A 115,343-nucleotide genomic window follows, 5' to 3' on the forward strand; every position below is an offset into this window, starting at 1 on the left:
GACTGAGCCAGTAATCGAATCTGACTCAAACCGAGGCTGTCGATGAGGACATCGATGTCAGCAGCGTGAGTCTCCATGCTCACCAAATCCACGTTCACCGGGGCGTTTCGTCCCTGTCCACGAAAATCCGGGCTGACCACCCGAAACCTACCCTTGGCACGCTGCGCAAACGCTTGAAACATTCGCCCGTCTAGAAAGAGTGAATGCAATGCAAGTACCGTTGGAAGATGTTGCTCACCGGTGTCACGAACAAAAATATCGACACCGTTGATACTGCGTATTGAAGTGCTGTTTTCTAACTCGTTCATTGTGTGCTCCTGCTGTTTGCAGTGAAGTCGATATGCTCAATGTGCCACGACGAATCATTACGCCACTGGGCGCGCATCACCGGCGATCCGATGTAGCCCAGGATCTTGGAGTCAGCATCCCGGATGCGGGTCTATTAATTAAAGGTTATGCCCTAGGTGTAGTATTTGGGGGTCCCATACTCGCGATCGGAACCGCCAACGTTGGGCGTCAAAAAGTTCTTCTAGGACTGTCCTTGATTTTAATTTTGGGTAATATTTTTTGTGCAATTGCACCAAACTACACAACCTTAATGGCTGCCAGGGTAATCACCGCTCTGTGCCACGGTACTTTTTTTGGCATTGCGTCACTGGTCGCCGCCAAGTTGGTACATCCAGATAAGCGCGCTCAGGCAATTGGACTAATATTCGCCGGACTAACCCTCGCCAATGTGCTAGGCGTGCCACTAGGAACCGCCCTCGGACAATACGCAGGCTGGAGATCCACTTTCTGGGTAGTCTCAATTATCGGTGGGATTTCGACCATCGCTCTATGGGTCTGGCTGCCAAAAAATCTCGCTATAGAAAAGACCAATCTAACGCGTGAGCTAAGAGTGCTTCTTAACAAAAAAGTATTGTTGGCACTAGGCATGAGTGTTCTAGCCTCCTCCAGCCTATTCAGCGTATACACCTACATTGCACCGATCCTACAAAACGTAACAGGAGTATCACCCAGCGGAATCACACTGATATTGTTACTATTCGGTGTAGGCTTGACTGCTGGTAGCGTGGTTGGCGGTCGACTGGCCGACAAGCATCTTCTCCTGTCACTCCTAGGAATGGCAGTAGCGGTGGCAATAACACTCTCAATCTTAACCCAGACTGTCCACTCAGTAATTCTGGCAACTATAACGGTGTTGTTTTGGGGCGTTTTTTCGTTCACCCTATATCCAATGCTGCAACTAATGGTCATTGACCAATCCAGGGAAGCACCCAACCTCAGTTCGACTCTAACCATAGTGCATTCAACCTCGGTAATGCAGGTGGCGCCTGGATAGGCGGATTGGTGATAGCCAGTGGATCAGATCTTGCCAACCTACCCTGGGTTGGCGTGACAATAGGAGCCATGACGATCCTCACCGCAGTTTTCTTTATCTACCTCCAGCAGTATAGAGCGTCCGAGCCCAATCTTCCTGACCAGTGCAGTCGTTGAAGAGTCATTGGCTGAGGCTAAACAACCTCACATTGGCTTCAGCCCGTGAACGCTATTGTTAGGCGCCACCGACTTCATCAATATGCTACCGCCCCCCCCCCGCTAGAAACAGAAAGCGCTTGGGTCAATAGCACCACGCAAGTCCCCCTCAATCGGGCTCAACTGTAACAGATATTGGGAGGCGACTGACCAACATCAAGCCTTCTGATCAATCCTTGAGCCCAAGGTAAATGCATGCCATAACGAAAATGCACATCAGACAATCGTAAAACAATATGTGTTTGTGCATAAGCACGTCGATAAAATATCGTATGGAGAGAAGAACCAAGAATACCCACTAACCAAACAAAACCCGACTCTAGAAGCACTGTAATAGGCACACCACTCAAACAACAAAACACTGCTTACAACCCAAGCACTTACCCACAGCAAAGTGACTACGCCAATACACGATTTTCTCTATTATTGATTCTTCCTCACGCCTTTGCCCGCCCATGTTTGTAACCTCTCAAGAGCAGCACAACCTTAGGCGCCCTCCTTTGGGAGGCGACTATCTAACACCTACAGTCAAGGTCTCCCTGGTCCACGAACAGGTTCCGAGGTTCCATGACGGTCTGCTCCACACCACAACCATAAGCAAAGCGTTAAAAAAAGCATTTTCTCCAAATATCCACGCCCTTGTTGCTGTTTATTTCTACCTGTATTTTTTCCTACGAGCAGCCCCCCTCCACCTGTGAAATTTGTTCACAACTATTGTTAATAAAAAAACATACCCGACTCATATCACCACCTGTAAAATTCAAACCGCTGTTGTGAAAAATTCTGTTAGACGCGTGAATTCCGCGTTCGACTCCTATTAGAATGGAGGATGGATCCTCATGAGCATATTATTCGAGCCCTACAATACTCTCAACCTACGAAATAGCATTGAATACGGTACTGTTAATCCTCACAAACACGGAATAGTACTTACAGCGAGATCAATGGTTTTTTCTGTATTAAGCAGGCAAGTGCAGACTTTTCCACTATATCGGGAGTTCCGGCCTCGCATTTGGCCGAGAACATTCTATCCCGATCGGCCGCCTCTGAAACAGCTAATAGGACTGCGACCGGAGAGCGCCATATTGTCGGCTAGCACGACGGGGAATATTTATTTAGGTCTAAAACTGCGCAAATTTAAGTATTCTTATTTAAGACCTGAAGAGCCACGTAACCGTGGCTGCTATCCAGCGATGATCAATCCCACAAGTTCGGCTGCGCCAGGAAGCAATGTCTTTTACACATGACCTTTAACTCAGCCATTAATAGCCTCGTGTCAAGACGACCATCTAGGTTGTCGAACATCAGCGAATCTCGCGCACATGATTCTATTGCTGTCGCTCTCAGTATTCCAACTTGGCGGGCGATGTAGAAATATCGAGCGGGAGGCTTGTCCATATGGAATGGAGATTCGTCCGCCTATGTTTACCTACGCTTTCAATCCGCATGCAAAAACATTTTATCGCCCTATCGAAGCAGCGTTGCGTTGGTGTAACCTCACACGATACGAAACACATATATTACAAGCCGCCTGGCATTGCCCAGAGAAACTTGGAATTCTGTTTCCTCAGTGGCCAGGCCTTCATGCAAATACCGAAAGAATTTACGATGCAGTTCGAAATGGGGAATTACCCTATGGCTGCCTCGGCATTTCGGTCCCTCAGGGAAGCTACGTGGAGCCCACTCAATTAACTGTGCGTCATTCTGATTTACGCCACTGGATGCACACCCACTACTCTGACCAGAGACCCGACTTTCTTTTTGGCTCAGCAGATAATATTTGTGAAAAAATTAGCTTAGGTGCTTATTTTGCACTTCAAGCAGATCGTGACGTCCTTCTACGCGAACTTAACACGCTACAGCGTCACCATCAGGAGGTTGTGGCCGATCTCCAAGTTCTTGGGCTTGAGCAAGAGAATCTAAAGGAACTTGTCAAGTCACATGGACGAATTGATGAGCGTAGCGAAATTGTGTACCAGCAGATCATTGGCGCCTTACTCAATGTCCTTCTGGGACAATCACCTGCGGGCAAACCCCTTTCAGTGTTCAAAAGCCAAGCTGCAATTGTCGATGCTGTGACCGTCCGCTATAAAAACATTCCTGGCCTCAGTAAACGCACACTAGATGAAAAATTCGCCGCAGCTAACCGCAGCCTCAAAAAAGCCACCTGAGCCACAACATTGCACTGCAATGCTCTCGATTGCAGTGCAATGACTCTTTCCCATTTCTGCTATTCAATACTGGTCACTTCCCACCACGCGCCAGCCGGCGCCAGGAGTGACCAGCATGTCCAGCCAATCCTCACCCATCGTTGAAACACCTCAACCGCAGGTCGAACGTCACATCATGCGGCGTGACGAGGTGGAGCGAAAAACTGGCTTCAACCCATATTGGCGCTCGATCTCCATCACTTCGATGACGAGGCGCTCCACCAAGTCATCTCTATCCTCTTCCAGCCCTGGTTGCGTCATATCAACTGCTCCTTGCACTATTTTGAGCTGATTAAATAGATCAACGACAGCTACTCACCATAAGCCTAGTGCATGGCACGCCATGCGTGTGATGATCTTTGCTATCGGTACCGTTAAGAGGCTCAGAGGCTCCGAGGCGGTCCCTACGCCCAACTGGAGACTGCTCTACCACGGTGAGTGCCGGCTTGTGCCGTCATGAATCGGCATTGCGCTGACCACCTTAAAGACAGCCGATGCTGGGCCTAAATATCGCGCTGCAAAGGTAACTACTCACTCAGAGTTTCGAATGTGGACAACATCAGTAATGTTTCGCCTTGAACGTCCGGCATGTGGATTGTATTAGCCTTATTGGTCGTGATTGCTGCAGATACGACAGGTGACGGCTGAGAATGAGGAGGCCCGGTCGTTGACAGATATGCATCCCAGTCAACCTTGCGGCGATTGGCTTTAAGCCAATTACACCCACAACTGCATGTCCTTTTCCACTAGAAAGCAGTTTTTTCTCCCCTGAAATAATCACACATCAGACACGTTAAAAGCGAGGTAGATGGTTGTGTTTTCCGTTTCACTTTTTTCGAACATTATCGCCAGACAGGATTCTCCTGAAGCCGTAACTCTCTGCTATTCCAGACGATAGTTGCGGTTTAACGGACTCTTGCGACAACGTTGGTTTGATCGGAGTATTCGGGCTCGTCCCATAGAATGATGTGAATGCACTCTGACGGGTATCCGCCGCTAATACTTGCGCATAAAGCTCTGCCTGCTTCATAAGCCGGTGAGTCTGCTCTATTGCCTTAACAGACTCGAGAATACGCAGTGTGTCCAGGAACAGGCGCATCCCACGCCGGAACAATGGATATCCACGTTCAGAAGCCTGTATCAAGGCCTCCACGGCCATGGGTACATTGCTGCTGCCCTCAACAAGCAACAACGCGTTGGCATATTGTATGTAACCATCGGCCATCCACGGCGTCAGTAGAGCAAGCTTCTTCAGCCAGTCAATCGGGACATCACGCCGGTGTTGCAATATGAAGTAACCACCCACGATGGCTGCAAGCGGATCCTGAGCCTTCTGATTCAGCAATTCCTTACATTTTGCCAATAGATCCTGGTCTGATACCTGATCCGAGCTGGATTGCGATGCGGACAGAAATCGAACCAGATTGTCGGCGACCGAATTGCGCAGCGACACCGCCACCTCAATCCTGTCATCCGCTGGTTCTGACAGGTCGTTACCAGACTTGGTGATGATGAGAAGTCGGGAAAAACCTTGCTGCGGCATCACCACAAAACGCGTGGCAATGTCGGGGCCACCGATTTCCAGCATCAAGGGATCCCGGCATGATGAATCCAGCTCCAGCTGGTATAGCCCGGTATCGTGATTGACGACTGCATCGACCGCCTCTAGGGATGGACTCCATTGTTCATCGCTGTATTTCCATGCACGCGTCCATAAATCGTCCATAGCTGGTCCATCGAAACCCTGTTGCACCAGCTCCGAGGACTCTCCGATGCTTGCCCAACTCAACCACTCATGCTGGCTACCGACGTCCAGCTGGAATCGGACCTCAACGGTTTCATCTTTGCCCGTCACCATGAACACAAGGGACTGGGATTCACCGTTAGGCAGGTGGATGCGTGCCCAGTATCGTCCCGTATTCCCCCACTCCAGCGAGACCGTGCTTTCCGAAAAAAATGCACCTCGTATGCAAATTTCCATGTCTGAGTTAATGATGTCCCAGGTCGCGACGAATTTGTCCTGAAAGGACGGCGGCAGATCGATTACCAAGTTGATAATGGCCATGCGCAGAACCTCACGGATATTTGAACGGGTGATCGCAAGTCGGCGGATAAATCATTTGATCATGTTGCGTCCATTGACCGCCGACACCCATTTCGACGCGCCACTCTCCTGGCTCGATATCGGCTCGCAATGGCTGATTTATAGCTTCGTGGTGAACAAGTCCGGAACGTTTGAGTTGATAAGTCACTGGAATCACCGGAACGGGTGGCAGGCATTGCACACGAGTCTTGACCTTGGGCAATCCCCGGAGCACATGAAGAGTTGCATCACCGGGTGCCTCGGAAACCACCAGTTGCCTGTTCACCGAAGCGCCGGAGTCGAAACGCATGATGCGGTGTGTTGCACTCGCCAGGCTGCTGTTTGTCACAACCCACCCTCCTCCGCGGTTTTCTGATGCAAAGCCACTCAAACCCTCGAGCAGTGCCTTGGTGAAGTGGGAGGGTTCACCAGCGGTACCGAATGCCTGCGACCCTTCAAGAGTCGAGTTCATTGCCAGATAGTTTCGATTGTCTGCATGGTCCATCAAAGCATCGAACATCTGGTTTCCAGTCGCAAAAACATCGGTAAAAGCGACCGGGTAGCTACGACAACAATCGAAGAACATGAACTGCGACTGGGCACTGCATTTGCGCATTCCCAGTCGTATGGAATCCAGGCTCAGGGCCTGGTTCCAAATGCTCAGTTCCCCCGGTTTGCCAAAGTCGCTGGTCAGCAGTACCAGATCGCGCACTTTCAAGCCGTGTCCGCATAAATAAAGAAATGCGACGTTGTCGGAATGAGTATTGCAGCGCGCGACCCACTGGTTGATGGCCGTTTTCAGATTGGCCATGGTCGGTATTGACGCAGGATCCGCTGCTGGCGATGCCTCGGAAACCAGCAAATCAACGGTTGCCAAGGGAGCTGCAGGATTATTGAGCTTCGCTTCAGGGTGACCAGCATAAGTATTGGTGCCCAGCATCCAGTCGACCACCGCGTAGGCGGAAACAGGCGAGGAAGTGAGCTGCGCTAAAGGGAGCCGATTGGGCCTTACCTCCTCCGCGCCGCCCAGGAGATACGGATAATTGCCAATCCCGACGATCAAGGCATGGGTTCCCGGCGCATCTGGATGATCCAGGTAGGCCTGGCTTTCATACATCAGGGTCATTGTCGAACCTCGATGGCGATACGTTTGACTTCGGCAACAACTCGACCTCTATCTCACCTTGCTGGTTATCGTCGGGGAAAAGAGTGGTGTAATTTCGCTCTCTCTTTATCGCGTCAATGTCCCAAACAGCGGTTTCATCCGATCGATAGTTGAAGACGATTTCTTTGGCATTACCCATCTTGATCAGACGCGCAATCGTGGAGGGTGACGGGTGCTTGAAGTAGTTTCCGTTAGTCGACACTAACCACTTTGGGCAATCGATCAGGGCCAACAGCTCATTGGAGGTGTTGTGCGAGCTACCATGATGGGAAACCTTGACTGCATCCAGGCGTATTTTTTCAGCACCTGTTCCAGCCAGCAGCTTGCCCAATGAGTCGATCAACACATCAGGGTGCGCGTCCGCAGCAAGCAGTATCGACACCCCTTCGAACTCCGCGATGAAGGCGATGCTGCTGCCGTTGGCGACAGCGGTGTCCGTGGTAAATACCTCATTGGCGAGCAAGTTTATGTCCGGGGCGCCATACGCTTCATCTTCCGCGGGGTCAGCTATGAATGTTTCCGGATGAACGATGCCTGCTTTGAGGCATTCGTTCGCCCACTCCTCCGCCAGCTCATCTAGCTTGGCCCTGGTGGGCGATACCAACGTCAACTTCAGACCTCCCGCCAGTTGGATAACGGGCAGTGCCCCCTCTTTATCGCAGACTACAGCGCCCAAGTTAAACTGCCGGTTCCAGGCTGGGCCCAAGTCTTTCAGGTAGCCTGACAGGGCTTCACCCTGGATAACACTGAAGGACTCCATATCGGGGGCGACCAAGTGTCGATATCCGTTGAACCAGATTTCCTTGAATGTGACCAGTGGTTCAGGGTCGGCGAAAAATGCCAAGGCCCCCTCGATATGGTCACGGTCGATATGTGAGATCACCAGCAACTCGAACTTACGCTGGTCCGGGCTCAGTTTTTCAAACCTCTGTTTGACATGTGCGTAGGTACTTTGGCGTCCCATATCGAACAGCACTCTATTGGGTGCGGCAGCATCGCCATACTCAATCCAGAGACAATCACCTTCGCTGGCCGGCATTAGCGTTATGGAGAAAATTGAATTGCTCATACACCGCTCTCCGGATAGGGAAAACTCTCGGGAGGTTGCAAGCTCCTGTTGAAGTGAGACCGTATGGCGGCATCGGCAACCGCATAGCCCCAGTTGATCAGGCGTTTCTGGGTTTCAATGTCTTTAGTTGCGAGGTCTGTAGGGACTTGAGCCAGCTTACGTGTACTGTCGTACGGGCAAGGCAGACAATCGGGAAGTTTGTGGACCCCGATATCTTGTTTGATATCCCAAAAGGCGCCATATCGCTCACGATCTTTAAAGGCCTGAATCAGCAGACGCTTTCTGAGACTCAATACTTGGTTATCCATCACGTCGAGACAGCGACTACCCAAGGAAACCCAATTGACGGAAATTTTGGGCTGTTCGGAAAAAGGCTTTCCAGCGTTACTGACAAACAGGGTTCGGAAAGATTTGTAACAGGTCTCCAATCCGAGATTGTCGTAGGCCCCGCCATCAGCAAGGGCTATAGAATTGGTATAGGGTGCATAGCGCAGAAAGGGCTTCCCTTCCTGATCAAAATCGCTGTTCTGAAGATTCAGGGTCGCGGGTGCCAGAATCGGAGGAAATGCAGCAGACGCACCAACCGCCTGGGCTACCGGAAATTTCGGGTTCATGACCCTTCCCACTTTCCAGTCGCCCATATAGGGTCTGGAAAAGCGCCAGACTGCACCCGACTGCAAGTTTGAGGCGTTAAAGATAAAGCGCATGCGATCAGGGAGATCCTGAAGTTTCCTGCCTTGATACAGTGCGTCGTCAAGCGCCTTGGCGACATGCGCGTTCACCTCTCCGGGCATTACTATGTACTTGATAATCTTAAAAACACCCTTGGCCGACATCCCTGCGAGGGTGGTATCTGCCAAATGGCGTATTGGGTCTACGACAAGCTCTCTATATGCCTTATCGAATTCAACCGGCCCGAGTTTTTCAAGTGAACCAAACTCCAACGCTAATTTCGCAGACACAATGGAGCCCCCTGAAACACTGGATATCCGTTCAAGCTTGCCCACACTCACGAAGTCGCCGCTGGCGTCCATTCGGTCAAGCGGACGATCCTGATAAAAGCCGAGCTGCCCTAGTCTCCATAGGGTTCCTGTGTGGAACAGCATTGCACGATAGCCACCTCCGGAAAGTGCAAGTGCCATACTCTCGCGCAATGGCCTGGGTTCGTCCGGCTCAGGATGATTCGTGATGGGTTCCACGACAGGCATGAGACAGATCTCCAGAACCAATTATTGGATCAGGGTTCACTCGCGAGCTATGCCAGGAATGTTGTAGTCATCAGAATGCAGGACAATTAAACCTCCGTTGTCCTCTTGAACCGCCTGGACCGACGGGACTGTCGCTGACTTTTAGCTCCATTGGACCTCAGACCTGAAACTGCGGCTCGCCGTCGATAACGACAAAAAGCGTCAGAAGTTTTTATACCGCTTATAGTTGGAAAAGCACCGCCAACATAGGCATTCAGATCGCTCTTTTGTTCAGACTTCCTTATGTTAATTGGCATGGTTGGCCGCCCTGAAGTAGGTCAAGTAAAAAAATGCCGAAAGACTATAAAAAAAACATCAGCGCCAATGCATCCACCCCTCCCCTGAAACCTGACTACAAGTCAAGCGGATCCTAAGAGTAACGTCAAAGAAATAGCATATGAATTTTCGCTATTAATTCTATTACCAGAGAAGCCAACTCGCCGCCTCGTTCTGGCTAACCTTAACCAGGCTTTCTGTAAATGAAGGCAACTTGCGCATCTGTCTGCTACATATATATTTGTACGAGCCTTTGGTAAAAATCACGCCTATCGATAGTGTTCGATATGCATGAACAACTTTCGCCAATGAGGAAGGAGCACGAATCGAATGTGGCTCAATCTTTGCACCAAGACTTTTGCGCGGATAACGAACCTCCGCTACCGAAGGCTCCTGATGTTATTTTTTTCATTGCTGGCATTCGCGGCAGTCGTCAGCCCTGCGAGCGCAGAAGTCGGTCGACTGTTCGTGCAGCCCGGCAGTACGACCGTGCTGGAACAAGGCAAGGATAAGATCGAGATAACGGGAGCCGTACCTCCCGGCGCTCATGTGCTTACGACTGAGAGCGGGACAAATCAACCTTTCTGGATACTGACCTATACCGCTTCGAATCCACCGATCGCGGACGAAGTTGCGATTACTTTTAGCCAAGGGAACACTTCCAAATCCAGGCTCATTGAGATCAGCAACACGCCGACTTCGGAAGATCCGGCGCTAATCGGAAAAACAATCCGCCTTCTTTTTGCAATGCTCATTATCGCAGTGATACTCGAATCGGCATTTGCGGTGTTATTCAACTGGCGGGTCTTTCTCGAGTTCTTTGATGGTCGCGGCATCCGCACGTTAGTAATGTTCCTTGCCGCTTACCTAGTCGTTGTCCGCTTTGATATGGACTTCGTTGCGGACCTGCTGAAAATCTATCTCTTGCCGGTAACGTCAAGCATCGAGACGCGACTCTTGACTGCGCTCGTACTCGCGGGGGGAAGTGCAAGTGTCAATGCATTAATGGTCGCGCTCAACTTGCGGGAAAACCGCAAGATTGAAGATCTTGCTCAAAAACCGCCTAAGACCAAGGCCTGGATCGCTTTGAAGGTTCATCGAAAAAACGCGCAGAAGATCATAGAGATTACCCAGCATTCGAAACCGATCACAGCCGGGACCACTTCTCAAGAGTTACTAGGGCTCGTCCGACCACAAAACGTCTTTCAACGCCTCGCGAAATATTTTTGGCGCGATGTCGAGCGACTTCCAATGACCGCCGGCATCGAGGTTCAACCGGGTATTGAATATACGTTTGTCATTCGAGGGATAAACAGGGACGGTGTCGAAATTTTTTGCGACGCTTCGGGGCAGTCGCTTTCAAACAGTGATGGGACATATACCCCCAATCCACGCGCCTACGTATTTGCTCCGGGTGCAATTATCGATTTTGAAATCACTCTCTAATCAACGCACGCGCCTGCCGGTCCGATGCGAAACCTGCTCGCTCAAAACGCGACGGCTCTTCCGACGCGTGCACTAATCGTAAGGAGACGTACGTGTCGAGAGATCACATTGCCATCTGCATAGAAGGCGCCAATCTCAACAATTCTTACTTTTACCTAGTCGGTACAAAGCCGGAAAAAGTTGACGGCGACAAGGAGGGAGATCAGGACCTGAACAGTGCGTTCGTCGAAATCCTCCGCGTCGTCGGACCATGCGACAAGCCGCCGGACGTTTTGTCAGTCGGTGCCTGCAATTTTTTCCTGACCAGTCCTTTACGTGTCCCCGCCGCCCTCATCCATGCTGACGAAAACCGGTTCCTGAACAATGCCGAGTTGAAGGCCGAGATAGCGAAAGCTTCAGAAGCCGCGCGCCGACGACTTGTAGCGCTGGTACAGGACGCGGTGCGTCGCATGCAATCGATTGAGGTCGATGCGAAGGCGCAGGCTGCGTTTTTTCTTGAAACGCCACTTGCCAGCGCATTCGCCGGCGGACATATGAGGATGCAGTTATGGACGGTCGATCCGGCGAGTAACAGTGATACCTCCATCTCGCTCAAGGCAAACATGTCGATCGAACTGGCGGCGTATGTCAGTTTTGAAATCGGAACACTCGAACGCAGCGTGGCGCTGACGGTGATCGTTGAAGCCGGGGTGGGTGCGCTATTACGGATTGACGCGGACCACCTGGGGTTGCGCTTCCCCACATTCACCCTGCCGCAATTCGACCTCAAGAAGATGCCTCCCCTTGATCTGCGCAATGGACTGGAGGGAGCCGAGTCCACGTTGCGGAGCTTGATAGCTGACGCGAAAATCTCAGTCGAGTTGGACCAACCCGGCGCCGGTAGTCCAAAACTCGTGCTAAAGCCGCGTTCTCCGGCAGCGGGAATCGATTGGGTCGTCGTAACCGGCGACTACGCCCCCGCAGACGACCTAGTGGCCAAGGCCGCCGTCTTCACGGTTAAGGTGACGTTCACGGACGGCGTCGCGGGAATCATTATCGAGCACCTGACTCTGGGCGACGTGGCGGGCAAACAGGTATTTGGCGGTACGGTCAAGGCACTGATGCAACCGATACCTCTGGGAGCTGGTCCGCGCCGCTTCGGCCCATTTGAGTTCACGTGGGAAATGCTGACCGTCACCCCTTCGCACCTGGGTAATTCGTTCGGCAACCCATCACCGCCCGACAAGGGTGAGACGCTGCGCGCGGTAATCAGCTTCCAGCGACTGATGTTGCGAGTTATCGACGACCCGGATGCTTACCTCACTGTGTCAGGCCAAGTCGAGGTGGATCCCTCTGGAGCGCGCCTGATTGCACTAGAACTGGTCCAACCGTTCCCACTGGTATTGCTGCAAAACGCGGCTGAAGTGATGGTGCGCGGCGGCGGGGCGGTATTGAACATCCTCATCGATACCGGCGTAATGCTACTCGAGCAACTCGACTCCCTGCTCGACGTGCTTGGACGCATAGCGCTAGCAGCTGGCCGCGCCTCGATCTTCTTGGCCGATGACGTCGGCGGTTCCCTCGACGCGCTGGGCGACCTCGTCCGCAGCGGGTTGGGGGGCATGGCTGAGGCGGTCGCGGCGCTGCTGCGAGACTTTAAAGTCCTGGCCGTAAACGCATCCTCAACCACCGCTTTCACTATTGAGCTGCGCATCGCCACCAATCCGTTCGAACTGCGCCAGGTGCTAGTGACATCGCGTAATAACGGCACCAGTGCGGGACGTACAAAGCGTTTGCTGGGATTTACCTTGGACATCCCTGGCCACTGGCAACCTGGGCTGCTTCTGGATTTCGTCAACCAGCCCGGAGCCTATCTGGTGCTCACTTGCGATTCGGCCCCTCCCGACGACAGGGCTGCTACGGTGGCGTCACTGCGCACCGACCTTTGGCTCGACCACATAGACAGTTCCGGCAAAGCCGACAGCCGGCCCCTGCGAGACGTCGCCGGTGATCAACCCGTCCCTCAATCGCGCTCTACGACGGACGAACCGCTGCTCAAGCTCGACTTGAAGTTGAAGAATGCCTCCGGGACGCCGCAGCAGCTAATCCTGGTGGTGGCCGGGTTAACTCGCGGCCAGACGGTGTTTTTTCTGCGTATGGCGGGCGAAAGTACCCCCGGTAAACTGCCCGGTAATTCAGGCGTGGACGTCCGCACCATGAATGACCCATTTCAGCTGGTGCCCCTGGAGGAGGCGTTCGAGCTCAACGTGGACTTCAAGTCGAACCGCATTCTACCGCTGCTGGGAATGGGTGAAACCGGAGTCGTTTCTGCTCCCCCAAACTCGCCTAGTTTCCTCGACAAGCTCAAGGGTTCGTTGGCAAACGTGGTGTGGGTCAAGAACTCCAGGTCTTACGCCAGTCTGGGCAATCGCCATGCAGGAGTGGAGTTGGTGCTGGGGTTGAAGGCAGCGGGGCTGGAAACCAGCCTCGCGCTCAAGGCTCAGGTCTCGCTCGACTCGCTTGCCGTCATACTTGAAACGAGCGACGAATTTACGATCGAGTCACAGCGCATCGAAGAAAACGCGCTCGGACTGATGTGGGTGATCGAACAGGCCGATGCCGTTGAGCGCAAAGCGAACGTCAAAATTGACATGTTCAAGCTTGGCTTTGCCGGTGGCCAGAGTGGGTTTGAACTGAATGCGCCAATGCCCGGCGAAGATCAAAAAAACAAGGCCCGGATGCAGCTGCGTTTTAATGGTTTGTCTTCGGACGGTCAGGGCGTGGTGTTCAATGTCACCACGTTCAAAATTGGCCCAGGCGGCCTCGATCTTGTTGCGAAAGTTGCCGACAACCCGGTGCGTCTGAGCGGCATCGACGTACCCTTTCACTTTAACGACGGGATGCTGGAGATAAAGGGCGGCCGGCTCGTGCGCGCCATGATCGCGGGACGCGGTGCTCTGCCGCCGGATCTCGTCGGCGAGGCCGACTGCACGGTGGTGCTGACGTTTGCGGAAGTCGAAGGCGAAGGAATTGTCTTGCAGTCCGGGAAGGTCGACCTCGACAAGAAAAACGATCCCATCATCTGCCATACATCACGTTTTACCCTGACCATCAGCGACCTGGATATCGCGTTCGTGAAGGACGGTGGCTACCACTTTTACTACCTGGTGACTGGCTCGCTGCGTTTCACACCGAAACCTGGAGAATTTGACAGCGGACTACTGCAATACCTCGGTGGCGTCGAGATGAACCTTGAACGCACGCCGCTTTCAGCCGATCCGAGCGTGCTGCTCAAGCACATCTCATTCCAGAAAACGCTCAACCCGAAAAAGAGCTTTAACCTGTTCAACCTGTTTACCTTCGAGCTGCGCGGCTTCGGCTACCATCCGGCCTCGCCCAAATTCGACGGCGATCCGGCAGTGAACATTTCGGGCCAGATCAAGTTCGTTGAGATTGGCGACGTGATGGCGCCGTCGATCGACTTTCACGGCCTGTGGATTGCGCCGCCGAAGGAAGGCGAATCACTTCCCCGAATCAAGGCCGACGGGCTCGGTATTGACCTCAACCTGAAAGGCGCAATCCGTGTGCGCGGTTCGGTCATTGCTGTCGACGCCGACACGCGCACTGTCGAGGGCAAGGAGTTGGCGCCACCCGGCTACAACGCCTATGGCTTCCTTGGCCGCGGCGAATTCGACATTCCCGGCTGGGGCGCCATGGGCGCAAGCCTCGGATTCCTGGAACTGGAACACCAGGACAGGCCGGGCGAGCGCCGCAAGTCGTTCTTCTTTTATGGGGAGCAGAAAAAGCTGTCCATTGAGATACCCACCGTGGTGTGGAATTTCTATCTGCGTGAAGCTGGCTTTGGGCTGGGCTTTCGTTACACACTCGACGCAATCAATGCGGCCGACCGTGCCACCTCGATCCCGAAGCTGATCAGCGCGCTCGACGAGGTGTCGAAAACCCAAGGCGACCTGCATAAGTTCTCGGCCTGGAAGCCAGAAATCGAAGGTGACCGTGTGACGTTGGCCCTGAAGGGCGCGATCCAGGCCTACCCAGCCAGCAAGAACTGGGATGAAGAGGCCGAAAATGCGGCGCAAAACCCCTTCCTGTTCGATTTGGTGGCGGCCATCCGTTCCGACTTCACCCTATTTATGGGCCTACGCGGCTGGGTCGGAACCAACTACATCGACTACCTGAATGACAAGGACAATCTTCGCTCGAAACCTGGCCTTCGAGGCTACCTGTACATCTCGGCGCCGCAGCAGCGCCTGCTGGCCCGCATGATCGGCGACAGCAAAGGGTATATCGGCGAACGCATTCCCGCGCTGCAGAAAGGAGCGCCGATGCGCACTGCGCTGCAGTCGGTCGACTGGTCAGCCACACTATTCATCAAGCCCGGCCTCTTCCATTACGAACTGGGCTGGCCGAACCAGCTGGTCGTGCGCCTGATGGATGAGGAAAACATGCGCGTGACTGTGCGCGGCGGGATGATCTTCCGTGCAGCCGAAGACGGCCTATTGTGGGGCTACAACATCGAGGCCGACGCGTTCTTCCGCTTTGGTGGCGAATTCCAGGCTGGTCCAGTCGGTATCTGCGCCGAGGCAACGCTGAAGGCCAGCCTGGTAGCGCGCGTGTTGTGCTACCTGACGTGGCGTGTGGCCGGATCGCTGATCTACGGCCTGATCGCTCTCGACGCCGAATTGAAGGTGTCGTTCCGCGCCTGGCTCGAGGTCGACCTCGGCATTACCAGCTTCACCATCCGCATCGGCTTTTCGCAGACGCTGCAGTTTTCAGCGGCGGTCGAGATTGCCCTGTCGACCGAAGGCGTGGGTGCCCGAGTGGCTGCCAGAGTGGCGGTATCGGTATTCGGTTGCACGCTTTCGGTCAGCGTCGGCTTCACTCTCGGCAAGGGGCAACTCGATGATGCGCGCGCGCGGGTGCAACGCTTCCTGGCCATGTCCATAACCGCCGAAGAGCCCGACGCAGCGCCGGTGGCGCTCAGCCGCAGCGGTGACGAGCGCACCATAAAGGATGCCGTACATGCGCAGGCCCCTGCCAGCGCACCCGCGCCTGAGGAAATCAAAAAAAAGCCGGACCCTACGGAAAGTGGTGAGGCGAAATCGGTGCCGGACTCGCAAACGCGTAGCCAGTTCGGTTTGCCGCCCTGTGAAACCCACTTCTGGTGCGTGTTGCACCAGGCGAGCATCCGCCCCGCCCCGGACCCGGTGGATCCGGAGGACCCGGAAATGCTGAGGCCCCTGACAGGCGCAGATGGCTACGGGTATGCCATGTTGACACCGAAGGAAGCCACTAGAAAAAGCAAGATTGAGAACGAGCCGTTATTTACCAGCGCGTTCTATGGCCCCGCAACCGGTTTCGCCAACCGCGACGAGCGCGATGAGACCCGGCCAGCCCATTACCTCATCACCAAAGGACTCTCCAATGACGATATTACGGATCTGATGAAGCTGCGTCGCTACAACCCCGAGCGTGGCGTATTCGAGAAATTCAAGATTCCGTTTGCCCCGTACGAGAACGAGAACGAGGTTAAGGTCAATGCCAAATGGAACAATCTGGTCCAGACCGAGGACAATTCGAAGCGGTTGACCCTCGCGCTGCTGTTCGACGAATGCTATCTGTCTGATACCGAGTGGTTTGAAGTGGCGCCGAACGAGCCGCCTTATCGCCGCACTTCGAACTGGCATGAGCCGAAGAGGCCGCGTATCCACGCCAACCCGAAGTCAGCGCGTACTGGCACCGAGCAGGAGCGTAATTCCGAGCGCGACCTTTTCCAGCGCGGACACGCAGCGGAAGCCGCATCCAACCCGGTCGTCGACGGCGTCTATCAGGCGCGCTCCACGGTGTTGGCAATGTTCGCCGAGCAATTTGTGGCGCTGTCGGAATCCCCTTTACCCGAAAACCACAGCGCTCACGTGGTCGACCTCGGGCTGGTGTTCTTCGGCCCGGTAGACGCACTGGAAAAGCTGGCGAAGCTACAAATTCGCAAGTACGAAACGGAGGCTGCCGGAAAAACGACGATCGGCGATATCGAGGTGTTCAATCCTGCTTCGAGCTGGTTCGCCAAGCAGGATCCGGAACTAAATTGCGATCGCAATAGCTGCACCTGCGACGGGGTCAAGCTCGACTGGCAGCTGACGTTGCCTTTCGCCAGAAAGGCGGTGAGCGAAGCCAGCGCGCCGGAACTGGCCCCGCAAGCCAATCCCGACCAGTTTCTGAAACACTATAAAATCGTGCGTACCCTGGAGGGCTCCGAATTCACCCCGCGCACGTTCTTGGTCAAGCCTGCCGCCACGCTCGGTGGCGCCGATTCCCAGGGCATAGTGGCGCAGCTGGCGCCGGACTGGCAATTCACGGACGACCTGTCCGACTTGAGTCCCAAGCTGCGACGCGCGCTACTGCCCAACAACGACGAAGCCGCGGCACTCGAAGGCGCCACCGCGTGGTCAAGCATTTTTCCGGGCCACGAGTCTATTTCGCTCAGCTACACGGTGACCCCCGTTGACAGCGCTGGTTCCTGCGGCATGCCAAAGTCGTTTCTGGTCAACGTCCCGCGGCCGGTGCCTCCTCTGCGCCCAGCTGAAGCCGAGCTACGCATCATCATCAAGCGAATGGGGCCTGGCGTGGATAGGTCCCCACACCACACGCGGGCAATGCCGGACAAGGGCAGCATTGCCATCCTGATGGCGCTGCGCGACCCCGCGGGCGAAGACAACGCTACGGGGCGCAAATACCGCTTGGTGGCTGACCCAGAGAACATCAGCCCCTCGGGGCATTACGGTACCGATGGCCTGACCGAGCGCCGCCCGGGCCTCGCCGCGACCTTCAACAAGAGCGGCGACGAGCGCGTCTGGGAGCTGGAGCGCCACAACTTTGTCGACGTGCGCGAGAACGGCAAGATCCCCGCCGACAGCTTCATCGATCCGATCGAGCCAGACCACCAGACGCTCGAGACCTATCCACTGTGGAGCTTGCTCGCCGGTTCCACCGGTATCGGCCGGGTTGATCAAGCGCTCGGCGAGCATCCACCAGTTGAAGTGAAAACAAACAAGCCGGAGCCCCTGTCCGCCAAGCCGCCCGTCGAGCCATCCGCCCAATCCTTTCTCGAAAGCTTATGGCTGCACGACGACGGCTCGGATCTGCAGCGCATCGCCACCCGATTCTCGCTCGAGACGATCCAGGAAACGAAAGTAGAGGGGGTGGACGGGAGCTACACCTTCACAATGACCTCGAAGCGGGTACCGGTTAACATCGAGGTGCGGATCGAGCCGCTGGACCAATTTCGCAACGACATTGGCCTGCTGCGCCCTGACGCATTCGAATGGCCCGTCCACCTTGATCTGCCACCGCACCGACCGGGCCAGTTACGCGCAACCAGTGGCTTCGCACGTTTTCTCGCGCCGCCACTGAATGCCGACCTGGCCACGTTACTCGACCCATCGCCTGACGCTTGTGTCTTGGTGCGCGACCCGGAGCGGCGGATCCTCACCGAGGTTAGTTTCGATGCGGTACCGGAGTTTGGGCGCATCAAGGGCGGGGTCCCTGACCGAGTACACGCCAGTTGCATCGCCGGTTTCGACCTTCACGAACTCGACCTGGACGACCTTGCCCCGCTAGATACGTCATCAGCGACGGAGTTTGGGAAGAACGCCGACACCTGGCGTCGCGCGCGCCGTGTCGCTCGGATCGAGCGCGTGTCGCCTGAAATGGCGCGCCTGCTCCCGGACTCGAACAAGGATTGGCCCGGCTGGCAGGCGCACTACCCGAGCGAAACCTGGCGCCTTGCGTTGCGTGCGCAAGGTCGCGCCGGCCAATCCGTACCACGCCGCGCCCCCTGGTATTCGTCGGCAGAATCGACTGTGTCCTTCGCTGCGCGGATGCCGCGTATGCGCGTGTTTCCGACCGCATCCGAGGCTGCCGTGACGGACCTGATGACCTACGGCCAGCCGGATCGCCTTTACGTCAGCTTCAGTTGCGCTACCAGCTCGGATTCGGAAGAGCTCAAGACGCTTGCCGCACAGCTGAACAAGGAGGTTTACCTTGATTGGGAGTTGCTGAAATTTGGCGAGAAAGAAATCGCGCTACATTTGGATTTAGAACCTAAATGGATGGACTGCAGGCTCAGGGTGACCGCGCTCGACGGCACCTCGCCCCTCAGCCCCGCGCAAGTGCGCGCCGCGTTGCTGGGACTGTTGCTGAGGATTCCACCCTCGGTGTCGAGCCAGATGTCAGCGACGCTGGCGGGGAACCCACTACTGACCGGCAGCCTGAGACTCGAAGCGTCCAGAAGGTTGGTCACCGCCAGTGGGAAGAGACACGAGCACTTGTGCGGCGAAGCAGCGCTGCCCTTGACTCTGGCGGGAACCCTGCATCCGATTCTGGAAGAGGTGCTAGGGGAACTTGAATACAGCAGTGCTAACGAGGGACTGTACCGGCGCTACGTGGTGGCGGTGCAGCCGGTGCAGCCGGTAACCGCTACCACCATGGCTGCTTTCCTGGCCGACAACAATAGCGAGACTGACCCCTACGGATGGGCTGCGCTGCAGCAGCTCGGCCTGGCCTCGACCATCAAGCTGTATGACCGCGACATGGATTGCTTCCTTTCCGCCGAAGACCTGCTGAAACGGGTGCAGTGTGTATTTCAATCCACCTTCTGCCGGTATTCGGGAAGGCATGATTGCGGTCAGCCTTTCGTCGAAGTATTGCTGCGCCCTGGGCGAGATCGAAGTCCCGGTCCGTTCGACGCCATCCTATCGAGTGCCGGCCTCGAACTTGAACCGGCCAGTCTGAAACTCAATGACGACGGCCTTTCGATCGCTCAACTCTCGCTAAGGCCAGCACAGGTCTCGGCACGGCAATATTTCTTTTTAGACATGCGCTGGGCGACAGGATACTGGCCGGCGCGACTGAAGACCAAGGTCGATGGAATCGAAGGCACGACTCAAAAAACCATCGACATACGTAGCCTGGTCGGCTACGAGGTCAGGTTCATTGCACCGGACAAGGAGTGGCAGGGCAAGTCAGTTGACCTGACCAGCATGCAGGATGGACGTACCTATGCCCTGCACCCGGGCAAGGCGGAGCGTGTGGGGCTTAATGCGTTTCCTAAAGGGCTGATCAGTTCGACGCCGCCTGTGCTCGCGCTGCAGTTCTTTATGCGTAGCAACGTCATTGAAAACTTTCAACCGCCGGCAATTCAACTGTGGGCGCGCGTGCGTATAGTCAGGACGACAATAAAAGAAGTAGTCAATGCCGACACCATCCCAACGGTAACCACTGAGGTCACTACTGTCGAAGAATTCTGGTCATTTGCCGATCTCATAGATCAAGCACAGCGGCCGGATAACGTATATTTTCCAGAAAATGGCGGCCTGATATCCCCCGCTATCGGCGAGCCCGAGTTCGTTAAGATCCAATCGCCAGCTACGTCAAGCCCCTCTCCATACGAACGCTTCCGCGGGCTGTCGCCCGAAGAGTGGGCCGATGAACTCGCGCTAAACCCACTGCCGAAGGAAGCGTTCCGCTCGCTGCGTGACAACTTGCGTTTCGCAGCACCTGCGCTGACTTGGCCCGGTGCGACCTGGACCGACAATGTCGAAAGCAAGGACATCCGGGAAATTGCGGCGGCCTATCTGCCTTGGACCCAGCGCTTCCTCGATCACGCGGCCGTACCGGATTGCCCCGATGGGACTATTCAGTTCGCATTGGCCGCGCCAGTGAAAGCCAACCCGCTCAACCTGGCAGCCGATGCCGCGGGCAGGCTGACGCTGTCTTTCCTGCACGCCGACCGCTGGGCGCATGCGCGTGCGTATGCCGTGCGGTCAATGCCTCGCTACCAGAATCAGGCCTTAGGTGCGGGCTACTACAAGACGCAAGGTGAGAGTGAGCAACTCGTCACCGAGGGACTACTGGGAAACAACGGCGCTTTCCGCAGCGCGATCGGCTATGCGTTGGCTGTATCGGAACGCACCGAACGTATCGAACCTCCGGTGATTCTCGGCTCGCGTATTGTCCGGCCAAAACCCGATGCTGCGGGCCTGATCGCGCCAGGCCAGTGGGAATTGGTCCTGGCGCGGCATGGAGAGGAAGGCTTGGCCTTCTCGAACCGGCCACTGTTCGCGCGACTCGGCACGCAAGGCACTGCGCTCAGCTTCGTGCGCGAATACCGCGATCCGGACTGGCCGGCCTCGATTGCCAAAGCGCTGCGGCCCCCTGCGAAGATGAATTTCACAGTGTACCCGGAGCGCGCGGCAACGGTGTCGGCCGAAGCTATGGACCACCGAGAAATCGGCAACGCCGACCTGGGCGAACTTGCTGGCCGTTATCCATCGTTGTGGAAAGGTGCCGACATCTGGCGGATTAGTGATTTGCCAGCCCATTACCGCGTCACCGCGCTGGCAGTGGCGCGCGCAGGGGTAGTTGTGTCGCGCGTAATAGCCACGGTGCAGGATGCGACGCCGCGGCGCTCGCTGGAGCTAGCGCGACGCGTACCGGGGCCAGATGTGGACAAGGAAGCCGCCGAGCTGGGCGGCACCCCCGCGCTGACCATAATCCGCCTAGGCAAACACAAATCGGCAATCGAACTGCGTGGGCTGCGCATGGTGTCGCACGCAGACCTGAGCGAAGTCGGTGCGCACGCTTGGTTCACCGGAGGCGACCTTGACGTGGCATGGTGCCCCGACCCAAATGTGCGCTACACACTGCTGCGGCGCGGGCCATTGGGAGGCGGCCGCAGTTTCGAGGATCACGATGCCGAAGTCACCCTGATCGCCCATGACCCCGTCGCCGAAGGAGGCCAGGGGCCGCGTCCGATCGTGCTGCGATGCCGCGGTACGCGCTTCGCTGCGATCGATGGTGAGGACGGCGAACCCAATATGAGCCACTCGGTGGTCAGCGATCGGCCACAGTTCCACCTGAGCTTCCGCTTGCAGCTGGCACCAAACGGGCTGGCGCCTGAGCAGCGCCGAATCCGCCTTTCCCAGGGTGCCGACCAAGCTGTGACGCAGGCCTTCAATGACGCCGCCATTGACTTTGCACAAATCACAGAAGTAGTTCAGCTCGAGGTTGGACCGTTTGAAGACCCTCCCAAGCAGCGTGACGCGGCCAAGGAATGGCTACACGCACGCGTGGGAGAGGTATACGCGAAAGTTGCTGAGCTTGAACCAGTCACTGTCCTGGAGCCCGTTTGCAAAGCTCTGCGCAGGATTGCTGAGGGTATGGAGAACGAAGCGAGCGCCCTGCCACCAACGTCCGACTACGATCCGGACAAGGCTGCACTGCAACGCGCACGCGTTTGTGAGGTCGAGTTGGCACCGCCGGCGTTCGATCTGATCGGGGCCAGTTCACCGTTTCCGTTGCGGGCCAGTAGCACCGGCATCCAATTGCTGACGCTGTACGACCTGCCTGATAGTACTGAAGCGGACGGTGCGAAGCATTCAGGCCACCCGGCGGCGGCAAAAGGCACCGGCCCCCTCTGGAAGGCGTGCTGCGAACGGCTGCTGGGTGCAGGCGAGATAATGGTGGTACGGGTGGTTGACACGCGTAACGCCATCGAGCAGGACGAAGCGCAGGGCAAAGGCTGGGTAACGCCGGGCGAAATGGAAGTCCTGGTCGGGCTGCCGACCTGGACCAAATGGGCGAGCGAGGAGGAATAGCATGGAAAAGATTATCGACGACCTGGGGCGGGGGCCGGGAATGCTGCGCAGCGTCACGCTGGCCGGGCCTCAAGTGCCTGGTAAGAATGGCACCTGGCCTCTGTGGATCCTCCATGCCGGCGCGCCCTACTTCGGTTGGAAGCACGCGCGCGACACGCATGACAAGAAGATCGGCGCCACCGCCGACCACGTTCACCCTGTACGTGTGCTGGTGGCGGAAAATCCCGCGGACGAGTCGGCGAAGGCCGCCGAGAAATGGATGCGGCCGCGCCTGCTTGACCTGCATCTGGTGGTCGGAGCCAAAAACGATCATTACCGACAGCGCATGGATGATGAGGGTAATTACATCGACAAGGACCAACTGTTACTTGGTTGGAACGAGGATGGCAAGGAAATCGCTGTCGATCGCGGCAAGGCATTGCACTCGATCACCGAGGGTATCGACGAATCGGCCCGGGCCGCCCCCTTCGTGCACGTAGTGGCACAGGTGTTGGACGGTGTGGGACAGGACCGGTTCAAGCACGCGGGCGGCAACATGATAGCGGTGCCGCCGCTGCGCCTGCTTGCGGGCAGGGTCGGCCTGCACGTCAATCTTGGCATTGCGGGGCTCGCATGGCTGCGCGGGTTGGGCATCGATGAAGAGTCCGGCATCGAGAGCAATTGGGCCAAAATATGGCTGGTTCCGGACGGTATTGAGTTCGACGCCAAGTTACCGTTCCCGGGCCGCCTCGGTGCCAAGCACCTGCAAGGGCGGGTCTTGCTCTATGCGGAGCCGGCCACTACCGGCTTTGCCTTGCGCCTCAGACTGCTCGCCGCCGCCGAGCCTGCCGCTTGGTCCGAAGCATGGGGGGCGATCATCCCGGAGAGCGGCGATTCCAGCGAGCGCTTGCTGGGTCTGAGATTCGCGGGCCGTCGCGGCGACACTTTGCCGGAATTCTCCTGGCCCGTTCTATGCTTGAGTTCCGGCGAACCGGCGAAACTTGGTCCGCTCGAAGTTGCCGGCTCTGACGTCCAGATCTCGCTGGTCAGCCCGGAGATACTCGGGGCGATCGACAGTGTTGCCGCCTTGCGCGCACAACGCATACAGGTGACCGATGTGACGCTGGACGGTGGCGTGCCGGGGGTGCAGTTTGCCTTCGCGGAAGGCCTGGACACACTTCCCAAGGATTCCATTTCGCTGAAGTGTCACTGCAAGCGGAATACCCTGGCGATATCTTGCGATTCGACACTAGAGCTTGATTTTGACCTGGGGCGACTCGTACCGGAGCTACGGACCGCTTACGGCATCGCAACCCCGCCGGTGGTTCCGGTCGCCGGCATTGCTGGGATGCCGTTCGGAAGCGAGTACGGGAGGCCTCTGATTCCAGCTTTCGTCGCCCTCGACAATGGCTGGCTGCAGTTGCCAGTGCCCAACTTGGGGCCGATCGATACCAGCAGCGACAAGGTGCTGGCCGGAGCGCTGCCGACGGCGGCGCCTCGAAATGTGCTCGACGGCTTCTTGCGGTTGCGCCGCGTTGGTATTACCGGCGTCGTGCAGTCCGGTTTCAACCCCACGGCGACGCCTTTGCGCGAGGGCGATGCGCCATGGAGTTTCACGGTTGAACAGGCTGCCGCGGTGGAATGCACAGTGTGTATACGTCTTGAACAGTCGCATCCTGCCCAACTGGAGGACGCCACCGTCGTTCTCCACGGTCCAATCCTGTCGACCCGGGGTCTGCTCTGGCTGTCGGCCGATCGCCCAGACGCGCAAGAAGCACTGCCGCGCCTCGGCGCCGGGCCGGGATCCTTCATTGACGTCGTGATGGTGACTCCGGAACTAGATGATGCCGACCGCTCTGCACTCAGCGCGACGCTAAGCAATCTGGTGCTGGAGGCCAATCGCATTCCGAGCGACACCAACCAGACGCCGATCGCCGATAGGAAATCGAGCGATACCGACCTGACACAAAACTGGGACGATATGCAGTTGTCGTTTCGCACCGACAGTAAGCGCTGGGTCGATGAGTTGCTTAAGCCCGAGGAAGCACGCACCGCGTTAGTCGAGTCTGCTCGATGCATTGACAAAGATTACGCCTCCATACCCGGCCGAAACGACCGGCGCAGGATCCTAATGGGGGCTGTAGATGACCGGGTGGATGCGATGCGCGCGCAGCTTGTTTCATCCGACATCGAACGGCGCGCGACTTTAACGCCACTTGCGCAATTGAGCGACGACCCGGTGCTGGCACGGACAGCGACCAATGTCAGCAAGCAACTTGAGGCCGCGCGAGGTACGACCGAGACCACATTGAAAGCCGTGGGCAAAGCGCAAGTGGCACTGGAAGATGCACGCAGGGTGCTACCAAACTTGACGCTTACGCGACAAAAGCCTTGGCCAGCCGTAGCCTGGCTGCGCCATCCCACTATTCCGCTGGCCGCCTGCATGCCCATGACGCGCGCGGCCGGTGGCTCCCAGCGCCCGCTCGAAAGTCGCGACCTGCATCCTTACGCCGTGCGCCCCACGGAACTTAAAGAGGTGATGCAATTAGCGGTGCTCGCGCGCTCCGACACCGGGCCGCTGATGATACTGCACGAGGTCGGCGGCATGGTGCCGTTGCCGAGTTGGCCGCGCGCGAGTGGCCCCGACAACAGCGAAGGCGTGACGCCGGATCGCGGCATTGGCTTCGCCAGCGTCGGCGTGCCTGGCGTGGAGCTGCGCATGCTTGCCAAGCCCGGCAAACCGGAGTTTGAAGCTGCCTTGCGTTATGACTTGCCACTGCTCGACGAAGCGTTTGCCACTGCCGCCCTGCCACCGGCAGAGGGTGCGCCCGCACAATTGGCGACTGGCAGCGTACCCACCGCCCTCGACTGGCCGCTGCTCACCGCATTCTGGGGCGACCAAGAGCGCAAGCACCAGAACAGCCGCGTGGTGGATAGCTACCTGAGTGGATTCTTGGGGCACGAGGATAAGGCTCAACCTGTGGACATCACGACTCTGATGCGCGGACTGACGTGGTCGACAAAGCTGCGCATCGGACACCACTATGGCGCTAACGTGCCTCCGGAACTACCCTACGGATCCCTGACACTGGGAGCGACGCTCAAAGATTCGCATGGCAATAAGGCACTGGCGGGCTACGACGGCGGGCTGGTGCTAAAGGGCAAAATGTTGCGCGAGCCTAAAAAGGCCGAAATCAGCCATATCCACCTGCTTGGCTACAGTCCGGCCACCTTCCACCAGGACGGCGTCGATCTCGACAACGCGATGAGCGGGGCCGGAACTGCGACGTGGCTCCGCGATTCCATCTTGTTGAGGCGCCCGGTAACGGTGGCCGGCGTCGCTGGCCAGCAACTGGTCTCGCTGGTTGAACCGATCAATACGACCATCAACGGTGTCGTGTTCATGTTCTGGTTCAAGGATTTACTGTTCAAAGGCGGCGTTGCGCAGTTGAAAGGGGATCCGGCGGTCGCCTTTGATATATTTGACAATGACGAGTCGCTTGCGCGCGGCGGTGCCGAATGGCGCTTTGCCCCTGCTGAGAAAGGGGCCGCAGAAGCTGCTCTTCGACTCGGTCGCTGCGAAATCCCCTTCTTCGGCTTTCGCCTCGAGCCGCTGCGCTTGACTGAATTGAAGCTAACGGCCGATGCGGTGGCATCCGTCAAGCTGCTGTGCCGCCTGACGCTCGAGCCTCGCGCCGACAGCAGCAACCTTATTGAAATGACCTTGTCGAGCCTCGGCAAGACGGATATGACGGCATCCTTCAAGGTAGCCGACGAGGCGTCCCCATTGCAGTTCGAGCTGCGCGCATGGGACGACTTGCGCCCGAGGCGAGTGCTGGTCACAGCTCGCTGCGCCACTGGCGCGAAGTTCGCCCTAAAGGGTCTTGGTTTAGGGGTCGACGTTGCTGGGGTCATGGTCGGCGTCGGGCGGCCAGCCATCGTCTCAGCCGGCAAGTCCGGAGAGTGGAAGGTGGTGATCAGGTCCACCCCGAAACCAACAACCACCGGTACCTCGTGCCTGCGAATCAAGCATGCCTGCGTGAGCGCAGGCTACCTGCTCGGCGAGGATGGCCAGCTCGAGAACCTGCCTGTCAAGCTTGACTGGAACGCAGTGATCGAATTGTTTGCAAAAGACGAAGTTAACGAGGTGGACGATCGCGCGCCCCCCCTGGTGATCTGGCCGCTGATGCCCGAAATGCCTTTAGTGCTGCTCGGAATGACCGCAGGGGGCACATCGCGAGTCGGCCCACCGGATGAAGCAAATGGCGCTTTGTCGGGGGTGCTGAAGGCCGAGTTTAAAGCGGCCGCAGGCGCTGCGGACGCCAGCGTGCGGGCAGGCCTCGTGGTGCGGCTGGGTGTGCCCGGCGCGGCAGATGGCACGGTACAACTCGCCGCTGGTCAGTGCGAGGGCCTGCTGCAGCAAGGGAAGGACAATTACGCGGGCGGCGCTGGCCAGTTGTGTGGCACAGGTATTAACGTCAAGGACGCGAGTCTGCACTTCAGTCTTGGCACCAACGATAAGGGCATTTGGGTGGGACAGGCTACCGTCGACGCCATGCTTCATGCCGAGAATGATATCGTCTGGCCGGCACTCGACACTGGCGCCTGGCCAGCCCCCATACCGCTGCCAGAGACGAAACGAAGGCCACTCAGCGGCCGGGTGCTGGTTAGCCACAAACCGGACACCGCCGTTGAACCTGCCTCCCACAGTGTCATATGGACCTTGGCCGGCCACCGACTGCCGTTAGGGATAGTGGCGTCCATCCTTAGACCCCGCAGCACGGCGGTCTGGGTGACGCCGGTGATGGTTCGCCACACGCTTGTGCGCGGCGACAAGACCTTGAATTGGACCGGAGTCGAATCGATTGCCGTGGGTCGACCTGCCGGACTCGTACCGTCGATGCCGGTAAACCTGAATGGCGACGCCACTACGTTCGCAGCCCGCTACAAGCAGCGCATTGTTAATGGCAAGGCCGACAGTATGGATGAGGGCATGCGACGTGCGGGGGCCGGCGCCATAGCCACTGTGCTGCAGGGTTCACTGGGCGCTACGTTCCGCACTCTCTGGTCAGCGCACTGGGACACCACAGACGATACTGTCATGATTGCGGGTGGTTTTGTCGGACTGCTTAAAATTGGGCAAAATGACATTGCTGACCCGCCCCTGCCCCTACTGCGCCTGCCAGTGCTGGTGGGACTGGGCATTAAAATCGAGCAGAACAATTTTGCAGGTGGCATCGAGCTTGCGTGGAACGATGGCCCGGCCGCGCGCGCCGTAGCGCTCACTCGCCCGACGGCGCCGTCGCCTGCCAATGCCTCGTCAGAAGCACTGGCAGCTGCCCTCCTCGCGGGGTCGCTGACGGGCCAGATGAACGACGCAGCAGTGACAGAACTGACAGGCGCCGTGTTGGTTGAACAAAGCTTTGATGTGCGTCCGCAGTTGGACAAACCCACTCTAAAGGGTACGCCTTTCTTTTTGGCGGCGGCAGTTTCGGTCAATGCCCTGCTTAATTCCGCCCCTGCAAAAGACCGCAACAATTCCCGTCAGTTGGACGTTTATGCCTTGTCACTGGTGGCGGGCACCCTGAAACGCATCGTGCCCGGCTCCGACGTCCCCGATGTCATGTTCGCCGCGGCGGTCGGGATGCGCGCTGTGACGACGCCAGCGACGTTGGAGGCGCAAGAATTGCCGACGCGGCCACCCTCGAATTCACTTTACGTGCTGGGCAGCCGGGTGCGACGGCAAAGCTGGGTGCGCGCCAGTCCATCCTCGCTTGACTACTCGATGACGCCCTACCTCCGCGCCATTGCCGTGACACTCGACCCCGACCCGGTGGGTTTCTTGTTAGCGTCCTACGGCGGGGCGGACGGGGCTGCTTACCTGCACGGGACGATCGCTTCGATGGCACTTGATCGTGGCTTCGGCGCCCAATCGGCTATCACGGCCGAATTCGCTGACGGCAGCCGTGGCGCGCCAACTATGCCGAAACAAGACAAAGACATCCTGCGCTGGCTCGCACCGCCCTGTGAGGGGCCGGGCATGCCAATCCGCGACGAGGGGTCGGGTTTGGCTGGTCTGGCGCGCCGTTTGACGTTGCCGCCCAGCGCCACAAAGCCAATCGACCTGAGCCTGAAGAAACCCTTGATGATGGTGTGGCTGTCTTATACGCAGGTGCCGGTGTACTTGCCGCTGCAGATCAAAGAGCTGAGTGGGGAACCGATCGGCTGGCTGCAACCGGCCACTCCACGGGTACGGCTTCCAGTGGATACCGAGGTGGTTAGTGCCATTCTGGAAAGTGCACCGCGTATCACGCCGCGGGAAGAGTCCGAGACCGGTGCCGCAGCGAATGCCTCAGACACGCCACAAGCCCAGCCCTTCATGCCAAGCCGGGTGGCGGGCGCATCCACCGGCGAACGGGCCGGTATCATGACGCTGCGCCGGGTGCGTATGCTAGCGCGGCTCGATGGAGTAGCTGCAGACGATGCGGGCGCCTATGACGCCGTGAATTCGCGATTTGGTGCCCCTGCCCAGGCTGGCGCGTCTTTCGCGCGTAAGCTGCGCACTCCGCGGCCCATGATGCTGCCGTCCAATAGCGGCGACGCCGCACGCGACCGCCGCATCCAGGCGTCAATGGTGCGTCCCCTGTTACAGGCTAGCGCTCTGCTGGGCTCCGCCGACATCGTTCAGGGCGGTCCTGGCTCTTTCGGTGAAGAGGAAGGGAAAGACGATCATTTCCAGGGTTGGGCGATCGAGGTCGTGGCCAGCCCCGAGACTGCAAGTGTGGTGTCAGAGCGCTGGGACGGCTCGGTGCGCCTGGTGTGCCGGATCGTTGTGCGCCGGGCCCCGCAGCAGCCTCCCAAACCAATGTCGATCAGTCCGGCCGCTTTTTTGCTCACTGCGCTTGGCCTCGGAGACGGTATCTCAGGCGCACGCCTTAAAATCGGCGACCATCTGCTCACCTATCGCTGGCTGGCACTGGCCTCGGGCGCCGAACAGGTCAAATGGACGGATGAGAAGCTGGAGGCACCTGACAAGGACGCCGCAGGCTGGACCTGGTGCATGGCCTCGATAGCTCTGACCCTCGATTCACGCCCGGTCTGGCTGCCGCTGAAGGCGCAGCCACCGGCGGTGCTGGCCGAGATAACGCGCGCCTTCGCCGAATCGGCGGTACTGCCGCCGGTGGAACTTCAGTGGAGCTTCCTGCCGGGCTCGACGCGCAAGCCGCAGACCGTTCCCACCGGCAAGCTTATCGAGCTTGATAATGGTCATACAAAGCAGCGCCGTTTAGTCGAGGGCGACGACGAGCGCGCGCCGCTGACCTTGCGCATGCCGTTGTACCCGGTGGTGCAATCGCGCGGCTCGCTGCCGCTGATCCCGTCGACGCTGATCTTCAGCGACCCAGCTTATGACCGCGACCTCGCTAACCCGCCAGCCAGTACAGTCGACAAACTCAAAGTGACTGGCAACCTCGACAAGCGCGGCGACCTGCGTCTGGTGCTGTCAGCGGATCGCGGCCGGGTCAATCGGCGTGGCGTCGTCACCCTTATGCTTGATATCGCCTACGAACGGCGCATGGACGAACTGGCCCAGGCGGTGGCCGAAGCGAATGGCTCCGTACCGGCAGGCGACCTCCAAGCGAAAGGCTCCGTACCGGCAGGCGACCTCCAAGCGAAAGGCGCCTTGCTGGCGGGCGACTCTGTCCCTCTTCGCGATGACGATATGTCCAAGCACGTCGTACGCGTCACCTTGAAACTGCTGGCGACCAGTGGAAACGTGCGGGACTTGAAACTCGGTGGCGACCTGGACGTTAAAGGCAAACCGGCCGGCAGCGATTTGTTGGTCAAACTTGCGACCGTCTATGAGATGCCGCTAACCCGGCTCGTGGAGACTGACGGCAAGCCGGCAGACCTGCAGCCGGGTGACGTGCTGCAGGTGAGCGCGGCGCTCCTCGGCAAATCGGGTGAGACAGAGTTCAAGTGCCCACTGTGGAATACGGAGGAGGGAAAATTCACCGACGTAGTCATCGCCCTGACACCTGTGCCCACCTGTACCTTGGCGCTAACCCTGACCGACGAGGCTGTGGTCGAGCCGCCGCCAGCGCTCTACCTGGCGCTGCAGCGCAGCCAAGACAAAAATAAAAATTGGCGCCTGGCCATGCCATTGCACGCTCAGTCGCCGCTACCGCGCCGAGTCGACCTGATGGATCCCGCGCGAGGTTTTCGTACTGGCATGATGCGGCGGCATGCGGATTTCGTGTGGTATCTCATGAGTACGGCGACGATGTTGGGCTTCCCTTCACTAGCCGTGCATAAGAGCGACCGCAATGGTCAGGGTTATTGGCCGGACACTGTTGCCGAATTCCTGACTTTAGAAAACTTCGATGTTAAGGAAGGAGCAAAGCATGAAACTGATTAATCTGCTTGCTTCCGAGGCCTTGGTCTGGGCCAGTAGTGACGCCACTGTGGCGGCCGACGCTGCATGCGCGTGCGGGCCAACCTGTTGCGTCGAGACGCCGAAGTATCGTGAGGTTCTCGCAACAAAGAAAAAAACGGCAACGGCGAACTACCCGGCCCGGCTCGTGGCGCGCCAAGACAAGCTCGACCCGCCATTTAAAAGGACCATCAATATTACCAAGTGAATTACAGACTAACGGAGCGTAGCAATGAGAAAAGAAAATTGTAAGACATGGGGGAGCCGGTTGAGCATGCTTACCGGCGTTGCCATGAGCGTATTTGCCCTTCCCTCCCTGGCGGATGTCGAGGAACACAAGGTAGCTTGCACGGCTACACAGACCGAAACGATTACGTCAGCCATGGCGGAGGCGAAAAAGGCGCTGGTCACCGCGTCGAAGAGCTTCGCATCGGATCAACCGGTAGCGAAGCAGACCAAATGGTTTGGCGGCCTCAATAGCCAGAGCGCCAGCGCGGTCTTGAATGTGTATGACCGATCCTTGGCCGCGGCTACCTTTACTTCATTCTGGTGCCCACTGCGCAACGATCTGGAGTTCGAATGGGCGCCCGGCGACGTCGCCGCGGTCCACCCATCGGTTCCCGGTGCGATGTTTATAACGCCCGATTTCTTCAAGCTTAATACAAGCGGTCCTGACTCCCAGCAAGGCACGATCGTCCACGAACTGACACATATAGTCGGGGTCGGTCTCCGTCCCGAGGAATATGGCATTACAGACGCGAAGGCGCTGGCCGCCAAGGATGCCGCGAAGGCGCGGAAAAACTCCGATAACTATCAATACTATGTCGAGGACCTGATTTTTGGGATTCCATGAAGTGAATGTATGGCACCGCTGGGGTTGAAGTATACGGGTCGCAAGGCGGCCACGACGGAAGCCCTTTGTCCCATCATGGTAGACAGTCCACGAGGTAGAATATGAATTACCGCGTCCGCTTTACCAACAACAATGTACGCAGGGTCCAGGTTACAGTCGTCAGCAACCGGACGGAAAACTTCCAGATCCAACCAGGCGACACCGACGACACGACGGTTATGCCCGAAGGAACGGCATTTACGTTCTATTGGCGAGACGATGACAATACCTGCCGTATCTGCAATGACCCGCTCTGCCATCCGAATACCTTGACCATGCCGGGCAGCGACCTCGACATCGCCTTGCCAGACCCAGCTGGGCGATGGCCGAAGCAGACTGTCTAGCAGGATGCGTGCCTGGCCCGTCACGCCTTTCTCCAGTACCGCATGGGGCGGCACCCAGAGTGTCTTGATCTTTTGTGCAAATAAGGCCAAAAAACCACAACATGAATGATATTCCTGGCTATAGGAGAGAATGCATAGAGCGCTCTGGCGTGCAAACGGGTCACTGTTGCGAGGGGCGGGAGTCTTATCTGACTGAGTCGATGGAGAAATGGTGCAAACTGCTTGTAGGATCAAGCGGTGCTTCGCTGGGGCTCGAAGTCGCGCTTACACGACCTAGATAGCTGAGCAAATACATGCCACTTGAGCCTTGAATGAGTCTGTCAATCTGGACAATCGCCAGCGCCATACTGGAATCTGTCAGGGTTCCCTTTCGAGATCGCTCGCCCCCCTTGCGAGTGGGGGCAAAAGTGGGGGCATCGCTAAATTTTTTCGGCCTTAAACCACCGCCCTAGAGCCAAGTCAAAATGTTCTTTGGAGAGCAAGAGTTTGACTGTAAATAACAGACTCTAGACTCGCAGCGCTTTGTACGCGGAGCAAGAGCCATAGCTGGACTTACAGAGACAATCGGCAGTACCGGCGGTAGGGCTGGATGGTGGCGCATTCAACTCAAGCGCGTCATTTTTCCTTCGTAGTTGAGATGTCTTGCCAAATGGTGTTCTCCTGCGCAATAAAAAATCCGACTCAAGGGCAGCGTATCGCGATCATTAGCCCGTAGAAATCAGATGTTGACCGTCATTTTTTGAGTGTCTTCCGGTGCCTCATATGGCGCGAGAACTCCTGCCCTCCAGCGGCAACTCGAAAAACAACGAACTCCCATCAGAAGCACTCGAGTGTAGCGGTAACATCCATCGTCACCGCTCGAAGTTAACGCCTCAGTTTGAGCCCAGGGCACTACACACGATTCGCTTGGTCATGTCGAAATTATCCGAAGTGAGGGCATCAATTGGCGAACGATCTTTTTGTCGCCAATCGAGTGACATTCTCGCCGGCCAGATTCGCAAACTCATGAGGCGTGACATGCTCCTGAAGATTCGCCGTAAGGTACCGGCTCCACCAGTTCATGATCAAGCGACGCTCCTCAATGAACTCTGCCTTGTGAATGTAGGCAGCTCGAACGCTGTTGCGCTCTCTATGACTCATTTGCCTTTCGATGGCCGTCTCAGACCACAGGCCTGACTCGTTCAGTGCGCTACAGGCCATTGAGCGGAATCCGTGACCACAAATGTCTGTCTTCGTGTCGTACCCCATGGTGCGCAACGCTTTGTTCACGGTGTTTTCTGACATCGGCTTCCAGGCCCTAGCATCACCGGCAAATACCAGGTCGAATGTGCCAGTGAGGGTGTGGATCTGTTCAAGCACGGCCACAACTTGCGGCGATAAAGGCACAAGATGAACGTCGCCCGCCATTTTCGTCCCCCGCGTTGAATGACGTACGTCCTCCAGCTCCGGCCGAGTATCCGGGATCTCCCATACGCCACGCTTGAGGTCGAACTCACACCAGCGAGCGAAACGTAATTCACTCGATCGAACAAACACGTGCAGCGACAACATGAGCGTTAGCCGGGTCAGCTCTCGGCCATTGTAGGCATGGATCCGTGCCAGCAACTCAGGCAGGCGTGACAGGGACAATGCAGGCCGATGGGAGACTCGCGGCGCTTTGATCAAGCCCTGAAGATCGTACGCAGGGTTTATCGGAATAAGACGAAGGCGTTTTGCCTCACGCATAATACTTTGCAGGTATCTTTGTACCCTTAAGGCGACGTCAATCGTTCCTCGTTTCCTGATCGTTTCCAAAGGTTGCATCAGATCATAAGTATCGAGATCAGCAATTGCGCGAGCACCGATAAACGGGAACACATAGTTATTCAGACGGTTCAACACATTCTTGGAATGGTCGGGTGTCCATCTGGCCGACATGTTCTTGTGCCAGTCCAACGCAACGCTTTCAAAGGTACGGCCGTTGACAGCATTTTCCGTTTTGGCTTTACGCTTGTTCTCAACGGGATCAATGCCGTCTGCGAGCATCCGCTTCGCCTCTAAACGCTTCTGGCGCGCATCGGAAAGGCCAATCACAGGATAGCTGCCGAGGGAGGTCAACCCCTCCCGGCCGTCAGGCTTTACGTACCTGAGACGCCAGCCTTTACGGCCATTGGGTTGGATTAGGAGATAGAGACCGTCGCCGTCGAAAAGCTTGTAGGGACGGTCTGTTGGCTTGGCTAAACGGCAAGCAGCGTCGGTAAGCGGAGCAGTTGTGCGCGACATAAGGGTACTATCCTTAATCGAACCAAAGACTACCCCTAACTTTACCCTCTAAATGACTGGATTCCAGAAGAATGGGCAAGATTCCGACGGAATGCTAAAACGAAAAAACCCGCCAGAAGGCAGGTTTTTCAAGGCTTCCAAAGAACTCAAAAGCGCTCTGTGGAATGCAAGATGGTGCCCGAAGCCGGAATCGAACCGGCACGCCCTTACGAGCGGGGGATTTTAAGTCCCATGCGTCTACCAGTTTCGCCATTCGGGCGGTAGCGCGATAAAGCTGTCTGGAGGCTGATCAACGACCCTTTCAACACTCAGACGCTTGTGCAGCAGAGGGGGAAATATATACATCCCGCCCCGGTGAAGCAAGTTCGCATCCGGCCTTTTCAAGACTAAATCTTGCAAGCCAGCGCAAATAGAAAAGCTCGGTAAATCATCGATCTACGGAGCTTGTTTAAAGTGTAGGTCGAGTTCGTGATCGAACCAGCGTAGGTAGATTCACGATCCACGCTACAAAGCTAAGCAGATCAATAGGTTAGCATTTTATGTGTTTTGCAAGCTACTGATTTTTAAAGTTCTGCGGATCACACGCACCAAGGCGCTCCCTAGGCCTTCACCGGCAGTAAGCCCATTGCGCAATCAACCGCTTCGAGCAATTCCTCTCTTGATACGCCATCACGCGCCTGGACAGAGATCCCATGCAAAAATGTCGCATAGAAGTTTCCTAGTGCCTGAACATTGGCCGTTGTGCTCAGCTGCCCATCTCGGCTGGCCGCTTCCAGTCGATGGATGATCGACTCCGTCCGCTGGCGCCGTTGCTCCGAGAGCCAAGCGAGTACCGGTGTATTTTCCGGCGCTACACTGTTCGCCGCGCTGACAACAAGGCACCCCCAAGGCCTATCCTGGGAGGTGTAGGTGATCACGGCATCACACAGCATTTGCCGGATCGACTGGCCAATATCCGCTAGCGCCAGGGCACGCACTGCAAATCCTCCCTCCCCAGCCACATAAAGCTCGACAGCCTCTTCAAACAGCCGTTGCTTGCTACCGAATGCCGCATAAATGCGCGCAGACGCGATGCCTAGCGCATCGACAAGCGCTGACATGGAAGTACCTTCGTAGCCGCGCTCCCAAAAAAGCAGCATTGCCTTTGTCAGCGCCTGCTCTTTGTCGAATTCCCTCGGTCGCCCTGCCATATTCGTTATGCCCAAAAATCCAGATGGCGCATTTTAGCTCAAATCAACTTGACGGATATCGCTCAGCAAACCTATTCTTTGTCGATCAACAAAGAATAGGTTTGCACGATGAAAACACTAAAAGGCCCAAGTCTGCATCTGGCTCAGTTCAGCAGCTCCCAAGCCCCTTTCGATAGCTTGGCCCACATCAGTAAATGGGCGGCGGACCACGGGTTCAAGGCCTTGCAGATTCCCGCCTGGGATGAGCGTTTATTTGATGTCGCCCAAGCGGCACACAGTCAAGACTACTGTGATCAGATCAAGGGCACTCTGGCAGAGCACGGGTTACAGATCAGCGAGTTGACCACTCATATCTATGGTCAACTTGTCGCAGTGCATCCAGCCTATGAGGCGATGTGGGACGCCTTTACCCCGGCCGGCCTTCGGGGTCACCCCCAAGCTCGCACCGAGTGGGCGATAGAGCAAATGAAGTTGGCTGCGCACGCCTCCGCTCGCCTTGGCTTGAGCGAGATGGGTACGTTTTCGGGGTCGCTGGCCTGGCCGTATCTGTTCCCGTTCCCACAGCGTCCAGAGGGATTGATAGACGCCGCTTTCAGCGAGCTGGCAAAGCGCTGGCGCCCTATTCTGGATCTGTGCGATGACGTGGGTATCAATCTCTGCTACGAAATTCATCCCGCCGAAGATCTACATGACGGTACCAGCTTCGAACGTTTTTACTCGCTGGTGGATGAACATCCACGGTGCAACATCCTCTTTGATCCCAGTCACTTCGTACTCCAGCAGCTCGATTACCTGAGCTACCTGGACATCTACCACGAGCGTATCCGCATGTTCCACGTCAAGGATGCCGAGTTCAATCCGACGGGGCGCCAGGGTATTTACGGCGGCTACAGCAACTGGAGCGATCGTGCAGGCAGGTTTCGCTCCCTGGGTGATGGTCAGGTGGACTTCAAAGGGATTTTTTCCAAGCTGGCCCAGTTTGACTACCCGGGGTGGGCCACTCTTGAATGGGAGTGCTGCCTCAAAAATCAGGAAGATGGCGCCCGGGAGGGCGTGGCATTTATCAATCAACACATCATCCAGGTGACTGACCGCATGTTCGACGACTTCGCGGGTGCACCCGTCAACTTTCAGCAAATCCAGTCAATGCTCGGTATAGCCACTTCGTCCATGGAAGGAACAGCGTAAATGAACAAGGCCGTCGATCTCCCCTACCCCGTTGAGGCCCATTTCACCCACCGCTATGTGCGAATCAACGGAATCCGTATTCACTGCGTAGTGGCTGGAACCGGTGATCCTGTTCTGTTGGTGCCGGGCTGGCCACAAACCTGGTATGCGTGGCGACATGTGATGCAGGCATTGGCCAATCAAGGGTACATGGCGATCGCCGTGGATCCACCTGGACTGGGTGATTCCGACCGCCCCGAAGAGGGGTATGACACCGGCAGCGTGGCGCAGATACTGCACCAAACGATGGAACAATTGGGTTTCAGTCGTTACCACTTGGTCGGCCACGATGTCGGCATGTGGATTGCGTATGCCCTTGCCAGTGACTACCCGGAGTCAGTGCGAACATTAACGGTAACGGAAGCCGTCATACCCGGTTTGGCCGAAGCACCACCTATCTTTGTGACCCCAGAGGAAAACATTTTTCTCTGGCATTTTTTGTTCAATCAAGTCAGGGATTTACCCGAACTGTTGATCACAGGAAAGGAGGCTGCGTATCTTAACTTCATGTTTGATCGCTGGGCCTTCAAGCGCAATGCGGTCGCCTCCGAAACATACATTCAGGCCTACTCCTCACCGGGTGGGCTGCGGGGAGGGTTTGCTTATTACCGCGCGATCCCGGAAACAATTCGCCAGAACAAACAACGCGCCCTGCGACCCCTAACGATGCCGGTGCTGGCGATCGGTGCCGAGTACGCCACGAAGGATGCCCCTTTACTCACGCTAAAAGGTCACGCCAGTAACTTGCGCGGCGCGATCATCGCCGATTGCGGCCACTTCGTAATGGAGGAAGCCTCTGATGACTTTATCCACCATCTAATGACGTTTCTTGAAGACCAGGCCGCGTTGTAACTTTCGAAGTGAGCAGGAGACGCGCCCCATGTACTGCGACTCCTTTTGATAACAAACTTTCTCCGTCGCGGGACCCTTACCAAAAACTGCGGAACACCTCACTTTCCTGCAGGCAATAAAAAACCCCGTAGATCATTGATCTACGGGGTTTTTAAGAGTGGAGGCCGAGGTCGGAATCGAACCGGCGTAGGTGGATTTGCAATCCACTGCATAACCATTTTGCTACTCGGCCTCAAACGTTTGATGTCATGTAGCACAACACCCCACGCATACAAACTTGGATTTAGATACAAGATCTAAGCCCTTGAAAACATTGAGCTTTTTAAGCCGTCAGTGCTTTCGATGGCGTGAATTATGGACTGATTTACGGAGGCTGGCAACCCCTTGATTTCAAAAAAAATTATCGAGCCCGGCATTTATTCTGCCGGGCCTTTTTTGCCATATTAACCACGACCCCGGCAACCGATTTCCACGTCTCCCCTGCTCAATCGCACCGGCCAGACACGCAGGCGCTGTTGCGGAGACTCCAGGCACGTGCCGTCTTCAAGACGGAAGTGCTGCTTGTAAATGGGCGAGGCGACCACCAGTTCACCCTTGATATCGGCGATCAAACCGCGACCAATGACATTGGCCCCGGATTGCGGGTCGTGGTTGTCGATAGCGTAGAGGATCTTGCCTTGGGCATCTGGCAGATAAAACAGCGCCACTTGTGCGCCGTCGAGCCACACCACGACCCCGGAGTTGATGACCAGATCCTGCTCGCTGCACACCGATTGCCAGACCGCGTCTTGTTCAGACGCCAGAGTGTCATGGGTGCGCAGGGTATTTAATGGGTTCATCAGACAAGCTCCTCGCGGACCGGGATAAGGTTGAGTTCACTGGCCATGATTGGGCGCCGCTGCCCTCGTTCCTCGACAAAGTGGATGTCGGGGTCCGGGCGCTTGTCGTTGACGAACGTACGGAAGCGCTTGAGCTTTTCCGGACTTTTGAGCGCGTTGGCCCATTCGCATTCATAGCGGCTGACCACCAGTTGCATCTGCGATTCGAGTTCTTCGCCCAGCCCCAGACTGTCGTTGATGATGACCTCCTTGAGGTAGTCCAGGCCGCCCTCCAGGCTTTCACGCCAAACCGATGTGCGCTGCAGTTTGTCGGCCGTGCGGATGTAGAACATCAGGAAGCGGTCGATGTAGCGGATCAGGGTCGCATCGTCGAGGTCGGTAGCAAACAGCTCGGCGTGGCGCGGGCGCATGCCGCCGTTGCCGCACACATAGAGATTCCAGCCCTTCTCGGTAGCGATCACGCCAACGTCTTTACTCTGCGCCTCGGCACATTCGCGAGTGCAGCCGGACACGGCGAACTTTAGCTTGTGCGGCGAACGCAATCCTTTGTAACGATCCTCAATCAATAGCGCCATTTTCACACTGTCCTGAACGCCGTAACGGCACCAGGTGCTGCCAACGCATGATTTGACGGTCCGCGTCGATTTACCGTACGCGTGACCGGTTTCGAAGCCTGCCTCAATCAGCTCCGCCCAGATGTCCGGCAGTTGATGCAATTGCGCGCCGAACAGGTCGATTCGCTGACCACCGGTGATCTTGGTGTAGAGCTCGTATTTTTTCGCGACCACTCCAATCGCGATCAGCTTGTCGGCTGTGATTTCACCCCCGGCAATTCGCGGCACGACTGAATAGGTACCATTTTTCTGCATGTTGGCCATGAAGGTGTCGTTGGTGTCCTGAAGTGGCACCAGCGATGGGTCCATGATGGGCTGGTTCCAGCACGAGGCGAGAATCGAGCCCACGGCCGGCTTGCAGACATCACACCCGGTGTGACCGCTGCCGTGCTTGGCCAATAGCTCTTCGAAGGTGATCACCCCTTCCACCCGCACCAGCGCATAGAGTTCCTGGCGGGTGTAGGCAAAGTGTTCGCACAGACTTTTGTCGACACTGACGCCACGCGCGGTCAACTCGTGCTCGAAGACTTGCTTGAGCAAACCGGCACATCCTCCGCAGCCCGTACAGGCCTTGGTTTTCGACTTGAGTTGGGCCAGATCGGTGCAACCGCCATCGATGGCTGAGCAGATCGAGCCTTTGGTGACGTTGTGACACGAACACACCGTGGCTGATTGGGGCAATGCGCCCGGCCCAAGTGTTGGCGCGCCCCCGGACAATGGCAGAATCAGGCTGGCCGGCTCCTTTGGCAGTGCAATCGCGTTCTGCATGTATTGCAGCAGCGTGTCGTAATAGCTGTTATCACCGACCAATACGGCGCCGAGTACCTGTTTACCCGTGGCATCCACCACCAGGCGTCGATAGCTGGCGGTGCTCTCGTCGATAAATTGAAAGCTGCGCGCGCCCGGAGTCATGCCGTGAGCATCGCCAATGGAGCCCACGTCGACGCCCAAAAGCTTGAGCTTGGTCGACATGTCAGCGCCCATGAACGGTTCAGCGATCTGCTTGCAGAGCCTGGCCGCCACACTGCGAGCCATTTGATACCCCGGCGCCACCAGGCCGAACAGGCTGCCGTTCCATGAGGCACATTCGCCAATGGCGTAGATGTCTGGATCGCTGCTACGGCACGCATCGTCGATGACCACCCCGCCGCGAGGCCCGATCTCCAGCGCGCATTGACGAGCCAGTGTGTCTTGCGCACGAATGCCGGCGGAGAAAACGATCAGGTCGGTTTCGAGGAATTCATCATTGGCGAAATTCATCCGGTAGCGGTATTGCTCGCCGGCGCTGATCGATTGTGTCGCGCGCGACAGGTGCACACCAACGCCCAGCTTCTCGATTTGCGCCTTGAGCGCCAGGCCGCCGTGCTCGTCCAGCTGCACAGGCATCAAGCGCGGAGCGAATTCGACAACGTGGGCTTCCAGGCCCAGGCTCTTCAGTGCATTGGCTGCCTCAAGCCCGAGAAGTCCTCCTCCCACGACCACACCACGTCGCGCGTTGGCGGCGGCGGCTCGAATCGAGTCCAGGTCTTCAAGCGTGCGGTACACCAGACGCGAGTCGTCCTGCGCGCCTTCGATTGATGGCACAAACGGGTACGAACCCGTTGCCAGGATCAGTTTGTCGTAAGTGACCGAGCCTTGGGCGGTAATCACCTCGTGGCGGGCGCGGTCGATCTCAAGGACCGGCACGCCCAGATGCAACGTGATACCCGGGGTCTGGTAAAGCGCGGCATCACTGAGGGCCAGCGACTCAGCATCCCGCCCCGTGAAGTACTCGGAAAGATGCACACGGTCGTAGGCACGTACCGGCTCCTCGCTGAAGACGTGCACCCAATAATGATTAAGGGCGCCGCGCTCAATCAACTGCTCGACACAGTGATGTCCGACCATGCCATTACCGATCACGATCAGCGTCTGCAACTTGTTCAACGTGGCAACAATGGAGTTCATAAATAGCACCCGGCCAAAGCCCGTCACGGAAAAAAAGCAAAAAAAAACGCCTGAAACCTTTCGGTTCCAGGCGTCTTTGCCTGTTCGTTTGCGGCGTTAAAACCGGACGTCTCTGCCCGATCCACCGCTGCTGCCCACGACCTGTGCGGCCAATCGGTCGTCGTTGACCGTGAGGGCTGCCCATTCGAATGTTCTCGCGATGGACCTGATCAACGTAATGCAGCGTTTGTGCCAGATCTTGACGACGCCCTTAGCGCGGGCTTAAACCGGGGCACACACGTTCAACAAGGCCGGTGCGCTGCCATCCCATAGTGCAGCGAATGCCCCTGCGGCCTTATTAAAGTGCACGAAATGTCGTTAAAACTCGCCATTATGGACAACGCCACCCGCCTGATCCGAAGTCACCCGCTCTTGTGTTTTGGGGTCACGCAACGTCCATAGCAGATAGACACCCACCAACCCGGCAGTGGCCAGTGCCAACATGCCTGCCCGGGGGTCTACAAACCAGATTTCCATATTGGCTTTGAGCATCGGTGCGACGAAGCCACCGATGTTTCCCATCGAACCAATCAGCGCAATGCCGCCTGCTGCGGCGACCCCTCCGAGGTAGCCGGTCGGCAGTGTCCAGAACAGAGGTTGAACGGTCACGAACCCAGCCGCCGCGAAACAGAAAGCCAGCAACACCGGCGCGAAACTATTGAGCAATGCCGAGGCTGCAATACCCAAAGCCGCCATGGCGAGCATGCACATTGCCAGCTTCAGATGCGCCCCATGACGGTCCGCCAGTCGAGTCACATAAAACATGGCGACAGCGGCGCACAGCCATGGCAGTGAAATGAACATCCCCACTTCCAAGCCGACTTTGGTGCCCAGCAGTTCTGCAATCCGGGTCGGCAGGTAAAAGATCACGCCGTACACGCTGACCTGAACGCTAAAATAGATCAGGATAAATTTCAGCACGCGCTTGTTGCGAACCAGGTCAAGCAGGCTGCTCGGCCCATGGGCCAGTTTGAGTTTGTCTTCAGCCTTAAGCTCCTGACTCAACGCGGCCTTCTCTTCTGGAGTAAGCCAGTTGGCATCTTGCGGATTATTCTTGAGGTAAAACAGCGCAATGATGCCGACGACAACAGCCGCCAAGCCTTCAACCAGAAACATCCATTGCCAGTTAGTCAGATTGAAGATGCCGTGCATTTCCAGCAACCAGCCAGACAGCGGACTGCCAACCATCAAGGCCAACGGCAGCCCGAAATAGTAAATCCCGATTGCCTGACCGCGACGTTGCGCCGGAAACCAGTAGGTCAGGTAGAGAATCACACCCGGGGAAAACCCCGCTTCCGCCACACCCAGCAGAAAACGCAGCACGTAAAACGTTGTTTCGTCGTGCGTGAACATCATGGCCGCCGACACCAGCCCCCAGGTAATCATGATCCGGCTGAGCCAGACTCTTGCGCCCAGTCGGTGCAACAGCAAGTTGCTGGGAACTTCGAAAATTGCATAACCGATAAAGAAAATGCCTGCGCCCAACGCGAAGGCAGCATTGCTCAAACCGATATCGGCTTGCAGTGCTGCCTTGGCGAAGCCGACGTTGGAACGGTCTATCATGGCCAGGGCGAACATCAATGCGAGGAACGGTAGCAACTTCCATCGACATTTGACGAGGGCGCTTTCGATAACGGCTTCGTGCTCCGATCTTATAGTTTGGGTCATCATTTTTTGTGCCTTGTTATTAGATGTCCAGCGACCACTGTGGTGTATCTGCCCAGAACTTCTGGCAGGACAATCAGAGGGGAGATTGACCTGCCACCAGACCACGAGCGATCAGGTTGCCTATCAGTGCACGCAGGCCAAACGTCCAGGGAGTGGCTTCATTGCTGTAGGTGACTCGGTTGTGAAGCGTGCCCAGTAAAGGACTGCTGATGCTGACACTATCCCCCGGTTTATGGGTGAAACCACTGCCCCGCTCTTCACGATCCTGCGTCGGGGCAAACAAAGTGCCGAGGAACAGCAGGAAGCCATCCGGGTACTGGTGTTCGCTGCCCACCGTTTGAGCGACCAATTCCAGCGGATCACGACTGATCTGCTCCATCGAGCTGCTGCCGCGCATGATAAAACCGTCATCGCCTTCAACGACCAGGTCGACCACGCAACGACGCACATCATCCAGCGTAAAACTTTCATCGAACAGACGAATGAACGGGCCGATCGCGCACGACGCGTTGTTATCCTTGGCTTTGCTCAGCAGGAGTGCGCTTCGGCCTTCAAAGTCACGCAAGTTGACATCGTTGCCCAAGGTTGCGCCGTGTATCTGACCTCGGCTGTTCACCGCCAGCACGATTTCCGGCTCCGGGTTGTTCCATTTCGACTTGGGATGAATGCCCACCTCGCTACCGCTACCGACAGAAGCAAGGACCGGGGCCTTGGTGAAGATCTCGGCATCAGGGCCGATACCGACTTCCAGGTATTGCGACCACAGTCCCTGTTCGATCAGCACGGCCTTCAGCCGGGCCGCCTCGGTCGAGCCTGGTTTTATCGAACGCAGGTTATCGCCTATCGCTGCCTTGACGAGGCCTCGTATGCTCTCGGCCTTCGCAGCATCGCCGCCCGCCTGCTCTTCAATCACCCTTTCGATCATGCTGGCGGCGAACGTCACGCCAGCGGCCTTGATCACCTGCAAGTCAGCCGGCGGCAACAACCAGGCTTTGGCAGGATCCGAGCCCGGCCCCGTATTGGCCAGTAATGCGTCAAGGCTCCCGATGAATTGTCCGCGAGTACTACGAACGGCCTCAAGGGGTGAGGCGCTCTCCAGCAGATCGCTCAACGTCGGGAAAGACTGGGACAAATCAAACACGCCATCGGCGCGCAGTACCACCGGCGAGGGGCCAGCTGTTTCCCCGGGCACCCAGGCACGACCGATCAGGGTGCCTTCCACTCCGTCAATCGGGAGGGTGTTATTACAGGTCAATTTCAAAAGGGGCATAGAGAGATCCAGATCAATTCGATGACGACCTGGCGAAACTAGTGAACTTGTTTGATAAATCCCAATGACATATTTTCAGTGTTTGATATCGTTTCGTTATCAGTCCGAAAGAGTGCCTCATGGTGAACGACGAGATTTCATACGCCAGTGTCAGCAAATGGCTGAAGATCAAGCACTTGATGTTGGTCGATACGCTGGCCAGGACCCGCAACATGCACACCACTGCAGAGTTGATGAACCTGACTCAGCCCGCCATCAGCAAGATGTTGCGCGACATCGAGCTGCTGCTCGGGTTTGCCTTGTTCGAAAGGCAAACCCGCAGCATGGCCTTGACTGAACTGGGCGAGTTCGTTGTCCGCTATGCCCGGATAACGCTCGACGACACACAGTCATTTGTCGACCAGCTGAACAAGTTGCGCAATGGTGGGCATGGTCATTTGAAAGTCGGCGCGATATTCGCCGCGACGTCTGTGGTGCTGCCCGAGGCTATCACCCTGATCAAGCTGGATCGCCCCCTGCTCTCCATCGAAGTGATTGAGCAAACCAGCAATCAACTGCTGGAGATGCTCGAACATAAAAAGCTCGATTTGATCATTGCCCGTTTCACGGATGATCGTTATCAGCACCCGTTCGACTTTCGTGCGCTCGGGCCTGAGCCCTTTTGCCTGGTTGTCAACAGCCGTCATCCTCTTGCGCAGTTCGACGAGGTGGCGACCGAGCAACTCGTCGACTGGCCTTGGGTCATGTACCCGTTTAATGCCCCCATACGTCGCCGCATGGAAAGTGCCTTCACCGAATTCAATATGCGTACGCCCACCAACACCGTCGAAACCATCTCGATGCCCACTTTCCTGCAATTGCTTCAGTCCGGCCCGATGCTCGCCCTGCTGCCTGAGTCCATGGTCCAGTCGCAGGTTCGGAGTGGCTTGCTCAAGGTGCTCAACACGCCGTTCAAGGTCGAACCGCAGGACTACGGCGTCATCACGCGTAAGGACGAGCCACTCACCGAAGCGGCCCGGGAATTTGTCGACACCTTGCTGGAATTCGCCCGGATACGCCGGGAATCCATCGGCCACTGAAGATAAGATTCCAGGCCAACCAACGCTGTTTGATGAGGAAAGGTTATCGACCAATCCAAAGGTCTCATTGGGCAACCACCTGCGCAGGCTCTTATAGTGCAGCGACAAAGGTATGGCGCGGCATGTTTGCCAGCGACCCTCCACGCTTCATAGCCAGTGAGTTTTCGATGGAATTGATTATGAAAACCGGTGCAGCCGCGGTCCTGCGCCTTAACCCCCTGGACGATGTGCTCATCGCCCGTCGGCCGTTGATAATCGGGGAGGCGCTCCACCAGGAAGGTGTGACGGTGCGCCAGCCGATTCCTGCCGGCCACAAGATCGCTGCACGCCGTGTCGAAGCCGGCCAGCCCTTGCGCCGTTACGGGCAGATCATCGGTTTTTCGACCGGCGTCATCGAGGCCGGGGACCACGTTCATGTACACAACCTGACCATGGGCGACTTCGCCCGTGACTATGCCTTCAGCGTTGACGTAAAACCGGAACAGCCCTTGATCGACGAACCTGTGTTCATGGGGATCGTGCGTCCGGATGGACGCGTGGCCACACGCAACTACATCGGCATCCTGACGTCGGTCAATTGTTCGGCCACGGTCGCTCGCGCCATCGCCGACCATTTCCGTCGGGACATCAACCCGGGTGCATTAGCGGCCTACCCTAACGTCGACGGCGTGGTCGCTCTCACTCACTCCGCGGGGTGCGCCGTAGATCCCGCGGGCGAAGGGCTGGCGTTGTTGCGTCGGACATTGGCCGGTTATGCCACCCATGCCAACTTCGCCTCCGTGCTGGTGATCGGGCTGGGCTGCGAAACCAACCAGATTGAAGGGCTGCTCAGCACTCAGGGGCTGAGCCGAAGCAACACCCTGCGTACGTTCAGTATTCAGGACAGTGGAGGGACCTCCAAAGCGGTCGCCAGTGGCATCGATCAGGTCAAGACTTTGCTCAAGGATGCCAATCAGGTCACACGCGAACCCGTGAGTGCCAGGCACCTGATTATGGGTCTGCAATGTGGCGGCTCGGACGGTTACTCCGGTATCACCGCCAACCCTGCATTGGGCAATGCCGTGGACCGCCTCGTCGCCTGTGGCGGTACGGCAATCCTTTCTGAAACCCCTGAAATCTATGGGGCCGAACACTTGCTGACCCGTCGGGCGGTCAATCGTGCAGTGGGCGAAAAACTCATCGCCCGGATCCATTGGTGGGAGGCGTATTGCGAACGCATGGGCGCCGAACTCAACAACAACCCTTCGGCCGGCAACAAGGTCGGCGGGCTGACCACCATCCTGGAGAAGTCACTGGGCGCTGTCGCCAAAGCAGGGTCCAGCAACCTGGTGGATGTCTATGAGTATGCCCAGAGGATTAACGCCAAAGGTCTGGTATTCATGGACACGCCTGGCTACGACCCGGTATCAGCCACTGGCCAGGTCGCCGGTGGCGCCAATCTGATCGCATTCACCACAGGACGTGGCTCTGCCTACGGTTGCGCCCCTACCCCGTCAATCAAACTGGCCACCAATACCGCCTTGTGGAACCGCCAGCGCGAAGACATGGACATCAATTGCGGCGAGATCGCCGAAGACACGATGACCATCGAAGAATGCGGGGCTGCCATCTTCAAACTCATGCTGCGCATCGCCTCGGGCGAGCGGAGCATGAGCGAGCAGCACGGGTATGGTCAGAACGAATTTGTGCCATGGCAGATCGGCGCTGTCACCTGAACTGACGGCCCCTGCTTCCTCCCCCAGTGCCCTGACATCCCCCGCAACGGGGATTCGAACATCCTTTCCGGAGTCAAAAATGTCCACGATTATTGGCCACAACTACATCGGTGGTGAGCGTAGCGCTGCCAGCCAAATCATCATCAAGAGTGTCGACGCCAGCAATGGCGAGGCCTTGCCCCATGTTTTCTACCAGGCCACCCCGGAAGAGGTCGACGCCGCCGCGGAGGCTGCCGCTGGCGCATACCCGGCCTATCGCAATCTGAGTGCCGAACGTCGTGCGCAGTTTCTGGACGCCATCGCCGATGAACTGGACGCACTTGGCGATGACTTCGTCGCCGTGGTATGCCGCGAAACCGCGCTGCCCGCCCCGCGCATTCAAGGCGAGCGCGGTCGCACCAGCGGCCAGATGCGTTTGTTCGCCAAGGTCCTGCGTCGAGGCGATTTCTACGGCGCACGGATCGATCACGCCTTACCCGAGCGTCAGCCGCTGCCACGCCCGGACCTGCGCCAGTACCGGATCGGCCTCGGTCCGGTGGCGGTGTTTGGTGCGAGCAACTTTCCGTTGGCCTTCTCCACGGCGGGCGGCGATACGGCGTCTGCGTTGGCCGCCGGCTGCCCGGTGGTGTTCAAGGCGCACAGCGGCCACATGGCCACCGCTGAATGGGTCGCCGATGCGATCATTCGTGCCGCGGAAAAAACCGGCATGCCGGCGGGCGTCTTCAACATGATCTATGGCGGCGGCGTCGGCGAAGCGCTGGTCAAGCACCCGGCGATCCAGGCCGTGGGGTTCACCGGCTCACTCAAGGGCGGGCGCGCGTTGTGTGACATGGCGGCCGCCCGAGCGCAGCCCATCCCGGTGTTCGCCGAGATGTCGAGCATCAACCCGGTGATCGTGTTGCCGCAGGCCCTTGAGGCGCGGGCGGATACCGTCGCCCGCGACCTGACGGCGTCGGTGGTACAGGGCTGTGGTCAGTTCTGTACCAATCCAGGGCTGGTGATCGGCATTCATTCGCCGCAGTTCAGCGCGTTCGTGCAGCAGGTAGCGGCGTTGATCGCTGATCAGCCGGCGCAAACCATGCTCAATGCCGGGACGTTGAGCAGTTATGGCAAAGGTCTGCAAAAACTGCTCGCGCATCCTGGCATCAAACATCTGGCCGGCAACCCGCAACAGGGCAATCAAGCGCAACCGCAATTGTTCAAAGCGGATGCGTGCCTGTTGATTGATGGCGATGAAGTCTTGCAGGAAGAAGTGTTCGGCCCGACCACGGTGTTCGTCGAAGTGGCGGATCAGGCGCAGCTCAGCGCCGCGTTGAATGGCCTGCACGGGCAACTCACGGCGACCCTCATTGGTGAACCGGCGGACTTCGAACAGTTCGGCGAACTGACAGCGCTGCTGGAGCAGAAGGTCGGGCGAATCCTGCTCAACGGTTATCCGACGGGCGTGGAAGTCTGCGATTCGATGGTCCATGGCGGACCGTATCCGGCGACGTCCGATGCCCGCGGCACGTCAGTGGGCACCTTGGCCATTGACCGTTTCTTGCGCCCGGTGTGCTTCCAGAACTTCCCGGACGCCTTGCTGCCCGATGCCTTGAAAGAGGCCAACCCGCTGGGTATCTCTCGCTTGGTGAATGGCCAGGCCACTCGCGACAGGCAGTAACACCGTCATCAACGAGGAGCCCCTCACAGGCTCCTCTGTACCGGCCAGGTTACCCCTTTGCATATTCCTTGAGGTAACCCAACAGCTTGCTGACGGCAGCGGACATCGGGCGGGACTGACGTGTCAGAAGGCCGATGTTGACCATGGAGATCGGTAACTCCACCGGCAGTATCGCTACCATCCCATAGCGCAGGTAATGCTCTGCGACATCGTTAGGCACCACGGCGATCATGTCCGACGCCTCGATCATCGAGGTAGTGGCCAGAATCGACGCCGTTTCGACGATATCCAGTGCCTGGACCATGCCCCCGGCCTTCAGCGCACTTTCCACCCGGCGGCGCATCGGGCTACCGATGGGATGCAGGATCCAGGTCATACAGACCAGGTCGGCCAAGCGCAACTTTTTGGCCGTGGCCAGCGCGTGGCCGGGCCTTGCGATGACGCGCATCTGCTCGCCGTTTTCAAACAGTTGAACCTCCAACCCCTGACTGTCGATCTGGTCCGGGAGTCGCCCTAATACCACGTCGAAATCGCCGCGAATCAGCGCCGGCAGCAGCGTGTCACTGGTCCCGACTTCAATGCAGATGCGTACCTTCGGGTTATCGGCCTTGAATGCCAATACACCCCGGGTCAACAACTTACGCACCGGCCCCATCACCGTGCCGATGCGTACCAGCCCCGATGCTCCGCGCGCCAGTTCAGCGAGCTGTACTTCGGCGTGCTCGAAATCGTGAATCGCACCTCGGGCATAGCGAATCATCACGTCGCCATAAAGCGTCGGCTCCATACCTCTTGGCAGGCGCTCAAACAGCTTGGTGTCGAGGCGCTCCTCCAATTGTTGCAACAACAGGCTCGCGGCCGGCTGTGTCGTGTGCATCGCCGCGGCGGCGCGACGCAGGTTGCGGAACTCGCCCAGGGCATTGAGCAGTGCAATCTGGCGACTGGAGATCTTCAGCGGACTGAAGGATTTCGCCGGCGCCGGGCTGTCGGTCGTTGGGACTTTAGGCTGGTCTGACATATCAATCTTGATATCTATCTATACGATTCGACAATTATACCTATATCGCTTTCGACCTTACAGTCGAGCTCCCAGTGGTCACCCATAAAAAGAGTTCTCCATGACTATCCGAATCACCCACCTGAGCGTTCGCGACATCCGTTTCCCGACTTCCCGGTCTCTTGATGGTTCCGATGCCATGAACAGTGCGCCAGACTATTCGGCGTCCTACGTGGTGCTGCACACCGATTCGCCACAAGGCCTGGAAGGCCATGGCCTGACCTTCACCATCGGCCGAGGCAATGAAATCTGCGTGGCCGCCGTGCAATCGCTGACACCACTGATTGTCGGCTTGACGCTGGAAGAGATCACCGCCGACATGGGCCGTTTCTGGCACAACATCACCGTGGGTGACAGCCAACTGCGCTGGCTAGGCCCGGAAAAGGGCGTGATTCACCTGGCCACCGCCGCCATCGTCAACGCCGTGTGGGACCTGTGGGCCAAGACCGAGGCGAAGCCCGTGTGGAAACTGCTGGCGGACATGACGCCCGAGCAACTCGTCGCCTGTCTCGACTTCAGTTATGTAACCGACGCCATCACCCCGGAAGAAGCCATCGCCCTGCTTCGTCGCCAAGCCCCTGGCAAAGCCAAGCGTGAAGCCCAGATGTTGCGCGAAGGCTATCCGGGCTACACCACGGCGCCAGGCTGGCTGGGTTACTCGGAAGAGAAAATGCGCCGACTGGCCCGCGAAGCCGTGGCCGATGGCTGGACCCACTTCAAACAGAAAATCGGCGCCAACCTCGAAGACGATCTGCGCCGCGCCGCGATCCTGCGCGAAGAAATCGGCTGGGAACGGACCCTGATGATGGACGCCAACCAGGTCTGGAGTGTTGATGAGTCTGTGGCGAACATGCGTCGCCTGGCCGCTTTCGACCCGTGGTGGATCGAAGAGCCGACCAGCCCGGATGATATTCTCGGCCACGCGACTATCCGCCAGCGGATCGCACCCATTGGCGTCGCTACGGGTGAACATTGCCATAACCGAGTGATGTTCAAGCAAATGTTCCAGGCCCGGGCACTGGACTTCTGCCAATTGGACGCAGCACGCCTGGGTGGGCTTAATGAGGTACTGATCGTCTTGCTGATGGCCGCCAAGTTCGATGTACCTGTGTGCCCGCATGGCGGCGGCGTCGGCTTGTGCGAGTACGTGCAGAACATCTCACTGTTCGATTACATCGCGGTATCCGGCTCGCTGCAGAATCGCGTGCTGGAATACGTCGATCACCTGCACGAGCACTTCCTGGAACCCGTGGTGATTCGCAACGGCCGCTACATGCCGCCACAACGCCCCGGCTACAGCATCGAAATGACGGCCGAAACCCTGGAACGCTACCAGTATCCTAGCGGCCCGGTGTGGATTGATCTTGCCCAGTCCTGACCACTAAGCCGCACCTTCCGTTCGCGCAACGGCACAGTAGCGCCCTTTTGTATCGGGCGCCCTGACTCGCGCACTTGCCTCCATTAGGACTATAAAAATGACAATCCTAACCACCACTGCGGTCGCCGAGGCGCCTGCGATCTGTAATGAACATCGCTTGACCAACCTGCTGTTGCGCAAACTGATGCCGCTGCTGGTCGTGGTCTATGTCATGAGCTTTCTCGACCGGACCAACATTGCCTTGGCCAAAGCCAGCATGGGCATCGACCTTGGGTTATCTGCTGCGGCTTACGGGCTGGGCGCGGGGTTGTTCTTCCTGACCTACGCACTGTTCGAAGTGCCCAGCAACCTGATCATGCAAAAGGTCGGCGCGCGATTCTGGATCACTCGCATCATGATCACCTGGGGCCTGCTCTCGACGGGCATGGCGTTCGTCCAGGGTGAAACCTCGTTCTATGTCATGCGCCTATTGCTGGGCGTCGCTGAAGCGGGGCTGTTTCCGGGTGTCATGCTGTACCTGACCTACTGGTTCAACCGTGAACAACGCGCTCGTGCCACCGGGTATTTTCTGCTCGGCGTGTGCGTGGCCAATATTCTCAGCGGCCCGTTGGGCGGGGCACTGTTGCAACTCGATGGCTGGCTTGGCTGGCAGGGATGGCAGTGGTTGTTCGTACTGGAAGGTCTGCCAGCGGTAGCGCTGGCTTACGTGGTGTGGAAGAAATTGCCCGACGGCCCCTCCTCCGCGTCCTGGCTATCGGCGGCTGACGCCCGGGAAATCGAAGAACGCTTGAATGCCGAGAAAGACGCCGCCCCACAACAAACCCGTCTCAGCCAGATGCTGCGCGATAAACAGATCTGGCTGGCGATCGCCGTCTACTTCGTGCATCAGATCACCATCTACACCGTGATTTTCTTCCTGCCCGGCATCATCGGCACTTACGGTGCATTGTCGCCACTGCAAATCGGCCTTCTGACGTCCGTGCCGTGGATTGCAGCCGCCATCGGTGCTGCCACTCTTCCGCGCCTGGCCACTTCGCCCCAGCGGTGCCGAAGCATTCTGTTCTTTGGCTTGCTGACCATGTCTGCCGGACTGCTTCTGGCCTCCTTCTCAAATTCATACGTCGGCCTGATCGGTTTTTCGCTGACGGCACTGATGTTGTTCGTCGTGCAATCAATCATCTTTGTCTTCCCTTCCAGCCGCTTGAGCGGAACCGCGCTGGCAGGTGGCCTGGCGTTTGTCACCACCTGCGGTTTGCTGGGCGGCTTCGTCGGTCCGTCAGTGATGGGGTTGATCGAACAAACCACGGGTAGCACTCGCAATGGTTTGCTGGTGATCGCCGCCTTACTGGTGGTTGCGGCCCTGATTGCCACCCGCTTGCGACAGGGTCAAGAGAAAACCGGCGCCTGAGCGATCAGGGAATTGGCGACCGCCTGGTCCGCCTCGGCGGCGGCCGGGCGCACAACAAAAACGCCACTCTAAATAGAGTGGCGTTTTAGCGGGTCTGGAGAGGGAAAAGAAATCTGGTGTCAGCCCCGAGTTCTCAGCCCAGCAGCAACCGAGGTATTGAACTCAGGAGGAAAAAGCTTCCGAACCCGCAGGCTGCTTGTACCGATGCGGTTGCTGCCAGGCAAGTTGCGCCTGTACATGTGCGACGGCATCCAGGACTTTTTGCGCCCAGTTCTCATCCTGCGGATCCACCACAACCACGCGGAAACCATGGTCATGCCCCTCACTGCGCACGCCCTCGGAGTCATCGACATGCAGGTCGATATTGAATGCGGGAGGATATTTCGAGGGAGTGTTCGCTAGCCCATGTGCTGTCAGGGCACGATTATGCAGCACACTGTTGACCACACCATCGACGCGGATGCCATACAGCATGAGCCAACGCTGAATGTAGGAAGGCGTTCGACCGGACGAGGTATAGACCCAGATACTGCAACCCTGACGGCGCAGCTCACGCGTAAGGGAGCGTGTTCCCATGCGCAACGGCTCGCCCAGCCAACGGTGAACGCAGGCCGGCAGCCGGCTGTGCTCGACGGCGCTGTGGTCAAGCTGACAAGCCAATGTGTCATCGATATCGAACGAAATACGGATACGCGGACGCTGGACCGAGATCAATGGGATGGCTTGCCACACTCGGCCGATCACGTTCCGGCATTTTGACAGCGCTGGATACTCGCTCATCAACGGCCTCCCTGAACAATGGCTAGCGGCGTTTCGTCCAGGAAAAACTTCTTCGGATCAGGCGCCTGTTCTTCCAGGAAGGCTGCATACTTTTTCTTGATCTTGGGTAATTCGTACAGTGCCTTGACGCCATGCTTGGCGGAATTGCGTATCACCGATGACGGGTTGAAGTAGCCCTCGGCGTTTTCCAGCGTCAGCACGAACGGCGGCAAGCCCGCGCGCATGAGCAAATAGCTGACGATCAGCGACCCGCTGCGGTTGTTACCTTCAATGAACAATTGCGGCTTGCTGAGAATGCGCACGTACACGCCGGCCGCGCGCTTCCACACGGACTCGCTGCGATACGCGCAATACCAGTTGTACAAATCCTTGATTCCTCCCTCGACATTGTTGAAGAAGTGCTCCTCGGTTGCCGCAAGGTGCTGAGCGTATTCTTGCCGTCGCGCCGGGTCTTTGCCGCATAGAACGGTGGCATTGATCTCCAGCATCAGGTTCAGTTGCTGAAGATCGAACAGATCGACGCCACGTGCGACATAGTCATCAATCAGCGCATAGCCTTCGAGCACGTTCTGCAACACCTCGTCGGTCAAGGGATCACGCGGCTCGGTAAAGTGCCGGCTGAGCTCGGCAAAACGGCCCTGCACCTTGCGCAATGCTCGTTCTATCGCGGGTAAATCAAGACGACGCGTTGCAGACATTGGCGATCCTGCGAATCCGTAAAATAAGAAACTAAAACGAGACGTGTGCCGCTTAGCTGAATTTGCCGCTGATGTAATCCTCGGTCATTTGTTCACGCGGGCTGCCGAAGATCTGGGCGGTCGGGCCCATTTCAACCAGGTAGCCGGTGCGCGTGCCCTGGGAAATATCCACCGAGAAAAAGGCTGTCGTGTCGGCCACGCGGATGGCCTGCTGCATATTGTGAGTCACCAGGGCGATGGTGTAGTCCTTCTTCAACTCGACCATCAACTCTTCAACCCGGCGAGTGGCGATCGGGTCAAGCGCCGAACACGGCTCATCCAGCAACAGCACTTCCGGTTCGGTAGCAATGGCGCGGGCGATACACAGCCGTTGCTGCTGACCGCCAGAGAGCGACAGCCCGCTGACCTTGAGCTTGTCCTTGACCTCATCCCACAATGCAGCGCCCTGCAAGGCGTGCTTGACGCGGTCGCCCAGGTCACCCTTATAGCGATTTAGGCGCAGGCCGAAGGCAACGTTGTCAAAGATGCTCATCGAGAACGGATTCGGCTGTTGGAACACCATGCCGATATAGCGGCGTACGACCACGGGATCAACGCCCTTGCCGTACACGTCCTGCCCCAGAAAATGCACATGGCCTTCGAAACGGAACCCTTTGACCAAGTCGTTCATTCGGTTAAGGCTGCGCAGCACGGTGCTTTTACCGCAGCCCGACGGACCGATGAACCCTGTGATTTTGTTTTTTTCAATCGGCACATGGCTGTCACGTACCGCCATGAAGTTGCCGTAGAAAATCTTGTCGAGCTTGCAGTCCATGACCACAGGCGTCTTGGTAACAAACGGAGCGGCTATTTGCGCAGTTGATACGTTCAAAATTCAGGTGCTCCCGTTCTCAATACTTGGGCTTGCCGAAAATACGGCTCAAAATATTCACGACCAGCACGATCATCACCAGCACCAGCGAGGCCGCCCATGCGAGCTCCAGCTGGTTGTCGAAGGGCATGCCGGAGAAGTTGTAAATCAGCACCGCAAGCGATGCCGTCGGATTCATCACCGCCAGGCTGCCGTCGTGGTAGATCCAGTAGTTGCTGAACAGCGCGGTAAACAACAGCGGCGCGGTTTCGCCCGCAGCGCGTGCCACGGCCAGCATCACGCCTGTGAGGATCGCTGGCATGCCGGTCGGCAAGATGATTTTCCAGATCACCTGCGAGCGCGTGCAGCCCATGCCGTAGGCGGCATCCTTCATAATCTTGGGCACCATCCTCATCGACTCTTCAGCCGTCAGCACAACGATGGGCAGCATCAGTACCGCCAGTGCCACGCCACCTGCGGGCGCCGAGTAAGTACCGGTGGTCATCACTACCAGGGCGTAGGCAAACACCCCGGCCAGGATGGAAGGCAGCCCCGTAAGCATCTTGGCGGCAAAGCGCGCGGTGTTTGCCAGCTTGCTGTCGGGCCCGAGTTCAGCCAGGAAGATGGCGGCCATGATGCCGACCGGAACCGCGATGGCGGCGGCGATACCGACCATCACGAAGGTGCCTGCCATCGCGTTGCCGAAGCCACCGCCCGTCTCGAAACCGGTGGGCGGCAATTCGGTGAACACCTCAAGGCTCAGGCGTGCCCCGCCCCGCATGATCAGCATATAGAGCACGGAAATCAGCGGGACGCTGGCCAGCACCGCACCGGTCCAGACCAGCGTGGTCAACACCAGGCTGCGCAGGGCGCGGCCTTCGAACTTGCGCTGCAGGCTCGGCACGGCGGTGATAGGGGACGTGAGGTCAGTCATTATTTGTTACCCCGCTGGGCGTAGAGCATGATCATGGAACCGAGAACGTTCACCAGCAGGGTGATGAACATCAGCACCAGTGCGGCGTACATCAACACCTCGATCTCGTTGGGCCCGGCCTCGGGAAAGTTCAGCGCCAACAAGGCGGCCAGCGTGTTGGCCGGAGCAAACAGAGAAAGCGAAATGTTGTTCGCGTTGCCCACCAGCATGGCCAGCGCCATGGTTTCACCCAGCGCGCGACCCAGGCCGAGGACCAGGGATCCGAAAATGCCGGTGGCGGCGGATGGCACCATCACCTTGAGAATCGCTTCCCAATGGGTGGTACCCATGCCGTAGGCCGCCTGTTTGGTTTTCATCGGTACGCCTGTCAAGGCGTCCTGCGAAACGGCAGCGATGGTTGGCAGAATCATGATGGCCAGTACCAACGCCGCCGGCAGCAGTCCCGGACCACTCAAGGACGTGCTGAAAAAAGGAATCCAACCCAGTTCGCTGTTCAACCACGCCGTAAGGGGGCGGATCGCCGGGATCACCACGTAAATCCCCCACAGGCCATAAACGACGCTGGGGATGGCCGCGAGTAATTCGACGATAGTGCGAAACACCGCTGCCAGTTTCGCCGGCAGGAAATCCTGGGTGAGGAAGATCGCCATGCTGACGCCGAAAACGCCTGCGATCAGCAACGCGATCAGGGCGCTGTAGAGCGTGCCCCAAATCGCCGGCAGAATGCCGTACTTGCCTTGGTTTACGTCCCAGACACTGCCGAAAATCACGTCAAAACCGTGTTTTTCCATGCCAGGAAGGGCCTTGCGTCCCACCTCGAAGACCAAGGCAAAGACCAACGCCAGAATCAGAACCACCCCTATTCGCGCAAGCGCACGGAAGGTGCGATCAACCAGGAAGTCCTTCGTGGAAGGCGGCTGGCAGGCCGAACCCGGGTTAACCGGTACGACAAAAGGTGTGTTCATTGGCTAATTCCGGTACAGGGGGAAAACTCCCCCGGCATGCTGAACTCGCACGCCGAGAGAGGCCTCACGAGCGTTACTGAATGTTGGCGGACGCTTTGCGAACCTGATCAACAACCGATTGCGGCAACGGGATGTAACCCATCGAATCGGCGATTTTCTGCCCCTCGGTCAGGCTGTATTCGACCATTTCGCGCATGGCCTTGGCCTTGGCCGGGTTACCGTTATCCTTGCGGAAGATCATCCAGGTGTAGGAAGTGATCGGGTAGGACTTGGCACCGTCCGGATCCGGCAGCCAGGCCACCAGGCTTTCCGGCATTTTCACCGCCGCCAGAGCCTCGGCACCGCTTTCGGCGTTCGGCACAACATAATGACCGGCCTTGTTCTGCAACTGGGCGAAGTCGACTTTGGCCAGCTTGGCGAAGCCGTATTCGATGTAGCCAATGGCGCCCGGGGTCTGGCGTACGGTGGCCGTTACGCCATCGTTTTTCGGCGATTTGATGAATTTGTCACTGGCTGGCCAGTTGACCGTGTTGCCTTCACCCAGCGCCTTTTGGAACTCCGGGTTGATCGTTGACAGGTGCTTGGTGAACACCGCAGTGGTACCGCTGGAGTCTGCGCGTACGACGACGGTGATCGGCGTATCAGTAAGCTTCAGGTCCGGGTTGGCGGCGGCGATCTGTGGGTCGTTCCACTTGGTGATCTTGCCCAGGAAGATATTGGAGTAAACATCCCGTGGCAGCTTCAGGCCCTTGGGGTTGCCTGGCAGGTTATAGGCCAGCACGATTTCGCCCGCCGTCATCGGCAGCAACTGCGCGCCTTCGGCAACTTTGGCAATGTCTTCGTCTTTCATCGCCGAATCACTGGCGGCGAAATCAACGGTTTTATTCAGGAAGTCCTGCACACCCGCGCCGCTGCCCTTGGATTGATAATCTACAGTGACACCTGCAGTTTTCTTGCTGAAATCCTTGAACCAGGTGAGGTAGATCGGTGCCGGGAAACTGGCGCCGGAACCGGTCAGACGAACGCTTTCCGCAGCAAAAGTCATCGAGCTGGCACAAAGAGAAACCGCAACGGCGAGTGCAGCAGACTTCATCAAGCTTTTCATTCAGGGAACTCCTTGTGATTTCGGGCTCCCGTACTCTGCAATAGGATTGTTACGCTTTTATGAAAATTGAATGGCAATGTGCGTTTAGCCCGCTTTTTGCCACAAAACGAAAAAAGACGCCGAAGCGTCTTCTAAAATTCCAGGCAAAAAAAAAGCCACTCTATTGAGTGGCTTTTTCTTTGTATTTGGAGCGGGAAACGAGACTCGAACTCGCGACCCCGACCTTGGCAAGGTCGTGCTCTACCAACTGAGCTATTCCCGCGTCTTGGTGTGGCGCATTCTATAGAATCCAGAAGCCCCGTCAACCCTTTGATTCAAAAAAGTTTTATTTCTTTTCAACCTCGGTCTTCAGATGCGGCCATGCAGCCCGCAAGTACTGGACCATCGACCACAACGTCAGTCCGGCTGATACCAACAGCAAGCCATAACCCACCAATACCCAGAAGGTGAAATCTGACGGATTGGCCAGCAGGATCACCAACGCCAGCATCTGCGCGGCGGTTTTCCACTTACCCAGGTTCGACACCGCCACATGAGCGCGGGCGCCGAGTTCGGCCATCCACTCACGCAGTGCCGACACGACAATTTCACGACCGATGATGACGGCGGCCGGCAGCGTAAGCCACAAGTTACCGTGTTCCTGCACCAGCAACACCAGCGCAACGGCGACCATCAGCTTGTCGGCAACCGGGTCGAGAAAAGCCCCGAACGGCGTGCTTTGCTCCAGACGGCGGGCCAGATAACCATCCAGCCAGTCCGTAGCGGCGGCAAATGCAAAGACCGAAGCGGACGCCATGTAGCTCCACTGGTACGGCAGGTAAAACAACAGAATGAAGATCGGGATGAGCAGGACGCGTAGAACGGTAATCAGATTAGGGATATTCATCGGCACAACTGGCTACGAGGTGAGGTGGCATTCTACTCGCTGTGCAGATTTGCATAAATCAACTCTGCGAGTTTTTTACTGATCCCGGGCGCTTTGGCGATCTCTTCGATGCTGGCACGAGACAGCTCTTGCAATCCACCAAAATGTTTAAGCAAATCGCGCCGACGTGTCGGCCCGACCCCGGCTACGCCTTCAAGCGTAGACGTACGGCGGGTTTTGCCGCGACGTGCACGGTGCCCGGTAATGGCGAATCGGTGAGCTTCGTCACGAATTTGCTGAATCAGATGCAGTGCCGGAGAGTCCCCACGCAGGGTGAACTCATGCGCCGCATCATTCAGGTACAAAGTTTCGAAACCGGCCTTTCGGGTTGCCCCTTTGGCCACACCCAGCAGAATCAGGTCAGGTACCGCCAATTCGTTGAGGACGTCACGCGCCATCGACAGCTGACCTTTACCACCGTCCACCAGCAGAATGTCCGGTAGTTTGCCCTCCCCGTCCTTCAGCTTGCTGAAACGACGGGTCAACGCCTGGTGCATGGCGGCGTAGTCATCGCCCGGGGTGACGCCTTCAATGTTGTAACGACGGTAATCCGATTTGATCGGACCTTCCGGGCCGAACACCACGCACGACGCCACAGTCGCCTCGCCGCTTGAGTGACTGATGTCATAGCACTCAAGGCGCTGTGGAGGCTCATCCAGGTTCAGTACTTCTGCCAGCGCATCGAAACGCGCGGCGACATGCTGCCGGTTGGCCAAGCGTGCACCCAGTGCCTGTTCGGCATTGGTGACCGCCAATTGTTGCCAGCGAGCCCGCGTACCCCGCACCCGATGACTGATCGACAGTTCTCGGCCGCGCAATTCTTCAATGGCTGCGATCAGCGTGGGGAAATCTTCATGGACCACGTTGACGATCAACTCGCTCGGCAAGTCGCGTTCCGGGCTGCTGATGAAGTAATGCCCGAGAAAAGCCGCCATGACTTCAGAAACGTCTTCATCAATACCGACCTGAGGGAAGTAGTTCTTGCTGCCCAGAACCCGGCCGCCCCGCACGCTGATCAAATGAACGCAGGCGCCGCCAGGATTGACGAACGCGGCGATCACGTCGACATCGCCGGTCCCGCCTTCCATGCTTTGCTGATCCTGAACCCGGCGCAGCAGCGATATCTGGTCCCGCAACTCGGCCGCCCGCTCGAACTCGAGGTTGATCGCCGCCTCTTCCATGGCGGCGGACAATTCGTCGGTCAGCGCATTGCTGCGCCCTTCCAGGAACATCACCGAGTGCCGGACGTCCTCGGCGTATACCTCGGGCTCGACCAGACCGACGCAGGGTGCCTTGCAACGTTTGATCTGGTATTGCAGGCAAGGGCGCGTGCGGTTCTTGTAGTAGCTGTCTTCACACTGACGAACAAAAAACGTCTTCTGCAGCAAGCTGAGGCTTTCGCGAATCGCACCAGCGCTGGGGTAAGGACCGAAATATTTGCCCTTGGCCTTCTTCGCACCGCGATGGATGCTCAGACGAGGAAACTGACCATCTGAAAGGAAGACATAAGGATAGGATTTGTCGTCCCGCATCAGGATGTTGTACGGCGGACGCCACTCCTTGATCAGCGTCTGCTCGAGCAACAAAGCTTCGGTTTCGTTAGACGTGATCGTCGTCTCGACCTGCGCGATACGCGCGACAAGTGCTGCAGTCTTGGGGGCGAGACCGGATTTGCGGAAGTAACTGGACAGGCGACTCTTGAGATTCTTGGCCTTGCCGACGTAGAGCAGGCGCGCATCGCTGTCGAACATGCGATACACACCGGGACGCCCACTGACCGTCGACAGAAAAGCGCTTGGATCGAAAATTTCAGTCATTTCAGAGGCTGGCATCAACCATGCCGTGACGAACCGCCAACAGCGTCAACTCGACGTCGCTGCTGATCGAAAGCTTTTCGAAAATGCGGTATCGGTAGGTGTTTACGGTTTTTGGCGACAGGCACAATTTATCGGAGATTATCTGGACTTTCTGGCAGCCGACGATCATCAGCGCAATCTGGATTTCCCGCTCGGACAAGGCGTCGAACGGCGAATCGCTGGTGGGCTGGAAAGACTTGATGGCAAGTTGCTGGGCGATCTGTGGACTGATGTAGCGCTGGCCGGCGAATACCAGGCGAATGGCCTGGACCATCTCGGGCAAACCGGCCCCTTTGGTCAGGTAACCCGCTGCACCCGCCTGCAACAGTCGTGTAGGAAACGGATCTTCCTCGCACACGGTGACCGCAACGACTTTGATGTCGGGATGACTGCGCAACAACTTGCGCGTGGCTTCAAGACCGCCAATACCGGGCATCTTGACGTCCATCAGGACCACGTCCGGTTTCAACTCTCGCGCCTTGAGCAGGGACTCTTCCCCTGACTCGGCCTGGCCGACCACTTGCAGGCCATCGATGTCAGCCAGCATTCGTGTAATGCCTGTACGAACGAGATCATGGTCATCGACTACTAGCACCCTAATCAAGCAGACACCTCGCGCAATGGGCTTGTTGGTTGCCGGACACCTTAGCAAAAAGCAACTGGCAGACCTAGCGGCAAGCGCTATATAAAAAGTTTCAATACGTCTTGTAAGGCTTGTCGTATGCGTGCTTCAGCGGTATGGCGAGCGATGACCCGCAAATCTTGTGCGCTAATTGACAGGCAGTGAGCGTGTCAGACCTCTCGTTGTGCTCAGACGATAGAAAAGGCCAACGGCTGCCGATAGCAATTTCTGATTGAATCCACGTACCCGCCTCTAGTAAGCTCGGCGCATCCATCGGAGACAGATCCATGCTCAACACCCTTTCACAGCTTCGTACCACCAGCGCCTTGCGCTCGGTTGCGGCTGTCCGGGTGAAAGACGTTTGTGCTCCTGTCAGCTTTTATTTTGGGTATTGGTTTAGCCACTGGCGCGCCTGATACCCACACGGCGCCCACTTTAAACGGGTCGCCACCAGAGAATTCTCAACCCCCGGTCGGCCTCCCGACCGGGGGTTTTGTTTTTTCAGCCCCACACATTTTTAGCGACACACCAGACATCTCGAGGATTTAGAAAATGAACTACGCCACTTATTACCGTTACGACTTTTTTACCGCCTGGCGATTTACCAGCCTCCGCTCGGGACAGCCTGCCGCCTCCGATCGGTCACCCACAGGTGGCAAGCACATACACGCAGCCAATCCGGCTAATTGTCGAACACCCCACTAGGGCCGAGCGCGCGGGAACGAACCCGCCGCCAGCCCAGGAAGCCCGAACATGAACTCGTCCGTCTCTGCTCTGCCACTGTCCAACTTGAGCCCGGCCAATGAAACGCTGACCCTGCGTCTGCCCAGCTCGTTGCAGCTCAAACAGCAATTACCCCTCAGCAACACCCTGACCCGGCAAGTCGCCGCCCATCGCCAAGCGATCCGCGGGATTCTCAACGGTGAAGACTCCCGTTTGCTGGTCATCGTCGGCCCTTGCTCGATTCACGACCCTCAGTCAGCCCTGGAATACGCCGCCCATCTCGCGCACCTGGCGGCCGATGTCAGTGATCAGATGTTGCTCGTCATGCGCGCCTATGTCGAAAAACCCCGCACCACTGTCGGCTGGAAAGGCCTGGCCTACGATCCGCACCTGGACGGCAGCGACGACATGGCCGGCGGCCTGACCCTGTCGCGCGAGCTGATGCGCGAAATGCTCCAGCTCGGATTGCCGATTGCCACTGAACTGCTGCAGCCAATGGCGGCTGGCTACTTCGACGACCTGCTCAGTTGGGTCGCGATTGGTGCGCGCACCACCGAATCGCAAATTCACCGGGAAATGGCCAGCGGCCTGAACATGCCGGTAGGCTTCAAGAACGGCACCGATGGTGGAGTCGGTGTCGCCAGCGACGCCATGCGCTCGGCCGCCCATCCGCATCGTCATTTCGGCGTCGACAGCCAAGGGCACCCCGCAATCATCCAGACACCCGGCAACCCGGACACCCATCTGGTATTGCGCGGCGGTCATCGCGGGCCGAACTACGACCGCGACAGCGTTGCTCAAATACACAGCGACCTGACCAGACTCAAGATCCCGGCGCGAATCATGGTCGACTGCAGCCACGCCAATAGCGGCAAAGACCCGCTGCGCCAACCGGCGGTGTTCAACGACGTCCTCGAACAACGCCTGCAAGGCAATCACTCGCTGATCGGCATGATGATCGAGAGTCATCTGTTTGAAGGTTGCCAGCCGCTGAGCGCTTCGCTGCGTTACGGCGTTTCCGTGACTGACGGCTGCCTGGGCTGGAGCGGGACGGAGCAATTGTTGCGCGAGGCTGCAACTAGGCTTCAGGCACAACGAGAAATTGAATAGGTAGCGAGATTCAAAAATACTAAAGCCAGCGACGAGCCCTGCCCTCTACATCGCGGGGCAATCGTCAATGGCTTGGACACTTTCAGACATCGTTCCGCATAGCTTTCGGGCGCGGGGTTGAACCTTTGGACCGGTCTACCCGTTATCCTGAAGCTGCGGTCGCTGATCCTCTGCTCACCGACCTTCAGTAGTTTGTACGTGCTTTTCATTCGCTCGAGAAGATATGGATAAAAATTATTACATCAAGCATTTGTTTTTTGGGGTTTTTTACTTAGCTGCAGTGAGTGCTGCCTGGTTTTTGAGTGACGATTTATTCTATAAAGATGTGTTGTGGGTAACGTTCATGGCCCTGAGTACGCTGCTGTACCCTTTTTCCAGATACTTCATACAGTCGACGGCTTATAGAGTGAGGGCACCAGACTTTTGGAAGAAGGCATTGCTCGTACGGTATGGCCCGACCACTGGGATCGACGCGCTATTTTCATTTGCATGCATGGTGCTAGCCATTCCAATAGGCGGGTGCTACTTAATTTATCTTATTTACAAAAGAAGAGGCGACCGAAGCCACCTCTCATGATGCAGATTATAAATCCAGAATGTAGTCGTTCACGTTATTGACCAACGCATCATCTATGAGCGCACTCGTCAGGGCCATTAATAATGCAAACCCAAGTATCCCGACAGGGGTCGCTACGGTCAAACCGAACATGAAAGCAATTAGCGCCGCAGCGGCCCTGCCAGCGAGCAGGGTCTCCACTTTGACGAAAAAAGGACGCCAATCACCGTTCTCTGACGATTTTTTTGCTTCGCTAGCGAGATCGGTAAAATCCATGACATTACTCACCAGACCTAGGCCTTTACCAAATTTGTTAAGAGTTTTCGCCATCATTTCTTTATCCAAGGCATCCAACGCTTTTGCAATCGCCTCCCTGTCTTGAGCGCTAAATTTTTTCCTTAAATTACCTTGATACTGATCAAACGCCCGAATAGCGTGTTCGGCATTGCGGATTGTTTTTCCTTTGGCGTTATCAGCCAGCTGCTTTGCTAAAACTGATGCTTTTTCACCAAATTTCTCCGCCACCTCCTTATAAAAGTCAGCAGTGAATTTGATCGCGCTCTTGATTTGCTCAGCCTCATCCGCCCGTTCGGCCAATCCCCCAAAAGCATCAGCGGTAGCAGTGAGTTTCCTGGCCGATTCCGCTTTTAACAACGCGTCGTGATAGCTCAGCCATTTGACCCCGACCGGCGTATTCAACTGCAAGTAGACCAGTTCGTTTAGCGCTTCCAGTTCCGGCATGCTAAGCGGTGCGCTGATCTTGGGGTTTGCTGCCGGATATTTGAGGGTTACACCGCCACTCTTTAACGGCGGTGGCGCAACAACCGGCTGAATTTGCTCGATTTTCGTTGCTGCCAGGCTCTGTAATACTGCCCGATAATGATTCAAAGCCTGGGCACGCGTCATGCCTTCCAGTGAGCCCGATGCAGCGATGAGCTCTGTTTGCAGAAATTCCGGTAGTTGCTGGGCGTGTATGTCCCGCTCTTGAGCAATGATATTAAGTCGTTGATCGTTCAAAGCCTCCCACGAAACATCATCCAAATTGGCTGCTGATTCAAGCTGATTTCGTTGCCTGGCCAGTTCTGCAAGTTTACTTGCAATTACATCGACAGACAGCGAAAGTGCCTTTAGTTCCAGGGCCGATTTGTAGACATTATCGAACATGGCATAAAGCGCCTCCAAAGTGTCGCGATTTGCGCTGCCAGAATTTAAAAGCTCACGCATCTTCTGGCGTGGCAAGACCTCCATCAGGAAAAACGGGCTCTGTCCGTAGAGCCCGTAGATTGTCGGAGCAGTGGAAATGTATCGGGATTTCTTCTCATCAATCAGGTCCAACGCGACCTTTTGATCGACCTCTGCGGCCGCTTGGGGAGCAAGCGCCTGTCCCGTTTTTGCGGCAGATTTTCGTTCTTCCAGCTCCCGTTCTGTATCAGTGAAAAGAGTACTGAAGCGGGCGGTGTATTCAGTATAGATTAGTGACTGACTGTAGATTGCGTCATTCATGAACTCCGCCATGACGCTTGGAACTGCTATATCCCGAATAGTGCCGGGGCCACCCTCGCCGCGGCGCGGCCCCTCTTGGAGCCCCCACCCACTACCGTTGCCTATATAACCTCCACCACCTCCCACTCCGTATGTCTGCTCTCGACCGGCCACAATTCTTAGAGGCTTGATGTGATAAGCCTGCCCTCGGACGAATCCTTCGTCTGTGTCTGCCATTTTGCACTGCTCCATTTTTCACTGAAAAATTGTGATTCCGAATTTTCAAGTCCTCGGATTCGGTATTGAATCCCGCCTCGAACACCTCTATTTGACTTTAAAGGGGTCATCCGCGATGCCGGCTAATGCCACCACTTAGTAGGTACAATTAACGTTTATCGAGTAGGCCAAAGCTCTATAAACGAGTGCTCCCGTCATACTGCTGTCTTACACCACCGAAACACCCCGCACCCACCCGCGATTTTTCTCACTCCCCTACTCCGTTTTCACCACAAGACAGCGGCTTTTTCAGACATCCCGCGGCATGACAGTGCTTTAGAGTGAGGCGCAGTACACGACCCGAAACTCTCGAAAAAAGGGATGAACATGCAACGGAATGCACAGACTCAGTACCCGATCCTGCTGGTCCACGGGCTATTCGGCTTTGATCGGATCGGCACGCTGGAACACTTCCATGACATCAGGCCGGCCCTGCGATTCGCCGGTGCCAGGGTCTTCGTACCTCAGCTGTCCGCGACACACAGCAACGAGGCGCGCGGCGAGCAGCTTTTGGCACAGATCGAACGGGTACTGGAAGGCACCGGGCACAACAAGGTCAACCTGATCGGGCATAGCCAAGGCGCGCTGGCATCACGTTATGCCGCGGCAATGGCGCCACAAACGGTCGCCTCGGTTACCTCGGTCAGCGGTCCTAATCACGGTTCGGAACTGGCCGACTTCCTGCGCAAGGCGCTGACCCCTGGTGACCTGCCAGAACAGGTCGCCGAGACTGTCGCGACCTTGTTCGCCGACTTCCTGTCGTTGCTCAGTGGCCATCCACAAATGCCCCAGAACGCCATTGCGGCACTGAATGCCCTGACCACCGAAGGCGTCGGCGCATTCAATCTGAAATACCCGCAAGGGTTGCCGACGCAATGGGGTGGCATGGGGCAGCAGAAGGTTGGCGGGGTTCACTACTATTCCTGGAGCGGCACCTTGCAGGGCAGCATTCTCGACGACGGGCTGAACGCACTCGACCCCCTGCATTTCCTGTCCCGCGCCTTTTCTCACTACTTCATTACCGAGGCCGATCAGAATGATGGCCTGGTCGGACGCTTCAGCTCCCACCTGGGCAAAGTGATCCGCTCCGACTATCCGCTGGATCATCTGGGCACCATTAACCAGACTGCCGGTCGCACCTGGAAAAGCGTCAACCCGGTGGAGCTGTATGTGGAGCATGCGGAGCGCCTGCGCAAGGCCGGTCTGTGACACCGCAAGGAACTTTGAGAAGAATTAGGCCACTGAATCCGGTACGCTCAGCACTTTACTGAACATTAAATGGAGAGTTTTCCCATGCCTAAAGCTACTGCCCGTCACATCCTGGTTGCCAGCGAAGACAAGTGCAACGAACTGAAGTCCCAAATCGAAGGCGGCGCTGATTTCGCCGAAGTCGCCAAAGCCAACTCCACTTGCCCATCGAGCCGCCAGGGCGGTGATCTGGGCTCGTTCGGTCCAGGCCAGATGGTCAAGGAATTCGACACCGTGGTCTTCAGCGCACCGATCAACGTCGTGCAAGGCCCGGTCAAGACCCAGTTTGGCTACCACCTGGTGGAAGTGACCAGTCGCCAGGACTGATCAATCCGCGAAGTCTTTCTCACAACGGCCCGCCTTTTTGGTGGGCCGTTGTGTTTGGGACGATTAATACGGCTGGCGAGGGATGCGCCGCTAGCGTACAAATTGCGGATATCGACCACCCGGCTTTAAGGCTGACAATGCGACTGGCTTTCCCTACTTTATTGTTCACTGCCGTGGCCCTGCTGTTGGCAGCTGCCGGTGTGAATGCAGCACCGCAACATGCGCTGACCGTCTACGGCGAACCGGCAAAGTATCCTGCCGGATTCAGTCATTTTGCCTACACCAATGCGCAAGCCCCCAAGGGCGGCACGATGCGCCGTTCGGCGGTGGAAATCGGTCACTTCGACCACATTCTCCCGTACATCGACAAAGGCATCGGCGTCACCCAGATCGACGGCATGCTCTATTCGCCCCTCGCCCAACGTTCAATGGATGAGCCTTACACCGTATACGGCCTGGTGGCGCAAAAAATGGAGCGCTCCGAAGACGGTTTGTCCTTGCGCTTCTGCCTCAATCCAAAAGCCCGTTTTGCCGATGGCAAGCCCATCACCGCTGAAGACGTGCGCTACACCTTCGATTTGCTGATGACGCAGGGCAGCCTGCGTTATCGCACCCAGTTCGCCGACGTGAAAGGCGTCGAGATCGAATCGCCGCTGACCGTTCGGTTCGACTTCAAAAGCAATGAAAACCGCACCCTGCCGCTGGACGTCGCGACCCTGCCGGTGTTTCCCGAGCACTGGTGGAAGACCCGTGATTTTGCCGGTGGCGGCGGATACGAAGCGCCACTCGGCAGCGGCCCGTACAAGGTCGGCAAGGTCGATTCCGGGCGCAGCATCACCTTCGAGCGCAATGCTGACTGGTGGGGCAAGGACCTGCCGGTCAGCCGTGGCCTCTACAATTTCGATCATTTCAGCATTGAGTATTTCGGCGACATCGACGTAGCGCGTCAGGTGCTGCGCGGCGGCGCTTATGATTACAACCGCGAATTCTCCGCCACGGGTTACTCCATCGGTTACGACAGCCCTGCCCTGAGCGATGGACGACTGCAAAAAGCGCATTTGGCGACCCAGGCACCGCAACCCAGCCAGGGCTTCGTTTTCAATCTGCAAAACCCGATGTTCCAGGATCGGCGCACGCGCCAGGCGCTGGCCATGCTCTGGGATTTCGAATGGAGCAACCGGCAGATGATGCGCAACCTGTACATCCGCCAGCAGAGCTTCTTTTCCAACACTGACCTGGCTGCCCGCCATTTACCGGATGCTGGCGAACTGGCGATTCTTGAGCCCTTGCGCGGGCAAGTGCCGGACGAAGTGTTCACCCAAGTGTTCGAAGCACCGAAAACCGACGGCAGCGGCGTGATACGCGACAAGCAGTTGCAAGCCCTGGGCCTGCTCGAACAGGCCGGATGGAAACCCGATGGCGATCAACTGGTCAACGCTGATGGCAAACCGCTGAGCTTCACCTTCCTGGTCAGCCAGAACGGCATGGACCGCTTGTTACTGCCGTACAAGCGCACACTCAAGCAGATCGGCATCGACATGAACATCCGCCGTATCGACGCGTCCCAGTACGTGAACCGCCTGATGAGCCGCGACTACGACATGATCGTCACCGGCTACCCGGTGACCACTTCGCCCGGTGGCGAGCTGCTCAATTACTTCGGCTCGGTCTCGGCCAACGATCCCGGCGCCAACAACTACATGGTGCTGAAGAACCCTGTGGTCGACACCCTGATCAACGGCCTCATCCGCGCCACCACCCAGGCCGACATGCTGCGCTACTCCCATGCACTGGATCGGGTGTTGCAGTGGAATTACTACTGGATTCCCAACTATTACCCGCCGGGAACCTCCACCGTATGGTGGAATCGTTTCGGCATGCCCAACGAACAGGCGAGCAATGACGAGGCCATCGAAAGCTGGTGGGAAGTGAGCACCACGCCGCTGACCAATCAACAAATGACCGCCGAACGCATTACCCGCGGCAAACCCGGAGGGCCGCATTGATGTGGGCTTATGTAGCGCGTCGCCTGCTGTTGATCATCCCGACGCTGGTGATCATTCTTCTGGTCAACTTCGTCATCGTTCAAGCGGCGCCGGGCGGCCCGGTGGAACAAGCCATCGCGCACCTGCAAGGCATCGGCGGCGCGAGTGTCAGCGGTGGCTCCGGCGAAACCCTGTCCGGCACCTCGCGGGCCAGTCGCGGGCTCGACCCTCAATTGATCAAGGAGATCGAAAAGCAGTACGGCTTCGACAAGCCCGCCCACGAACGCCTATGGCTGATGCTCACCAGCTACGCCCGCCTGGACTTTGGCAAAAGTTTCTTTCGCGGCGCCACCGTCACCGACCTGATCCTGGAAAAAATGCCGGTGACGATTTCCCTCGGCCTCTGGGCAACGCTGATCACCTACCTGGTGTCGATCCCGCTGGGCATCCGCAAGGCCGTACGCCACGGCAGCCACTTCGACATCTGGAGCAGCACCGCGATCATCATCGGCTATGCCATGCCGGCGTTTCTGTTCGCAATGTTCCTGATCGTGGTGTTCGCCGGCGGCACCTCGCTGAACTGGTTTCCGGTGCGCGGGCTGGTCTCGGACAACTTCGAGTCACTGTCCACCGTGGGCAAGATCGCCGACTACTTCTGGCACCTGGTGCTGCCCGTCATGGCGCTGGTCATCGGCGGTTTCGCCACCCTGACCATCCTGACCAAGAACTCTTTCCTCAATGAAATCACCCGCCAATACGTGGTCACTGCCCGCGCCAAGGGCATGAGCGAACGTCGCGTGCTGTACGGTCACGTGTTCCGCAACGCCATGCTGCTGGTCGTCTCGGGCATTCCCCAGGCGTTCATCAGCGTGTTCTTCGCCGGTTCGCTGCTGATCGAAGTGATTTTCTCCCTCGACGGCCTGGGCCGCATGAGTTACGAAGCTGCCGTCTCACGGGATTACCCGGTGGTGTTCGGCTCGCTGTTCATCTTCACGCTGTTTGGCCTGCTGATAAAACTGGTCGGCGACCTCTGCTACACCCTGGTCGATCCGCGCATCGATTTCGCCGCGAGGAACGCCTGATGCTCAAGCTCTCGCCGCTGGGTCGCCGGCGCTTCGAACGCTTCAAGAAAAACCGTCGTGGATGGTGGTCACTGTGGTTGTTTATCGGTCTGTTCCTGCTCACCCTCGGCGGTGAACTGATCGCCAACGATAAACCGCTGGTCGTCAGCTATCAGGGCGAACTGTACTTCCCGGCATTCAAACGACACACCGAACAGGAGTTCGGCGGACAACTGCCGTTCCAGGCCGATTACCGTAGCGATTACGTGAAAAAACTGATCGAGAAGGACGGCGGCTGGATGCTGTTCCCGCCGATTCCGTTCAGCGCTGACACGCCAAACTACGACCTGAGCAAACCGGCGCCCAGCCCACCTTCCAGCGTCAACTGGCTGGGCACTGACGACCAGGCGCGCGACGTCTTGGCCCGTGTGATTTTCGGGGCTCGGGTGTCGATTTTGTTCGCTCTGATGCTGACCGTTGTCAGCGCCCTCATCGGCATCGCCGCCGGTGCACTGCAAGGGTATTACGGCGGCTGGGTGGACCTTCTTGGCCAGCGCTTGCTGGAAGTCTGGTCCGGTCTGCCAGTGCTTTATTTGCTGATCATTCTCTCTGGATTTGTCGAGCCGAATTTCTGGTGGCTGCTGGGGATCATGGCGCTGTTTTCCTGGCTGGCCCTGGTCGATGTGGTGCGCGCCGAGTTCCTGCGCGGACGCAACCTGGAATACGTCAAGGCCGCACGGGCACTGGGCCTGACTGATCGTAAAGTCATCGTGCGGCACATTCTGCCCAACGCGATGAACGCGACCCTGAGCTATCTGCCCTTCATCCTGACCGGAGCGATTTCGACGCTTACGGCGCTGGATTTCCTGGGTTTCGGCATGCCAGCGGGCAGCGCGTCCCTGGGCGAACTGATTGGTCAGGGCAAGCAAAACCTGCAAGCGCCGTGGCTGGGATTAACCGCGTTCTTTACCCTCGCACTGATTCTGTCCTTGCTGGTGTTTATCGGCGAGGCGTTGCGTGATGCCTTTGATCCGCGATCTTGATCCGCGATCTTTAGAGACGAACTGTTGATATGAGTAACCTGATCGAAATCCGTGACCTCAGCGTGGCCTTCAGCGGGCAGACCGTGGTGCGCAATCTGTGCCTGGACATCCGCCCCGGCGAATGCCTGGCGCTGGTGGGCGAGTCGGGCTCCGGCAAATCGGTGACCGCGCATTCGATCCTGCAACTGCTACCTGAAACCGGCACCGAGTCCACCGGCAGCATCCGTTATCGCGGCAAGGAATTGCTCGGCGCCTCGTCCAAAGTGCTGCGTGAGCTGCGCGGCAACCGGATCGCGATGATTTTCCAAGAGCCGATGACTTCGCTGAACCCGCTGCACACCATCGAAAAACAGATCGGCGAAACCTTGCTGCTGCACAAAGGCCTGACCGGTAAATTGGCACAGGCGCGAACGCTCGAATTGCTGCACCTGGTGGGCATTCAAAAACCCGGGGAGCGCCTCAAAGCCTACCCGCATCAATTGTCCGGCGGCCAACGCCAGCGGGTGATGATCGCCATGGCCCTGGCCTGTGAACCGGAGCTGTTGATCGCCGATGAGCCGACCACGGCGCTGGACGTCACCGTGCAGCGCAAGATCCTGTTGCTGCTCAAATCGCTGCAGCAACGCCTCGGCATGTCGCTGTTGCTGATCAGCCATGACCTTAATCTGGTGCGCAGCATCGCCCAGCGCGTGTGCGTGATGAAGGCCGGCGAAATCGTCGAGCAAGCGCCCTGCGAAACACTGTTTACCGAGCCGAAGCATCCTTACAGCTGCGTGCTGCTGAACGCCGAGCCGGAGGGCGAAGCCCTGCCTCGGGACGAACGCGAGAATGTGCTGAAAGTGGACAACCTGAGCGTGAAGTTTGCGCTCGCTGGCGGACTGTTCCAGCGCAAGACCTGGCTGCACGCGGTGGATGGCATCAGCCTGAACATTCAGCGCGGCAAGACCCTGGGTATTGTCGGCGAGTCCGGTTCCGGCAAATCGACCCTGGGCCAGGCGATCCTGCGCCTGCTCGATTCCGAAGGCAGCATTCGCTTTCAGGGCGAAGCACTGGATGGCCTGACGCAAAAGCAGTTGCGGCCATGGCGCAAGAAAATGCAGGTGGTGTTTCAGGACCCCTATGGCAGCCTGAGCCCGCGCATGTCGGTGGCGCAGATCATCAGCGAAGGCCTTGAAGTGCATAGCCAATTGACAGCTGATGAGTGCAAGGCCGAGGTGATACGGGCCCTTGAGGAGGTCGGTCTCGACCCGCAAAGTCGCGATCGCTATCCCCACGAGTTCTCGGGCGGTCAACGCCAACGCATCGCCATCGCCCGGGCACTGGTGCTGAAACCGGCGCTGATCCTGCTCGATGAACCGACCTCGGCACTGGACCGCACGGTGCAAAAACAAGTGGTCGCCCTGCTCCGCCAGCTCCAGGAAAAACACGGGCTGACGTACCTGTTCATCAGCCATGACCTGGCGGTGGTGCGGGCACTGGCCCATGACATGATCGTGATCAAGGATGGCAAGGTCGTTGAGCGTGGAGCGAGTCATGAGGTGTTTGAATCGCCGCAACATCCCTATACCAAGGAGCTGCTGGCGGCGGCGCATGTCGGGGCGACATGATTGATGCAGGCTTGAGACCGCGTCGCGCCCATCGCGGGCAAGCCCGCTCCCACATTTGATCTGTGGCGCACACAAATCCCCTGTGGGAGCGGGCTTGCCCGCGATGAGGCCCTAACTGGCAAAAAAAACAGGATCAATACCCTTCATGAATCCGACTGACAGCCTGAAGGACTACCAACGCGTGCGCCTGCTGGCGATCCGTTCGTTGTTCGAGATCATTGAGCAATCCAGCGAAGGCACGGTCATTGTCGACCGCGACGCCAACATCGTCTGGATGAACGAACGTTACGCCCGACGGTTTGGTCTGGAGTCGGCGCAGGTGGCGATCGGCAAACCGTGCGAAAGCGTGATCCCCGGCAGCCTGTTGCGCGAGGTGGTGCGCACCGGCCGGCCAATACTGCTCGACATGCAGGACACCCCGAAAGAACCCCTGGTGGTCATGCGCCTGCCGATTCATGACGACACTGGCGAGGTGATCGGCGCCATCGGCTTTGCGCTGTTCGACGAATTACGCAGCCTGTCGCCGATGCTCAAGCGCTACATGAGCATGCAGGAAGAACTCGCTTCCACGCGTTCGCTGCTGCGGGCCCGGCAAACCAAATACAACTTTGCCCATTTCATCGGCACCAGCGCCGCCAGCCTGGAAGTCAAACGCCGCGCCCGACGCAGTGCCAGCGCAGAGTCACCGGTGTTGCTGCTCGGTGAAACCGGCACCGGCAAAGAGTTGCTCGCGCAGGCCATCCACGGCGCCTCCCCACGGGCGCACAAAGCCTTCGTCAGCATCAACAGCGCGGCGATTCCCGAGGCATTGCTGGAGGCCGAGTTCTTCGGCACAGCGCCCGGCGCGTTTACCGGCGCCGACCGCAAAGGCCGCGTCGGCAAGTTGCAGCTCGCCCAGGGCGGCACATTGTTTCTCGATGAAATCGGCGACATGCCGCTGCCCCTGCAAAGCAAACTTTTGCGCGTGCTGCAGGAAAAGGAATTCGAGCCGGTGGGCTCAAACGAGATGATCCAGAGCGACGTGCGCGTGATCGCTGCCACGTCCATGGACTTGGAAGCGGCGATCAAACGCGGTGAGTTTCGCGCGGACTTGTATTACCGCCTCAACGTACTGCCCATTCAGGTCCCACCGCTGCGTGATCGCCTCGACGATCTGCCGGCGCTCAGCGAAGCGATCCTCGAAGAGCTGCGCAGTCAGCACGAACTCAATGGCGAAGCGCTGGCGCTGTTAGGGAAACACGCCTGGCCGGGGAACATTCGTGAACTGCGCAATGTGCTGGAGCGCGCGGCGCTGCTCAGTGATGACTTGATCCTCGACGCGACGGAAATTCGGGCGGCGATTGGCACGTTCACGCCGGTGGAGCGTGCGGTGGCGCTTAATCTGGAACCGACTCCCCGGGAGACTTTCAGCGAAGCTCGGGAGCGATCTGATCGGCAAGTGATTGAAGCCGCCCTCGCGCAATGTGGCGGAAAAGTCGTTGAGGCAGCCGCGCAGTTGGGGCTGGGGCGGTCGACTCTTTACAAGAAGATGGTGGCGTTGGGGATTGCCGAGTCTCCATAACGAGACATTAATCTCCATTGGTAGATATGGCCTCTTCGCGAGCAAGCCCGCTCCCACAGTGGTTGAGTTGTATGGTTTAACGCAGTCCTCTTGTGGGAGCGGGCTTGCCCGCGATGGGGCCGTTGATGGCAATGCAAATCCCACAAAAGAGACAAATATCTAAAAATTCCCACCACTACAGATAAATATCGTTATTTATCAATATGTTACAACGATGGCACGAAACTCGCTAATCCCTCCTTCACACGTTTCACCCAAAAAAATAACAATCCAGGAGACACACCATGAGTGTGATCATCGCCTTGGCAGCCCTGGCGCTGCTGATGCTGGCTGCTTACCGTGGCTACAGCGTTATTCTCTTTGCCCCCATTGCCGCCCTCGGCGCCGTTCTGCTAACCGACCCGTCCGCCGTCGCGCCTGCCTTCACCGGCGTGTTCATGGAGAAAATGGTCGGCTTCATCAAACTCTATTTTCCGGTGTTCCTGCTCGGCGCCGTCTTCGGCAAGCTGATCGAGTTGTCGGGGTTCTCGCGCTCCATTGTTGCGGCGGCGATCAGCCTGCTGGGGACGCGCCAGGCCATGCTGGTGATCGTGCTGGTCTGCGCGTTGCTGACCTACGGTGGCGTGTCGTTGTTTGTGGTGGTGTTTGCCGTCTACCCATTCGCGGCGGAGATGTTCCGCCAGAGCAACATTCCCAAACGCCTGATCCCGGCCACCATCGCCCTCGGCGCATTCTCGTTCACCATGGACGCCCTGCCCGGCACCCCGCAAATCCAGAACATCATCCCCAGCACCTTCTTCAACACCACCGCGTGGGCGGCCCCGTGGCTGGGTGTGATCGGCACGATCTTCGTGTTCTGCACCGGCATGTTGTTTCTGCAGCGCCAGCGCAACAAGGCCCAACGTGCTGGCGAAGGCTATGGCACGGAACTGCGCAACGAACCGGAAACCGCTGAAGACATCAAGCTGCCGAATCCCTGGGTCGCCCTGTCGCCGCTGCTGGCCGTGGGCATCATGAACCTGCTGTTCACCCAGTGGATTCCGCAGTGGTACGGCAAGACCCACAGCCTCGCGCTGCCGGGCATGACAACGCCGGTGACGACCGAAATCGCCAAGCTCACCGCGATCTGGGCGGTTCAGGCCGCGCTGCTCATCGGCATCCTCATGGTGTTGGCGTTCGGCTTTACCGCCATTCGCAGCAAACTGGCTGAAGGCAGCAAGAGCGCGGTCAGTGGTGCATTACTGGCGGCCATGAACACCGCATCGGAATACGGTTTCGGCGCGGTGATCGCGTCCCTGCCGGGCTTTCTGGTGCTGGCTGACTGGCTCAAGAATATCCCCAATCCACTGGTCAACGAAGCGATTACCGTCACGTTGCTGGCCGGCATCACCGGCTCCGCGTCCGGTGGCATGAGCATCGCCCTGGCGGCGATGTCCGAGCAGTTCATCAGCGCCGCCCACGCCGCCAACATCCCGCTGGAAGTGCTGCACCGGGTGGCCGCGATGGCGAGTGGCGGCATGGACACCCTGCCGCACAACGGCGCAGTGATCACCCTGCTGGCCGTCACCGGCCTGACGCACCGTGAAGCCTACAAAGACATTTTCTGTATTACGCTGATCAAGACCCTGGCGGTTTTTGTGGTGATCGGTACTTTCTACGCCACTGGCATTGTGTGAGGTATTCATGACGACTCTTTCGGGCAAGACCGCACTGGTCACCGGTTCCACCAGCGGCATTGGCCTTGGCATCGCCCTGAGCCTGGCCAAGGCGGGTGCCGACGTGGTGCTCAACGGTTTCGGCGATGCGTCCAAAGTCATCGCAGAGGTTCAGCAGTTCGGCGGCAAAGTCGGTCATCATCCCGCCGACGTCAGCGACCCGGCGCAGATTGCCGACATGTTCGCCTACGCCGAGCGTGAGTTCGGCGGTGTCGACATTCTGGTGAATAACGCGGGCATTCAGCACGTTGCGGCGGTGGAAGATTTTCCGGTGGAACGCTGGGACGCAATTATCGCGATCAATCTGTCATCGGTATTCCACAGCACCCGCCTGGGGCTGCCGCACATGCGCGCGCAGAACTGGGGCCGGATCATCAACATCGCCTCGGTGCATGGCCAGGTCGGTTCAACGGGCAAGGCAGCGTATGTCGCCGCCAAGCATGGGGTGATCGGCCTGACCAAAGTCGTCGGCCTGGAAACCGCCACGACCCACGTTACCTGCAACGCCATCTGCCCGGGCTGGGTCCTGACGCCGCTGGTGCAGAAACAGATCGATGATCGCGCGGCCAAAGGGATCGACCCGAAGCAGGCGCAGCATGATTTGTTGGCGGAAAAGCAGCCTTCGCTGGAGTTCGTCACACCTTCGCAACTGGGTGAACTGGTACTGTTCCTGTGCAGCGAAGCGGGCAGCCAGGTGCGTGGCGCGGCCTGGAACATTGATGGCGGGTGGTTGGCGCAGTAACAAGCGCTCACCCTGAAGCAAGGTAACCCTGTGCCACAGGAACTCTGTGGTGAGGGCACTCTGTGATAAGGAAACCCTGTGGCGAGGGAGCTTGTCGAATCGTCGCACCGTCCCGCTCGGCTGCGCAGCAGTCGTAAAAATAGGTGTCGCGACCATTTGGGGGGGGCGGCTACGCCACCCAGCGGGAGCAAGCTCCCTCGCCACAGAGTTCCCTCAGCCAATGCCTGAACAGACATAAGAAAAAAGAGGCCCAGCCATGTCCGACATCCTCTGGCAACCCGACGCCAAGCGCATCGGCAAGACCCGCATGGAGGCCTTTCGTCGCTTCATCGCGCAACGGCACCACCTGCACATCGACGACTACCCCGCCCTGCATCAATGGTCTATCGATCAGCGGGAAGATTTCTGGCAAGCCATCGTCGATTTTTTCGACATCCGCTTTCACGACCAGCCCGACGCGGTACTGCAGGAAGGCCCACAGATGCCCAGCGCTCAGTGGTTTCCTGGCGCCACATTGAATTTTGCCGATCACCTGCTGCGTCGCCGCGACGATGCTGTGGCGGTGATCGCCATTGCTGAAAACGGCCAGCGCGAACAGCTGACCTGGGCCGAACTTGCCGAGCACGTCGCAGGCTTTCAGAACAGCCTGAAGGCTGCCGGTGTCGGCGTCGGTGACCGGGTGGCCGCGTGCATGCCGAATACCTGGCAAACCCTGGTGGCGATGCTCGGTACGACCAGCCTGGGCGCCATCTGGTCCTGCTCATCGCCGGATTTCGGCACCCAAGGGGTGATCGACCGTTTTGGTCAGATCGAACCGAAAGTGCTGGTGACCTGCGCTGGTTACCGCTATGCCGGCAAAGAAATCGACCAGACCGCCAAGATCAACGAAATCCTCGAACGACTGCCGTCGCTGCAGGAATTGATCGTTGTGCCTTATGCGCGGTCACAGGCCCATGCCAGGGATTTCCACACTCACGCCAATGTCACCCTGTGGGACGATTTTTATGAAGTGGGCGGCGAGCCGGATTTCGTCCCCGTGCCCTTCGCGCATCCGCTGTACATCCTCTACTCCAGCGGCACCACTGGCGTGCCCAAGTGCATCATCCACAGCACTGGTGGCGTGCTGCTGCAGCACGTCAAGGAACACGGGTTGCACGCCGATCTTGGCGCCGGCGACCGACTGTTCTACTACACCACCTGCGGCTGGATGATGTGGAACTGGCTGGTCTCGGCCCTGGCGGTCGGCAGCGCAGTGGTGCTGTATGACGGCTCGCCGTTTCACCCGGAGCCTGAGCGTTTGATCGACCTGATCGATGACGAGCGCATCAGCGTCTTCGGTACCAGCCCTAAGTTTCTCGCGACCCTGGAAAGCAGTGGCATCAAGCCCCGGCGCACCCATGACCTGGGCAGCCTGAAAACCTTGCTCTGCACGGGCTCCGCGCTGTCGCCCCAGAGCTACGATTTTGTCTACCGTGACATCAAGTCGGACCTGTGCCTGGCCTCAATGTCAGGCGGCACCGACATCGTTTCGTGCTTCGTCATCGGTAATCCGCTGCTGCCGGTTCGCCGTGGCGAAATGCAGGGCAAGAGCCTGGGCATGGCGATCGAAGTCTGGAACGACGATAGCCATCCGGTCGTTGGCGAAAAAGGCGAACTGGTCTGCACGCGCCACTTCCCGGCGATGCCCATCGGGTTGTGGAATGACCCTGACGGCGAAAAACTCCGGGCGTCGTACTTCACCCAGTTCCCCGGCGTCTGGGCCCAGGGCGATTACGCCGAAGAACTGCACCACGGCGGGATGATGATTCATGGGCGCTCGGACGCCGTGCTCAACCCCGGCGGCGTGCGCATCGGTACAGCGGAGATCTATCGTCAGGTGGAAAAAGTCTCGCAGGTCATCGACAGCGTGGCCATTGGTCAGCAATGGCAGGACGATGTGCGTGTGGTGCTGTTCGTGAGATTGCGTGATGGCTTCGAGCTGGACGAAGGGCTTGAGCAGCAGATTCGCCAGGTCATTCGCGCCAACACCACACCCCGGCATGTGCCGGCAAAGATTCTCGCGGTCACGGACATCCCCCGAACCATCAGCGGCAAAGTGGTCGAGCTGGCCGTGAGGAATGTGGTGCATGGGCAGAAGGTGAAAAACACCGACGCACTGGCCAATCCTGAAGCGCTGGAGCAATACCGCAACCGGCCTGAGCTCCAGAGTTGATAGACATTTTCCAAAGGGGCTGTGTAGGAGCCGTGTAGGAGCCGTGTAGGAGCCGTGTAGGAGCCGTGTAGGAGCCGTGTAGGAGCTGTCGAGTGAAACGAGGCTGCGATCTTTTGACCTTGTTTTTATAAAAAGCAAAGTCAAAAGATCGCAGCCTCGTTTCACTCGACAGCTCCTACAGGGGGATGTGTCAGTCCATCAACCGCCAGGGATGTGTCAGTCCATCAACCGCCAGGGATGTGTCAGTCCATCAACCGCCATTCGCCCGGAAGGGCATAGATCAGTCTACGAGACCCCATTCGCCCGAAGGTGGCGGTAAACCTGGCGCTGTATCCGCGTGCAACTTCAAGCGTAAGCGCAGATTGTTCACCGAATCCGCGTGTTTCAACGCTTCCGTTTCATCAATCGCCCCCTCGGCGACCAGTGCGAACAGCGCGCCATCAAAGGTCTGCATGCCCACATTCGCTGACTTCTCCATGATCCCCTTGAGCTCGTCAAACTCATGGCGCCGGATCAAATCCGCAATCGTCGGCGTGCCCAGCATCACCTCCACCGCTGCCCGGCGCTGACCATCGCTCGTGCGCACCAGACGCTGCGAAACGAAGGCCTTGAGGTTGTTGCCCAAGTCGTGCAGCAGTTGTGTTCGGCGTTCGTCGGGGAAGAAGTTGATGATGCGGTCTAGCGCCTGATTGGCGTTGTGCGCGTGCAACGTGGAAATGACCAGATGGCCGGTGTCGGCGAACGCCAGCGCATGCTCCATGGTCTCGCGGTCGCGAATTTCGCCGATCAACACCACATCAGGCGCCTGGCGCAGAGTGTTTTTCAACGCGGCGTGAAAACTGCGCGTATCAACGCCCACCTCACGCTGATTGATGATCGACCGCTTGTGCCGATGGATGTATTCGACCGGGTCTTCAATGGTGATGATATGGCCACTGCTGTGACGATTGCGGTAGTCGATCAACGCCGCGAGCGAGGTCGACTTGCCACAGTCGGTCGCACCGACGAACAGCATAAGGCCTTGTTTCAGCATCACCGTTTCGAGCAGCACCGGCGGCAGCTTAAGGTCTTCGAAACGTGGAATGTCGAGCTTGATGTTGCGCGCCACAATGGATAAATCGTTGCGCTGCTTGAAAATGTTGACCCGAAAGCGCCCGATACCCGGCAAGGAAATCGCCAGGTTCATCTCCAATTCCCGATCGAACTCCAGGCGCTGCTCGGCGTCCATGATGGAGGCGGCAATGGCCGCGACTTCCCCCGGTTTGAACGGCTGGTCGGTCAGTACTCTGAGCGTTCCATCAAACCGTGCGCTCGGTGGCGCTCCAGTGGACAGATAAAGGTCGGAACCATTCTGTTGAGCCAATAACGTTAACAGTGCATCGATTTCCATGGCACATTGCACCCGCGAAGCAATCGAGTAAAAAAATGACCCCGATCGGGTCATCCAGCGTCTACCGCCTAGGATAGTAGACGCCGCCTCACCGACTTTAGTGCAGGACTTTTTGATGAACGCATCACCCATCGGCAGCGATGCCCAGGCTTTGATTGCCCGAATGGACTGGACCCGCAGCCCTCTGGGCCCCGCCAGCACCTGGCCGCAGAGCCTGAGAACCGCCGTGGACATCGTGATTCACTCGCCGATGCCCATGCTGCTGCTGTGGGGATCGCAGTTGACGCAGATCTACAATGACGGCTTTGCTCTGTTGGCCGGTAACAAACACCCGCAGGGTTTCGGACAGCCTACCCACCAGATATGGCCAGAACTTAGAGATTTTACCGACCCGATTTACAGCGCCGTCCTACAAGGACAAGTGCGCACCTACAGCGAGCAGCGCTTCACGTTGCAGCGTGGCGATGGCGAATCCGAGTTCTGGCTTGACCTGACCTACAGCCCGATCCGCGATGAAAACGCCCAGGTCGCCGGAATCCTGATCACCGCCATTGAAACCAACGAACGCCGTCGCATCGCGCTGGAACTCGAACAACGTTCCGCCGCCAGCCTCAAGGCCCAGCGTGAAACCGAGGAACGCCTGCAGCTTGCCCTCGCGGCGACCGATGCTGTGGGTACCTGGGACTGGAACATCAGTGACGATCAATTCATCGCCGACACCCACTTTGCCCAACTGCACGGGATCGACCCGCTACTCGCCAGCCAGTTGCCGATCAGCGCGTACCTTCAGGGCGTGCATCCCGAAGACCGCGCCATGGTCACTCGCGGCATCAAGCACGCCATCACTCACGGCACTGAATACGCCGAGGAATATCGCCTGCTGCAGCCTGACGGCCAGGTGCGCTGGGTGTTCGCCCGTGGGCGTTGCTACAAGGACCATCATGGCCGGCCGATCCGCTTCCTGGGTGCAGCACTCGACCTGACCGAACGCAAACAAACCGAACAGGCGCTGCGTCAGAGCCAGACCGAACTGCAGCTGATCATCAACGCCATGCCGATCCTGATCAGTTACGTGGACAGCGAAGAGCGCTTCCGCCTGAATAACGCCGCCTACCTCGACTGGTACGGTCGCACCCCTCAGGAACTGTACGGCCGCACCATCCGCGAGGTGATAGGGGACGAAGCCTACGCCCTGCGCGCCAAGCACATCGCCAAGGCGTTGAACGGCAAGACCTGTCGCTTCAGCATCAAGACCCGACACCGCGACGGCAGCAGCCGCCACGCCTTGATGAACTACCTGCCGCGCCACGGGCCGGATGGCGCCGTGAATGGTTTCTATATTTTCGTGATCGATGAAACCGAGCGCAAAAAGACCGAAGACGCGCTGCTCAATCTCAACGAAACCCTGGAAGAACGTGTCGCCGCGCGAACCCAGCAGCTTGCGGAAGCCAACCAGCGGCTGCAAAACGAGATGACCGAGCGTGAACGCGCCGAGGATGCCTTGCGCCATGCGCAGAAGATGGAAGCGGTCGGCCAGCTCACCGGTGGCATTGCCCATGACTTCAACAACATGCTCACCGGCATCATCGGCAGCCTCGACCTGATGCAGCGCTACATCGCGGATGGACGCGCCGCCGAGATCGGCCGTTTTACCGAAGCTGCGGTGTCCTCCGCCAACCGCGCCTCCGCCTTGACCCATCGCCTGCTGGCGTTTTCCCGACGGCAGTCGCTGGACCGCAAGCCGTTGAACGCCAACGACCTGATCCACTCCCTGGAAGACCTGCTCAGCCGTACCAAGGGCGACCACATCGTGCTCAAACTGCGACTGGTCGACAACGTCTGGCCCGTCAGCACCGACGTCAGTCAGCTGGAAAATGCCCTGCTCAATCTGGTGATCAACGCGCGGGACGCGATGCCAGACGGCGGTGACCTGCTGATTGAAACCGCTAACGTTTACCTCGACGACAGCGACATCATCACCCTGGAACCGGTCAAGGCCGGTGACTACTTGATGATTGCCGTCAGCGACAACGGCACAGGCATGACGCCGTCCATTCTGGCGAAAGCGTTCGATCCGTTCTTCACCACCAAACCCATCGGTCAGGGCACGGGACTCGGGTTGTCGATGATTTATGGTTTTGCCCAGCAGTCCGGCGGACATGTCCACCTCGACAGCGTGCCCGATCAGGGCACCTGTGTTCGCCTGTACTTGCCCCGATTGCGAGTCGCCGAGCCGGAAAACACGTTACTTCCCTTCACAGGCGAGGCCCCGGCGGCCATTGCTGGCGAAACCGTGGTGCTGGTCGAAGACGATCCGGCGGTGCGCATGCTGGTGCTCGACCTGCTCCGGGAGCTGGGTTATCACGCCCATGAAGCCGAAAACGCGAAAGCTGCCTTGCCGCTGCTGGAGTCCGATTTACGCGTGGATTTGCTGGTGACCGACGTGGGGTTGCCGGGCATGAATGGTCGTCAGCTGGCGGAAATCGCGCGCCAGCACCGGCCTGATCTTAAAGTGCTATTCATGACGGGTTATGCGGAGAAAGCCGCCGAACGCCAGGGCTTCCTTGAGCAAGGGATGGACATGGTGGCCAAGCCTTTCTCCATTGATCTGCTGGCCAGCAAGATTCGCACGATGATCGGCCAACACGAGTGAGTTAAGGCATAATCGCCGCCCCCGCTGTCAGCACCGTTGCAAGGTACCTGCCCCATGAAAGCTCAAGCCCGCCACATTCTGGTGAAAACCTCGGAAGAAGCCGAGCAGCTCAAACAACGTATCGCCAAAGGTGAAGCGTTCGATGTGCTGGCCAAGAAGTACTCCACCTGCCCCTCCGGCAAACGCGGCGGCGACCTGGGTGAAGTGCGGCCCGGGCAGATGGTCGGGGTGATCGATGCGGTGATCTTCAAAAAGCCGTTGCGGGTGGTGCATGGGCCGATCAAGAGCAAATTCGGGTATCACCTGGTGCAGGTGTTTTATCGGGATTGACGGGTTGGCTTAAGGGCCCCATCGCCAGCAGGCTGGCTCCCACAATGGATCTTCAGTGCCCACAAACCCTTGTGGGAGCCAGTTACCACAATGCATCTTCAGTGCCCACAAACCCTTGTGGGAGTCAGTACCACAATGCATCTTCAGTGCCCACAAACCCTTGTGGGAGCCAGTACCACAATGCATCTTCAGTGCCCACAAACCCTTGTGGGAGCCAGTTAACACAATGGATCTTCAGTGCCCACAAACCCTTGTGGGAGCCAGCCTGCTGGCGATCCGTTGGCGCAGCCAGCGGCCATCCTCTACTTATCTGGGAATCAATGCCCCCGGCAACTGAATCACCCGACTCGCCAATTGATGCCCGGCCTCGGCCGCGTCTTCCGGGCTACCGCCCTTGAGCCGGCTCGCCAGGTACGCAGCACTGAATGAATCCCCCGCGGCCGTGGTGTCCACCACCTGCTCGACCCGCTGCGCCGGCACTTTAAACGACTCCCCACCACACCGAATCAAACACGCCTCGGCGCCACGCTTGAGCACGACCTCTGGCGTTCCGATCTGCTCATAAGCGGCAAACACCGCTTCGCAATCGGCAAACTGAAACAGCGCCTGCTCGTCATCGACGGTCAGCAACGCCAGGTCCACCTGCGGCAACACGCTGCGATAGGCCGCCCGCGCCTCGTCCACCGAAGCCCACAAGCGCGGCCGATAGTTGTTGTCGAAGACAATTCGTGCGCCCCGCTGTCGGGCTTCGATCAGCGTTTCCAGCAACTTTTCCCGGCCTTGCGCGCCGAGCACCGCCAAGGTGATACCGCTGAAATACAGCACGTCATAACCCGGCAGCGCCGCCAGGATCGGTGCGGCTGCCGGGGTGGTGAAGCAATCGCGGACGGCGGCTTCGTTGCGCCAGTAGAGAAAGCGCCGCTCGCCTGCGGCATCAGTCTGGATGCAGTAAAGGCCGGGTAAGCGGCCGGGCAAGCGCTGGACCATGCCCAACCCGATGTTTTCGTCGGCCCAGGTGCGGCACATGGCGTCGCTGAAACTGTCATCGCCCAGGGCGGTGACGTAATCCACCGAACCGTCTGCACCGAGTGCTCGGGACAGGTAAACAGCCGTGTTCAAGGTGTCGCCGCCGAAGCTTTGCTGCAGGCTGCCATCGGCGTGTTGTTGTAGCTCGATCATGCATTCACCGATCAAGGCGATGCGAGGGGTGTTGGGGGTGGTCATTGTTGTTCTCTGATGATTCGAGGGTGTCCGGCTGGACGCCATCGCGAGCAGGCTCGCTCCCACAGGGATTCGTGTCGTACACAAATGTTGTGATCACTGAAGATCACTGTGGGAGTGAGCCTGCTCGCGATGGCCGCACCTCGGTTTCAAACCTTAAAAACAGGTTTCCATGGTCTCGATGACATTCAACTGCTCATCCACCAGACACCCCACACGCCACTTGTCGAACGTCAGGCAAGGATGCGAAGTACCGAAGGAAATGATGTCACCTACCCGCAACTCGACCCCCGGCGCCACGGTCATGAACGCATGCTGGTCCATCACGGCCGTCACCTTGCAGGCACTCACATCGTCGCCCACGGCTGGCACGACACCGGCCTTGTAACGCAGCAATGGCACCGGCAGACCGGCGTCATAGGCCACGTCGCGTTTGCCCAGGGCAATCACCGCGAACCCTGGCTCAGGCAACGATTGAACATGCGCCCAGATTTCCAGCGCCGGGCGCAATCCTTCGTGCAGGTCGCTGCGACGGTCGAGCACGCAGCACTGCGCTTCTTTGTAGATGCCATGGTCATGCGCCACGTAGCTTCCGGGGCGCAGCACGCTGAGGAAGCGCCCGCCGGCATTCTGCGCTTCGAAGGATTCGGCGATCAGGTCATACCAGGCCGAGCCTGATGCGGTAATGATCGGTTTGGCAATGGCGAAGGCGCCGCTGTTCTGCAACTGCACCGCCAGACGCACGAGTGAAGCGGCAAACTCGCGGATACCCGTCACCGCGTGATCGCCATGAATCACCCCTTCGTAACCCTCGATGCCGGTCAGCGCCAGGGACGGTTGCGCCGCGATGGCTTTGGCCAGTGCGACCACTTCCTCTTCCGTACGGCAACCGCACCGCCCGCCGACCACGCCGTACTCGATCATCACGTTCAATCGCACACCGCGCGAAGCGAAGTACGCTCCCAGGTCGGCGACGTTATCCGGGTGATCGACCATGCAATGGAACTCAAAACCCGAGTCCGCCAGCAGGTCGGCAATCAGCGCCATGTTCGGCGTTCCGACCAGTTGGTTCGCCATCAACACCCGACGCACGCCATGGGCATACGCTGCGCGGGTTTGCGTGGCGCTGGCCAGGGTGATGCCCCAGGCGCCGGCGTCCAGTTGGCGGCGAAACAGTGCCGGCGTCATGCTGGTTTTACCGTGGGGCGCGAGCTCGGCACCGCTGTCGCTTACGAAGGTCTGCATCCAGCGGATGTTGTGCTCCAGGGCTTCACGGTGCAGTACCAGGGCCGGCAGGCTGACGTCGCGTACCAGGTTGGCGCCGGTATGGGCGAAGCCCTTTTCCACGGAGGCAGTACGTTGGGCAATAGACATGGTCGAACTCCTTACTTTTCGCGGCTGCTGGCAGCCGCTGTTATTCGTTGATGCGACGGGCCAGGCTGTTGGCGCTGTCGATCAGCACCTGACGATAGTCGTTGTAATTGTTTTTGGCATCGGCTCGGGGAGCGACGATGCACAGGGTCGCGATTGCCACGCCACTGGGGTCTTTGACCGGGGCGGCGAAGCAATGGGTAAAGGTGTCGGCAACGCTGTCGAAAGAGAAGAAACCGTCGGTGTGAGCCTGACGAATTTCCTTGAGAAACTGCTCCAGTGGCAGGCGTTCGCCGTCGGGGAGGATGAAGTCGTCATGGTCGATCAGGTCGACGATTTCCTGATCGCTCAGATGCGCCAACAACAGTCGCCCTGACGCGGTCCACGGAATCGGCGCGTTCTCTCCGATATCGGAGGAAATTCGGAAATGCCGCTCACCCTCTTTCATCAAGGCAACCGTGTATTTACGCCCGTTGAGCAGGCACATCTGCGCCGTTTCATGGGTCTGGGTGACGATTTCCTGCAAGGCGTGATCAGCTTCGCGGGTCAGGTCGAAATGGCGCAGGTGCGCCTGCCCGAGGAAGTACAGCTGACGGCCCAGGTACACGTGACCGTCCTTGCCAACGAGCTCGAGGATCCGCCGTTCGAGCAAGGATGCCACCAGTTCGTAGACCGTGGATTTAGGGCTGCCGATACCACTGGCGATCTCGTTCGGACGCAGGGGTTTGCCGACTTCCTTGAGGAAATCGAGGATATCGAACGCCCGATCCAGCCCGCGAGCCCGGCGTTTGATGGTGTCTTCGGTCATGTCAGTGGTTCCCATAAAAGTGCCGGGAGTTTAACCAGAGTGTTGTGGTGACTGTCAGGCCGCCATCGCTAGCAGGCTAGCTCCCACATTTGGAATGCGTTTCCCTTTGGGAGCTAGCCTGCTAGCGATGAAGCCACCTCGGTTCAGGCCTTTTTCTTGTACGCGATGCAGTCAATCTCGACCTTGCAATCGACCATCATGTTCGCCTGCACACAGGCCCGGGCCGGGGCGTGCTCAGGTTTGAAGTACTCGGAGAAGACCTTGTTGAAACTCGTGAAATCACGCGGATCTTCCAGCCACACGCCGGCCCGCACCACGTCCTCCAGGCCATAACCGGCCTCTTCGAGAATCGCGATCAGGTTCTTCATCGTCTGGTGGGTCTGCTCGACAATGCCGCCCGTCATGATCTCGCCGTCCACCGCCGGCACTTGCCCCGAAACGTGCAGCCAGCCATCGGCTTCAACGGCGCGGGCGAAAGGGCGAGGCTGGCCGCCAGCGGCGGTGCTACCGGTGCCGTAACGAGTAATGCTCATGAGTGTTTCTCCTGATTTGAAAGTGAAGATTTTTTGGTAAAGATCAAAAACGCGTGTTCTTGAGAAATTCCGCCAGTCGCGGCGATTGCGGGCGTTCGAACAATTCCTTGGGCGGCCCCTGCTCTTCTATTCGCCCCTGATTCATGAAAACGATCTTGTCCGAGACCTCGAACGCAAAGCGCATTTCGTGGGTCACCAGCAACATTGTCATGCCTTCATCGGCCAGCCCCTTGATCACATTCAGCACCTCGCCCACCAGCTCCGGGTCGAGGGCCGAGGTGACTTCGTCGAACAGCATCAGGCTCGGGTTCATCGCAATCGCCCGGGCAATCGCCACGCGCTGCTGCTGGCCACCGGACAGTTGACCGGGAAAGTGATCGCGACGCTCCAGCAGGCCGACCCGCTCCAGCCACTTCTCCGCCAGGGCTACCGCTTCATCCTTGTGCAGCTTCTTGACCTTGAGCAAACCGAGAGTGACGTTCTGCAGCGCGGTGAGGTGCGGGAACAGGTTGAACTGCTGGAACGCCATCCCGGTCATCGCCCGATGCCGCGCAATGGTTTTTTCCGGGTGGCGCATGCGCTTGCCGTTGACCTCGTCATAACCGATGGACTCACCGTCGAGCACGATCTGCCCGCCCTGGAATTCTTCGAGCATATTCACGCAGCGCAGCAGTGTGGTCTTGCCTGAGCCACTGGAACCGATCAGCGTCACGACGTTGCCACGCTGCATGCTCAGATCGACGCCCTTGAGCACTTCGAGTTTGCCGTATTGCTTGTGCAGGCCACGAATATCCAGCAAAGGCTGGCCGTTCTGCGGGTTGGCGTTATTTGCGTTTGAGAGCTGAGTCTGAGTCATGGCAAGGCCACCCGCTTTTCAATGTGCCGGCCGAGTAACTCGATGCCGTAGTTGATGACGAAAAACAGAAATCCGGCGAACAGGTAGAACTCCAGGGTCATGAACGTGCGGGCAATGATCTGCTGCGTACTGAGCAGCAGTTCCGCCACGCCGATCACCGATAACAGGGTCGAAGCCTTGACGATTTCGGTGGACGAGTTGACCCAGGTCGGCAGGATCTGCCGCAACGCCTGGGGCAGCAGCACATAGCCGAGGGATTGGTAAAACGTCAGGCCAATGGCCTTGCTCGCTTCCATCTGCCCGCTTGGCAACGCTTGCAGCGCACCGCGCACGATCTCGGCGACATGCGAGCCACAAAACAGCGTCAGCCCCAGGGCTCCGGCCTGAAACGCACTGATTTGCCAGCCCAGCGCCGGCGCCATATAGAAGCAGGCCAGAACCAGCACAAACACCGGTGTACCGCGAATGATGTCGACGTAAAAACGGAACGGTGCACGCATCCAGAACTTGCCGTAGGTCAGCACCAACCCGGTGACGATACCGACCATCGTGCCCAACAGAATGGCCAGCGCCGAAACCTGCACACTGGTCAGAAAGCCCTGCCACAGGACTTCCCGCGCCACCCATAACTCATGCAACCAACTGGGAGATTTGTACATGGGGGCCTCCTATCGGCGAATCGCCAGACGCTGCTCGAGGTAACGCAGCATCATGGCAATGAGGTAGCAGGCCGCTACATAAAGCGCAGTGGTCACCATCCAGGTTTCAATCACCCGGTAGCTCTCGACATTGATCTTGCGCGCGTAATAGGTCAGCTCCGGCACCGCAATCGCGGCCGCCAGCGAGGTGTCCTTGAACAGCGAAATGAAGTTGTTCGACAGGGCTGGCAGCACATTGCGCAGCATCACCGGCACGGTGACGTAGGCCTTGACCTGCCACTCGCCCAAACCGATCGCCAACCCCGCTTCGCGCTGGCCCTTGGGAATGCTCAACAGTCCGCCGCGGAACACTTCGGTCAGGTACGCCCCGGCATACAACGACAGGGTGATGATGAACGACGGAATCTTGTCCAGACGAATGCCCAGGCTTGGCAACGCGAAGTAGATCAACAGAATCAACACCAGAATCGGCGTATTGCGGATCACCGTCACATACACCGATGCCATCACCCGCAGCGCTCGGTGTTTGGACAGCAAGGCAAACGCCATCATCAGGCCGATCACACAACCGATGGCGATCGACACCAGCGCCAGCTCGAGCCCCAGACCGAGCCCTGCCAGCAAGGTGTCGAAATCGCGCCACACGGCGGCAAAGTTCAACTGATAGTTCATGGTCAGAAGTACCTTGAGCGGGGCGCTGTTGGGCGCCCCACTCTCACGGGGTCATTTGAATTCGACGGGGAAACCGATGGCTGGGGTAGGCAGATCCACACCGAACCATTGTTTAAATGACGCCGCGTAAGCCGGGAACTCAACGCCGGTCATGGCCTCATGCAAGGTGGTGTTAACGAAGTTCAACCAGTCCTGATCGCCCCGCTTGACCGCACAGGCGTAGGTTTGTGGACTCCAGGCGTAGGCCGGGCTGCGGTAGCGACCCTGGTTTTGCACCATCAGATATTTGACCGACGATTGATCGGTCGCCGCCGCGTCGGCACGGCCGGAGTTCACCGCCTGGTACATCAGGTCCACGCTGTCGTACTGGTCGACCTTGGCCTTGGGCAGCGCCTGATGCACCAGCTCTTCGGCGTACACGTTCTGCAGCACCGCCACAGTCACACTGTCGCCCGCGGCGTTCAGGTCTTCGATTTCCTTGTACTTGCTGTTGGCCGGCAGCAGCAGCCCCACACCTTCGCGGTAGTACGGCAGGGTGAACGCCACCTGCTGGGCACGGCTGGCGGTGACGGTAATGAACTGGCAACTGATGTCGACCTTGTCGGTCAGCAGATTGGGAATCCGCGCATCGGACGATTGCACTACGTACTCAACCTTGCTCGGGTCGTTAAACAAACCCTTGGCGATCATGTGCCCGATGTCGATATCGAAACCCTGCAACTTGCCATCCGCTCCCTGGAAGTGCCACGGCGCATTGGTACTGCCCGTACCCATAATGAGCTTTCCGCGGGCCAGCACGCTATCGAGCTTACCGTCCGCCGCCTGGGCCACACCCACGGCAGCAGCCGAAGCTACAAACAGAAAAACACACGCTTTAAACAAGGAAGGTCGGCGATGCATGGCAAGCACTCCAGGGTATTGTTTATTCCGCTATAGCGGATAGTGGTTTGTAACAACGGAATAGACAGCAGAAAGTGTGCCACAGGTTGTGACGGGAAAGTTGAGGAGATTGGAAAGTGTTTTGAATCAAGCAGATGAGGATGGTGGGCTGAACAAGCGTTACCAAAGGAGCGGAGGCTGCGCGCTACCGTGGGCTACAGCAATCGGGTAAATGCGCCACAGTTGCAGATGTATGGCACAAAATGGCGCGCGAAAAGCTTCATTGTGCGGCGTTCGACATGACCTCTCCGGGCGAAGGCTCTCATGAAACGCATTGGATGGGAGCGCGACAATGCTTGCAAGGCGCTATCGGCAAGCATTCACACCCGCCGATTGGTAATGCAGGGAGCCAGCATTTTAAGGTGCGTGCTCACTGCGCATCCACAGACTGGGTTGCTCGTTTGATCGGCACGTTTTTCGAGTTTGTTCAAACACGCGCCGTGCAGCATGCGCCTTACTGCTTGCAACGATCATGCATAGAAAACCCCAGAAACCAAAGACCAGAAAAACTCCGGATACCGCTCGTTGTTCGAAAATGATATTCCTGACATAACGCCCATCTGCCTCGCTGGCGAATACTCCGCAAACCAGTTGTTTGATTTTATCGTCTGGCTGAACGGTAGGCCTGATGCAGTTTTCTGGCTTTAACACCCAATCGCTCGACAGAAAGGATTCGGCCGAGTCTTCTCGAACCATAAAAGTAACGTTGCTCTTTTTCATGGTCAAAACTGCGTAATCAGGGATCATGGGGATTGTGCACAGAAACATGAAGAGCATTGTCAGGACCACGCCGATGGCATGACGACCTTTCCAAAGATTCAAATCAGGATTGCGCATGACTAGAAGATTTGCATCAAAGTATTTTCTCCCTCGGATCAATTGAGCAATGTTGATTTCATCTCGCTTGATCCGCTCAAGCAGCTCCAGCATTTGTTGATAGTTATCAAGTCGTATGCCTGTTTTGAATCGGAAACTTTCAAGGTCCCTGACGGCTGACCATTGCTGATTGAGAAATTCACTGGAGAAATCCTTACTACCGCCTATCAATCGCCAAATGCGTTCAATCAGGAAAAAGCCGGAAGCCGCTCTTACATATCCATACCAGGTAAGCAGCAATACCAAAAAAAGGGGAATGAAATACTTCAAAGCCTCAAGAATCGCTGTCAATTGAGGAATAACAGGTTCTACATTACTCACAGCCATCATATTTCCCTATAAAGACAATCCTGATTTACGACTTATTTACGATACAGCTAGCGAGCGCCGGCATTCCTGTAAACATCTGCGCGCTCCCTCTTGCCCACCGCGATTACGGTCACGACCAACACCTCATCAAATACGCGATAGACCATTCGATACCCTGCACTTCGCAGTTTGATTTTGTAAGCATTCCTAAGCCCGTGCAGCCGGTCTGCAGGAACGTGCGGGTTTACGAGGCGTTCCAGAAGCTTCTTTTTAAATTGGTCTCTCAGGTTTGCACCGAGTTTCTTCCATTCCCTCAATGCTTTTTCAGAGAACTCCAACTCATAGGTCATCAATCGAAACCTTTATGGTCGGGTCGTTTTCACGCTCCTTGCAAAGAGCGATTAACTCCAGATCCTCGAGGCGAGACATCAAGGCCTCATACTCTTTAGCTGGGACACAGTAAAAAGCTGGCTCGTTACGGTTGAGGATTGCAACAGATTGACCACCGCCGGCGGCGACCGTGCCCATCGGGTTTTTTTTCAGTTCTGAAATACTCGCTACAACCTGCGAAAGCACAAAATGTGGCATGAAGGTGTTCCTTACAGTGCTTTTGGAAGTGCTAAAAATAGCACTCCCACGCGCATCTGACCTTATTGCTTTTGACATGGAGTCGTGACCAAGAATGGATGGAGTGCAAAAGGTAGCAGCTCACACGCTTCTCAATTTCCGTGTTTGCTATCGTCCAAGTCCTCCAATTGGGTGAGCTCCGCCTCGATTCCTGTAGGAAAAATGCATCAGGCCTTCTTCGCGAGTAGGCGCGTCCCCACAATGGATTGCGCTCTCCTGCTCGCGAAGGCTTAATCGGATGCGACCCAAAATCACTCGGCTGCACGAACCAGCAATACCCGCGTCACCCGGCGTTCCTCAACCGCCACCACCGTCATCCGCCAGCCTTGCCACTCGTGGCTGTCCCCGATCATCGGCAGGCGGTCGAGCACGCTCACCACCAAACCGGCCAGGGTTTGATAATCCTCGGTCGGTTCCGCGGCGAAACCGGTCCGTTGCCGTACGCGCATCAGGTTCAGCGCGCCGCTGACCATGAACCCGCCCTGCTCCTCAACCACATCCGGGCCTTCGATTTCGCTGGCATCGGGCAACTCGCCGGCAATCGATTCAAGAATGTCGGTCATGGTCAGCACACCCACGAAGTCACCGAATTCATTGACCACAAACGCGATGTGCGTCGAGGCTTTGCGCATCTGCTCCAGGGCATTGAGGATCGAATAACTTTCCAGCAAGTTGATGGCCTTGCGCGCCAGGTGCTCAAGGTCGGGCTCGTTGCCTGCCAGATATTCCTTCAACAGTTCCTTCTTGTGCACGAAGCCCAACGGCTCATCGACCGCACCATCTCGGATCAGCGGCAAACGCGAGTAGGACGAATGCATCAGGCGCGTGCGAATCGCGCTGGCATCGTCGGACAAGTCGATGTGATCAACGTCGGCGCGCACGGTCATCAGGCTGCGAATCGGGCGTTCGGCCAGCTGCAGTACGCCACTGATCATTACCCTCTCACGTCGGTCGAACAGCACTCCACTCGGCGCCTCGCCGTTGTCCAGGAGGTCGGCAATCTCGTCGTCGACCTCCTCAGCCGCCAGCCTGCGGCCACCGAGCAAACGCATCACCGCATGCGCCGTACGTTCGCGCATTGGACGCACGCCCTGCATCGAGCGTTTGCGACGCGCCCGGGCGATCTGGTTGAACACCTCGATCAGGATCGAGAAACCGATTGCCGCATACAAGTAGCCCTTGGGAATGTGGAAACCCAGGCCTTCAGCGGTCAGCGCGAAGCCGATCATCATCAAGAAGCCCAGGCACAGCATGATCACTGTCGGGTGCGCGTTGACGAAACGGGTCAGCGGTTTGCTGGCGACAATCATCAGGCCGATAGAAATGATCACGGCGATCATCATCACTGCCAGCTCATCGACCATGCCCACAGCGGTAATCACCGCGTCCAGGGAAAACACCGCATCGAGCACCACAATCTGCGCAACAATCGGCCAGAACAGCGCATAAGCCGCATTGGTGGAGCGCTCGCCGACATGGCCTTCGAGTCGCTCGTGCAATTCCATGGTGGCCTTGAACAGCAGGAACACACCACCGAACAGCATGATCAGGTCACGTCCGGAGAAGCTCTTATCGAACACTTCGAACAGCGGCTGGGTCAGGGTGACCAGCCAGGAAATACTCGCCAGCAGGCCCAGGCGCATCAACAACGCCAGCGACAAGCCAATGAGACGTGCTCGATCCCGCTGCTCCGGTGGCAGTTTGTCCGCCAGAATGGCGATAAACACCAGGTTATCGATGCCGAGCACCAGCTCCAGCACGATCAACGTCAACAAGCCCAGCCACGCGGTAGGGTCAGCAATCCATTCCATAAAAACGTCTCGATCTCTTCAGTGAATTCAGAATGCCGGACACGGCAAGGCGCGGCGCAGGGGCCGTGGAGCGACAATGTCAAAGGAGTTCTGGAGTCGGAAGACGGGATGTTTCGCGTGCATCAGGACCGCGCGGTTGCGCGTAGGGAAAGGGTAACTGGGAGGCTCCGAAACGGTGTTCATGCAAATCCTGAAAGGAAAAAGGTCTTGAAGCGTACAGGCGAAAGTCTCTTTTCCTACAGCCGAAAATCATTACAAAATCTGTAGAACCCGAGGATCTTTGTTGTTTGGACGGCCGCTTTCGCGAGCAAGCCCGCGCCCACATTGGATTTGTGGTGTTCACAGTTCCCCTGTAGGAGTGAGCCTGCTCGCGAAGCTTTTAGCGTTGTTTAACCAACTCGATATACCTGACGACCGCCGCCGACTTCTCGAACCGCCGATACACCAATGACAACCACGAACTCGCCTCACAGCCCTTGATCGACCGATATACCACACCCGGCAACCCGACATGCCCAACCACCGACTCCGGCACCACCGCTACGCCCTGCCCCAGGGACACCAGCGCCAGCACTGCCACCAATCCGCCCGGTTGTGCCCCCAACCTGGGCGCAAACCCGCCAGCGGCCGCGACTTGCAAGGTGCCGCTGATCTGTTCCGGAAGAATGAACGTCTCGCCCTGCAGGTGTTCCGGGCCGATCTCCGTCAGTCGCGATAGCCATGATTCGCTCGGCAGTGCCAATACGAAACCCTCAGCGTCGAGGCGGATCGCTTCCAGGCCTTCAGGCAGCGTCATGGGTGAACGCACGTAACCGATATCGAATCGACCCTCGTCCACCATCGCCGGCAATGACGCCATCGGGTATTCGCGCACGTTCACGCTGACGTCCGGGCATGCACGGCTGAAGGCCTGCACTTGTTTCTGCAGCAGGCCCGAGTACACCGCCGAAGCCACGTAGGCGAGTTCGATATGACCAATTTCCCCACGCCCCGCGCGCTGGGCATTTTGCTGGGCGTATTCGAATTGCCGCACCGTCGCCTCGGCTTCGATCACCAGAGCCGCGCCGGCCTCGGTCAGGCTGATTTCACGGGTTTGCCGCACGAACAGGCGCGTACCCAGTTCGTTCTCCATGTCCTGGATCTGTCGCGTCAGGGTCGGCGGCGCGATACCCAGTTGCTCGGCGGCGCGGGTGAAATTGCCTTGCCGGGCAACGGCCAGAAAATAGCGGAAATGCCGTATGTCCATGCGTGCATTAGCTCAAAGGTAATGAAGTTCAGGATCTTGGCTAACAAAGTCCCTGGTGGGTCACGATAAGCTCATCGGGCAATCACAGTAAAGAGCCCGAATCATGAACGTTAAACCTCTTGATACCACCGCGACCAGCGACCTTGCCCAAAAGGCAATCCTGTCATGAGCCGCGTCAGTCCGCGCCTGACGTTATTGACAGCCTCAGGCGTCTGTTCACTGATTGTCCTCGACACCAACATTGTCGCCGTGACGTTGCCCACCATCGCCAGGGACCTGGGCGCGAATTTCGCGGACATCGAATGGGTGGTCAGCGCCTACATGCTGGCCTTTGCCGCGCTGTTATTGCCGGCGGGCAGTATTGCCGACCGCTTCGGGCGACAGAAAACCCTGCTCTGGGGCCTGAGCATATTCATCCTGGCGTCGATCGGCTGCGGGGCGGCGCCGAACGCGTTGTTCCTGGACATTGCACGGGCTATAAAAGGTGTCGGCGCGGCGCTGCTGTTGACCTCGGCGCTGGCCTCCATCGGCCACGCTTTTCACGATGAAGTGGAGCGGGCCAAGGCGTGGGCATTCTGGGGTGCGTGCATGGGCGTGGCGATGACGGCCGCCCCCACCCTGGGTGGTGTGATCACCGAATCCATCGGCTGGCGCTGGATTTTCTACCTGAACCTGCCCGTGGGTTTGTTGCTGATGGTGATGGTCTGGCGTGCGATTCCCGAGTCCCGCGACACCCAGTCGGCGCGCCTCGATCCCTGGGGCAGCCTGGCGTTCAGTGCCAGTCTGGCGTGCCTGATCTGGGGCCTGATCGAGGCCAACCGGATCGGCTGGAGCAACCCGCTGACCTACGCAAGACTCGTCGGGGGCGCGCTGCTGCTGGGCGCGTTCATCGTGATCGAACGGATGCAGCAACGCCCCATGGTCGACCTGCAACTGTTCAGGCATCCGCGCTTCATCGGCGCGTTGCTGGGCATGTTCGCCTATGCCGGATGTGCCCAGGTGATGATGACGCTGTTGCCGTTCTACCTGCAAAACGGCCTCGGCTTTTCCGCGATTGCCTCGGGGCTGGGGATGTTGCCGTTTGCCGTGACCATGCTGATCTGCCCGAAGATCGGCGCCCGACTGGCGACACGTTTTGCGCCGGCAACCTTGATGGCGACAGGACTGGCACTGGTCGGCAGCGGCAACCTGCTCAGTGCCTGGGCCGTCTCCAGCGGGGGCTACCTGCCCTTTGCCCTGGCAATCGCCGTGACGGGGGCCGGCGCGGGTTTGCTCAATGGCGACACGCAGAAAAACATCATGGCCTGCGTGCCTCGGGAACGCACCGGCATGGCGTCGGGCATGAGCACCACCATGCGCTTTAGCGCCATCGTGCTGGCCATCGGTGTGTATGGCGCTTTGCTGTCGAGCCATACCGAAGCCTTGCTGCGCGGCCAACTGTCGACACAGGGTGGGCAATGGCTCGATCAGGCGCAGGGCATTGCGTCTCGCGTGGTGGCCGGTGACATGACGGCGGCCATGAGCTTGTTGCCTGATGTTGCCCGCGCGGCAGTCGAGCCTATAGCGCGGCAGGCGTTCGTCGGTGGCTTCAGTTTGTTGCTGCTGGTCGCCGGTTTGCTGGCACTGCTGGGAGCCCTGGTGGTGGGCACATTGATGCGCAACCCAATCCCGGTCCCGACTCGCGTGTCCATGAGCCTGGAATAAACAAGTGAGTCATGGCCTGCGTTGAGTTGTCCTCTTTAAACCCTGAAGATAACTCATCGATCACTGGAGCCCTTCCCATGGCGAAAATCACCATTGCCCAGCAACTGGCTACCACCCTTGAACAGGCCGGCGTCAAACGCATCTGGGGCCTGACGGGCGACAGCCTCAACGGCCTGACCGACGCCCTGCGCACCATGGACAGCATTGAATGGATGCACGTGCGCCACGAGGAGGTCGCCGCGTTTGCCGCTGGCGCCGAAGCGGCGGTCACCGGGGAACTGGCGGTGTGCGCGGGCAGTTGCGGACCGGGCAATTTGCATTTGATCAACGGGCTGTTCGATTGCCACAAGAACCATGTGCCGGTGCTGGCAATTGCCGCGCAGATTCCGTCTTCGGAAGTCGGCCTGAATTACTTTCAGGAAACCCACCCCCAGGAACTGTTCAAGGAATGCAGCCATTTCGTCGAACTGGTGAGCAGCCCGGCCCAGATGCCGCATGTGCTGCACCGGGCCATGCGCAGCGCCCTTCTCAATCGTGGTGTGGCGGTGGTGGTCATTCCCGGCGACGTCGCCCTGCAGGTAGTCGAAGACAACCTGAAGCCCTGGCCGGCCCTCGCAAAACCGCGCACCTTGCCAGCGCCTCACGACCTCGATCGACTGGTCGAATTGTTGAGCCAGAGCAAAGCCGTGACGCTGATGTGCGGCGCCGGTTGCGCCGGTGCTCATGATCAAGTGGTGGCATTGGCCGACGCCCTCGGCGCGCCGGTGGTGCACGCGTTGCGCGGCAAAGAGCATGTCGAGTGGGACAACCCGTTCGATGTCGGCATGACCGGTTTGATCGGCTTCAGCTCCGGTTATCACGCGATGCTCAACTGCGACACGCTGGTGATGCTCGGTACCGACTTTCCCTATCGCCAGTTTTACCCGACCGACGCCACCATCATTCAGATCGACCATGACCCGCAAGCCCTCGGGCGCCGCACCACGCTGGATCTCGGAATCGCCGCAGACGTCGGCGAAACCCTGGCGGCGCTGCTTCCGCGTCTGCCGTATCGTGCGGACCGGAGCTTTCTGGAATCCTCGCTCAAGCATTACGAAAAGGCGCGCAAAGGCCTTGATGACCTGGCGCAACCTTCAGCACCAGGCCGGCCGATTCATCCGCAATACCTCACACGCCTGCTCAGCGAACTGGCCGATGACGACGCGATCTTTACGGCCGACGTCGGCACCCCGACGGTGTGGGCCGCCCGTTATCTGAAAATGAATGGCAAGCGACGCCTGCTCGGTTCGTTCAATCACGGATCGATGGCCAACGCCATGCCTCAAGCCATCGGCGCGCAGGCAGCGTTCCCTGATCGCCAGGTGATTTCCCTGTCCGGCGACGGTGGTTTCAGCATGTTGATGGGGGATTTCATTTCCCTGGCGCAGTTGAAGTTACCGGTAAAAATCATCGTCTACGACAACGCGTCACTGGGCTTCGTCGCCATGGAAATGAAGTCCAGCGGGCTATTGGATACCGGCACTGATCTGCACAATCCGGACTTTGCGGCGATGGCCAATGCGATGGGCATTCTGGGGATTCGTGTCGAGGAGTCAGAGGATCTGGAACAGGCGTTACGCCGGGCGTTGGCGCATGACGGGCCGGTACTGGTAGATGTGGTGACCGCCACACAGGAATTGGCGATGCCGCCCACCATCAAGCTGGAACAGGCCAAGGGGTTCAGTTTGTACATGCTCAAAGCGGTGATGAGCGGGCGTGGGGATGAGGTGATCGAGTTGGCGCGGACCAACCTGTTTCGCTGAACCGATCCTCGCCATGTCGCGGGCAAGGTTTGTTCGTACATCGATCCTTTGAAAATACACATCCTGTAGGAGCTGCCGAAGGCTGCGATCTTTTGATCCTCGCTGCCGTCACGGATCAAAAGATCGCAGCCTTCGGCAGCTCCTACGATAGATCACTCGCGAAAAAAAGAGCTAACTCAACGCGGAATCAGTTCATCGATGTGCCGGTATTGCGCTTTAAGCTCCGCCGCCAGCAACTTCGCCCGACCCAACCGAATCGGCCCTCGCTCGATATCGATCAGCACCCCCGGGCATGCCAGCGTCGGCAACATCGACCACGCCTTCAAGCGTCCATCGGTCAGCAGCAATACCCGTTGCTGCTCAGCCGGAAAACGTTTTTGCCGAGCGACCAGCCAACGCCCCGCTTCACCCAGTGCCGCCAGCAATGGCGTCCCTCCCCCGGCACCTAACCCATCCAGCCAGGTACGCAGACCGCTCGACGCTTTCAACCCTTGCACCTGCCAATTCGGCACCGCACCACTGGCCGTCAGCAAAGCCAATCGCGCACGCTGGCGATAGGCGTCATCAAACAGCTGGGCCAGCAGACCTTTGGCATCGCTCAAGGCCTGATGGCGACGCGTCGAAGCCGAGGCATCGACGATCACCAGCCACAGCTCATGGGGCGACCGGGTGCGCAGGTGGAACAGGACGTCCTCACGTTGACGCGGACGGCCATTGAGTAACGTGCCGGGCCAATTGATCGAGCCACTTCGCGCCGCGTGACGTTTGCCCTGCTTGCCGTTATCGAGCCGTCCGGCACGGGGTCTGGCATTCGCCCCCACGTCCGATCGAGGGCGAATGCCTAAGGCTTTTTTGGCCAGCTCGGCACTTCACGTCGGGCGCCGATCGGCAGCGCCTGAGCAGGCATTTCACCCCATTGACCCTGGCCTTCGCTCGGCTGCGTGTTCTCGCCGGAGGGTGGCTGGCTGTGTTGCGGGGCCGGTGGGGTGTGCTCACGACGGCGATGGCGCAAGGCGAATTCGGCGACGGCGTCGATATCCTCCTCGGCGATGGCCTTCGCTCCGCGCCAGGCTGCATGGGCACGAGCAGCACGCAACCAGACCAGGTCCGCGCGCAGGCCATCGACGCCGGCAGCGAAGCAGCGCTCGGTAATCTGTGCCAGCGCCTGATCGTCGAGTGGAATACCTGCCAACGCGCTGCGCGCCCGCTCGCACTGTTCGCGCAGGGACTGCTGCTGGCTCTCCCATTGCGCGCAGAAGTGTTGTGGGTCGCTATCAAAATCGAGGCGCCGGCGGATGATCTGCCCGCGCTCGGCCGGCACCGTGTGGCCACTGAGGGCGACGTTCAGGCCGAATCGGTCAAGCAGTTGCGGGCGCAACTCACCCTCTTCCGGGTTCATGGTGCCGATCAGTACGAACTTCGCCGAATGCCTATGGGAAATGCCGTCGCGCTCGATCACATTGGTGCCGCTGGCAGCGACGTCGAGCAGCAGGTCGACGAGGTGATCGGGCAACAAATTGACCTCATCGACGTAGAGCACCCCGCCGTCGGCCTTGGCTAATACACCGGGGGAAAACTGCGCGCGACCTTCGCTCAGGGCTGCATCGAGGTCGAGGGTGCCGACCAGACGTTCTTCAGTCGCTCCGAGGGGCAAGGTGACGAATTGACCGCTGGCCAGCAAGTCCGCCAGGCCACGGGCCAGGGTCGATTTGGCCATGCCCCGAGGGCCTTCGATAAGCACGCCGCCGATTTTCGGGTCAATGGCAGTGAGGCAGAGCGCGAGTTTGAGATCGTCAGCGCCGACCACGGCGGAGAGCGGGAAATGGGGGGTGTCGGTCATTAGCAAATCTCGGTCATGGTCGGTGATTCATCCAAAATTCTCATAAGCACCTCGATCCCTGTGGGAGCCAGCCTGCTGGCGATGGGGCTGCCAAATTCGGCATCATCACAAACTGACACACCGCTTCGCGAGCAGGCTCACTCCCACAGAAAAAGCGGTCAGCTTTCTTCTTCTATATCCAGCAACAAACTTTCCAGCGCTTCCCGGTACTCCCCCGGTTCCTTCCACATCCCCCGCTGCTGCGCCTCCAGCATCCGCTCGGTCATATCGCGTAGCGCATGAGGATTATGCTCACGAACAAAATCCCGGGTGCTCGGGTCGAGCAGATAGGCGTCGGCCAGCAACGCATACTGATGGTCATCGATCAGCTGCGTGGTGGCGTCGAAGGCGAACAGGTTGTCCACCGTCGCAGCCAGTTCAAACGCACCTTTGTAGCCGTGGCGCTTCACGCCGTCGATCCACTTCGGATTGGCCGCCCGCGAGCGAATCACCCGGTTCAGTTCTTCCTTGAGCGTACGAATCTTCGGCAAGTCTGGCTGGCTGTGATCGCCGTGGTAACTGGCGGCCGCTTCACCGCTGAGGCTCTCGACGGCCGCCAGCATGCCGCCCTGAAATTGGTAATAGTCGTTGGAATCGAGCAGGTCATGCTCGCGGTTGTCCTGGTTCTGCAGCACTGCCTGCACCTGGCTCAAGCGCTGGGCGAATTGGTCTCGGGCGACAGTGCCCTCGTCGGAGCCACCGTAAGCGTAGCCACCCCAATTCAGATAAACCTCGGCCAGGTCCTCGCGGCTTTGCCACAAGCGACCGTCGATGGCGCCCTGCACGCCAGCGCCATAAGCGCCTGGCTTGGCACCAAAGATGCGCCAGCCGGCCTGACGTCGAGCCGCGTCTTCGTCCAGGCCCGATTGCAGCAACGCTGTGTGCTCGGCGCGTACCTTGGCCGCCAGCGGATTAAGGTCGTCCGGTTCGTCCAGCGCGGCCACCGCTTGCACGGCGGCGTCGAACAGGCGAATCAGGTTGGCGAAGGCGTCGCGGAAGAAGCCCGAGACCCGTAAGGTCACGTCCACTCGCGGACGGTCCAGCAGACTGAGCGGGAGAATCTCGAAGTCGTCGACCCGCTGACTGCCCGTGGCCCACACGGGCCGTACACCCATCAATGCCATGGCCTGGGCGATGTCATCGCCGCCGGTACGCATGGTCGCGGTGCCCCAGACCGACAGGCCAAGCTGACGCAAATGGTCGCCGTGGTCTTGCAGGTGGCGCTCGAGAATCAGGTTCGCCGACTGGAAACCAATCCGCCACGCGGTAGTGGTCGGCAGGTTGCGCACATCCACCGAATAGAAATTGCGCCCAGTTGGCAGCACGTCCAGACGACCTCGACTCGGCGCGCCACTAGGGCCTGCCGGGACGAAGCGGCCGCTCAAGGCGTCGAGCAAACCGCGCATTTCTGCCGGACCGCAGGCATCCAGACGGGGGGCGACCACTTCGCGCAGAGTGTCGAGGATTGCGTTTACTTCAGCCCAACCGGGAGCCTGTGGGAACGCGCTTTTGTGGCGAGGGGATTCATCCCCGTTGGACTGCGCAGCAGTCCCATTTTCTGGGGCCGCTTCGCGACCCAACGGGGATGAATCCCCTCGCCACAGAAGCTCGCTCCCGCAGGATTCAGCGTCGACTTCGGTATTCAGAGTCTGCGAGATCAGCTCTGCGGCAAACAGTTCCAGGCGTTCTCGAGTATCCCCCGCCGTGCGCCAGACTTCCTCACTAAGGGCTTGCAGCTCAGGCGGACGCGGCCCGATCCACGGCTCGGCGAGCTCACAATCCAATGGATCGAAACCCAAGCCAAACGCCTTGGCCAGCGCCCGCAGCAGACTCGATTGCGCACCTCGTCCATCGCCACGGGGTATGCGCAGCAATGCAAGCAAGGTGTCGATGCGCAACCGCCCGGTCGGCGACTCGCCAAAAATGTGCAGGCCATCGCGTATCTGCGATTCCTTCAAGTCGCACAAGTACGTGTCCAGCCGCGGCAACCAGATCGCCGCATCGGCCTCGCTGTTGAGCTTTTCGTCCAGTTGCAGCTCGCGGTCGATGTGGGTATCGCGCACCAGTTGCAGGATGTCGCGCTGCAACTCCCGGGCCCGACGTGGGTCCAGCAGTTGCGCTTCGTAATATTCGTCGGCGAGCAATTCGAGGTTGCGCAGCGGCCCATAGGTTTCGGCGCGGGTCAGCGGCGGCATCAAATGATCGATGATCACCGCTTGAGTGCGCCGCTTGGCCTGAGCGCCCTCGCCCGGGTCGTTGACTATGAACGGATAAATGTTCGGCAGCGGACCGAGCAGCGCGTCCGGCCAGCAATTTTCCGACAGTCCGACACCCTTGCCCGGCAGCCATTCGAGATTGCCATGCTTGCCGACGTGAATCACCCCATGGGCGCCATAGGTGTTGCGCAACCAGAAATAGAACGCCAGGTAACCGTGCGGCGGCACCAGGTCGGGGTCGTGATAGACCGCGCTCGGATCAACCTGATAGCCACGCGCCGGTTGAATACCGACAAAAGTCAGGCCGAAACGCAGGCCGGCGATCATCATTCGGCCGCTGCGGAACATCGGGTCGTTTTGCGGCGGCCCCCAACGTTCAAGGACAGCTTCTCGGTTGGCGTCGGGCAATGCGTTGAACATCAGCCAATAATCATCCAGCCCCAGGCTTTGCTGGCACGGACGCTGGTCGATCGTGTCGAGGTCGTTGCTGACGCCGCCAAGCAGTTGCTGGATCAGCGCAGTGCCGCTGTCCGGCAGTTCGGCGGGCAACGGATAACCTTCCGTATGCAACGCACGGAGGATATTCAGTGCAGCGGCCGGCGTATCAAGACCGACGCCGTTGCCGATGCGTCCATCCCGGGTCGGGTAGTTGGCCAGAATCAGCGCGATGCGTTTTTCGCCGTTCGGCACCCGCGCCAGCTCGATCCAGCGCCGCGCCAGTTCGGCGACGAAATCCATGCGTTCGGGTTGCGCCCGGTAACACACCACGTCCGATTGACTGCGTTCGCTGCGCCACGCCAGGTCCTTGAAGCTGATCGGCCGGCTGATGATTCGCCCGTCGAGTTCGGGCAGCGCAATGTGCATCGCCAGATCCCTAGGGCCGAGGCCCTGTTCACTGGCGCGCCAACCCGGCTCATTGTCCTGGGCACAAATCGCCTGGATGACCGGGATATTGCGGCGAAACGGTCGCAAATGCGGTGCTTCAGGGCTGGACTGGGCGAAACCGGTGGTGTTGAGAATCACCCCGGCGTCGACTTCATCCAGCCAATCCTCGACCGCCGTCAGGCAACCGGGTTCTTTCAAACTGGCCAGCGCAATCGGCAACGGGTTCAATCCCGCTGCCTGCAAGCGCTGGCAGAACACATCGATAAACGCGGTGTTCGCTGCCTGTAAATGCGAGCGGTAAAACAACACGGCGGCGACCGGCTGATCGGCACACCAATCGGCTTGCCAGTCCTTCAGATCAGCGGGGCTTTTATGGGGATGGTAGATGGCCGTGCGCGGCAGGGTTTGCGGCTCGGACCAGGCGTAATCGCGGCCCAGCCAGCGATTGGCCAGGCAGCGGAAAAAGTCCAGCGCATTGCCCAGGCCACCCTGACGCAAAAACTGCCAGAGCCGGTCACGGTCGTCGGCAGCTACCGTGCTCAGGTCGCTGAGCTCCGGGTCGGGGCGGTCATCGCCGGGCACCAGGATCAGGTGCACCCCTTGCTCGGACAACTGCACAAGTCGCTCGACGCCATAACGCCAGTAGCCGATGCCGCCGTGCAGCGAGATCAGGATCACCTTGGCGTGGCGCAGCACCTCGTCGACATACAGGTCGACCGAAGCGTGATTCTGCACCTGCATCGGGTTGGCCAGGCGTACGCTCGGGTAATCGTCGGGCAGCTGCTGCGCCGCTTCGGCGAGCAACGCCAGGCTGGAGTCACCGCTGCACAGGATCACCAACTCGGCGGGGGTTTGTCCAAGGTCGGCAATGTTGTCATCCGAGACGAAACCGCCGGGCTGAGTCCTGAGCAGATGCATGGGTTAAACGCTGAGCGCAGCGCGCAATTGCGCTTCAAGTTCGGCAGCGTCCAACGCCTGGCCGATCAACACCAGACGCGTGGTGCGTGCTTCTTCAGCGCCCCACTGACGGTCGAAGTGCTTGTCGAAACGCGTGCCCACGCCCTGAATCAGCAGGCGCATCGGCTTGTTCGGAATCGCCGCGAAACCTTTGACTCGCAGGATGCCGTGCTTGACCACCAGTTGGGTCAACGCATCCATCAGCAGGCTTTCGTCGGCTTGCGGCAATTCGATGGAAATGGAGTCGAATGCATCGTGATCGTGGTCGTCTTCACCTTCGTGGTGGTGATCGTGGTGGCTGTGGCGGCTGTCGATGTGTTCTTCGGAACCGGCACCGAGGCCGATCAGCACGTCCAGGGGCACGCGGCCGCTGCTGGCTTCGATGACCTTGACCGCGGGCGGCAGTTCTTCGGCAACTTCGAGGCGCACACGGGCCAGGTCTTCAGGGCTGATCAGGTCAGCCTTGTTGAGGATCACCAGGTCGGCGCTGGCCAGTTGGTCGGCGAACAGTTCGTGCAGCGGCGACTCGTGATCCAGGTTCGGGTCGAGTTTGTGCTGGGCGTCGACCTGATCCGGGAAAGCAGCAAAGGTGCCAGCCGCCACGGCCGGGCTGTCGACCACGGTGATCACCGCGTCAACGGTGCAGGCACTGCGGATTTCCGGCCACTGGAAGGCTTGCACCAGTGGTTTTGGCAAGGCGAGGCCGGAGGTTTCGATAAGGATGTGGTCGAGGTCGCCACGACGGGCAACGAGTTCGCGCATCACCGGGAAAAATTCTTCCTGGACGGTGCAGCACAGGCAACCGTTGGCCAGCTCATAGACGCGGCCGTTGGCTTCTTCTTCGGTGCAGCCGATGGCGCACTGCTTGAGGATTTCACCGTCGATGCCCAGCTCGCCAAACTCGTTGACGATGACGGCGATGCGCCGGCCCTGAGCGTTGTCGAGCATGTGCCGCAGCAAGGTGGTCTTGCCCGAGCCGAGGAAGCCGGTAACGATGGTGACGGGGAGTTTGGCCAGTGTTTTCATCGGATGCCCTTTGGCAAGGTGGCGGGCATGCGGGACGACAATCGCTGCGACAGGTGCGCGCGCGGAAGAGTTCGCCACCGGATCACCCCGCCCGGTTGTAGTGAGAATCTGTTTCGAGGCAGGTCTCCTGGCTGACGGCGTGCCGGGCAGTTTCGCCTGGCATTCGCTGCGCCTTCCCGCGAACCCGTTGGACAGGGTTTGCAGTGGCGTGGCAGCGAACATCACCGTTCACAGTTGCGGGGGCAGCCGCGGCTTGAACCGCGTTCCCTTCTTAGCTTCGGCAAATACCGAAGAACCTCGAATGCGCAAGGCTACGCATGGTCTTGGGGCGGGTCAATCGTTGAGCTTCACGCGCTCCCCTGTAGGAGCTGCCGAAGGCTGCGATCTTTTGACTTTGCTTTAAAAACAAAATCAAAAGATCGCAGCCTTCGGCAGCTCCTACATAGAGCCCATTAGTCTTCGCCCCTAACGAGAACCCTTGCCAATTGACGCCAAACCCCGCCCATGCTCTCCTACACGCCTTGTTACGGGTGCCCTTCACAGGGTGAAACGGGAAACCGGTGAATCATGTGCTTTACTCAAGGCCATGTCAGTCCGGTGCTGCCCCCGCAACGGTAAGCGATTGAAGAATCAAATCCACTGTGCCAGCAGTTCGGCATGGGAAGGTGATTCTTGCAGGTTGAGGCCAAACCCCAGCCCCTCGTGAGCCCGGAGACCGGCCCGCAACACACAGTGATTTTTCACCTTCACTGAATAACAAACCCGCGGTGGGCGGGCGCTGTTGCATCTCTGCGTGCCCGATTCGCAGGGATCTTCCATGCGCTCTATTCACCCGCTGACAGACCAGAGGGAAGCGCCATGTCGACCATCAGCACCACCGGCAGCAACACCGCCAGCAGCACCACGACCCTGACTCAACGCCTGACCGCCGCCTTGTGTGCGTCGATCCTGGGCGCATGCCTTGTGTACTTTGCCGGGTTCTCCCACATCGAAGCGGTGCACAACGCCGCCCACGATACCCGTCACAGCTCCGCATTCCCGTGCCATTGAGACCTGCCGACATGATCAAGCGTATTGCGCAAACCGCAGGTTTCACCGGGCTGCTGGCCGCCCTCCTGCTGACCCTGCTGCAAAGCTTCTGGGTCGCTCCGCTGATTTTGCAGGCCGAGACCTACGAAAAATCAGAGCCTGTCGCGGTAGAAATCCATGAGCATACCGGCACTGCCATGGCCGCTCATGCCCACGATGCCGAAGCCTGGGAGCCGCAAGACGGCTGGCAGCGCGTGCTGTCCACCACCGGTGGCAACCTGGTTGTAGCGGTTGGTTTCGCCTTGATGCTCGCTGGCCTCTACACCCTGCGTGCGCCCAATAGCACCGCGCAAGGCTTGCTGTGGGGCCTGGCCGGTTACGCCACGTTCGTCCTCGCGCCAACCCTGGGCCTGCCGCCTGAACTGCCAGGCACTGCCGCTGCCGACCTGGCGCAACGCCAGATCTGGTGGATCGGCACCGCCGCCTCTACCGCCGTCGGGATCGCACTGATCGTGTTCAGCCGTCACTGGCTGATGAAGGTCCTGGGCGTGGCGATCCTGGCCGTTCCCCATGTGATCGGCGCGCCGCAACCGGAAGTGCACTCGATGCTCGCCCCGGAAGCGCTGGAAGCTCAATTCAAAATCGCTTCGCAGTTGACCAACGTCGCGTTCTGGCTGGCCCTGGGCCTGATCAGCGCCTGGTTGTTCCGCCGCAAAGGTGAAGGCCAATACCGCGCATGACCCATGCCAGCACAGCGCCGACGCTCGTGGTCGGCCTGGGCTGCCAACGCGGCTGCCCGGTCAGCACGTTGCAGGCACTGCTCGACCAGGCCCTTCAGGCGCATCAGATCGAACTTCACCAGATCAAGGCACTTGCCAGCATCGACCTGAAGCGTGACGAGCCTGGCCTGATCGAGCTCGCCAAACAGTTGGGATTACCGATCATGTACTTCAGCAGCGAGCAGTTGGCGGGTTATCAAGAGCAACTCAGCCATCATTCGGACATCGCCTTTGAGCGCACGGGTTGCTATGGCATCGCCGAAAGCGCCGCACTGGCCCTCGCCGAACAGCTGGCTGACGCACCGGCAAAGCTGCTGATTTCGCGACAAAAATACGCTCAGGCCACCCTCGCATTGGCGTGCACCGCTTAAAATCCTCAATAATCCCCACCCCGATCATGAGCAATCTTCATCTGAAGGTGTGCCTCGCCCCTTTTTTCACAGGATACGACGATGACTGTCTTCTTCATTGGCGCAGGTCCCGGCGACCCGGAACTGATCACCGTCAAAGGCCAGCGGCTGATTCGCAGCTGTCCTGTAATCATCTATGCAGGATCTCTGGTGCCCACTGCAGTCTTGGAGGGGCATCACGCCGAAACGGTGGTGAACAGCGCCGAACTGCATCTGGAGCAGATCATTGAATTGATCAAAACCGCCCACAGCGAAGGCAAGGATGTGGCGCGGGTGCATTCCGGTGATCCGAGCCTGTACGGCGCGATTGGCGAACAGATCCGCTACTTGCGTGAGCTCGACATCCCGTTTGAAATCATTCCCGGCGTGACCGCAACCGCGGCTTGCGCTGCACTGTTGGGGGCTGAACTGACGCTGCCGGATATTTCCCAAAGCGTGATTCTGACCCGTTATGCCGACAAAACCGTAATGCCCGCTGGCGAAGAGCTCGCCAGCCTGGCGCAGCACAAGGCGACCATGGCGATCCATTTGGGGGTCAATCACCTTGAAAAAATCCTCGCCGAATTGCTTCCCCATTACGGCGCCGACTGCCCGATCGCGGTGATCCATCGCGCGTCGTGGCCGGATCAGGATTGGGTCGTGGGGACGATTGAGGACATTGCCGGGAAGGTTGAGGCGAAGGGATTCAGGCGTACAGCATTGATTCTGGTGGGTCGGGTGCTGGGGAGTGATCAGTTCAGCGAGTCGTCGTTGTATCGTGCAGGGCATGCGCATCTATATCGCCCCTAAAGCAGCTGTGGCGAGGGAGCTTGCTCCCGCTGGACCGCGAAGCGGTCCTTAAATCAACCAACGCATTCATCACGGGAAAATGCATTAGCTGCTTTACGATTGCTTCGCAATCGAGCGGGAGCAAGCTCCCTCGCCACAGTGCCGTTTTTTCATTTCGCAGCGAACGCCTTAGTAGTAGGCGTTTTCTTTCTGCGTGTGGTCGGTAACGTCCCGCACACCCTTGAGTTCGGGAACGCGCTCGAGCAAGGTGCGCTCGATGCCTTCACGCAGGGTGACGTCCGCCTGGCCACAGCCCTGGCAGCCGCCGCCGAACTTGAGAACGGCGATACCGTCGTCAACCACGTCTATCAGGCTGACCTGACCGCCGTGGCTGGCAAGCCCCGGGTTGATTTCGGTCTGCAGGTAGTAGTTGATCCGCTCGTTGATCGGGCTGTCGGCGTTGACCATAGGTACTTTGGCGTTTGGCGCCTTGATGGTCAGCTGGCCGCCCATGCGGTCGGTGGCGTAGTCGACAACCGCGTCATCCAGGAAGGCTTCGCTGAACGAATCGATGTAGGCCGTGAAGCTTTTCAGCCCCAGAGCGGTGTCTTCAGGTTTTTCTTCGCCCGGCTTGCAGTAAGCAATGCAGGTTTCGGCGTACTGGGTGCCAGGCTGGGTGATAAAGACGCGGATCCCGATACCCGGGGTGTTCTGCTTGGACAGCAGATCAGCCAGGTAATCGTGGGCGGCGTCGGTGATGGTAATAGCGGTCATGGAAACTCCTCGCAGGCTTGGGCGCAGTTTACGCCAATCAACGCGCCGCACAAAGTCCTAGTATTTTTGTCGGGAAAGCGTCTGGGCCCTCTCTGTGGCTGTCGAGTCATCAATCCGGGCTTTAAGCCACCGATAGCTGCGTTTTTCCACCCATTCGTAACTGGCCCACGAACCCACGCCGATGGCCAGCACGCACACGGCAAACATCACATAAGGGTTCACGCCATAACGTTGCGCGACAAAACCTCCGGCGGACAGCACCAGCACGTGCATCAGGTACACCGAGTAGGAACAATCGCCCAGCAGTTTCAGCACCCGATTGTGTTCGAAGTACCGCTCCAGCGACATGCTCGCCATCACCAGTGCCGCGCTGGGCAGGCCCCAGGTCAATAATCGGGGTTGCGGTGCCAGGTGATAGATCGCCAGCAATGCGCCCCCCATACTCAACAGTGGCACCCACAACCCGGGTTTGATCCAGCCACGACGGTAGATCATGCCGATGGCGATCCCCAGCAAAAACTCATAGACGATGTCTGAACGATAGAACTCACTGATCCAGCCATACCCCGTCCACGCCTGACACACCGCAAACAACAGCGCCGCAACGATCAGCAGCCTGACTTGCAAGCGGAACAACAACGCCCAGGCAAATACCACGTAAAAGAGCATTTCGAAGTTCAGCGTCCAGCCCACATTCAGCGTCGGATAAATCCCGTAGCCGCCGGGGTTTTCGGTAGGAATGAACAACAGCGACAGCAGGAAGTGCGACCAGTCGACCGTTTGGTCCGGCAACACAGGCTGCGCGAACACCACTACCAGCGCCATGAGCACCGTGTACAGCCAGTACGCCGGAACAATGCGAAACAGCCGATACAGCAGGAATCGACCTGGCGGTAGCGATTTGCCCTCGGTGGACAGAAAAATCACCAGACCACTGATAACGAAAAACACATCCACGCCCACGGCGCCCTTGTCGATGAAAAACTGCCCCACCGGGCCACGGGCCTGGAAGTCGAAGAAAATCTGCATGAAATGGTGGCCGACCACCGCCCAGGCCGCGAGTGCACGCAATGCCTGCACTGAAATCAACATCAATCGCCCTCCCGAACACAAATCCACCAATCACCTCAGGTCCCCTGTGGGAGCGAGCTTGCTCGCGATTGCAGCCTGTCAGTCACCTCCTATGTTGACTGTCTGATAGCTATCGCGAGCAAGCTCGCTCCCACAGGGTTTTGTGGTGTCTCTGGATTGGGACAGCAACCGTGATTCAAAGGTCGATCAAAGATTCTCGTACCGATTCATATCCAGCACGCCCTCCTCCAACGGGTCGGTTTCGTGCACGTAGCGGCTCAGATCGTGGAAGTAGAACCAGAACTGCGGATGGCTGCGGCGAATGCCCCAACGCTCGACGATTTTCTCGAAGCGATTGGCGTCCTTGGCGTGTTCCATGGCGTCCACGAACGCCGGAACCTGATCAGCAGGAATGTTGAACATGAAATTCGGATAGCTGCTGAGCACGCCCGGGTAGATAGTCAGCGTGTCGAGCCCTGGCTGATAGCGCAGCGATTCACCCAGCAGAAATGCCACATTGCTGTGCGCGCGGTTGCGCAACAGGCTGTAAACCGCACGTTTGCCACTCGCGGTTTCGATACGCAGCATCGTCGCTTCCGGCAATTGATCGATCACCTTCAAGCCCGCCGCCGGACGGGACGTCAGGGTACTCAAGGCCTGTTCGGCATTCTGTAAATCCACATCGATGTTCGGGCGCGAGCAATAGGCGCCGTTGCAACGGTTGATCGGGTCAGGCCTGGCATTGAGGTCGCCGTACCGCGCCAGCAACTGCATCGAAAAGTCGCGTTTGGGGTCCTTCTCGTCAAGCTTCAGCGCGGTCTCCTTGTTGTCATCGATGGCCTCATAATCCAGCCACATCTTGATTTTGCCGCTGTTCTGATACCAGTCATCCAGGTAACCCTCCCGGGAATCGGCCGGCATCAAGCGCAGGAAATTCTGCTCCGCACCGTTGCGAATCAAGTCGAAATACAGCCGCGTTTGCGCCTGATGGCTGACGTTGCCGAACACGTCGAAGTTAACCGCCAGTTGATAATAGGTGCGTTCCAGCAACGGGAAGTCGAACAGCCACATCGTCTGAGGCACGTCGCCGATCAGGCCCTTGTTCACCGAAGCGCTGTCGAAATGCCGGAAGATGCTCAGCAATGCGTTGTCGTTGCCGGCCCACAAGGTCGACCAACTCGGCGCCGGCGCGTCGGCGTAGCTGTCACGGCGCAATGCCTCGTACTCGTTACGTTTGTTGCGGTAGTCATGCCACAGGGTCAACACGCTGCCGACGTCATCGTTCTGCCCCGGCATTGCCAGTAAAGGCGTGGCCTGGCCACGATAGTTCGGGTCGGTGATGTAGAGGTCGTGTTCCGGCGCCTGGAACAATGCCCAGAAGTTATCGCGAATCACGTCGGTGGCGATCTGGCCACGACAAACCGGCCCACGAATGAACGTGCGCACGAAGTATTCGGCGTTATCGAGCATGAACTGATAGCGCGCCTGCGCCGGAATCGCCTCGAAGGTAGAGAACGGATTGGCCCGGCGTTCAGGCCCGTAACCCGGCAAGGCATCGACCTGCCAGTTACCGCTGTAGAACAGGGTTTTGACCCGCCCCATCTTCGCCGCGCTCAACGGGTAGGTAATGTGGGTCTTTTGCACAATGACGCCCTGCACAGGCCACAGGCGGTAGTACACCTGAGTACCCGGATCGTCGTTGGGACGGCGCGTCTGGATCAGGTCAATGGGCTGGCCCGTCGGCGTACGCGAGCGCACCCACTGGAAGAAATGCCCCGGCTCACCGTCCTTGAAGTAGACGTGCGCCAGAAACCAGTGTTCGAACAACCACCGCCCCACCAGGCTTTCCCGCGCACCGGGCGCATTGAGCAGGTTTTCCCATTGCACCACCTGTAACGCTTCCTGCGCCGACGGTACAAGGCCTTGCTCGTCGATTGGCGCGCCGGAGGCCAGCCAGCGTTGCAGGGTCTGGTATTGCTGGTCAGTCAGGCCCGTGACGGCTAGCGGCATGCCCTCTTTGGGATGAGTGCCGGCATATCCGTCGAACTCGGCCGGCATGGCACACATGTTTTGCCGGTTCATGCCCAGCACGATGTCCTGGGGCAATTTGGCGTTGGGCTGCAACGGGGTGTTGTGGCCCAACTCCAGCATCCTCGCCATCAACGACGCCTGGCTGGCCTGGCCGTCGATGACCGGATAAAAGCCCTTCTGCTGCCAGGCATGTTTGCCAAAGGCGTCGTAAAACAATCGAGTCGGCACAGCCGCAGTGGAGCGTTCGCCGTCGTAGACCGGATTTTTCGTGGCCCCCCGCGAAACGCCCTCCCCGCTGCCCAGGTTGAGCTGACAAGCGGCGTCATTGCAGGCGTGGCAGGCCACACACTTTTCAGTGAAGATCGGTTGTATGTCCCGACTGTAGGAAATGGCCGGGGATGATGCAGGCGCAATGACCGGACCTTGCGCCTCGGCGCCCCAGCTTAAACACAGCACAATCATGCTGATGGCGACGCGATACGACATGTCCCTGGTCCCGATCATGAAAAACGCCGCGATTCTACCGGTCCGGGTCCACCACCAACATGAGCGATATTCATGCAAAACCACGGCATGCTCTAAAAGCGCACAGGTTTGCTATGATCCCGGCCCTTCGTAATGGTCTTTCCGAGTAGTCCACATGTCCGATCGTAGTGTTCGCCTTCAAGCTCTCAAGCACGCCCTCAAAGAGCGCATCCTGATTCTCGATGGCGGCATGGGCACGATGATCCAGAGCTACAAGCTCGAGGAGCAGGACTACCGTGGTAAACGCTTCGCCGACTGGCCGAGTGACGTCAAGGGCAACAACGACCTGCTGGTACTGACCCGCCCGGACGTCATCGGCTCAATTGAAAAGGCTTACCTGGATGCCGGCGCCGACATTCTGGAAACCAACACCTTCAACGCCACTCAGGTTTCCCTGGCCGATTACGGCATGCAAGGCCTGGCGTACGAGTTAAACGTAGAAGGTGCGCGCCTGGCCCGCAAGGTCGCCGACGCCAAGACCCTGGAAACCCCGGACAAGCCGCGCTTTGTTGCCGGCGTGATCGGGCCGACCAGCCGCACCTGCTCGCTGTCGCCTGACGTGAACAACCCCGGCTACCGCAACGTGACCTTCGATGAGCTGGTGGAAAACTACACCGAAGCCGCCAAAGGTCTGATCGAAGGCGGCTCCGACCTGATTCTGATCGAAACCATTTTCGACACCCTCAACGCCAAGGCGGCAATCTTCGCCGTACAAGGGGTGTTCGAAGAACTGGGCTTCGAACTGCCGATCATGATTTCCGGCACCATCACCGACGCTTCCGGCCGCACACTGTCCGGCCAGACCACCGAAGCGTTCTGGAACTCCGTGGCCCACGCCAAACCGATCTCGGTCGGCCTGAACTGCGCCCTGGGTGCCAGCGAGCTGCGTCCGTACCTGGAAGAACTGTCGAACAAGGCCGGCACCCACGTATCTGCGCACCCGAACGCCGGCCTGCCGAACGAATTCGGCGAGTACGACGAACTGCCATCGCAAACAGCCAAAGTCATCGAGGAGTTCGCCCAAAGCGGCTTCCTGAACATCGTCGGCGGTTGCTGCGGCACCACGCCGGGCCACATCGAAGCCATCGCCAAAGCGGTGGCCGGTTACGCGCCGCGCGAGATTCCGGACATTCCCAAGGCCTGTCGCCTCTCGGGCCTGGAACCTTTCACCATCGATCGCAGTTCGCTGTTCGTGAACGTTGGCGAGCGGACCAACATTACCGGTTCCGCCAAGTTTGCCCGCCTGATCCGCGAAGACAACTACACCGAAGCGCTGGAAGTTGCCCTGCAACAGGTTGAAGCCGGTGCGCAGATCATCGACATCAACATGGACGAAGGGATGCTCGATTCGAAGAAGGCCATGGTGACCTTCCTCAATCTGATTGCCGGTGAACCGGACATTTCCCGCGTGCCGATCATGATCGACTCCTCGAAATGGGAAGTGATCGAAGCCGGCCTGAAGTGCATTCAAGGCAAGGGCATCGTCAACTCGATCAGCATGAAAGAAGGCGTTGAGCAGTTCATTCACCACGCCAAACTGTGCAAGCGCTACGGCGCCGCCGTGGTGGTGATGGCGTTCGACGAAGCCGGCCAGGCCGACACCGAAGCGCGCAAGAAAGAAATCTGCAAACGCTCCTACGACATTCTGGTCAACGAAGTGGGCTTCCCGCCGGAAGACATCATCTTCGACCCGAACATTTTCGCCGTCGCCACCGGCATCGAAGAACATAACAACTACGCTGTGGACTTCATCAATGCCTGCGCCTACATCCGCGACGAGCTGCCGTATGCGCTGACGTCCGGTGGCGTGTCCAACGTGTCGTTCTCGTTCAGGGGCAACAACCCGGTGCGCGAAGCGATTCACTCGGTGTTCCTGCTGTACGCGATCCGTAACGGCCTGACCATGGGCATCGTCAATGCCGGCCAGCTGGAGATCTACGACCAGATCCCGGCCGAGCTGCGTGACGCCGTGGAAGACGTGGTGCTGAACCGCACCCCGGAAGGCACCGACGCCCTCCTCGCCATCGCCGACAAATACAAGGGCGACGGCAGCGTCAAGGAAGCCGAGACCGAGGAATGGCGCGGCTGGCCGGTCAACAAGCGTCTGGAGCATGCGCTGGTCAAAGGCATCACCACGCATATCGTTGAAGACACCGAAGAGTCGCGCCAATCGTTCGCCCGTCCGATCGAAGTGATCGAAGGCCCGTTGATGTCCGGCATGAACATCGTCGGCGACCTGTTCGGCGCCGGCAAAATGTTCCTTCCGCAA

Annotated in this window: 79 protein-coding genes, 3 tRNA genes, 2 pseudogenes and 2 riboswitches (2 of these 86 only partly in view); of the genes and pseudogenes, 37 read left to right on the top strand and 47 right to left on the bottom strand. The window is 58.3% G+C overall.

Annotated elements, in window-relative coordinates; translation table 11 throughout:
- On the bottom strand, positions 1 to 308 hold the 5' portion of the coding sequence (locus ACA063_RS15745; RefSeq protein WP_497662382.1) for an alpha/beta fold hydrolase. Its footprint begins 70 nt before the window's first position; only the first 308 of its 378 coding nucleotides appear in the window; it begins with the start codon at positions 306 to 308; its stop codon lies off the left edge, out of view.
- 89 nt (positions 309 to 397) lie between these two features.
- Here ACA063_RS15745 and ACA063_RS15750 point away from each other — a divergent pair.
- The 3 genes and pseudogenes from ACA063_RS15750 to ACA063_RS15760 all read left to right on the top strand — a co-directional run.
- Positions 398 to 1,497 (top strand): annotated as a pseudogene (locus ACA063_RS15750) (MFS transporter); the annotation flags it as partial.
- A 1,361-nt stretch (positions 1,498 to 2,858) separates the two neighbouring features.
- Complete coding sequence (locus ACA063_RS15755) at positions 2,859 to 3,707, top strand: hypothetical protein (protein ID WP_497662383.1); 849 nt, start codon at positions 2,859 to 2,861, stop codon at positions 3,705 to 3,707.
- Between the two features lie 115 nt (positions 3,708 to 3,822).
- Positions 3,823 to 3,918: pseudogene (locus ACA063_RS15760) on the top strand (AlpA family transcriptional regulator); the annotation flags it as partial.
- Here the strand turns inward: ACA063_RS15760 and ACA063_RS15765 are convergent.
- The 5 genes from ACA063_RS15765 to ACA063_RS15785 form a co-directional block, all read right to left on the bottom strand.
- The gene (locus ACA063_RS15765) at positions 3,876 to 4,007 is read right to left on the bottom strand and encodes a hypothetical protein (RefSeq protein ID WP_497666602.1); all 132 of its coding nucleotides are present in this window, start codon (positions 4,005 to 4,007) and stop codon (positions 3,876 to 3,878) included. The pseudogene ACA063_RS15760 and the gene ACA063_RS15765 sit on opposite strands and share 43 nt — an antisense overlap.
- Positions 4,008 to 4,572: 565 nt before the next feature.
- Positions 4,573 to 5,811, bottom strand: coding sequence for a hypothetical protein (locus ACA063_RS15770; protein ID WP_497662384.1), 1,239 nt, complete (start codon positions 5,809 to 5,811; stop codon positions 4,573 to 4,575).
- Positions 5,812 to 5,821: 10 nt separating this feature from the next.
- Positions 5,822 to 6,955, bottom strand: coding sequence for a caspase family protein (locus ACA063_RS15775; protein ID WP_497662385.1), 1,134 nt, complete (start codon positions 6,953 to 6,955; stop codon positions 5,822 to 5,824).
- Positions 6,939 to 8,063, bottom strand: coding sequence for a ComEC/Rec2 family competence protein (locus ACA063_RS15780; protein ID WP_497662386.1), 1,125 nt, complete (start codon positions 8,061 to 8,063; stop codon positions 6,939 to 6,941). Before ACA063_RS15780 ends, ACA063_RS15775 begins: the two co-directional genes overlap by 17 nt.
- Positions 8,060 to 9,271: a patatin-like phospholipase family protein gene (locus ACA063_RS15785; RefSeq protein WP_497662387.1), complete on the bottom strand. Its 1,212-nt coding sequence runs from the start codon at positions 9,269 to 9,271 to the stop codon at positions 8,060 to 8,062. Before ACA063_RS15785 ends, ACA063_RS15780 begins: the two co-directional genes overlap by 4 nt.
- A gap of 645 nt (positions 9,272 to 9,916) precedes the next feature.
- Here ACA063_RS15785 and ACA063_RS15790 point away from each other — a divergent pair.
- From ACA063_RS15790 to ACA063_RS15815, 6 genes are all read left to right on the top strand, one after another.
- Positions 9,917 to 11,032, top strand: coding sequence for a hypothetical protein (locus ACA063_RS15790; protein WP_497662388.1), 1,116 nt, complete (start codon positions 9,917 to 9,919; stop codon positions 11,030 to 11,032).
- A 92-nt stretch (positions 11,033 to 11,124) separates the two neighbouring features.
- Positions 11,125 to 22,683 carry a hypothetical protein gene (locus ACA063_RS15795; protein ID WP_497662389.1) on the top strand — a complete coding sequence of 3,853 codons (11,559 nt, stop codon included), beginning with the start codon at positions 11,125 to 11,127 and terminating at the stop codon, positions 22,681 to 22,683.
- Between the two features lies 1 nt (position 22,684).
- Positions 22,685 to 31,078: a hypothetical protein gene (locus ACA063_RS15800; protein WP_497662390.1), complete on the top strand. Its 8,394-nt coding sequence runs from the start codon at positions 22,685 to 22,687 to the stop codon at positions 31,076 to 31,078.
- Complete coding sequence (locus ACA063_RS15805; protein WP_497662391.1) at positions 31,065 to 31,301, top strand: hypothetical protein; 237 nt, start codon at positions 31,065 to 31,067, stop codon at positions 31,299 to 31,301. The genes ACA063_RS15800 and ACA063_RS15805 overlap by 14 nt, the downstream gene beginning before the upstream one ends.
- Positions 31,302 to 31,367: 66 nt before the next feature.
- Positions 31,368 to 31,946, top strand: a complete 579-nt coding sequence (locus ACA063_RS15810) for a M35 family metallo-endopeptidase (protein ID WP_497662392.1) — start codon at positions 31,368 to 31,370, stop codon at positions 31,944 to 31,946.
- Positions 31,947 to 32,047: 101 nt separating this feature from the next.
- A complete protein-coding gene (locus tag ACA063_RS15815) occupies positions 32,048 to 32,329 on the top strand; it encodes a hypothetical protein (protein WP_497662393.1) in 282 nt (93 codons plus the stop codon).
- Positions 32,330 to 33,268: 939 nt separating this feature from the next.
- Here the strand turns inward: ACA063_RS15815 and ACA063_RS15820 are convergent.
- From ACA063_RS15820 to ACA063_RS15830, 3 genes are all read right to left on the bottom strand, one after another.
- On the bottom strand, positions 33,269 to 34,591 hold the full coding sequence (locus tag ACA063_RS15820; protein ID WP_497662394.1) for a tyrosine-type recombinase/integrase: 1,323 nt from the start codon (positions 34,589 to 34,591) through the stop codon (positions 33,269 to 33,271).
- 172 nt (positions 34,592 to 34,763) lie between these two features.
- Positions 34,764 to 34,850: transfer RNA gene (locus tag ACA063_RS15825), tRNA-Leu, on the bottom strand.
- A 340-nt stretch (positions 34,851 to 35,190) separates the two neighbouring features.
- Positions 35,191 to 35,781, bottom strand: a complete 591-nt coding sequence (locus ACA063_RS15830) for a TetR/AcrR family transcriptional regulator (RefSeq protein ID WP_497662395.1) — start codon at positions 35,779 to 35,781, stop codon at positions 35,191 to 35,193.
- Positions 35,782 to 35,889: 108 nt separating this feature from the next.
- On the opposite strand from ACA063_RS15830, the gene ACA063_RS15835 reads away from it, so the two are divergent.
- Both ACA063_RS15835 and ACA063_RS15840 read left to right on the top strand, forming a co-directional pair.
- Positions 35,890 to 36,969 carry a sugar phosphate isomerase/epimerase family protein gene (locus ACA063_RS15835; protein ID WP_497662396.1) on the top strand — a complete coding sequence of 360 codons (1,080 nt, stop codon included), beginning with the start codon at positions 35,890 to 35,892 and terminating at the stop codon, positions 36,967 to 36,969.
- Positions 36,970 to 37,860, top strand: a complete 891-nt coding sequence (locus ACA063_RS15840) for an alpha/beta fold hydrolase (RefSeq protein ID WP_497662397.1) — start codon at positions 36,970 to 36,972, stop codon at positions 37,858 to 37,860.
- 158 nt (positions 37,861 to 38,018) lie between these two features.
- Here the strand turns inward: ACA063_RS15840 and ACA063_RS15845 are convergent.
- The 5 genes from ACA063_RS15845 to ACA063_RS15865 all read right to left on the bottom strand — a co-directional run bounded on the left by ACA063_RS15845 (position 38,019) and on the right by ACA063_RS15865 (position 44,237).
- Positions 38,019 to 38,092: transfer RNA gene (locus ACA063_RS15845), tRNA-Cys, on the bottom strand.
- A gap of 211 nt (positions 38,093 to 38,303) precedes the next feature.
- Positions 38,304 to 38,699, bottom strand: coding sequence for a nitrite reductase small subunit NirD (nirD, locus tag ACA063_RS15850; protein ID WP_497662398.1), 396 nt, complete (start codon positions 38,697 to 38,699; stop codon positions 38,304 to 38,306).
- Complete coding sequence (nirB, locus tag ACA063_RS15855) at positions 38,699 to 41,260, bottom strand: nitrite reductase large subunit NirB (protein WP_497662399.1); 2,562 nt, start codon at positions 41,258 to 41,260, stop codon at positions 38,699 to 38,701. Before nirB ends, nirD begins: the two co-directional genes overlap by 1 nt.
- A gap of 357 nt (positions 41,261 to 41,617) precedes the next feature.
- Complete coding sequence (locus tag ACA063_RS15860) at positions 41,618 to 42,970, bottom strand: MFS transporter (RefSeq protein ID WP_497662400.1); 1,353 nt, start codon at positions 42,968 to 42,970, stop codon at positions 41,618 to 41,620.
- Positions 42,971 to 43,040: 70 nt separating this feature from the next.
- Entirely contained in the window at positions 43,041 to 44,237 is a 1,197-nt protein-coding gene (locus tag ACA063_RS15865; protein WP_497662401.1) for a fumarylacetoacetate hydrolase family protein, read from the bottom strand.
- Between the two features lie 119 nt (positions 44,238 to 44,356).
- Here ACA063_RS15865 and ACA063_RS15870 point away from each other — a divergent pair, with 119 nt between their 5' ends.
- From ACA063_RS15870 to ACA063_RS15880, 3 genes are all read left to right on the top strand, one after another.
- Positions 44,357 to 45,316, top strand: a complete 960-nt coding sequence (locus ACA063_RS15870) for a LysR family transcriptional regulator (RefSeq protein WP_497662402.1) — start codon at positions 44,357 to 44,359, stop codon at positions 45,314 to 45,316.
- A gap of 167 nt (positions 45,317 to 45,483) precedes the next feature.
- On the top strand, positions 45,484 to 47,031 hold the full coding sequence (locus tag ACA063_RS15875; protein WP_497662403.1) for a UxaA family hydrolase: 1,548 nt from the start codon (positions 45,484 to 45,486) through the stop codon (positions 47,029 to 47,031).
- Positions 47,032 to 47,110: 79 nt separating this feature from the next.
- On the top strand, positions 47,111 to 48,691 hold the full coding sequence (locus tag ACA063_RS15880) for an aldehyde dehydrogenase (NADP(+)) (protein WP_497662404.1): 1,581 nt from the start codon (positions 47,111 to 47,113) through the stop codon (positions 48,689 to 48,691).
- A 49-nt stretch (positions 48,692 to 48,740) separates the two neighbouring features.
- Here ACA063_RS15880 and ACA063_RS15885 read toward each other — a convergent pair whose 3' ends face one another.
- The gene (locus ACA063_RS15885) at positions 48,741 to 49,709 is read right to left on the bottom strand and encodes a LysR family transcriptional regulator (RefSeq protein ID WP_497662405.1); all 969 of its coding nucleotides are present in this window, start codon (positions 49,707 to 49,709) and stop codon (positions 48,741 to 48,743) included.
- A 100-nt stretch (positions 49,710 to 49,809) separates the two neighbouring features.
- Here ACA063_RS15885 and ACA063_RS15890 point away from each other — a divergent pair, with 100 nt between their 5' ends.
- Both ACA063_RS15890 and ACA063_RS15895 read left to right on the top strand, forming a co-directional pair.
- Positions 49,810 to 51,126, top strand: coding sequence for an L-fuconate dehydratase (locus ACA063_RS15890; RefSeq protein WP_497662406.1), 1,317 nt, complete (start codon positions 49,810 to 49,812; stop codon positions 51,124 to 51,126).
- 97 nt (positions 51,127 to 51,223) lie between these two features.
- Positions 51,224 to 52,534, top strand: a complete 1,311-nt coding sequence (locus ACA063_RS15895) for an MFS transporter (protein WP_497662407.1) — start codon at positions 51,224 to 51,226, stop codon at positions 52,532 to 52,534.
- A gap of 162 nt (positions 52,535 to 52,696) precedes the next feature.
- Here the strand turns inward: ACA063_RS15895 and ACA063_RS15900 are convergent, their stop codons facing one another.
- The 10 genes from ACA063_RS15900 to gacA form a co-directional block, all read right to left on the bottom strand.
- Complete coding sequence (locus ACA063_RS15900) at positions 52,697 to 53,314, bottom strand: hypothetical protein (protein WP_497662408.1); 618 nt, start codon at positions 53,312 to 53,314, stop codon at positions 52,697 to 52,699.
- The gene (locus tag ACA063_RS15905) at positions 53,314 to 54,012 is read right to left on the bottom strand and encodes a hypothetical protein (RefSeq protein ID WP_194692064.1); all 699 of its coding nucleotides are present in this window, start codon (positions 54,010 to 54,012) and stop codon (positions 53,314 to 53,316) included. The genes ACA063_RS15900 and ACA063_RS15905 overlap by 1 nt, the downstream gene beginning before the upstream one ends.
- Before the next feature lie 52 nt (positions 54,013 to 54,064).
- A complete protein-coding gene (gene pstB, locus ACA063_RS15910) occupies positions 54,065 to 54,826 on the bottom strand; it encodes a phosphate ABC transporter ATP-binding protein PstB (protein WP_218171024.1) in 762 nt (253 codons plus the stop codon).
- 76 nt (positions 54,827 to 54,902) lie between these two features.
- Positions 54,903 to 55,796: a phosphate ABC transporter permease PstA gene (pstA, locus tag ACA063_RS15915; RefSeq protein ID WP_162436546.1), complete on the bottom strand. Its 894-nt coding sequence runs from the start codon at positions 55,794 to 55,796 to the stop codon at positions 54,903 to 54,905.
- Entirely contained in the window at positions 55,796 to 56,761 is a 966-nt protein-coding gene (pstC, locus tag ACA063_RS15920; protein ID WP_162436547.1) for a phosphate ABC transporter permease subunit PstC, read from the bottom strand. The genes pstA and pstC overlap by 1 nt, the downstream gene beginning before the upstream one ends.
- Positions 56,762 to 56,834: 73 nt before the next feature.
- Positions 56,835 to 57,866 (bottom strand): phosphate ABC transporter substrate-binding protein PstS, encoded by a 1,032-nt coding sequence (pstS, locus tag ACA063_RS15925; RefSeq protein ID WP_194692063.1) that lies wholly within the window; start codon positions 57,864 to 57,866, stop codon positions 56,835 to 56,837.
- 186 nt (positions 57,867 to 58,052) lie between these two features.
- Positions 58,053 to 58,128, bottom strand: a tRNA-Gly gene (locus ACA063_RS15930).
- A 63-nt stretch (positions 58,129 to 58,191) separates the two neighbouring features.
- Positions 58,192 to 58,752: a CDP-diacylglycerol--glycerol-3-phosphate 3-phosphatidyltransferase gene (gene pgsA, locus ACA063_RS15935; protein WP_497662409.1), complete on the bottom strand. Its 561-nt coding sequence runs from the start codon at positions 58,750 to 58,752 to the stop codon at positions 58,192 to 58,194.
- A 32-nt stretch (positions 58,753 to 58,784) separates the two neighbouring features.
- Positions 58,785 to 60,608, bottom strand: a complete 1,824-nt coding sequence (gene uvrC / locus ACA063_RS15940; RefSeq protein WP_162436586.1) for an excinuclease ABC subunit UvrC — start codon at positions 60,606 to 60,608, stop codon at positions 58,785 to 58,787.
- Between the two features lies 1 nt (position 60,609).
- Positions 60,610 to 61,251: a response regulator transcription factor GacA gene (gene gacA / locus ACA063_RS15945; RefSeq protein WP_082069126.1), complete on the bottom strand. Its 642-nt coding sequence runs from the start codon at positions 61,249 to 61,251 to the stop codon at positions 60,610 to 60,612.
- Between the two features lie 771 nt (positions 61,252 to 62,022).
- Between gacA and ACA063_RS15950 the strand changes: the two genes are divergently transcribed.
- Together ACA063_RS15950 and ACA063_RS15955 are read left to right on the top strand one after the other, a co-directional pair.
- Positions 62,023 to 63,102 carry a 3-deoxy-7-phosphoheptulonate synthase gene (locus tag ACA063_RS15950; RefSeq protein WP_497662410.1) on the top strand — a complete coding sequence of 360 codons (1,080 nt, stop codon included), beginning with the start codon at positions 62,023 to 62,025 and terminating at the stop codon, positions 63,100 to 63,102.
- Positions 63,103 to 63,325: 223 nt separating this feature from the next.
- Positions 63,326 to 63,679, top strand: coding sequence for a colicin E1 family microcin immunity protein (locus ACA063_RS15955; protein ID WP_497662411.1), 354 nt, complete (start codon positions 63,326 to 63,328; stop codon positions 63,677 to 63,679).
- A 6-nt stretch (positions 63,680 to 63,685) separates the two neighbouring features.
- Here ACA063_RS15955 and ACA063_RS15960 read toward each other — a convergent pair whose 3' ends face one another.
- On the bottom strand, positions 63,686 to 65,161 hold the full coding sequence (locus ACA063_RS15960) for a colicin-like pore-forming protein (protein WP_497662412.1): 1,476 nt from the start codon (positions 65,159 to 65,161) through the stop codon (positions 63,686 to 63,688).
- Positions 65,162 to 65,743: 582 nt separating this feature from the next.
- Here ACA063_RS15960 and ACA063_RS15965 point away from each other — a divergent pair.
- The 10 genes from ACA063_RS15965 (at position 65,744) to ACA063_RS16010 (ending at position 78,917) form a co-directional block, all read left to right on the top strand.
- Positions 65,744 to 66,625 carry a lipase family alpha/beta hydrolase gene (locus tag ACA063_RS15965; RefSeq protein ID WP_497662413.1) on the top strand — a complete coding sequence of 294 codons (882 nt, stop codon included), beginning with the start codon at positions 65,744 to 65,746 and terminating at the stop codon, positions 66,623 to 66,625.
- An 84-nt stretch (positions 66,626 to 66,709) separates the two neighbouring features.
- Positions 66,710 to 66,991, top strand: coding sequence for a peptidylprolyl isomerase (locus tag ACA063_RS15970; RefSeq protein ID WP_497662414.1), 282 nt, complete (start codon positions 66,710 to 66,712; stop codon positions 66,989 to 66,991).
- Between the two features lie 137 nt (positions 66,992 to 67,128).
- Positions 67,129 to 68,997, top strand: a complete 1,869-nt coding sequence (locus ACA063_RS15975; protein ID WP_497662415.1) for an extracellular solute-binding protein — start codon at positions 67,129 to 67,131, stop codon at positions 68,995 to 68,997.
- Positions 68,997 to 70,058 carry a microcin C ABC transporter permease YejB gene (locus ACA063_RS15980; protein ID WP_497662416.1) on the top strand — a complete coding sequence of 354 codons (1,062 nt, stop codon included), beginning with the start codon at positions 68,997 to 68,999 and terminating at the stop codon, positions 70,056 to 70,058. The genes ACA063_RS15975 and ACA063_RS15980 overlap by 1 nt, the downstream gene beginning before the upstream one ends.
- Positions 70,058 to 71,080 carry an ABC transporter permease gene (locus ACA063_RS15985; RefSeq protein WP_497662417.1) on the top strand — a complete coding sequence of 341 codons (1,023 nt, stop codon included), beginning with the start codon at positions 70,058 to 70,060 and terminating at the stop codon, positions 71,078 to 71,080. The genes ACA063_RS15980 and ACA063_RS15985 overlap by 1 nt, the downstream gene beginning before the upstream one ends.
- A gap of 29 nt (positions 71,081 to 71,109) precedes the next feature.
- Positions 71,110 to 72,687 (top strand): ABC transporter ATP-binding protein, encoded by a 1,578-nt coding sequence (locus tag ACA063_RS15990; protein ID WP_497662418.1) that lies wholly within the window; start codon positions 71,110 to 71,112, stop codon positions 72,685 to 72,687.
- Between the two features lie 145 nt (positions 72,688 to 72,832).
- On the top strand, positions 72,833 to 74,248 hold the full coding sequence (locus ACA063_RS15995) for a sigma-54 interaction domain-containing protein (protein WP_497662419.1): 1,416 nt from the start codon (positions 72,833 to 72,835) through the stop codon (positions 74,246 to 74,248).
- A 284-nt stretch (positions 74,249 to 74,532) separates the two neighbouring features.
- Positions 74,533 to 75,924, top strand: coding sequence for a GntP family permease (locus tag ACA063_RS16000; RefSeq protein ID WP_497662420.1), 1,392 nt, complete (start codon positions 74,533 to 74,535; stop codon positions 75,922 to 75,924).
- 7 nt (positions 75,925 to 75,931) lie between these two features.
- Entirely contained in the window at positions 75,932 to 76,705 is a 774-nt protein-coding gene (gene hbdH / locus ACA063_RS16005) for a 3-hydroxybutyrate dehydrogenase (RefSeq protein ID WP_497662421.1), read from the top strand.
- A gap of 256 nt (positions 76,706 to 76,961) precedes the next feature.
- Complete coding sequence (locus tag ACA063_RS16010) at positions 76,962 to 78,917, top strand: acetoacetate--CoA ligase (RefSeq protein WP_497662422.1); 1,956 nt, start codon at positions 76,962 to 76,964, stop codon at positions 78,915 to 78,917.
- A 280-nt stretch (positions 78,918 to 79,197) separates the two neighbouring features.
- Here the strand turns inward: ACA063_RS16010 and ACA063_RS16015 are convergent, their stop codons facing one another.
- Entirely contained in the window at positions 79,198 to 80,307 is a 1,110-nt protein-coding gene (locus ACA063_RS16015) for a PilT/PilU family type 4a pilus ATPase (RefSeq protein ID WP_497662423.1), read from the bottom strand.
- A gap of 115 nt (positions 80,308 to 80,422) precedes the next feature.
- On the opposite strand from ACA063_RS16015, the gene ACA063_RS16020 reads away from it, so the two are divergent.
- Both ACA063_RS16020 and ACA063_RS16025 read left to right on the top strand, forming a co-directional pair.
- Complete coding sequence (locus ACA063_RS16020; RefSeq protein ID WP_497662424.1) at positions 80,423 to 82,960, top strand: hybrid sensor histidine kinase/response regulator; 2,538 nt, start codon at positions 80,423 to 80,425, stop codon at positions 82,958 to 82,960.
- Positions 82,961 to 83,014: 54 nt separating this feature from the next.
- Positions 83,015 to 83,290: a peptidylprolyl isomerase gene (locus ACA063_RS16025; RefSeq protein ID WP_007898282.1), complete on the top strand. Its 276-nt coding sequence runs from the start codon at positions 83,015 to 83,017 to the stop codon at positions 83,288 to 83,290.
- 306 nt (positions 83,291 to 83,596) lie between these two features.
- Here ACA063_RS16025 and ACA063_RS16030 read toward each other — a convergent pair whose 3' ends face one another.
- The 13 genes from ACA063_RS16030 to ACA063_RS16090 all read right to left on the bottom strand — a co-directional run bounded on the left by ACA063_RS16030 (position 83,597) and on the right by ACA063_RS16090 (position 95,218).
- Complete coding sequence (locus ACA063_RS16030) at positions 83,597 to 84,514, bottom strand: sugar kinase (RefSeq protein ID WP_497662425.1); 918 nt, start codon at positions 84,512 to 84,514, stop codon at positions 83,597 to 83,599.
- Positions 84,515 to 84,667: 153 nt separating this feature from the next.
- A complete protein-coding gene (locus ACA063_RS16035; RefSeq protein WP_497662426.1) occupies positions 84,668 to 85,885 on the bottom strand; it encodes an amino acid deaminase in 1,218 nt (405 codons plus the stop codon).
- Positions 85,886 to 85,925: 40 nt separating this feature from the next.
- Positions 85,926 to 86,690, bottom strand: coding sequence for an IclR family transcriptional regulator (locus ACA063_RS16040; RefSeq protein ID WP_497662427.1), 765 nt, complete (start codon positions 86,688 to 86,690; stop codon positions 85,926 to 85,928).
- A 143-nt stretch (positions 86,691 to 86,833) separates the two neighbouring features.
- Positions 86,834 to 87,223, bottom strand: coding sequence for a RidA family protein (locus tag ACA063_RS16045; protein WP_497662428.1), 390 nt, complete (start codon positions 87,221 to 87,223; stop codon positions 86,834 to 86,836).
- Between the two features lie 43 nt (positions 87,224 to 87,266).
- Positions 87,267 to 88,079 carry an amino acid ABC transporter ATP-binding protein gene (locus ACA063_RS16050; protein ID WP_497662429.1) on the bottom strand — a complete coding sequence of 271 codons (813 nt, stop codon included), beginning with the start codon at positions 88,077 to 88,079 and terminating at the stop codon, positions 87,267 to 87,269.
- Positions 88,076 to 88,738, bottom strand: a complete 663-nt coding sequence (locus ACA063_RS16055; RefSeq protein ID WP_497662430.1) for an amino acid ABC transporter permease — start codon at positions 88,736 to 88,738, stop codon at positions 88,076 to 88,078. The genes ACA063_RS16050 and ACA063_RS16055 overlap by 4 nt, the downstream gene beginning before the upstream one ends.
- Positions 88,739 to 88,747: 9 nt before the next feature.
- Complete coding sequence (locus ACA063_RS16060; protein WP_497662431.1) at positions 88,748 to 89,410, bottom strand: amino acid ABC transporter permease; 663 nt, start codon at positions 89,408 to 89,410, stop codon at positions 88,748 to 88,750.
- A gap of 51 nt (positions 89,411 to 89,461) precedes the next feature.
- Positions 89,462 to 90,310, bottom strand: a complete 849-nt coding sequence (locus ACA063_RS16065) for a transporter substrate-binding protein (protein WP_497662432.1) — start codon at positions 90,308 to 90,310, stop codon at positions 89,462 to 89,464.
- Between the two features lie 396 nt (positions 90,311 to 90,706).
- A complete protein-coding gene (locus tag ACA063_RS16070) occupies positions 90,707 to 91,552 on the bottom strand; it encodes a DUF6216 family protein (RefSeq protein ID WP_497662433.1) in 846 nt (281 codons plus the stop codon).
- Positions 91,553 to 91,602: 50 nt separating this feature from the next.
- On the bottom strand, positions 91,603 to 91,884 hold the full coding sequence (locus tag ACA063_RS16075; protein WP_497662434.1) for a type II toxin-antitoxin system RelE family toxin: 282 nt from the start codon (positions 91,882 to 91,884) through the stop codon (positions 91,603 to 91,605).
- On the bottom strand, positions 91,874 to 92,122 hold the full coding sequence (locus ACA063_RS16080) for a type II toxin-antitoxin system Phd/YefM family antitoxin (RefSeq protein WP_497662435.1): 249 nt from the start codon (positions 92,120 to 92,122) through the stop codon (positions 91,874 to 91,876). The genes ACA063_RS16075 and ACA063_RS16080 overlap by 11 nt, the downstream gene beginning before the upstream one ends.
- 290 nt (positions 92,123 to 92,412) lie before the next feature.
- Positions 92,413 to 93,972, bottom strand: coding sequence for a TerC family protein (locus tag ACA063_RS16085; RefSeq protein WP_497662436.1), 1,560 nt, complete (start codon positions 93,970 to 93,972; stop codon positions 92,413 to 92,415).
- A gap of 379 nt (positions 93,973 to 94,351) precedes the next feature.
- Complete coding sequence (locus tag ACA063_RS16090; protein WP_497662437.1) at positions 94,352 to 95,218, bottom strand: LysR family transcriptional regulator; 867 nt, start codon at positions 95,216 to 95,218, stop codon at positions 94,352 to 94,354.
- Positions 95,219 to 95,383: 165 nt separating this feature from the next.
- Between ACA063_RS16090 and ACA063_RS16095 the strand changes: the two genes are divergently transcribed.
- Both ACA063_RS16095 and poxB read left to right on the top strand, forming a co-directional pair.
- On the top strand, positions 95,384 to 96,922 hold the full coding sequence (locus tag ACA063_RS16095; RefSeq protein WP_497662438.1) for an MFS transporter: 1,539 nt from the start codon (positions 95,384 to 95,386) through the stop codon (positions 96,920 to 96,922).
- Between the two features lie 77 nt (positions 96,923 to 96,999).
- Entirely contained in the window at positions 97,000 to 98,724 is a 1,725-nt protein-coding gene (poxB, locus tag ACA063_RS16100; protein ID WP_497662439.1) for a ubiquinone-dependent pyruvate dehydrogenase, read from the top strand.
- 176 nt (positions 98,725 to 98,900) lie between these two features.
- Here poxB and ACA063_RS16105 read toward each other — a convergent pair whose 3' ends face one another.
- From ACA063_RS16105 to cobW, 4 genes are all read right to left on the bottom strand, one after another.
- Entirely contained in the window at positions 98,901 to 99,545 is a 645-nt protein-coding gene (locus tag ACA063_RS16105; protein ID WP_497662440.1) for a vWA domain-containing protein, read from the bottom strand.
- Positions 99,546 to 99,565: 20 nt separating this feature from the next.
- On the bottom strand, positions 99,566 to 100,564 hold the full coding sequence (locus ACA063_RS16110; protein ID WP_497662441.1) for a magnesium chelatase ATPase subunit I: 999 nt from the start codon (positions 100,562 to 100,564) through the stop codon (positions 99,566 to 99,568).
- A 158-nt stretch (positions 100,565 to 100,722) separates the two neighbouring features.
- Positions 100,723 to 104,622, bottom strand: coding sequence for a cobaltochelatase subunit CobN (cobN, locus tag ACA063_RS16115; RefSeq protein WP_497662442.1), 3,900 nt, complete (start codon positions 104,620 to 104,622; stop codon positions 100,723 to 100,725).
- 3 nt (positions 104,623 to 104,625) lie between these two features.
- Entirely contained in the window at positions 104,626 to 105,687 is a 1,062-nt protein-coding gene (gene cobW / locus ACA063_RS16120) for a cobalamin biosynthesis protein CobW (RefSeq protein WP_497662443.1), read from the bottom strand.
- A gap of 100 nt (positions 105,688 to 105,787) precedes the next feature.
- Positions 105,788 to 106,002, bottom strand: a riboswitch (cobalamin riboswitch).
- A gap of 196 nt (positions 106,003 to 106,198) precedes the next feature.
- Positions 106,199 to 106,425, top strand: a riboswitch (cobalamin riboswitch).
- Positions 106,426 to 106,545: 120 nt separating this feature from the next.
- Here cobW and ACA063_RS16125 point away from each other — a divergent pair.
- The 4 genes from ACA063_RS16125 to cobM all read left to right on the top strand — a co-directional run bounded on the left by ACA063_RS16125 (position 106,546) and on the right by cobM (position 108,694).
- Positions 106,546 to 106,737 (top strand): CbtB domain-containing protein, encoded by a 192-nt coding sequence (locus ACA063_RS16125; protein ID WP_162439333.1) that lies wholly within the window; start codon positions 106,546 to 106,548, stop codon positions 106,735 to 106,737.
- Between the two features lie 11 nt (positions 106,738 to 106,748).
- The gene (locus tag ACA063_RS16130; RefSeq protein WP_497662444.1) at positions 106,749 to 107,456 is read left to right on the top strand and encodes a CbtA family protein; all 708 of its coding nucleotides are present in this window, start codon (positions 106,749 to 106,751) and stop codon (positions 107,454 to 107,456) included.
- Positions 107,453 to 107,866 carry a cobalamin biosynthesis protein gene (locus tag ACA063_RS16135; protein WP_497662445.1) on the top strand — a complete coding sequence of 138 codons (414 nt, stop codon included), beginning with the start codon at positions 107,453 to 107,455 and terminating at the stop codon, positions 107,864 to 107,866. The genes ACA063_RS16130 and ACA063_RS16135 overlap by 4 nt, the downstream gene beginning before the upstream one ends.
- Positions 107,867 to 107,947: 81 nt before the next feature.
- Complete coding sequence (gene cobM, locus ACA063_RS16140) at positions 107,948 to 108,694, top strand: precorrin-4 C(11)-methyltransferase (RefSeq protein WP_497662446.1); 747 nt, start codon at positions 107,948 to 107,950, stop codon at positions 108,692 to 108,694.
- A 168-nt stretch (positions 108,695 to 108,862) separates the two neighbouring features.
- Here the strand turns inward: cobM and nfuA are convergent, their stop codons facing one another.
- From nfuA to ACA063_RS16155, 3 genes are all read right to left on the bottom strand, one after another.
- Positions 108,863 to 109,447 (bottom strand): Fe-S biogenesis protein NfuA, encoded by a 585-nt coding sequence (gene nfuA / locus ACA063_RS16145; protein ID WP_045057579.1) that lies wholly within the window; start codon positions 109,445 to 109,447, stop codon positions 108,863 to 108,865.
- A gap of 57 nt (positions 109,448 to 109,504) precedes the next feature.
- On the bottom strand, positions 109,505 to 110,539 hold the full coding sequence (locus tag ACA063_RS16150; protein ID WP_497662447.1) for an acyltransferase family protein: 1,035 nt from the start codon (positions 110,537 to 110,539) through the stop codon (positions 109,505 to 109,507).
- A gap of 186 nt (positions 110,540 to 110,725) precedes the next feature.
- Complete coding sequence (locus ACA063_RS16155) at positions 110,726 to 113,035, bottom strand: fatty acid cis/trans isomerase (protein WP_497662448.1); 2,310 nt, start codon at positions 113,033 to 113,035, stop codon at positions 110,726 to 110,728.
- 154 nt (positions 113,036 to 113,189) lie between these two features.
- Here ACA063_RS16155 and metH point away from each other — a divergent pair, with 154 nt between their 5' ends.
- Positions 113,190 to 115,343: the 5' portion of a methionine synthase gene (gene metH, locus ACA063_RS16160; protein WP_497662449.1), read on the top strand. 1,557 nt of this gene lie beyond the right edge of the window; only the first 2,154 of its 3,711 coding nucleotides appear in the window; it begins with the start codon at positions 113,190 to 113,192; its stop codon lies off the right edge, out of view.

The organism is Pseudomonas sp. LBUM1643 (assembly GCF_059716215.1).

Bases quoted from the DNA above. Each gene is read 5' to 3' on its own strand.
- ACA063_RS15755 (WP_497662383.1), top strand. From the start codon at position 2,859: ATGATTCTATTGCTGTCGCTCTCAGTATTCCAACTTGGCGGGCGATGT.
- ACA063_RS15765 (WP_497666602.1), bottom strand. From the start codon at position 4,007: ATGACGCAACCAGGGCTGGAAGAGGATAGAGATGACTTGGTGGAGCGC.
- ACA063_RS15770 (WP_497662384.1), bottom strand. From the start codon at position 5,811: ATGGCCATTATCAACTTGGTAATCGATCTGCCGCCGTCCTTTCAGGAC.
- ACA063_RS15775 (WP_497662385.1), bottom strand. From the start codon at position 6,955: ATGACCCTGATGTATGAAAGCCAGGCCTACCTGGATCATCCAGATGCG.
- ACA063_RS15780 (WP_497662386.1), bottom strand. From the start codon at position 8,063: ATGAGCAATTCAATTTTCTCCATAACGCTAATGCCGGCCAGCGAAGGT.
- ACA063_RS15785 (WP_497662387.1), bottom strand. From the start codon at position 9,271: ATGCCTGTCGTGGAACCCATCACGAATCATCCTGAGCCGGACGAACCC.
- ACA063_RS15790 (WP_497662388.1), top strand. From the start codon at position 9,917: ATGTGGCTCAATCTTTGCACCAAGACTTTTGCGCGGATAACGAACCTC.
- ACA063_RS15800 (WP_497662390.1), top strand. From the start codon at position 22,685: ATGGAAAAGATTATCGACGACCTGGGGCGGGGGCCGGGAATGCTGCGC.
- ACA063_RS15805 (WP_497662391.1), top strand. From the start codon at position 31,065: ATGAAACTGATTAATCTGCTTGCTTCCGAGGCCTTGGTCTGGGCCAGT.
- ACA063_RS15810 (WP_497662392.1), top strand. From the start codon at position 31,368: ATGCTTACCGGCGTTGCCATGAGCGTATTTGCCCTTCCCTCCCTGGCG.
- ACA063_RS15815 (WP_497662393.1), top strand. From the start codon at position 32,048: ATGAATTACCGCGTCCGCTTTACCAACAACAATGTACGCAGGGTCCAG.
- ACA063_RS15820 (WP_497662394.1), bottom strand. From the start codon at position 34,591: ATGTCGCGCACAACTGCTCCGCTTACCGACGCTGCTTGCCGTTTAGCC.
- ACA063_RS15830 (WP_497662395.1), bottom strand. From the start codon at position 35,781: ATGGCAGGGCGACCGAGGGAATTCGACAAAGAGCAGGCGCTGACAAAG.
- ACA063_RS15835 (WP_497662396.1), top strand. From the start codon at position 35,890: ATGAAAACACTAAAAGGCCCAAGTCTGCATCTGGCTCAGTTCAGCAGC.
- ACA063_RS15840 (WP_497662397.1), top strand. From the start codon at position 36,970: ATGAACAAGGCCGTCGATCTCCCCTACCCCGTTGAGGCCCATTTCACC.
- nirD (WP_497662398.1), bottom strand. From the start codon at position 38,699: ATGAACCCATTAAATACCCTGCGCACCCATGACACTCTGGCGTCTGAA.
- nirB (WP_497662399.1), bottom strand. From the start codon at position 41,260: ATGAACTCCATTGTTGCCACGTTGAACAAGTTGCAGACGCTGATCGTG.
- ACA063_RS15860 (WP_497662400.1), bottom strand. From the start codon at position 42,970: ATGATGACCCAAACTATAAGATCGGAGCACGAAGCCGTTATCGAAAGC.
- ACA063_RS15865 (WP_497662401.1), bottom strand. From the start codon at position 44,237: ATGCCCCTTTTGAAATTGACCTGTAATAACACCCTCCCGATTGACGGA.
- ACA063_RS15870 (WP_497662402.1), top strand. From the start codon at position 44,357: ATGGTGAACGACGAGATTTCATACGCCAGTGTCAGCAAATGGCTGAAG.
- ACA063_RS15875 (WP_497662403.1), top strand. From the start codon at position 45,484: ATGGAATTGATTATGAAAACCGGTGCAGCCGCGGTCCTGCGCCTTAAC.
- ACA063_RS15880 (WP_497662404.1), top strand. From the start codon at position 47,111: ATGTCCACGATTATTGGCCACAACTACATCGGTGGTGAGCGTAGCGCT.
- ACA063_RS15885 (WP_497662405.1), bottom strand. From the start codon at position 49,709: ATGTCAGACCAGCCTAAAGTCCCAACGACCGACAGCCCGGCGCCGGCG.
- ACA063_RS15890 (WP_497662406.1), top strand. From the start codon at position 49,810: ATGACTATCCGAATCACCCACCTGAGCGTTCGCGACATCCGTTTCCCG.
- ACA063_RS15895 (WP_497662407.1), top strand. From the start codon at position 51,224: ATGACAATCCTAACCACCACTGCGGTCGCCGAGGCGCCTGCGATCTGT.
- ACA063_RS15900 (WP_497662408.1), bottom strand. From the start codon at position 53,314: ATGAGCGAGTATCCAGCGCTGTCAAAATGCCGGAACGTGATCGGCCGA.
- ACA063_RS15905 (WP_194692064.1), bottom strand. From the start codon at position 54,012: ATGTCTGCAACGCGTCGTCTTGATTTACCCGCGATAGAACGAGCATTG.
- pstB (WP_218171024.1), bottom strand. From the start codon at position 54,826: ATGGACTGCAAGCTCGACAAGATTTTCTACGGCAACTTCATGGCGGTA.
- pstA (WP_162436546.1), bottom strand. From the start codon at position 55,796: ATGACTGACCTCACGTCCCCTATCACCGCCGTGCCGAGCCTGCAGCGC.
- pstC (WP_162436547.1), bottom strand. From the start codon at position 56,761: ATGAACACACCTTTTGTCGTACCGGTTAACCCGGGTTCGGCCTGCCAG.
- pstS (WP_194692063.1), bottom strand. From the start codon at position 57,866: ATGAAAAGCTTGATGAAGTCTGCTGCACTCGCCGTTGCGGTTTCTCTT.
- pgsA (WP_497662409.1), bottom strand. From the start codon at position 58,752: ATGAATATCCCTAATCTGATTACCGTTCTACGCGTCCTGCTCATCCCG.
- uvrC (WP_162436586.1), bottom strand. From the start codon at position 60,608: ATGACTGAAATTTTCGATCCAAGCGCTTTTCTGTCGACGGTCAGTGGG.
- ACA063_RS15950 (WP_497662410.1), top strand. From the start codon at position 62,023: ATGAACTCGTCCGTCTCTGCTCTGCCACTGTCCAACTTGAGCCCGGCC.
- ACA063_RS15955 (WP_497662411.1), top strand. From the start codon at position 63,326: ATGGATAAAAATTATTACATCAAGCATTTGTTTTTTGGGGTTTTTTAC.
- ACA063_RS15960 (WP_497662412.1), bottom strand. From the start codon at position 65,161: ATGAATGACGCAATCTACAGTCAGTCACTAATCTATACTGAATACACC.
- ACA063_RS15965 (WP_497662413.1), top strand. From the start codon at position 65,744: ATGCAACGGAATGCACAGACTCAGTACCCGATCCTGCTGGTCCACGGG.
- ACA063_RS15970 (WP_497662414.1), top strand. From the start codon at position 66,710: ATGCCTAAAGCTACTGCCCGTCACATCCTGGTTGCCAGCGAAGACAAG.
- ACA063_RS15975 (WP_497662415.1), top strand. From the start codon at position 67,129: ATGCGACTGGCTTTCCCTACTTTATTGTTCACTGCCGTGGCCCTGCTG.
- ACA063_RS15980 (WP_497662416.1), top strand. From the start codon at position 68,997: ATGTGGGCTTATGTAGCGCGTCGCCTGCTGTTGATCATCCCGACGCTG.
- ACA063_RS15985 (WP_497662417.1), top strand. From the start codon at position 70,058: ATGCTCAAGCTCTCGCCGCTGGGTCGCCGGCGCTTCGAACGCTTCAAG.
- ACA063_RS15990 (WP_497662418.1), top strand. From the start codon at position 71,110: ATGAGTAACCTGATCGAAATCCGTGACCTCAGCGTGGCCTTCAGCGGG.
- ACA063_RS15995 (WP_497662419.1), top strand. From the start codon at position 72,833: ATGAATCCGACTGACAGCCTGAAGGACTACCAACGCGTGCGCCTGCTG.
- ACA063_RS16000 (WP_497662420.1), top strand. From the start codon at position 74,533: ATGAGTGTGATCATCGCCTTGGCAGCCCTGGCGCTGCTGATGCTGGCT.
- hbdH (WP_497662421.1), top strand. From the start codon at position 75,932: ATGACGACTCTTTCGGGCAAGACCGCACTGGTCACCGGTTCCACCAGC.
- ACA063_RS16010 (WP_497662422.1), top strand. From the start codon at position 76,962: ATGTCCGACATCCTCTGGCAACCCGACGCCAAGCGCATCGGCAAGACC.
- ACA063_RS16015 (WP_497662423.1), bottom strand. From the start codon at position 80,307: ATGGAAATCGATGCACTGTTAACGTTATTGGCTCAACAGAATGGTTCC.
- ACA063_RS16020 (WP_497662424.1), top strand. From the start codon at position 80,423: ATGAACGCATCACCCATCGGCAGCGATGCCCAGGCTTTGATTGCCCGA.
- ACA063_RS16025 (WP_007898282.1), top strand. From the start codon at position 83,015: ATGAAAGCTCAAGCCCGCCACATTCTGGTGAAAACCTCGGAAGAAGCC.
- ACA063_RS16030 (WP_497662425.1), bottom strand. From the start codon at position 84,514: ATGACCACCCCCAACACCCCTCGCATCGCCTTGATCGGTGAATGCATG.
- ACA063_RS16035 (WP_497662426.1), bottom strand. From the start codon at position 85,885: ATGTCTATTGCCCAACGTACTGCCTCCGTGGAAAAGGGCTTCGCCCAT.
- ACA063_RS16040 (WP_497662427.1), bottom strand. From the start codon at position 86,690: ATGACCGAAGACACCATCAAACGCCGGGCTCGCGGGCTGGATCGGGCG.
- ACA063_RS16045 (WP_497662428.1), bottom strand. From the start codon at position 87,223: ATGAGCATTACTCGTTACGGCACCGGTAGCACCGCCGCTGGCGGCCAG.
- ACA063_RS16050 (WP_497662429.1), bottom strand. From the start codon at position 88,079: ATGACTCAGACTCAGCTCTCAAACGCAAATAACGCCAACCCGCAGAAC.
- ACA063_RS16055 (WP_497662430.1), bottom strand. From the start codon at position 88,738: ATGTACAAATCTCCCAGTTGGTTGCATGAGTTATGGGTGGCGCGGGAA.
- ACA063_RS16060 (WP_497662431.1), bottom strand. From the start codon at position 89,410: ATGAACTATCAGTTGAACTTTGCCGCCGTGTGGCGCGATTTCGACACC.
- ACA063_RS16065 (WP_497662432.1), bottom strand. From the start codon at position 90,310: ATGCATCGCCGACCTTCCTTGTTTAAAGCGTGTGTTTTTCTGTTTGTA.
- ACA063_RS16070 (WP_497662433.1), bottom strand. From the start codon at position 91,552: ATGGCTGTGAGTAATGTAGAACCTGTTATTCCTCAATTGACAGCGATT.
- ACA063_RS16075 (WP_497662434.1), bottom strand. From the start codon at position 91,884: ATGACCTATGAGTTGGAGTTCTCTGAAAAAGCATTGAGGGAATGGAAG.
- ACA063_RS16080 (WP_497662435.1), bottom strand. From the start codon at position 92,122: ATGCCACATTTTGTGCTTTCGCAGGTTGTAGCGAGTATTTCAGAACTG.
- ACA063_RS16085 (WP_497662436.1), bottom strand. From the start codon at position 93,972: ATGGAATGGATTGCTGACCCTACCGCGTGGCTGGGCTTGTTGACGTTG.
- ACA063_RS16090 (WP_497662437.1), bottom strand. From the start codon at position 95,218: ATGGACATACGGCATTTCCGCTATTTTCTGGCCGTTGCCCGGCAAGGC.
- ACA063_RS16095 (WP_497662438.1), top strand. From the start codon at position 95,384: ATGAGCCGCGTCAGTCCGCGCCTGACGTTATTGACAGCCTCAGGCGTC.
- poxB (WP_497662439.1), top strand. From the start codon at position 97,000: ATGGCGAAAATCACCATTGCCCAGCAACTGGCTACCACCCTTGAACAG.
- ACA063_RS16110 (WP_497662441.1), bottom strand. From the start codon at position 100,564: ATGACCGACACCCCCCATTTCCCGCTCTCCGCCGTGGTCGGCGCTGAC.
- cobN (WP_497662442.1), bottom strand. From the start codon at position 104,622: ATGCATCTGCTCAGGACTCAGCCCGGCGGTTTCGTCTCGGATGACAAC.
- cobW (WP_497662443.1), bottom strand. From the start codon at position 105,687: ATGAAAACACTGGCCAAACTCCCCGTCACCATCGTTACCGGCTTCCTC.
- ACA063_RS16125 (WP_162439333.1), top strand. From the start codon at position 106,546: ATGTCGACCATCAGCACCACCGGCAGCAACACCGCCAGCAGCACCACG.
- ACA063_RS16130 (WP_497662444.1), top strand. From the start codon at position 106,749: ATGATCAAGCGTATTGCGCAAACCGCAGGTTTCACCGGGCTGCTGGCC.
- ACA063_RS16135 (WP_497662445.1), top strand. From the start codon at position 107,453: ATGACCCATGCCAGCACAGCGCCGACGCTCGTGGTCGGCCTGGGCTGC.
- cobM (WP_497662446.1), top strand. From the start codon at position 107,948: ATGACTGTCTTCTTCATTGGCGCAGGTCCCGGCGACCCGGAACTGATC.
- nfuA (WP_045057579.1), bottom strand. From the start codon at position 109,447: ATGACCGCTATTACCATCACCGACGCCGCCCACGATTACCTGGCTGAT.
- ACA063_RS16150 (WP_497662447.1), bottom strand. From the start codon at position 110,539: ATGTTGATTTCAGTGCAGGCATTGCGTGCACTCGCGGCCTGGGCGGTG.
- ACA063_RS16155 (WP_497662448.1), bottom strand. From the start codon at position 113,035: ATGTCGTATCGCGTCGCCATCAGCATGATTGTGCTGTGTTTAAGCTGG.